102 protein-coding genes and 4 pseudogenes (2 of these 106 only partly in view) are annotated in these 111,344 nt (G+C 66.8%); 51 read left to right on the plus strand and 55 right to left on the minus strand.

What is annotated here, in order from left to right:
• Positions 1-6, minus strand: the beginning of a protein-coding gene (locus HMPREF1224_RS36475) for an MFS transporter (RefSeq protein ID WP_010793918.1). The gene continues 1,329 nt to the left of window position 1, outside the view; only the first 6 of its 1,335 coding nucleotides appear in the window; the start codon lies at positions 4-6; its stop codon lies off the left edge, out of view.
• A gap of 493 nt (positions 7-499) precedes the next feature.
• Here HMPREF1224_RS36475 and HMPREF1224_RS36480 point away from each other — a divergent pair, with 493 nt between their 5' ends.
• Positions 500-1,402 carry a LysR family transcriptional regulator gene (locus HMPREF1224_RS36480; RefSeq protein ID WP_003101835.1) on the plus strand — a complete coding sequence of 301 codons (903 nt, stop codon included), beginning with the start codon at positions 500-502 and terminating at the stop codon, positions 1,400-1,402.
• 4 nt (positions 1,403-1,406) lie between these two features.
• Here the strand turns inward: HMPREF1224_RS36480 and HMPREF1224_RS36485 are convergent, their stop codons facing one another.
• From HMPREF1224_RS36485 to HMPREF1224_RS36500, 4 genes are all read right to left on the minus strand, one after another.
• Positions 1,407-2,588 carry an iron-containing alcohol dehydrogenase gene (locus tag HMPREF1224_RS36485; protein ID WP_003145457.1) on the minus strand — a complete coding sequence of 394 codons (1,182 nt, stop codon included), beginning with the start codon at positions 2,586-2,588 and terminating at the stop codon, positions 1,407-1,409.
• Positions 2,589-2,689: 101 nt separating this feature from the next.
• Complete coding sequence (locus HMPREF1224_RS36490; RefSeq protein ID WP_003082330.1) at positions 2,690-4,180, minus strand: APC family permease; 1,491 nt, start codon at positions 4,178-4,180, stop codon at positions 2,690-2,692.
• Between the two features lie 259 nt (positions 4,181-4,439).
• Positions 4,440-6,356, minus strand: coding sequence for an exotoxin A (gene toxA / locus HMPREF1224_RS36495; RefSeq protein WP_010793919.1), 1,917 nt, complete (start codon positions 6,354-6,356; stop codon positions 4,440-4,442).
• 249 nt (positions 6,357-6,605) lie between these two features.
• A complete protein-coding gene (locus HMPREF1224_RS36500) occupies positions 6,606-6,974 on the minus strand; it encodes a DUF2195 family protein (RefSeq protein ID WP_003112477.1) in 369 nt (122 codons plus the stop codon).
• A 475-nt stretch (positions 6,975-7,449) separates the two neighbouring features.
• Between HMPREF1224_RS36500 and HMPREF1224_RS45690 the strand changes: the two are divergent.
• From HMPREF1224_RS45690 to HMPREF1224_RS36515, 8 genes and pseudogenes are all read left to right on the plus strand, one after another.
• A pseudogene (locus tag HMPREF1224_RS45690) lies at positions 7,450-8,315 on the plus strand (hypothetical protein).
• 337 nt (positions 8,316-8,652) lie between these two features.
• Positions 8,653-9,519 (plus strand): S-type pyocin domain-containing protein, encoded by an 867-nt coding sequence (locus tag HMPREF1224_RS45695; protein WP_185829675.1) that lies wholly within the window; start codon positions 8,653-8,655, stop codon positions 9,517-9,519.
• A gap of 1 nt (position 9,520) precedes the next feature.
• Positions 9,521-9,784 (plus strand): pyocin-S1/S2 immunity protein, encoded by a 264-nt coding sequence (gene imm / locus HMPREF1224_RS36510; protein ID WP_003112475.1) that lies wholly within the window; start codon positions 9,521-9,523, stop codon positions 9,782-9,784.
• Positions 9,785-9,882: 98 nt separating this feature from the next.
• Positions 9,883-10,142: pseudogene (locus tag HMPREF1224_RS44715) on the plus strand (hypothetical protein).
• Positions 10,139-10,494, plus strand: a pseudogene (locus tag HMPREF1224_RS46250) (hypothetical protein); the annotation flags it as partial. The pseudogenes HMPREF1224_RS44715 and HMPREF1224_RS46250, both read left to right, overlap by 4 nt.
• 166 nt (positions 10,495-10,660) lie before the next feature.
• On the plus strand, positions 10,661-10,933 hold the full coding sequence (locus HMPREF1224_RS44720; protein ID WP_015648363.1) for a colicin immunity domain-containing protein: 273 nt from the start codon (positions 10,661-10,663) through the stop codon (positions 10,931-10,933).
• Positions 10,934-11,099: 166 nt separating this feature from the next.
• Positions 11,100-11,352, plus strand: a pseudogene (locus tag HMPREF1224_RS44725) (colicin E3/pyocin S6 family cytotoxin).
• Positions 11,349-11,582, plus strand: a complete 234-nt coding sequence (locus HMPREF1224_RS36515) for a pyocin S6 family toxin immunity protein (protein ID WP_003115816.1) — start codon at positions 11,349-11,351, stop codon at positions 11,580-11,582. Before HMPREF1224_RS44725 ends, HMPREF1224_RS36515 begins: the two are co-directional and overlap by 4 nt.
• Positions 11,583-11,787: 205 nt before the next feature.
• Here the strand turns inward: HMPREF1224_RS36515 and HMPREF1224_RS36520 are convergent, their stop codons facing one another.
• Positions 11,788-12,342 (minus strand): BRO-N domain-containing protein, encoded by a 555-nt coding sequence (locus tag HMPREF1224_RS36520; RefSeq protein ID WP_010793921.1) that lies wholly within the window; start codon positions 12,340-12,342, stop codon positions 11,788-11,790.
• Positions 12,343-12,874: 532 nt separating this feature from the next.
• Positions 12,875-13,408 (minus strand): REP-associated tyrosine transposase, encoded by a 534-nt coding sequence (locus HMPREF1224_RS36525; RefSeq protein WP_003101814.1) that lies wholly within the window; start codon positions 13,406-13,408, stop codon positions 12,875-12,877.
• A gap of 231 nt (positions 13,409-13,639) precedes the next feature.
• Between HMPREF1224_RS36525 and HMPREF1224_RS36530 the strand changes: the two genes are divergently transcribed.
• Positions 13,640-14,944: an IS1380-like element ISPa33 family transposase gene (locus HMPREF1224_RS36530; protein WP_010793081.1), complete on the plus strand. Its 1,305-nt coding sequence runs from the start codon at positions 13,640-13,642 to the stop codon at positions 14,942-14,944.
• Positions 14,945-15,327: 383 nt separating this feature from the next.
• Here HMPREF1224_RS36530 and HMPREF1224_RS36535 read toward each other — a convergent pair whose 3' ends face one another.
• Together HMPREF1224_RS36535 and HMPREF1224_RS36540 are read right to left on the minus strand one after the other, a co-directional pair.
• Positions 15,328-16,575: a ribonucleotide-diphosphate reductase subunit beta gene (locus tag HMPREF1224_RS36535; protein ID WP_003086547.1), complete on the minus strand. Its 1,248-nt coding sequence runs from the start codon at positions 16,573-16,575 to the stop codon at positions 15,328-15,330.
• 263 nt (positions 16,576-16,838) lie between these two features.
• Positions 16,839-19,730, minus strand: a complete 2,892-nt coding sequence (locus HMPREF1224_RS36540; RefSeq protein ID WP_003082358.1) for a ribonucleoside-diphosphate reductase subunit alpha — start codon at positions 19,728-19,730, stop codon at positions 16,839-16,841.
• A gap of 732 nt (positions 19,731-20,462) precedes the next feature.
• Between HMPREF1224_RS36540 and HMPREF1224_RS36545 the strand changes: the two genes are divergently transcribed.
• The 3 genes from HMPREF1224_RS36545 to HMPREF1224_RS36555 all read left to right on the plus strand — a co-directional run bounded on the left by HMPREF1224_RS36545 (position 20,463) and on the right by HMPREF1224_RS36555 (position 23,402).
• Complete coding sequence (locus tag HMPREF1224_RS36545; RefSeq protein WP_003082360.1) at positions 20,463-21,173, plus strand: winged helix-turn-helix domain-containing protein; 711 nt, start codon at positions 20,463-20,465, stop codon at positions 21,171-21,173.
• Between the two features lie 83 nt (positions 21,174-21,256).
• Entirely contained in the window at positions 21,257-22,873 is a 1,617-nt protein-coding gene (locus HMPREF1224_RS36550; protein WP_003449089.1) for an ATP-binding protein, read from the plus strand.
• A gap of 319 nt (positions 22,874-23,192) precedes the next feature.
• Entirely contained in the window at positions 23,193-23,402 is a 210-nt protein-coding gene (locus HMPREF1224_RS36555) for a cold-shock protein (RefSeq protein WP_003082372.1), read from the plus strand.
• 105 nt (positions 23,403-23,507) lie between these two features.
• On the opposite strand, the gene HMPREF1224_RS36560 is transcribed toward HMPREF1224_RS36555, so the two are convergent.
• The 4 genes from HMPREF1224_RS36560 to ndvB all read right to left on the minus strand — a co-directional run bounded on the left by HMPREF1224_RS36560 (position 23,508) and on the right by ndvB (position 28,587).
• Positions 23,508-23,891: a hypothetical protein gene (locus HMPREF1224_RS36560; protein WP_003101810.1), complete on the minus strand. Its 384-nt coding sequence runs from the start codon at positions 23,889-23,891 to the stop codon at positions 23,508-23,510.
• A 17-nt stretch (positions 23,892-23,908) separates the two neighbouring features.
• A complete protein-coding gene (locus HMPREF1224_RS36565) occupies positions 23,909-24,712 on the minus strand; it encodes a putative RNA methyltransferase (RefSeq protein WP_003101808.1) in 804 nt (267 codons plus the stop codon).
• Entirely contained in the window at positions 24,712-25,863 is a 1,152-nt protein-coding gene (dapE, locus tag HMPREF1224_RS36570) for a succinyl-diaminopimelate desuccinylase (protein ID WP_003082377.1), read from the minus strand. The genes HMPREF1224_RS36565 and dapE overlap by 1 nt, the downstream gene beginning before the upstream one ends.
• A 114-nt stretch (positions 25,864-25,977) precedes the next feature.
• A complete protein-coding gene (gene ndvB / locus HMPREF1224_RS36575; RefSeq protein ID WP_010793922.1) occupies positions 25,978-28,587 on the minus strand; it encodes a glycosyltransferase NdvB in 2,610 nt (869 codons plus the stop codon).
• Positions 28,588-28,798: 211 nt separating this feature from the next.
• Here ndvB and tcdA point away from each other — a divergent pair, with 211 nt between their 5' ends.
• On the plus strand, positions 28,799-29,611 hold the full coding sequence (gene tcdA / locus HMPREF1224_RS36580; protein ID WP_003082382.1) for a tRNA cyclic N6-threonylcarbamoyladenosine(37) synthase TcdA: 813 nt from the start codon (positions 28,799-28,801) through the stop codon (positions 29,609-29,611).
• Here the strand turns inward: tcdA and HMPREF1224_RS36585 are convergent, their stop codons facing one another.
• Together HMPREF1224_RS36585 and HMPREF1224_RS36590 are read right to left on the minus strand one after the other, a co-directional pair.
• Complete coding sequence (locus HMPREF1224_RS36585; protein WP_003082383.1) at positions 29,612-30,340, minus strand: 4'-phosphopantetheinyl transferase family protein; 729 nt, start codon at positions 30,338-30,340, stop codon at positions 29,612-29,614. It lies immediately after the preceding gene.
• 227 nt (positions 30,341-30,567) lie between these two features.
• Positions 30,568-31,356 (minus strand): dienelactone hydrolase family protein, encoded by a 789-nt coding sequence (locus HMPREF1224_RS36590; RefSeq protein ID WP_003082385.1) that lies wholly within the window; start codon positions 31,354-31,356, stop codon positions 30,568-30,570.
• 175 nt (positions 31,357-31,531) lie between these two features.
• On the opposite strand from HMPREF1224_RS36590, the gene HMPREF1224_RS36595 reads away from it, so the two are divergent.
• From HMPREF1224_RS36595 to HMPREF1224_RS36605, 3 genes are all read left to right on the plus strand, one after another.
• A complete protein-coding gene (locus HMPREF1224_RS36595) occupies positions 31,532-32,203 on the plus strand; it encodes a polysaccharide lyase family 7 protein (RefSeq protein ID WP_003082396.1) in 672 nt (223 codons plus the stop codon).
• A 499-nt stretch (positions 32,204-32,702) separates the two neighbouring features.
• A complete protein-coding gene (locus tag HMPREF1224_RS36600) occupies positions 32,703-33,023 on the plus strand; it encodes a hypothetical protein (RefSeq protein ID WP_003082401.1) in 321 nt (106 codons plus the stop codon).
• Between the two features lie 77 nt (positions 33,024-33,100).
• Complete coding sequence (locus HMPREF1224_RS36605; RefSeq protein WP_010793923.1) at positions 33,101-35,158, plus strand: lipoxygenase LoxA; 2,058 nt, start codon at positions 33,101-33,103, stop codon at positions 35,156-35,158.
• Positions 35,159-35,201: 43 nt separating this feature from the next.
• Here the strand turns inward: HMPREF1224_RS36605 and HMPREF1224_RS36610 are convergent, their stop codons facing one another.
• Positions 35,202-35,936 (minus strand): TerC family protein, encoded by a 735-nt coding sequence (locus HMPREF1224_RS36610; protein WP_003106697.1) that lies wholly within the window; start codon positions 35,934-35,936, stop codon positions 35,202-35,204.
• 456 nt (positions 35,937-36,392) lie between these two features.
• On the opposite strand from HMPREF1224_RS36610, the gene HMPREF1224_RS36615 reads away from it, so the two are divergent.
• Positions 36,393-37,589: a lytic murein transglycosylase gene (locus tag HMPREF1224_RS36615; protein WP_003133821.1), complete on the plus strand. Its 1,197-nt coding sequence runs from the start codon at positions 36,393-36,395 to the stop codon at positions 37,587-37,589.
• A 31-nt stretch (positions 37,590-37,620) separates the two neighbouring features.
• On the opposite strand, the gene HMPREF1224_RS36620 is transcribed toward HMPREF1224_RS36615, so the two are convergent.
• The 6 genes from HMPREF1224_RS36620 to napE are packed head-to-tail and all read right to left on the minus strand — an operon-like array spanning position 37,621 to position 42,204.
• Entirely contained in the window at positions 37,621-38,217 is a 597-nt protein-coding gene (locus HMPREF1224_RS36620) for a cytochrome c3 family protein (RefSeq protein ID WP_003082412.1), read from the minus strand.
• Between the two features lie 10 nt (positions 38,218-38,227).
• Complete coding sequence (locus HMPREF1224_RS36625) at positions 38,228-38,719, minus strand: nitrate reductase cytochrome c-type subunit (RefSeq protein ID WP_003082414.1); 492 nt, start codon at positions 38,717-38,719, stop codon at positions 38,228-38,230.
• A gap of 10 nt (positions 38,720-38,729) precedes the next feature.
• Entirely contained in the window at positions 38,730-41,234 is a 2,505-nt protein-coding gene (gene napA, locus HMPREF1224_RS36630; protein WP_009876083.1) for a nitrate reductase catalytic subunit NapA, read from the minus strand.
• The gene (locus HMPREF1224_RS36635) at positions 41,215-41,544 is read right to left on the minus strand and encodes a chaperone NapD (protein ID WP_010793924.1); all 330 of its coding nucleotides are present in this window, start codon (positions 41,542-41,544) and stop codon (positions 41,215-41,217) included. The genes napA and HMPREF1224_RS36635 overlap by 20 nt, the downstream gene beginning before the upstream one ends.
• Positions 41,537-42,028 (minus strand): ferredoxin-type protein NapF, encoded by a 492-nt coding sequence (gene napF / locus HMPREF1224_RS36640; RefSeq protein ID WP_003116340.1) that lies wholly within the window; start codon positions 42,026-42,028, stop codon positions 41,537-41,539. Before napF ends, HMPREF1224_RS36635 begins: the two co-directional genes overlap by 8 nt.
• A gap of 8 nt (positions 42,029-42,036) precedes the next feature.
• The gene (gene napE, locus HMPREF1224_RS36645; RefSeq protein WP_003082429.1) at positions 42,037-42,204 is read right to left on the minus strand and encodes a periplasmic nitrate reductase, NapE protein; all 168 of its coding nucleotides are present in this window, start codon (positions 42,202-42,204) and stop codon (positions 42,037-42,039) included.
• Positions 42,205-42,425: 221 nt separating this feature from the next.
• Between napE and HMPREF1224_RS36650 the strand changes: the two genes are divergently transcribed.
• The 4 genes from HMPREF1224_RS36650 to HMPREF1224_RS36665 all read left to right on the plus strand — a co-directional run bounded on the left by HMPREF1224_RS36650 (position 42,426) and on the right by HMPREF1224_RS36665 (position 48,592).
• On the plus strand, positions 42,426-43,028 hold the full coding sequence (locus tag HMPREF1224_RS36650) for an outer membrane protein (protein WP_003082431.1): 603 nt from the start codon (positions 42,426-42,428) through the stop codon (positions 43,026-43,028).
• A gap of 79 nt (positions 43,029-43,107) precedes the next feature.
• Positions 43,108-43,785: a two-component system response regulator PhoP gene (phoP, locus tag HMPREF1224_RS36655; protein ID WP_003082436.1), complete on the plus strand. Its 678-nt coding sequence runs from the start codon at positions 43,108-43,110 to the stop codon at positions 43,783-43,785.
• Entirely contained in the window at positions 43,782-45,128 is a 1,347-nt protein-coding gene (gene phoQ, locus HMPREF1224_RS36660; RefSeq protein WP_003082438.1) for a two-component system sensor histidine kinase PhoQ, read from the plus strand. Before phoP ends, phoQ begins: the two co-directional genes overlap by 4 nt.
• Positions 45,129-45,229: 101 nt before the next feature.
• Positions 45,230-48,592 (plus strand): diguanylate cyclase, encoded by a 3,363-nt coding sequence (locus HMPREF1224_RS36665; protein ID WP_003082440.1) that lies wholly within the window; start codon positions 45,230-45,232, stop codon positions 48,590-48,592.
• 3 nt (positions 48,593-48,595) lie between these two features.
• Here HMPREF1224_RS36665 and HMPREF1224_RS36670 read toward each other — a convergent pair whose 3' ends face one another.
• Positions 48,596-49,597, minus strand: a complete 1,002-nt coding sequence (locus HMPREF1224_RS36670) for an AraC family transcriptional regulator (RefSeq protein WP_003106595.1) — start codon at positions 49,595-49,597, stop codon at positions 48,596-48,598.
• A 335-nt stretch (positions 49,598-49,932) separates the two neighbouring features.
• On the opposite strand from HMPREF1224_RS36670, the gene dctA reads away from it, so the two are divergent.
• Positions 49,933-51,243 carry a C4-dicarboxylate transporter DctC gene (gene dctA / locus HMPREF1224_RS36675; protein WP_003082442.1) on the plus strand — a complete coding sequence of 437 codons (1,311 nt, stop codon included), beginning with the start codon at positions 49,933-49,935 and terminating at the stop codon, positions 51,241-51,243.
• Positions 51,244-51,317: 74 nt separating this feature from the next.
• Here dctA and HMPREF1224_RS36680 read toward each other — a convergent pair whose 3' ends face one another.
• The gene (locus HMPREF1224_RS36680) at positions 51,318-52,208 is read right to left on the minus strand and encodes a LysR substrate-binding domain-containing protein (protein ID WP_010793925.1); all 891 of its coding nucleotides are present in this window, start codon (positions 52,206-52,208) and stop codon (positions 51,318-51,320) included.
• Positions 52,209-52,409: 201 nt separating this feature from the next.
• Between HMPREF1224_RS36680 and HMPREF1224_RS36685 the strand changes: the two genes are divergently transcribed.
• From HMPREF1224_RS36685 to HMPREF1224_RS36700, 4 genes are all read left to right on the plus strand, one after another.
• Entirely contained in the window at positions 52,410-53,039 is a 630-nt protein-coding gene (locus HMPREF1224_RS36685; RefSeq protein ID WP_003112463.1) for a glutathione S-transferase family protein, read from the plus strand.
• A complete protein-coding gene (locus HMPREF1224_RS36690) occupies positions 53,036-54,055 on the plus strand; it encodes an LLM class oxidoreductase (protein WP_003112461.1) in 1,020 nt (339 codons plus the stop codon). The genes HMPREF1224_RS36685 and HMPREF1224_RS36690 overlap by 4 nt, the downstream gene beginning before the upstream one ends.
• Before the next feature lie 101 nt (positions 54,056-54,156).
• Positions 54,157-55,296: an acyl-CoA dehydrogenase family protein gene (locus HMPREF1224_RS36695; RefSeq protein WP_003082447.1), complete on the plus strand. Its 1,140-nt coding sequence runs from the start codon at positions 54,157-54,159 to the stop codon at positions 55,294-55,296.
• 88 nt (positions 55,297-55,384) lie between these two features.
• Positions 55,385-56,566, plus strand: a complete 1,182-nt coding sequence (locus HMPREF1224_RS36700; protein ID WP_003145417.1) for a CaiB/BaiF CoA transferase family protein — start codon at positions 55,385-55,387, stop codon at positions 56,564-56,566.
• A 1-nt stretch (position 56,567) separates the two neighbouring features.
• Here the strand turns inward: HMPREF1224_RS36700 and HMPREF1224_RS36705 are convergent, their stop codons facing one another.
• From HMPREF1224_RS36705 to HMPREF1224_RS36715, 3 genes are all read right to left on the minus strand, one after another.
• A complete protein-coding gene (locus tag HMPREF1224_RS36705; protein ID WP_003082453.1) occupies positions 56,568-57,065 on the minus strand; it encodes a SprT family zinc-dependent metalloprotease in 498 nt (165 codons plus the stop codon).
• A 167-nt stretch (positions 57,066-57,232) separates the two neighbouring features.
• Complete coding sequence (locus HMPREF1224_RS36710; protein WP_003082455.1) at positions 57,233-57,832, minus strand: Yip1 family protein; 600 nt, start codon at positions 57,830-57,832, stop codon at positions 57,233-57,235.
• Positions 57,833-57,990: 158 nt separating this feature from the next.
• Positions 57,991-58,584 carry a DNA-J related domain-containing protein gene (locus tag HMPREF1224_RS36715; RefSeq protein ID WP_003082458.1) on the minus strand — a complete coding sequence of 198 codons (594 nt, stop codon included), beginning with the start codon at positions 58,582-58,584 and terminating at the stop codon, positions 57,991-57,993.
• 102 nt (positions 58,585-58,686) lie between these two features.
• Between HMPREF1224_RS36715 and ttcA the strand changes: the two genes are divergently transcribed.
• Positions 58,687-59,511, plus strand: coding sequence for a tRNA 2-thiocytidine(32) synthetase TtcA (gene ttcA, locus HMPREF1224_RS36720; RefSeq protein ID WP_003082462.1), 825 nt, complete (start codon positions 58,687-58,689; stop codon positions 59,509-59,511).
• Positions 59,512-59,557: 46 nt separating this feature from the next.
• The gene (locus tag HMPREF1224_RS36725; RefSeq protein ID WP_003086605.1) at positions 59,558-60,229 is read left to right on the plus strand and encodes a DNA-3-methyladenine glycosylase I; all 672 of its coding nucleotides are present in this window, start codon (positions 59,558-59,560) and stop codon (positions 60,227-60,229) included.
• Position 60,230: 1 nt separating this feature from the next.
• Here the strand turns inward: HMPREF1224_RS36725 and HMPREF1224_RS36730 are convergent, their stop codons facing one another.
• Together HMPREF1224_RS36730 and ddaH are read right to left on the minus strand one after the other, a co-directional pair.
• Positions 60,231-61,649 (minus strand): basic amino acid/polyamine antiporter, encoded by a 1,419-nt coding sequence (locus HMPREF1224_RS36730; RefSeq protein ID WP_003112459.1) that lies wholly within the window; start codon positions 61,647-61,649, stop codon positions 60,231-60,233.
• A 104-nt stretch (positions 61,650-61,753) separates the two neighbouring features.
• Positions 61,754-62,518, minus strand: a complete 765-nt coding sequence (gene ddaH / locus HMPREF1224_RS36735; RefSeq protein WP_003086612.1) for a dimethylargininase — start codon at positions 62,516-62,518, stop codon at positions 61,754-61,756.
• A gap of 210 nt (positions 62,519-62,728) precedes the next feature.
• On the opposite strand from ddaH, the gene ddaR reads away from it, so the two are divergent.
• The 5 genes from ddaR to HMPREF1224_RS36760 all read left to right on the plus strand — a co-directional run bounded on the left by ddaR (position 62,729) and on the right by HMPREF1224_RS36760 (position 66,896).
• Positions 62,729-64,129: a transcriptional regulator DdaR gene (gene ddaR, locus HMPREF1224_RS36740; protein WP_003112458.1), complete on the plus strand. Its 1,401-nt coding sequence runs from the start codon at positions 62,729-62,731 to the stop codon at positions 64,127-64,129.
• A 12-nt stretch (positions 64,130-64,141) separates the two neighbouring features.
• Positions 64,142-64,912: an NAD-dependent deacylase gene (locus HMPREF1224_RS36745; RefSeq protein WP_003123127.1), complete on the plus strand. Its 771-nt coding sequence runs from the start codon at positions 64,142-64,144 to the stop codon at positions 64,910-64,912.
• 65 nt (positions 64,913-64,977) lie between these two features.
• Complete coding sequence (locus tag HMPREF1224_RS36750) at positions 64,978-65,595, plus strand: C40 family peptidase (RefSeq protein ID WP_003082470.1); 618 nt, start codon at positions 64,978-64,980, stop codon at positions 65,593-65,595.
• 82 nt (positions 65,596-65,677) lie between these two features.
• The gene (locus HMPREF1224_RS36755) at positions 65,678-66,211 is read left to right on the plus strand and encodes a C40 family peptidase (protein WP_010793926.1); all 534 of its coding nucleotides are present in this window, start codon (positions 65,678-65,680) and stop codon (positions 66,209-66,211) included.
• A gap of 22 nt (positions 66,212-66,233) precedes the next feature.
• A complete protein-coding gene (locus HMPREF1224_RS36760) occupies positions 66,234-66,896 on the plus strand; it encodes an O-methyltransferase (RefSeq protein WP_003086626.1) in 663 nt (220 codons plus the stop codon).
• Between the two features lie 7 nt (positions 66,897-66,903).
• Here HMPREF1224_RS36760 and HMPREF1224_RS36765 read toward each other — a convergent pair whose 3' ends face one another.
• Positions 66,904-67,818: a LysR family transcriptional regulator gene (locus tag HMPREF1224_RS36765; protein WP_003082475.1), complete on the minus strand. Its 915-nt coding sequence runs from the start codon at positions 67,816-67,818 to the stop codon at positions 66,904-66,906.
• Positions 67,819-68,118: 300 nt separating this feature from the next.
• On the opposite strand from HMPREF1224_RS36765, the gene ycaC reads away from it, so the two are divergent.
• The 7 genes from ycaC (at position 68,119) to HMPREF1224_RS36800 (ending at position 74,989) form a co-directional block, all read left to right on the plus strand.
• Positions 68,119-68,736 (plus strand): isochorismate family cysteine hydrolase YcaC, encoded by a 618-nt coding sequence (gene ycaC, locus HMPREF1224_RS36770; protein WP_003082476.1) that lies wholly within the window; start codon positions 68,119-68,121, stop codon positions 68,734-68,736.
• Positions 68,737-68,878: 142 nt separating this feature from the next.
• Entirely contained in the window at positions 68,879-69,286 is a 408-nt protein-coding gene (locus HMPREF1224_RS36775) for an OsmC family protein (RefSeq protein WP_003112456.1), read from the plus strand.
• Positions 69,287-69,314: 28 nt separating this feature from the next.
• Positions 69,315-69,872, plus strand: a complete 558-nt coding sequence (locus HMPREF1224_RS36780; protein ID WP_003082483.1) for an NAD(P)H-dependent FMN reductase — start codon at positions 69,315-69,317, stop codon at positions 69,870-69,872.
• Between the two features lie 26 nt (positions 69,873-69,898).
• Positions 69,899-70,846 carry a pirin family protein gene (locus tag HMPREF1224_RS36785; protein WP_010793927.1) on the plus strand — a complete coding sequence of 316 codons (948 nt, stop codon included), beginning with the start codon at positions 69,899-69,901 and terminating at the stop codon, positions 70,844-70,846.
• Positions 70,847-71,005: 159 nt separating this feature from the next.
• Positions 71,006-71,479 carry an SRPBCC family protein gene (locus HMPREF1224_RS36790; protein WP_003082488.1) on the plus strand — a complete coding sequence of 158 codons (474 nt, stop codon included), beginning with the start codon at positions 71,006-71,008 and terminating at the stop codon, positions 71,477-71,479.
• A 2-nt stretch (positions 71,480-71,481) separates the two neighbouring features.
• Positions 71,482-73,323, plus strand: coding sequence for a glutathione-regulated potassium-efflux system protein KefB (kefB, locus tag HMPREF1224_RS36795; RefSeq protein ID WP_003086638.1), 1,842 nt, complete (start codon positions 71,482-71,484; stop codon positions 73,321-73,323).
• Between the two features lie 166 nt (positions 73,324-73,489).
• On the plus strand, positions 73,490-74,989 hold the full coding sequence (locus tag HMPREF1224_RS36800; RefSeq protein WP_003082495.1) for a flavin-containing monooxygenase: 1,500 nt from the start codon (positions 73,490-73,492) through the stop codon (positions 74,987-74,989).
• 16 nt (positions 74,990-75,005) lie between these two features.
• On the opposite strand, the gene HMPREF1224_RS36805 is transcribed toward HMPREF1224_RS36800, so the two are convergent.
• The 15 genes from HMPREF1224_RS36805 to HMPREF1224_RS36875 form a co-directional block, all read right to left on the minus strand.
• Entirely contained in the window at positions 75,006-75,941 is a 936-nt protein-coding gene (locus HMPREF1224_RS36805; RefSeq protein WP_010793928.1) for a DedA family protein/thiosulfate sulfurtransferase GlpE, read from the minus strand.
• Positions 75,942-76,110: 169 nt separating this feature from the next.
• Entirely contained in the window at positions 76,111-76,809 is a 699-nt protein-coding gene (locus tag HMPREF1224_RS36810; protein ID WP_003086661.1) for a pirin family protein, read from the minus strand.
• A gap of 118 nt (positions 76,810-76,927) precedes the next feature.
• A complete protein-coding gene (locus HMPREF1224_RS36815) occupies positions 76,928-77,563 on the minus strand; it encodes an alpha/beta fold hydrolase (protein WP_003082501.1) in 636 nt (211 codons plus the stop codon).
• On the minus strand, positions 77,560-78,789 hold the full coding sequence (locus tag HMPREF1224_RS36820) for an MDR family MFS transporter (RefSeq protein WP_003082502.1): 1,230 nt from the start codon (positions 78,787-78,789) through the stop codon (positions 77,560-77,562). The genes HMPREF1224_RS36815 and HMPREF1224_RS36820 overlap by 4 nt, the downstream gene beginning before the upstream one ends.
• Positions 78,786-79,745 (minus strand): clavaminate synthase family protein, encoded by a 960-nt coding sequence (locus HMPREF1224_RS36825; protein ID WP_003082503.1) that lies wholly within the window; start codon positions 79,743-79,745, stop codon positions 78,786-78,788. Before HMPREF1224_RS36825 ends, HMPREF1224_RS36820 begins: the two co-directional genes overlap by 4 nt.
• Positions 79,742-81,340, minus strand: a complete 1,599-nt coding sequence (locus HMPREF1224_RS36830; RefSeq protein ID WP_010793929.1) for an asparagine synthetase B family protein — start codon at positions 81,338-81,340, stop codon at positions 79,742-79,744. Before HMPREF1224_RS36830 ends, HMPREF1224_RS36825 begins: the two co-directional genes overlap by 4 nt.
• Positions 81,340-82,818, minus strand: coding sequence for an ANL family adenylate-forming protein (locus HMPREF1224_RS36835; RefSeq protein ID WP_003159809.1), 1,479 nt, complete (start codon positions 82,816-82,818; stop codon positions 81,340-81,342). The genes HMPREF1224_RS36830 and HMPREF1224_RS36835 overlap by 1 nt, the downstream gene beginning before the upstream one ends.
• A 9-nt stretch (positions 82,819-82,827) precedes the next feature.
• Positions 82,828-83,574, minus strand: coding sequence for a class I SAM-dependent methyltransferase (locus HMPREF1224_RS36840; protein WP_003112447.1), 747 nt, complete (start codon positions 83,572-83,574; stop codon positions 82,828-82,830).
• A complete protein-coding gene (locus HMPREF1224_RS36845; RefSeq protein WP_010793930.1) occupies positions 83,571-84,938 on the minus strand; it encodes a hypothetical protein in 1,368 nt (455 codons plus the stop codon). Before HMPREF1224_RS36845 ends, HMPREF1224_RS36840 begins: the two co-directional genes overlap by 4 nt.
• Positions 84,935-85,813: a phytanoyl-CoA dioxygenase family protein gene (locus tag HMPREF1224_RS36850; RefSeq protein ID WP_003120545.1), complete on the minus strand. Its 879-nt coding sequence runs from the start codon at positions 85,811-85,813 to the stop codon at positions 84,935-84,937. Before HMPREF1224_RS36850 ends, HMPREF1224_RS36845 begins: the two co-directional genes overlap by 4 nt.
• Positions 85,810-86,424 (minus strand): alpha/beta fold hydrolase, encoded by a 615-nt coding sequence (locus HMPREF1224_RS36855; protein WP_003133668.1) that lies wholly within the window; start codon positions 86,422-86,424, stop codon positions 85,810-85,812. Before HMPREF1224_RS36855 ends, HMPREF1224_RS36850 begins: the two co-directional genes overlap by 4 nt.
• The gene (locus HMPREF1224_RS36860; RefSeq protein ID WP_010793931.1) at positions 86,418-87,680 is read right to left on the minus strand and encodes a hypothetical protein; all 1,263 of its coding nucleotides are present in this window, start codon (positions 87,678-87,680) and stop codon (positions 86,418-86,420) included. Before HMPREF1224_RS36860 ends, HMPREF1224_RS36855 begins: the two co-directional genes overlap by 7 nt.
• Positions 87,677-89,497, minus strand: coding sequence for a non-ribosomal peptide synthetase (locus HMPREF1224_RS36865; protein ID WP_010793932.1), 1,821 nt, complete (start codon positions 89,495-89,497; stop codon positions 87,677-87,679). Before HMPREF1224_RS36865 ends, HMPREF1224_RS36860 begins: the two co-directional genes overlap by 4 nt.
• A 719-nt stretch (positions 89,498-90,216) precedes the next feature.
• Positions 90,217-91,374 (minus strand): murein transglycosylase A, encoded by a 1,158-nt coding sequence (locus HMPREF1224_RS36870; RefSeq protein WP_003082509.1) that lies wholly within the window; start codon positions 91,372-91,374, stop codon positions 90,217-90,219.
• Between the two features lie 95 nt (positions 91,375-91,469).
• Complete coding sequence (locus HMPREF1224_RS36875) at positions 91,470-92,363, minus strand: LysR family transcriptional regulator (RefSeq protein ID WP_003082510.1); 894 nt, start codon at positions 92,361-92,363, stop codon at positions 91,470-91,472.
• A gap of 84 nt (positions 92,364-92,447) precedes the next feature.
• Between HMPREF1224_RS36875 and HMPREF1224_RS36880 the strand changes: the two genes are divergently transcribed.
• Positions 92,448-93,227 (plus strand): NAD(P)H-dependent oxidoreductase, encoded by a 780-nt coding sequence (locus HMPREF1224_RS36880; protein WP_003112444.1) that lies wholly within the window; start codon positions 92,448-92,450, stop codon positions 93,225-93,227.
• A 9-nt stretch (positions 93,228-93,236) separates the two neighbouring features.
• Here HMPREF1224_RS36880 and HMPREF1224_RS36885 read toward each other — a convergent pair whose 3' ends face one another.
• Positions 93,237-93,863 carry an NAD(P)H-dependent oxidoreductase gene (locus HMPREF1224_RS36885; RefSeq protein ID WP_003082512.1) on the minus strand — a complete coding sequence of 209 codons (627 nt, stop codon included), beginning with the start codon at positions 93,861-93,863 and terminating at the stop codon, positions 93,237-93,239.
• A gap of 105 nt (positions 93,864-93,968) precedes the next feature.
• Between HMPREF1224_RS36885 and HMPREF1224_RS36890 the strand changes: the two genes are divergently transcribed.
• Complete coding sequence (locus tag HMPREF1224_RS36890; protein ID WP_003133652.1) at positions 93,969-94,577, plus strand: TetR/AcrR family transcriptional regulator; 609 nt, start codon at positions 93,969-93,971, stop codon at positions 94,575-94,577.
• A gap of 38 nt (positions 94,578-94,615) precedes the next feature.
• Positions 94,616-95,464 (plus strand): aminoglycoside phosphotransferase family protein, encoded by an 849-nt coding sequence (locus HMPREF1224_RS36895; RefSeq protein WP_073654787.1) that lies wholly within the window; start codon positions 94,616-94,618, stop codon positions 95,462-95,464.
• A gap of 76 nt (positions 95,465-95,540) precedes the next feature.
• Here HMPREF1224_RS36895 and HMPREF1224_RS36900 read toward each other — a convergent pair whose 3' ends face one another.
• Both HMPREF1224_RS36900 and HMPREF1224_RS36905 read right to left on the minus strand, forming a co-directional pair.
• On the minus strand, positions 95,541-95,891 hold the full coding sequence (locus HMPREF1224_RS36900; protein WP_003082515.1) for a hypothetical protein: 351 nt from the start codon (positions 95,889-95,891) through the stop codon (positions 95,541-95,543).
• A gap of 109 nt (positions 95,892-96,000) precedes the next feature.
• Positions 96,001-96,807 carry an AraC family transcriptional regulator gene (locus tag HMPREF1224_RS36905; RefSeq protein ID WP_003082516.1) on the minus strand — a complete coding sequence of 269 codons (807 nt, stop codon included), beginning with the start codon at positions 96,805-96,807 and terminating at the stop codon, positions 96,001-96,003.
• Positions 96,808-96,940: 133 nt separating this feature from the next.
• Between HMPREF1224_RS36905 and HMPREF1224_RS36910 the strand changes: the two genes are divergently transcribed.
• From HMPREF1224_RS36910 to HMPREF1224_RS36925, 4 genes are read left to right on the plus strand one after another with little or no spacing between them, the layout of a single operon-like run.
• Positions 96,941-97,138, plus strand: a complete 198-nt coding sequence (locus tag HMPREF1224_RS36910; protein ID WP_003082517.1) for a DUF1656 domain-containing protein — start codon at positions 96,941-96,943, stop codon at positions 97,136-97,138.
• A 12-nt stretch (positions 97,139-97,150) separates the two neighbouring features.
• On the plus strand, positions 97,151-98,059 hold the full coding sequence (locus tag HMPREF1224_RS36915; protein ID WP_003112442.1) for an efflux RND transporter periplasmic adaptor subunit: 909 nt from the start codon (positions 97,151-97,153) through the stop codon (positions 98,057-98,059).
• Complete coding sequence (locus HMPREF1224_RS36920; protein WP_003112441.1) at positions 98,059-100,098, plus strand: FUSC family protein; 2,040 nt, start codon at positions 98,059-98,061, stop codon at positions 100,096-100,098. Before HMPREF1224_RS36915 ends, HMPREF1224_RS36920 begins: the two co-directional genes overlap by 1 nt.
• A complete protein-coding gene (locus HMPREF1224_RS36925; protein WP_003107483.1) occupies positions 100,095-100,352 on the plus strand; it encodes a DUF2790 domain-containing protein in 258 nt (85 codons plus the stop codon). The genes HMPREF1224_RS36920 and HMPREF1224_RS36925 overlap by 4 nt, the downstream gene beginning before the upstream one ends.
• 21 nt (positions 100,353-100,373) lie before the next feature.
• Here HMPREF1224_RS36925 and HMPREF1224_RS36930 read toward each other — a convergent pair whose 3' ends face one another.
• Positions 100,374-100,877, minus strand: a complete 504-nt coding sequence (locus HMPREF1224_RS36930) for a thioredoxin family protein (protein WP_003107482.1) — start codon at positions 100,875-100,877, stop codon at positions 100,374-100,376.
• Between the two features lie 191 nt (positions 100,878-101,068).
• Here HMPREF1224_RS36930 and HMPREF1224_RS36935 point away from each other — a divergent pair, with 191 nt between their 5' ends.
• A complete protein-coding gene (locus HMPREF1224_RS36935; RefSeq protein ID WP_003082522.1) occupies positions 101,069-101,851 on the plus strand; it encodes an AraC family transcriptional regulator in 783 nt (260 codons plus the stop codon).
• Positions 101,852-101,853: 2 nt separating this feature from the next.
• Here the strand turns inward: HMPREF1224_RS36935 and HMPREF1224_RS36940 are convergent, their stop codons facing one another.
• From HMPREF1224_RS36940 to HMPREF1224_RS36960, 5 genes are all read right to left on the minus strand, one after another.
• Positions 101,854-103,365 (minus strand): MDR family MFS transporter, encoded by a 1,512-nt coding sequence (locus HMPREF1224_RS36940; RefSeq protein WP_003082523.1) that lies wholly within the window; start codon positions 103,363-103,365, stop codon positions 101,854-101,856.
• Positions 103,355-104,506 carry an HlyD family secretion protein gene (locus HMPREF1224_RS36945; protein ID WP_003112440.1) on the minus strand — a complete coding sequence of 384 codons (1,152 nt, stop codon included), beginning with the start codon at positions 104,504-104,506 and terminating at the stop codon, positions 103,355-103,357. The genes HMPREF1224_RS36940 and HMPREF1224_RS36945 overlap by 11 nt, the downstream gene beginning before the upstream one ends.
• Entirely contained in the window at positions 104,503-105,951 is a 1,449-nt protein-coding gene (locus HMPREF1224_RS36950) for an efflux transporter outer membrane subunit (protein WP_010793933.1), read from the minus strand. Before HMPREF1224_RS36950 ends, HMPREF1224_RS36945 begins: the two co-directional genes overlap by 4 nt.
• 382 nt (positions 105,952-106,333) lie before the next feature.
• Positions 106,334-107,218: an alpha/beta hydrolase family protein gene (locus tag HMPREF1224_RS36955; protein WP_010793934.1), complete on the minus strand. Its 885-nt coding sequence runs from the start codon at positions 107,216-107,218 to the stop codon at positions 106,334-106,336.
• A gap of 56 nt (positions 107,219-107,274) precedes the next feature.
• Positions 107,275-108,072, minus strand: coding sequence for a crotonase/enoyl-CoA hydratase family protein (locus HMPREF1224_RS36960; RefSeq protein ID WP_003086719.1), 798 nt, complete (start codon positions 108,070-108,072; stop codon positions 107,275-107,277).
• 164 nt (positions 108,073-108,236) lie between these two features.
• On the opposite strand from HMPREF1224_RS36960, the gene HMPREF1224_RS36965 reads away from it, so the two are divergent.
• Together HMPREF1224_RS36965 and HMPREF1224_RS36970 are read left to right on the plus strand one after the other, a co-directional pair.
• On the plus strand, positions 108,237-108,797 hold the full coding sequence (locus HMPREF1224_RS36965) for a TetR/AcrR family transcriptional regulator (RefSeq protein WP_003086720.1): 561 nt from the start codon (positions 108,237-108,239) through the stop codon (positions 108,795-108,797).
• 79 nt (positions 108,798-108,876) lie between these two features.
• Complete coding sequence (locus tag HMPREF1224_RS36970) at positions 108,877-110,649, plus strand: S8/S53 family peptidase (RefSeq protein WP_010793935.1); 1,773 nt, start codon at positions 108,877-108,879, stop codon at positions 110,647-110,649.
• 22 nt (positions 110,650-110,671) lie between these two features.
• Here HMPREF1224_RS36970 and HMPREF1224_RS36975 read toward each other — a convergent pair whose 3' ends face one another.
• A protein-coding gene (locus HMPREF1224_RS36975; protein WP_010793936.1) for a PAS domain-containing protein crosses the window boundary here: on the minus strand, positions 110,672-111,344 show its 3' portion. The gene runs 1,904 nt beyond the window's last position; only the last 673 of its 2,577 coding nucleotides appear in the window; the start codon falls outside the window, past its right edge; it ends in the stop codon at positions 110,672-110,674.

Consider the following 111,344-nt stretch of genomic DNA (forward strand, 5'->3'; position numbering starts at 1 on the left):
GTTCATGTGGGTCCCTATGGGTCTAGACAGTGCGGGGAGGTTGTTCTTGTTGTGCTGCTGCAAAGCTGTCCGGATGCATGGTCTAGGCCAGATGCCTTTCCCATGACTTTTTTCGTGCGCAAGGTTGGCTGTCGACGCGCTCCTGCTCGGTCCTGCCGAGGCTGAGATGGATTGTGAAGGTGTGGCGGCGGTGCGTGGCGCCGATCCGGTCAGGCTGGGCCGGCTGGCGAAGGTCAATCTAGCACCGGGTATTTTTATGGTCTAGACCAAAAACAGGGCGAAACGATTCGATTTTTTCGAGGGATCGCCTGGGATTGGTGCATTTTCTTGTCCTGGCGGCACCTTTGGGCGGGACTTTTCTACGTATTTTCAAGAAATTGGAATAGACCAGATTTTCGATGATACGCCAGCGCCTCTGGTGCGCCGTGCGCCGCCGCTGGATGGCCGCGTGTCGCGGCGCTCGGCTAGACTGCGGGACCTCGCGCCGGATCGGACCGCCATGCTGAGAAACGTCACCGACCTAGACCTGCGTCTGTTGCGCATCTTCGCCTGCGTGGTGAAGTGCGGCGGTTTCACCGCGGCCCAGGCCGAGCTGAACATGAGCCAGTCGAACATCAGCATGCACATCGCCAGCCTGGAGAAGCGCCTCGGCTACCGGCTCTGCGAGCGCGGCAAGGGCGGCTTCCGACTGACCGCCAAGGGTCGCCGGGTGCTGGAGGCTTCGCGAACGATGTTCGACGCCATCGGCCTGTTTCGCGACCAGGCGCAGGCGTTGTCCGGACGTTTGGTCGGGGAGCTGTACCTGGGCCTGGCGGACAATCTCGCGACCTTGCCCCAGGCCCGTTTCGGCGATGCGCTGGCGCGCTTCCAGCGGCGCGACCAGGATGTCCAACTGAACCTTTTCGTCAATTCGCCCACCGAGCTGGAACTGGCGGTGATCGAAGGCGAGCTGGACCTGGCGATTTCCTATTTCAGCCGTTTGCGGCCGAGCCTCGAATACCGCCCGCTGTATCGCGAAGAGATCGGCGTGTTCTGTGGCGATCGCCATCCGCTGTTCGCCGAGGCGCAGCCGACCCTGGAGCGGATCGCCGCCTGTGACTGGGTGATGCATGGCTTCCTGCCGGAAAACCTGGTCCTGCCGCTACGCCCGTCGCGCAGCCGCGCCACCGCCTACCACATGGAAGCGGTCGCCCATGCCGTGCTGGCCGGCACCCACCTGGGCTACCTGCCGACCCATTACGCCGAAGCCTGGATCGAGCGTGGGCGGATGCGCGCGCTGTTGCCGGAGCGGCTGAGCTACCCGGTGGAGCACAGCATGATCGTCTATGCCGGGCGCCCCCTCAGCGAAGCCGCCCGCGCCTTCATCGACGACCTGCTGCAGGTCCACGGCCTGGGGTCCTGAGCGCTCAGGCGAGAGTCCCGGCCACCGCCTGGCGGTAGATGCGCGCATAATCCCGGGCATCGAGCGGCAGGGCGTTGGTCGCCGAGGACGACAGGTCGGCCAGCGCCTGCTCGCCCACCCATTGCGCGTCCTCGCCATCCAGGCCGAGGGCGGCGAGGTTCGCCGGGATGCCGATGCGCGCGCGCAGTTCGAGGATCCACGCCAGCAGGCCGTCGAAGCTCGCTTCGTCGAGTTCCAGGTAGCGCGCCAGGCGCGCGGCGTCGGCTTCTATCGCCGGGCGGTTGGCCAGCAGAACGTAGGGCAGCAGCACGGCGTTCAGCAGGCCGTGGTGCAGGTGATGGCGAGCGCCCAGCGGGTGGGCCAGGGCGTGGACCCCGCCAAGCCCCTTCTGGAATGCCACTGCGGCGCTGGCCGAGGCTACCAGCATGCCTTCCCGGGCGGCGAGGTCGTTGCCGTCGCGCACGGCGTTTTCCAGGTGCTGCCTGACCAGGCGCACGCCTTCCAGGGCGATGCCCGCCGACATCGGATGGTAGAGCGGCGAGAACAGCGCCTCCAGGTGATGGGTGAGGGCGTCCATGCCGGTGGCGGCGCTCAGCGCCGGCGGCAACCCGCGGGTCAGGCGCGGGTCGAGGAATACGCAGGCGGCCAGCAGCTCGCGATGGCCGACGACCCGCTTGATGCCCAGTTGCGTGTCGGTCAGCACCGCCTCGCGTCCCAGTTCCGAGCCGGTGCCGGCGGTCGTGGGCAGCGCCAGCAGCGGCGGCAGGCCGAGCGGCGGGTAGTCGGCGAGGGTCGGATAGCTGCGCAGCGTCTGTGTCCATTCGAAGCGTTCGAGGCCGTGCGGATCGCGGCTGAGCAGGGCGATACCCTTGGCCGCGTCGAGGGCGCTGCCGCCGCCGAGGGCGATCAGCGCGTCATGCCCGCCAGCCTCGAAGCGCCTGGCGCCGCCGTGGACTTCAGCGAGGCTGGGGTTGCTCGACAGTTCGTGGAACAGGTCATGGTCGATGCCGGCGCGTTCCAGGCATTCGCGCACCAGGCGCAGGGGCTCCAGGGCGAGCATGCCGGGATCGGTGACCAGCAGGGGCCGGCGTGCGCCCGCCAGCGCGCAACGCCTCGGCAGTTGTTCCAGGGCGCCGACGCCGCAGAGGATATCGGTGGGGTAGTTCCAGTAATGCAGGTCGCTCATGGCGATGCTCCGTGAAAGCAGGATGAGCCGGGCCCCGCCGGGCGCGAAGCCAGCGTGCGGGAACAACCGGAGGAGGCGCCGGAACGGCCGGCGCGTGCGGGTCAGTCCGCCGGCGGAGCGGCGAAGCTGAGGCTGGTGGCGATGCGCCGATGCGGCTTGGCGATGACCATGTAGAGCAGGCCGAACGCGGCCAGCGCGGAGAACACCACGACCACCGCCCAGACCTGGAACCAGGGCGCGTCGGGCGGGGCGAGGCTGGCCCGCGGCCAGGCGACGTTGAGCGCCTCGAACGACAGCCAGGCGACTGCCAGGACGTTCACCGCCAGCCCCGCGCGTCCCAGGCGCAAGGCGCCCTTGTCCGGGTCCCAACGGCCGACGAGGCGGGCCCAGAGAGCGCAGGCGGCGACGATCAGGAAGACCACGAAGAAACCGCCGCTGCCGAACGCGATCAGCGTGCCGACCGCCGTGGCGTTCAGCCCCAGGGCCAGGCCGAGGCTGGCCAGCAGCGTGCTGCAGACCATCGCCGCCATCGGCACCTTGCGCCGGTCGACCCGGCGCAGCAGGGCGGAGCCGGGCAGGATGGCGTCGCGCGCCATGCCGAAGATCGCCCGGCCGATGTAGGTCTGCACCGACACCACGCAGGCGACGAAGGCGATCAGCACCACTGCGACGAAGGGCCGCTCGGCCCAGGCGCCGAAGGCGTCCACCACCGCCGGGGTGACCGGGTCGACCACCTGGCCGCTGACCACCGCGCCGATGTCCTGGTAGGACAGGGTCACGGCGAAGGCGGTGAGCATCACGGTGAATCCCACCACCAGCATCGAGCGCAGGATCGCCCGGGGAGTGGAGACGCGGGCATCGGTGGTTTCCTCGGAAATCTGCGAGCAGGCGTCGAAGCCGAGGAAAGCCCAGCCGCCCACCGCCAGCGCGGTCAGTACGCCGTCCAGGTAGGAACCGTCCGCATCGCCTGTGCCGCCCGGGCCGCTGAACAGCAGATCGAGCGGATGGTTGCGGAAGAACAGCAGCAACAGCACGCCGATACCGATGGAGGCGATGGCCTCGGCGACGATCCCGGCATTGACGAAGTACTTCAGCGGGTTGATCCCCAGCAGATTCACCGCCAGTCCCAGCGCCAGCAGCAGCGCGCCGCAGAGCACCTGGCCGTTGGCCGACGGCGGCGCGCCGGTCGCCAGCAGGCCGAGCCAGAAGCCACCGAGGTAGGCCACGGTAGTCAGCGAGGCCAGCGCCGAAGCCAGGTAGAGGAAGCCGGTGAACCAGGCCAGGCGGTCGCCCACCAGGCGCCGCACCCACTGGTAGCAGCCGCCGGCCAGCGGAAACTGCGAGGACAGCTCGGCGTAGACCAGCGCCACGCCGAACTGCAGCAGCAGGCACAGCGGCACCACCCAGACCCAGGAGGGGCCCATGCTCATGGCGCCGAGGGACATCACCGAGTAGATGCCCACCACCGGCGAGATGGTGGCGAAGCCGACGGAAAAGGACGACCACAGGCTCAGCCCGCGCTCCAGTTCCTGGCGATAGCCGTGGGCCGCCAGCAGGCGTTCGTCGCGGGAGGTATCGCGGAGATCAGTCATGGCGGTCTCCGGGCGAGCGCTGCGGGGAAGGGGAAAGGCGGATGCCACCGATGCGATGGGTGAGCATGGAGAGTCCTCGTCGGCTATTGGAATTGTTATGGCCGCTTCCGGGACGAGCGAAAGCGTGGCAGACGCAGGTTAGGCGGATTACCTATCAGGATGAATTCATATTCGATTGGGCTGGCATCAGGAAAACCTGATGTATGGCCAGGCCCCGAGAAGGCCGGCTCCTGCGAAGGGAGCCGGCCGGTCGCGGCAGTTACTTCAGGTCCTCGCGCGGCGGTTTGCCGGGCTGGCTGGCGTAGTCCGGCAGGGCGCTGATCGCCTGTTCCTTGTCGGGGATGCTGGACGGGTCGAGGTCGCCGCCGACGTTGCGCGGGTCGGTGGGGATCGCCGAGGGAATCACCACGGTGCGCTCGGCCAGCGGCCAGCCGAGGATGGTCTCCAGGCGCCCGCCTTCCTCCTCGGGGCCGGTGATGGCGTCCAGGCGCAGCGGCAGCGGATGGCCGATCAGCCGTTCGACCTCGCCCGCCGCCTCCGGCGCGGCCAGGGTCAGGCCGGTGCGGTAGAAGCCCGGCAGACTCGAGCGCGGCACATAGACCCGCAGCAGGGCACCGTTGCGGATCCGGCCGCGCGCGTCGGGTTCCTGGTCCTGGGCGTAGCCGTAGGCCAGCGCCGGATCGCCGGCGATATAGAAACCGCGCCAGATCGCGTCGAGGTCCTGGCTGCGCGCGCGCACCCCGCCGAAGACGATGCTTTGCGCCGCTTCGAGGAAGGTGCCGTGGTAGCCGACGAACACATAGCCGCGCTCCTCCAGTTGGCGGTGCGCCTGGAGCAGCCGCTCCACCGTCCAGTTCTGCGTGCCGCGGGTGCTGAAGCTGACGTCGCCGCCGTCGCCGAGGAACTCCGCGCCAGTGGGATAGTTGCGCTCCAGCAGGGCGTCGCCGCTGTCCGCCGGGCCCGCGCATTCACCGGCGGCGACCGGGCAGGTCAGGCTCACCACGTCGGCGCTGGCCGCGCCGGCCTCGTCGTTGCCGGTGCCCTGCCGGACGAAGCGCTCGCTCTCGGCGGCGGCCAGGGTCAGGGCCAGACGGGCCTGCTCCGGCTGCTCGCGGATCGCTTCGCCCAGGTCGCCGCCGCTGCCGGGGCTGGCCAGGGCGTTGCGGATCACCTGGTCGACCTGGTTCCACGACAGTCGCGCCGCCAGGTAGAGGGCGACCAGCCGCTGCACCGGATAGCCGCACTGCTCCAGTTGTTCCCAGCCGCGCGGCTGGCGATGACGGGTGAAAGTCTCCAGCGGCAGGTGGCAGGCCTGGTGCGCGGTCAGCGCGGCCAGGCTGCCGCCTTCGGGGAAGTGCAGGCGATGACTGATGACCGTGGGCTTGATGTCCAGGTCATGCTTCGCCGGGTTGCCGGCGAGCACCCGGTAGATCTTGCCTTCCCAGGTATCGTCGAGGTTGCAGCGCTGCTGGGCGAGGTAGTTGTAGACCCCGTCCAGCGGGTCGAGCAGGCACAACACCTTGCCGCTGGCCCATTCGCTCCAGCGCTTTTCCCGGCGCGGCTGGGCCTGGGCCATGACCACGCTGACCCCGGCATGGCTGATGGCGAGCGTCGGCTGCATCTCGTTGCTCTCGTGCGCCCTGACGAAGAAGGTGGCATCGCGCGCCAGCTTCGCCAGCAACTCGTCGCCCATCTCGATGGTGTAGATCGGCGACATGTGGCTGAGCTGGTTACCGGCGTTCAGTTCGTGGATGAACACCTTGATGTTCGAGGGCTTCTCGTGGCCGATCGGTACCAGCCAGTTCAGCGACCAACTGCCGCGCGCCTGGCGCGTGTAGCTGTAGCGCACCGGCTTGTTCGGCTCGACGCCGCCTTCGAGGCGGATGGTCAGGCCGTCGCTGGTGATGCTGAGGGCGTTGTCGATGGCCAGCTTGAGCGCGTCGTTGCCGCCCTCCAGGACCATGGAGTAGTGCAGCACGCCCTGGCCGTTGGTGTCGGCTATGGCCGGGTCGACGCTCATGCGGCTGGAACGCACGCCGTCCTTGAGGTCGAGCACGCAGGCCTTGGCGCATTCGTTCCAGAGGTCGAAGGCTTCCTCGGCGGCGGACGCGGACGAGCCGCCGGCGAGCAGGCCGAGGCTGGCGACCAGGGGGATCCAATGGGGTATCAGGTGCATCGCGATGGCTCCTGTGATGGGTGAAGGATGAGGCTGATCGAGCGGTTGGTTTTTCTTGTCGGGCGGGCCGGCGGAGAGCGGCGGGGCGTCTAGGGTGCGGGATGCGGGGAGGCTGGCGGGGAGCGGAAGAGGGCTTTTATGGGATTTATGAACTGGATTGCAGAGTGGTGAATGTGCGAACGGGAGGCTTGCCGATCGGCGTGTGCATGCAGGGCGTCCATCTCGGCCTGGTGGTGGCAGCCCGGCCTGTCAGTCAGGCGCCTGGCAACCCAGGGTGACGACCAGTTCGCGGCCGCTCGCCAAGCCGGCGTCCGCCGCCAGGGTCAGCGTGCGCGGCGTGTCTTGGCGACTATCGAGCAGCCCCTCTTGAAGCACGAGGCTGTCGGCGCTGGCGCCCCTGGCCAGCAGCCGATATCGCACCAGCGCTGAGGTACAGCCGCATTCGCCGGTGGAGCGCCGGGCCTCAAGGGTGAGTGGCAGGTGCAACTGGCCCTCCGCCGTGTGCGGTGCACCGAGCCGGGCGGCGAGGCAGGCGGAGAGGGCATTGTCGAGCGTCGCCGCGTCGGCGAATGGGGCGGCCAGGCAGAGGCTGCCGAGGAGCAGGGCTTTGGCGTCCATGTCGGGGTTCCGCTGGGGATGGAAAGGGCATCATGGCTGAGGTGGCTTTATTCGTCGAACGATGGCTGGCCCTGCCGGTAGATCGGCCAGGACTTCATGCGCTGCGGAAACGGCCTGACCAAGTGCAGCGGCTTGCAATCAAAAACGCTGGGCTCGCAATCAGCGTGGTTTTGTCCGGAAGCTCGCGAAGGGGCGGCATGGATGAATTTTGAAAGTGGGAGTTCGTTAATGAACCGAAGGTATGCGGCTTCCGTGACTGGCCGGGGTAGATGAGGTGTGCGTTAAGGAAATGACCGTTTGACGCAGGCGCGATTATAAGAGGCGAGAGAGCACACCTTCTGGATCATCTAAACACGGGATATTGAAGTTGATTGCAGTGTATTGCCGATGCATTGGGGCTTATTGACTGGGAGAGGGTTCTCGAGGTGGGAGTCGCTCAATACATTACACTTTCAAATTAATGTAGGGGCGATCTATGGCTGTCAATGATTACGAACCTGGTTCGATGGTTATTACACATGTGCAGGGTGGTGGGCGTGACATAATCCAGTATATTCCTGCTCGATCAAGCTACGGTACTCCACCATTTGTCCCACCAGGACCAAGTCCGTATGTCGGTACTGGAATGCAGGAGTACAGGAAGCTAAGAAGTACGCTTGATAAGTCCCATTCAGAGCTCAAGAAAAACCTGAAAAATGAAACCCTGAAGGAGGTTGATGAACTCAAGAATGAAGCGGGGTTGCCAGGTAAAGCGGTCAGTGCCAATGACATCCGCGATGAAAAGAGTATCGTTGATGCACTCATGGATGCCAAAGCAAAATCGCTAAAGGTCATTGAGGATCGCCCGGCCAATTTTTATACGGCTTCAGACTTTCCTCAGAAGTCAGAGTCGATGTACCAGAGTCAGTTGCTGGCCAGCCGAAAATTCTATGGAGAGTTCCTGGATCGCCATATGAGTGAGCTGGCCAAAGCGTACAGCGCCGATATCTATAAGGCGCAAATCGCTATCTTGAAACAAACGTCTCAAGAGCTGGAGAATAAAGCCCGGTCATTGGAAGCAGAAGCCCAGCGAGCCGCTGCTGAGGTGGAGGCGGACTACAAGGCCAGGAAGGCAAATGTCGAGAAAAAAGTGCAGTCCGAGCTTGACCAGGCTGGGAATGCTTTGCCTCAACTGACCAATCCAACGCCAGAGCAGTGGCTTGAACGCGCTACTCAACTGGTTACGCAGGCGATCGCCAATAAGAAGAAATTGCAGACTGCAAACAATGCCTTGATTGCCAAGGCACCCAATGCACTGGAGAAACAAAAGGCAACCTACAACGCCGATCTCCTAGTGGATGAAATCGCCAGCCTGCAAGCACGGCTGGACAAGCTGAACGCCGAAACGGCAAGGCGCAAGGAAATCGCTCGTCAAGCGGCGATCAGGGCTGCCAATACTTATGCCATGCCAGCCAATGGCAGCGTTGTCGCCACCGCCGCAGGCCGGGGTCTGATCCAGGTCGCACAAGGCGCCGCATCCCTTGCTCAAGCGATCTCCGATGCGATTGCCGTCCTGGGCCGGGTCCTGGCTTCAGCACCCTCGGTGATGGCCGTGGGCTTTGCCAGTCTGACCTACTCCTCCCGGACTGCCGAGCAATGGCAGGACCAAACGCCCGATAGCGTTCGTTACGCCCTGGGCATGGATGCCGCTAAATTGGGGCTTCCCCCAAGCGTAAACCTGAACGCGGTTGCAAAAGCCAGCGGTACCGTCGATCTGCCGATGCGCCTGACCAACGAGGCACGAGGCAACACGACGACCCTTTCGGTGGTCAGCACCGATGGTGTGAGCGTTCCGAAAGCCGTTCCGGTCCGGATGGCGGCCTACAATGCCACGACAGGCCTGTACGAGGTTACGGTTCCCTCTACGACCGCAGAAGCGCCGCCACTGATCCTGACCTGGACGCCGGCGAGTCCTCCAGGAAACCAGAACCCTTCGAGTACCACTCCGGTCGTACCGAAGCCGGTGCCGGTATATGAGGGAGCGACCCTTACACCGGTGAAGGCTACCCCGGAAACCTATCCTGGGGTGATTACACTACCGGAAGACCTGATCATCGGCTTCCCGGCCGACTCGGGGATCAAGCCGATCTATGTGATGTTCAGGGATCCGCGGGATGTACCTGGTGCTGCGACTGGCAAGGGACAGCCCGTCAGCGGTAATTGGCTCGGCGCCGCCTCTCAAGGTGAGGGGGCTCCAATTCCAAGCCAGATTGCGGATAAACTACGTGGTAAGACATTCAAAAACTGGCGGGACTTTCGGGAACAATTCTGGATAGCTGTGGCTAATGATCCTGAGTTAAGTAAACAGTTTAATCCTGGTAGTTTAGCTGTAATGAGAGATGGAGGGGCTCCTTATGTCAGAGAGTCAGAACAGGCTGGCGGGAGAATAAAGATCGAAATCCACCACAAGGTTCGAATAGCAGATGGAGGCGGCGTTTACAATATGGGGAACCTTGTTGCAGTAACGCCAAAACGTCATATAGAAATCCACAAGGGAGGGAAGTGATATGAAGTCCAAGATTTCCGAATATACGGAAAAAGAGTTTCTTGAGTTTGTTAAAGACATATACACAAACAATAAGAAAAAGTTCCCTACCGAGGAGTCTCATATTCAAGCCGTGCTTGAATTTAAAAAACTAACGGAACACCCAAGCGGCTCAGACCTTCTTTACTACCCCAACGAAAATAGAGAAGATAGCCCAGCTGGAGTTGTAAAGGAAGTTAAAGAATGGCGTGCTTCCAAGGGGCTTCCTGGCTTTAAGGCCGGTTAGTTGGCCATCAACAAGCCCCGTTTCGACGGGGCTTGTTCCATGTTGACGCTGCTCTATCTTGACAGTCTGTCCTGAATATTCTTGAAGACAATCACATTATGAGCCGCAACCACCGCAAAACACCCATCGTCGGGCGCACGAGCTGCCGTAGCGAGCTCTCCACGTTGGCCAGCAGCCCACCTCTCCCTACTGGAAAGTCAGGTCAATAACACTGGTGCCACGTAAGGATGGGCGTTCCTACTGGCCCCTCATACGCCAGGCTGCTACGGCAGATCGTGTCGCTAACCTCAAGGGACACAACCCGCAAGAACGCGCGTCCCTGAAAAAGCGCCTGCTGCGCAAGTGGATGAGCAAATGAGTACATCCAACATCCAGGCATTGGCCAGCACTGGGCACAGCTCGCCAAAGAAGCGGGATTCCGAGCCGACTATGACAGCACATCAACGCCAGAAACACATCTGGTCTGCGGAGTAACCCAAGAGTGGATTCGAGAACACATCGTTGCCACCAACGATATGCGCCCGTTCGGCCTGCTGCATTTGCTGGGTCAGGCATCGTTGCGCATGGAGCAAGCGTTGTGGCCGGAAGATTACGAGCGGATGACTCGTAAGGTCAAGGGAGTCCAGCGGGAAGCTGAAGGCGACAACGCCAAATCATACATTTATGAAGAAGTCATGCAGATAAGGCAGGAGCGCTTCGATAAAGCACGACATAATTTGCAAGGGGTTTGTCATAGGTATCAAGGATCCAATTATTTTACAGTCCTGATACTAGTATTGTGGTTGTTCTCAAAGAGGATGGAATGTTTTTGTCAGGGTGGTATCTTGAGCCAGGAAGCAGACAGGAAAAAACTATTTTGAGAATGAGGTGATTTAAATGAGCATGGCACTTATTGATCTTGCAAGAAATTTTTTGGATGGATCGTTAAGCGGAAAGAGTTTCACAAAAAAATTCTTTGAAATGTGGCGTAGCGAAGGTGCGTCAGGCTTGCTGAAAAAGGATGATGATAATCTTGGCGCTTGCCTCAGGCTTATGTTTGGAATGGCAGATTGCTTCACGGATGGACCGAAGGATAATGATGGTGAGATAAATGAAGAGGAGCTAAAGCAGGAAGTTAGAGGGCTTTTGAAGAAATATAAATATATCTAGCTGATGATCCTTTATATCCGAAGATATAGATCAGGCGAAGTCAGTTTATGGGCTTCGCCTGTTTCTTAGCCAATCCATGCTTCGAGAGCAGATGTAAATCGCCGAATTGTCAGTTAGTGCGTCAGTCGCAAAATGCGTGAGTCTGCGATTTTGAATTGAAAGCCTTGTGTATTACTATCCTGCTCCGGCAACACTACCTGCCTTCCCCGACGCCTTGAGAGCTAAGCCAAAAACTTCTATTCAAGGTGGTGGTGGGTTGCGGAAGCACTGGAAGGATAAAAGGGAATATCTATAAATGGGATTCTCAGCATGGCAGTTTTGAGATGTATGACAAGAGAGGGTGGCACTTGGGAGGGTTTGATTCTAATGCTGGTGCTCGCACGAAGTCTGCTGATCCAAAAAGGAGTGTAGAAGCATGACTGTATTGATTTCTGGGTACCTACCATCGGGAAATGATGAGTCCTTGAAATATGAAAAAACTGTTCCTTTCGAATATATTTCGAAAGTTATGGAGGTGATGCGTTGGAAGAAGGGTGAGAATATTGAGGGTGAATATCCTATTAAGAATGATGATGTTGTAAGGATTGAGGAGGTTATAGGCGAAAAGCTTCCGGTTGGATTGGAGTATTTTATTGGGGTTTACGCCTAACTATAGATTGTAGAGGAAGGTCCTGCTGCATGGGGGTTCTTTTTAAATTTAAAAATATTCTATTTGGCAATAGAGTGCTCTTCCTTGGCCTGATAGTTGTAAAGAAAGAGAGCGTTACTGGAAAAACCTAGATTTTTAATGGTCATGAGGGAAAAGATCACTCTGTTGCTTCAAGCCCTGACTCCTTTCAGGGCGTATGACGGGGTCAGGCCCGGATCAGCGGGCGTGGACTGTCGAGGAGTTGGGGGCAGTCGGAGAGGGGGATCCAGGTCTTGCCTTGCCAGTGCAGGGTGTCGATCTCGGCGGTTTTCCAGTGCAGCACGGCGCGCTGGGGCGTGGCGTTGGGGCGGGACTGGCTGCGCAGGCGTGGCAGCACCGAGCCGCTGACCCAACGGCGCAAGCCTCGCGCCGCGCCAGGCACTGCGAGCCAGAGCAGAGCGTAGAGCCCGGACTCGCTGACCAGGCAATCCTGGCGTGGCCCGTGGCGTTCGTCATGGAGCCAGGCGAGCCGCCACTGGTCGGCATCCAGGTGCCGTTCCAGCACATGGCAGAGGGTGAACAAGCGCTCGCGCTGTGCCGCCGTCGCCAGCGGCCACGGCGCCTCGTCACACAACGCCGCCGGCGCCCGACCGCCCAGGTAACGGCCCAGCAGCCGTACCAGGTCGGAGAGCACGAACCAGCCTTCCTCATCCAGCAGCACGGCGTGCAGGACCCGATGGTGGTGGGTGAAACGGCTGGGGTGGAGGAGGGTGTCAGACATGGCGCACCTCCGGGGAGGTGGTGTTGGTGTCGTGCCGCGAGGGGATGAATGGGGTGGGTTGAAAAACGAATGGCATACGCATTTCCTCAATGGAATACACCGCTACTTTCGGGAGCGGTTTGCCGCTGGGTGGTATGCGTTCTTAGCGCCGAAGAATGATTATGGAGCGCACCGATAGCGGTCAACGGTAGGGCGAATAACTGCAAAGCAGTTATCCGCCGATTCTCTGAAGCCATTGCTTGTACATCGACTTGACGAAGTTCTTTCAATCCCCCGATGCTCGGGCGTTACAGGAAAATCCTGTGTAGTTGCGGATAACGCTTCGCGTTATTCGCCCTACCTCTTCCAGAGAAACATCCGACGCTCCGGTCCGCCCCATCAGGAGGCCGAGCGGAATCGTCGTGTAGGAGGTCGAATGCAGGGGCAAGCGCTTTGGTTACTTTCTCGGGGCCGGCCATCCTGCGAGGCCGAGAAAAAGACTTGGTAGCCGGGGTAGAGCGAGTAACGGCACAGCCGTTATCCGCCAGCAGACTCAAACCCGCTCCGCCGCTCGGACCTCCAAGGAAGGATCACCGGCCCAATCCTCGGGATAAAGCCCTTCAGCCACGGCCCGGTGGAAGGTGGAGAAGGGCCAATCCTTGACCGCCGTAACCAGCCCGTGTTTCACAGGGTTGAGATGGATGTAGTCGAAATGGCGCCGGTAGTCCGTGTCATTGCGAATCAGGTGTTCCCAGTAGCGCTGTTGCCAGATGGCGCGTTGTCCTCGCCGCCGTTGCGCGAAGGTACGTGATTCGTGGCAGGGGATGCGCCGTGCGAAGCCGGACTTGATGACCTTCCAGCGGGTGGCGAAATCGGCGTCGTCGGGCGGCAGGGTCCAGAGGCAATGCATGTGCTCCGGCAGCACGACCCAGGCATCGATGCGGAAGGGATGCCGGCGCCTGGTCTGGGCGACCACGCGGCGCAGCAGGTCGATTTCGCGGGTCAGCAGGTTGGAGCGGCGGTCATGCAGGGTGACGGTGAAGAAATAGGTGCCGCCGGGGACCCAGGTTCGTCGGTAGCTTGGCATTGGGGATCGTCCGTGTATCCAGAAGGATTTCGGAGCGTACCTTGGCCAGCTGGCGGATAACGCTGCGCGTTATTCGCCCTACGGAGATTTCAGATTGAGCGAATGGTTGGGCATGTTTTTATTTCTTGTTTTCTAGCCCGGATTTCTCATGACCGCATAAACAAAAACGGCTGAAAGCCTTATGATTCTTGTCGCCAAACAAAGCCCCATAAGTCTTCAGCCGCGCACAAAATGCTACCAGAAAAACTCCACTTTTCACCCCTCTCTCGCCGCCTCGTCGAGGCCTCTTTCACCGGTGGTCACATCACCTCGGATGCGGGCTTGTTGCTGCTGCGCGAGGTCGACCGGCAACATGGCTTGACCCGCCGCCTGGCCAAAATCGTTCCCGATCGGCGTGATCCTGGGCGTGTCCAGCATGGACTGCAGACACTGCTCGCCCAGCGTATCTATGCACTGGCCGCCGGCTACGAGGATCTCAACGATCATGACGGCCTGCGCCATGACTACGCGCTGCAGACTGCGGTCAACCGCCTGCAACCGCTGGCCGGCAAATCCACTCTGGGGCGCCTGGAACAGCAAGCCGATCGCGAAACGGTGGTGCAAGCCCATCGCCTGCTGTGGGAGCACTTCATCGCCCAGCATGACCAGGCGCCGGCTGAGATCGTGCTCGACTTCGATGCGACCGATGTGCCGGTGCATGGTGATCAGGAAGGGCGCTTCTTCCATGGCTATTACGACCATTACTGCTTCCTGCCGCTCTATGTGTTCTGTGGTCGCCATCTGCTGGTGAGCTATTTGCGCCCGAGCAACATCGATGGCGCCCGACACAGTTGGGCCATCCTGGCACTGCTGGTCAAGTTCATTCGCCGCTTCTGGCCAGAGACCCGCATCGTGTTCCGCGGTGACGGCGGTTTTTGCCGACATCGCATGCTCGACTGGTGTGACCGCAAGCAGGTGGATTATGTGGTGGGTCTGGCCCGCAACACCCGCCTGCAGCGGATGGCGGCGCCGGCCATGCAAGCTGTCGCCGAGGCCTACCAAGAAACCGGGCAGAAGATGTCCGGCGTGTATCGCTTCCTCTATCAGGCCGGTAGTTGGCGTAGGCGCCGCCTGGTCGTGTCGCGCCTGGAACATGGCGAGCAGGGTGCCAATCCACGCTTCATCGTCGTGTCCCGCTTTGCCGAGGATGCTGCCCAGCAGTACTACGAAGACTACTGCGGCCGTGGCGACATGGAGAATCGGATCAAGGACCAACAGTTGGATCTGTTCGCCGACCGCACCTCCAGCCCACGCTGGTGGACCAACCAGTGGCGGCTGATGCTGTCGGCCTTTGCCTATGTGCTGTTCGAACGGCTACGCGATCATCTCCAGGGCACCGCATTGGCGCGCATGAGCATCCATAACCTGCGCTTGAAACTGCTCAAGATCGGTGCGGTGATCATTCGCAACAGCCGGCGCATCCGCGTGCTGATCAGCGAGGCCTATCCGCATCAGGAACTCTTTGCGGGGCTGGTTGCCCGCCTCAAGCCGACCTGAACAGGCGGGCGCCCCCGGCCCGGCTCAATGGGGGAAAGGGGGCAGTGCGCCCCATACGCGGGAATTGAATAAAAAACGATCAATTTTTAGCGGTGGAAGGCAGGTTGTTGATACACCGAGGCTTCACCGGCCACGCCTGCCGGCCTCATGAGAAATCCGGGCTAGGGCTGTTTGACTCAAATAGTCTGTCGATGGTGTCTTGGGGATAGTGAGCTTGGCACATATCTTCTATTTGATTTGGTGAATTAACTTGCTGAACACCTTGGGTTTTTATTTCTCTTTAATGAAGAACCCCGCACAAGGCGGGGCTCTTTATCTCTACCACTGTCCCGAAATCCCTTTCCGGCGACAGTGTCTAACGGTCTTGACCTAAATCGAGAATCTCAATCCCAGCTCAGTGCTCCGCCCGTCTGGTACTCGATAACCCGCGTCTCGAAGAAGTTCTTCTCCTTCTTCAGGTCCATGATCTCCGACATCCACGGGAACGGGTTGGTGGTCCCCGGATACTCTTCCTTCAGGCCGATCTGGGTCAGGCGCCGGTTGGCGATGAACTTCAGGTAGTCCTCCATCATCGCCGCGTTCATGCCCAGCACCCCGCGCGGCATGGTGTCGCGCGCGTATTCGATCTCCAGCTGGGTGCCCTGGAGGATCATCTGGGTCGCCTCGTCCTTCATCTGGGCGTCCCACAGGTGCGGGTTCTCGATCTTGATCTGGTTGATCACGTCGATACCGAAGTTCAGGTGCATCGACTCGTCGCGGAGGATGTACTGGAACTGCTCGGCGGTGCCGGTCATCTTGTTGCGGCGGCCCATGGAGAGGATCTGGGTGAAGCCGCAGTAGAAGAAGATGCCTTCCAGCACGCAGTAGTAGGCGATCAGGTTGCGCAGGAACTGGCGGTCGGTTTCCGGGGTGCCGGTCTGGAACATCGGGTCGGAGATCGAGCGGGTGTACTTCAGGCCCCAGGAGGCCTTCTTCGCCACGCTGGGGATCTCGTGGTACATGTTGAAGATCTCGCCCTCGTCCATGCCCAGCGACTCGATGCAGTACTGGTAGGCGTGGGTGTGGATCGCCTCTTCGAAGGCCTGGCGCAGGATGTACTGGCGGCACTCGGGGTTGGTGATCAGGCGGTACACGGCCAGCACCAGGTTGTTGGCGACCAGCGAGTCGGCGGTGGAGAAGAAGCCGAGGTTGCGCATGACGATGCGCCGCTCGTCTTCGCTGAGGCCGTCCTTGCTCTTCCACAGGGCGATGTCGGCGTTCATGTTGACTTCCTGCGGCATCCAGTGGTTGGCGCAACCATCCAGATACTTCTGCCAGGCCCAGTCGTACTTGAAGGGAACGAGCTGGTTGAGGTCGGCACGGGCGTTGATCATCTGCTTGTCGCCGACCTGCACGCGCGCGGCGGAGCCTTCGAGGTCGTCCAAGCCTTCCTGGATGTCGAGGTCGTTCAGGGCCTTCTTGGCGCGGGCGACAGCGTCGGAGTCGTCGGCGGAAACGGCGCGCGCTTCTTCCACCGAGCCGGCGGCTTCGTCGTCCAGCTTGTCATGGCCCTGGGCAACGGCCTGGGCGGCGGCGGGCGCGGCCTTGGCTTCGGTCGGGTCTTCTTTGTCGAATTCGTCCCAGCTCAGCATCTTGCTCTCTCCTGGTCTGGCGGCCGTCTCGGCGGCCTGGATATGGGGCGTGAGGTGCACGCGAAAGCGGTGGTCCGGCACGGTCTGGCCGGGCCGTTCTTCTCCCCCGGAGGGAAGAAGGGGATTGTTCCTGGCCCTGGCGAGGGGCCTTGCGCTGCCAGCGTGGCGCTGGACGAGCGACCGTCAGGCGCCGGGCAGGCCGAACCCACGCGAGGAGTCCGGCTTGCCCGGCCGCGACACGGACGCCGTTCAGCGACGCGCGATCACTGGCAGGCTTCGCAGTCGGGGTTATCGATGCTGCACGCCTGCGGCACCGGCGCCGGCTTCGGCTCGGCGGCCGGGGCGGCTTGCAGGCCGTCGTTGCCACCGGCCGACACGGCGTTGAGCTTGCCGGTGTTGATGGTGGACTTCTCGGTGCTGGTGGCGGCCAGGGCACGGAGGTAGTAGGTGGTCTTCAGGCCGCGGAACCAGGCCATGCGGTAGGTCACGTCGAGCTTCTTGCCCGAGGCGCCGGCGATGTACAGGTTCAGCGACTGGGCCTGGTCGATCCACTTCTGGCGACGGCTGGCGGCTTCGACGATCCAGCGGGTCTCGACTTCGAACGCGGTGGCGTAGAGGTCCTTGAGGTCCTGCGGGATGCGCTCGATCTGCTGCACGGAACCGTCGTAGTACTTCAGGTCGTTGACCATGACCGGGTCCCACAGGCCGCGGGCCTTGAGGTCGCGCACCAGGTAGGGGTTGATCACGGTGAACTCGCCGGAGAGGTTCGACTTCACGTACAGGTTCTGGTAGGTCGGCTCGATCGACTGCGAGACGCCGGTGATGTTGGCGATGGTCGCGGTCGGCGCGATGGCCATGATGTTCGAGTTGCGGATGCCTTTCTGTACGCGCTCGCGCAGCGGCGCCCAGTCGAGGGTTTCCGACAGGTCGACTTCGATGTACTTGGCGCCGCGCTCTTCGATCAGCTTCTTCTCCGAGTCGATCGGCAGGATGCCTTGCGACCACAGCGAGCCCTGGAAGGTCTGGTAGGCGCCGCGCTCGTCGGCCAGGTCGCAGGAAGCCTGGATCGCGTAGTAGCTGATGGCTTCCATGGACTGGTCGGCGAAGGCGATGGCCGCGTCCGAACCGTAGGGGATGTGCTGCAGGTACAGGGCGTCCTGGAAGCCCATGATGCCCAGGCCGACCGGACGGTGCTTGAAGTTGGAGTTCTGCGCCTGCGGGACCGAGTAGTAGTTGATGTCGATGACGTTATCGAGCATGCGTACCGCGGTCTTGACGGTCTTCTCCAGCTTGGCGGTGTCCAGCTTGCCGTCGACGATGTGGTTGACCAGGTTGATCGAGCCCAGGTTGCAGACGGCGATCTCGTCCTTGTTGGTGTTCAGGGTGATCTCGGTGCAGAGGTTCGAGCTGTGCACCACGCCCACGTGCTGCTGCGGGCTGCGCAGGTTGCACGGGTCCTTGAAGGTCAGCCACGGGTGGCCGGTCTCGAACAGCATGGAGAGCATCTTGCGCCACAGGTCCTTGGCCTGGACGACCTTGTGCAGCTTCAGCTTGCCGTAGCTGGCCAGGGCCTCGTAGTACTCGTAGCGCTCCTCGAAGGCCTTGCCGTAGAGGTCGTGCAGGTCGGGGACGTCGGACGGCGAGAAGAGGGTCCAGGAGCCGTCGTCGAAGACGCGCTTCATGAACAGGTCGGGGATCCAGTTGGCGGTGTTCATGTCGTGGGTACGACGACGGTCGTCACCGGTGTTCTTGCGCAGCTCGAGGAATTCCTCGATGTCCAGGTGCCAGGTTTCCAGGTAGGCGCAGACCGCGCCCTTGCGCTTGCCGCCCTGGTTGACCGCGACCGCGGTGTCATTGACCACTTTCAGGAAGGGCACGACGCCCTGGGACTTGCCGTTGGTGCCCTTGATGTAGGAGCCCAGCGCGCGCACCGGGGTCCAGTCGTTGCCCAGGCCGCCGGCGAATTTCGACAGCATGGCGTTGTCGTGGATGGCGCCGTAGATGCCCGACAGGTCGTCCGGCACGGTGGTCAGGTAGCAGCTGGAGAGCTGCGGACGCAGGGTGCCGGCGTTGAACAGGGTGGGGGTGGAACTCATGTAGTCGAAGGACGACAGCAGGTTGTAGAACTCGATGGCACGTGCCTCGCGGTCCTTCTCCTCGATGGCCAGGCCCATGGCCACGCGCATGAAGAAGATCTGCGGCAGTTCGAAGCGGATGCCGTCCTTGTGGATGAAGTAGCGGTCGTACAGGGTCTGCAGGCCGAGGTAGGTGAACTGCTGGTCGCGCTCGTGATCGATGGCCTTGCCCAGTTTCTCCAGGTCGAATTCCTTCAGCTTGGCATCGACCAGCTCGAACTCGGCGCCTTTCTCGATGTAGGCCGGCAGGGCCTTGGCGTACAGCTCGGCCATCTCGTGATGGGTGGCGCTCTCGGCCACGCCGAGGAAGCCCAGGGCTTCGGCGCGCAGGGTGTCCATCAGCAGGCGGGCGGTGACGTAGGAGTAGTTCGGCTCGCGCTCGACCAGGGTGCGCGCGGTCATCACCAGGGCGGTGTTGACGTCCTTCTCGGCGACGCCATCGTAGAGGTTCTTCAGGGTCTCGCGCTCGATCAGCGCGCCGTCCACCTCGGCCAGGCCTTCGCAGGCTTCGCTGATGATGGTGTTCAGGCGGCCCATGTCCAGCGGCGACAGGCTGCCGTCGGCGCGGGTGATGCGGATGCTCGGGTGCGGCTGGGCGACGTCGCTGGCGGCGCCGGCGTTCTTGCGCTCGGCGGCGCGGGCTTCGCGGTAGATCACGTAGTCGCGGGCGACCTTCTGCTCGCCGGCGCGCATCAGGGCCAGTTCGACCTGGTCCTGGATCTCTTCGATGTGGATGGTGCCGCCGGACGGCATGCGGCGCTTGAAGGTGGCGGTGACCTGCTCGGTCAGGCGGCGCACGGTGTCATGGATACGCGACGAGGCGGCGGCGGTGCCGCCTTCCACGGCGAGGAACGCCTTGGTGATGGCCACGGTGATCTTGTCATCGGTGTAGGGGACTACGGTGCCGTTGCGCTTGATCACGCGTAGCTGGCCCGGCGCGGTGGCGGCCAGATCCTGCGACGAATCGGCGGCCTGCGGCGCGCTGGCCTGCGGGTTCTCGCGTGTGGTGTCGGTATGCATGGGTGGGTATCTCCACGTTCTCGTAATGGTTTTGCTAGCGGGCGCCGGGGCGCCCATTCCCTTGAATCGATAAAGAGCCGGGCAGCCGGCCTCGCGGCGGCTGCTTCATTCGAATGCTGAGGGTGGGGACTGTGAGTGCCTCCCTGGCCCTGGCGGGTTCGTGGCGTTTTGCCGTCGAACACAATACCTAGTGGTGTTGACTGTCTGTTTACAGCGTCCGTTGCAACACCCGTACCGCTTTTCCAACGTCATGAAGGGCTCCTTGCGGTGAGCGCCGTCGATGCTTTCAGTACGTCTGGAAAATGCTTTTTTGCGGAGCCGCCGGAGCCATCAGAGTGGTCCGTGCGCGGTTGGTTCCGTTGTAGCCGTTCGTGCGCTCGAAACCCAAGATATAGGGGGTGGCGACGATGGGGATACAAGATAATGCGCTAATGGGGTGTTTGCAAGGTGACAGTCTGGGGGAAACCTGTGGATAAAGTGTGGGTCTTCTGTGCGTGAGTCCTAGGAAGCGTCCGTAGGCCGCGGCAGCGCTGGAGAATGCCATTCGTCGCCCTCGGAAAGCACCGGCGCAGACCTACTCCCCAACCTTTCGGGGCGCGCACCCTACCCACAATATGTAGTGTTTGCAAGATGTTCCTCGCGTGCTGCCGCGCGGCCCCCGTATTGGCTACAATGCGGGCCGCTCTGAGGGGGCCGCACGGCGGCTCCGGGACCGCGATACGAGGAGGCTGTGTGGAGCAAGAAGCCTGGCGCATCCTGATCGTCGAGGACGATCGACGCCTGGCCGAGCTGACCCGGGAATACCTGGAAGGCAACGGCCTGAAGGTCGACATCGAAGCCAACGGCGCACTGGCGGCGGCGCGTATCCTCGCCGAACGCCCGGACCTGGTGGTGCTCGACCTGATGCTGCCGGGCGAGGACGGCCTGTCCATCTGCCGCCAGGTGCGCCCGCAGTTCGACGGTCCGATCCTGATGCTCACCGCGCGCACCGACGATATGGACGAGGTACTCGGCCTGGAGATGGGCGCCGACGACTACGTGTGCAAGCCGGTGCGCCCGCGTGTGCTGCTGGCGCGCATCCGTGCCCTGTTGCGGCGCAGCGAGGCGCCGGAAGCGGGCGCCCCGGCGGCGGACAGCAAACGCCTGGCGTTCGGTCGCCTGGTGATCGACAACGCGATGCGCGAGGCCTGGCTGGACGGGACCACCATCGAGCTGACCAGCGCCGAATTCGACCTGCTCTGGCTGCTGGCGGCGAACGCCGGGCGCATTCTCTCCCGCGAGGAGATCTTCAACGCCCTGCGCGGCATCGAGTACGACGGCCAGGACCGCTCCATCGACGTGCGCATCTCGCGGATCCGCCCGAAGATCGGCGACGACCCGATGCACCCGCGGCTGATCAAGACCGTACGCAGCAAGGGCTACCTGTTCGTCGGCGAGGGCTGAGGCGCTTTTTTCCTGCGGGCCGGGGCGCGGGCGTCCCGGTCGGCCAGAATCAACAGCAGCGGACAGCGGCCGGGGGCTCGCCGATGAAATCCATCTTCCTGCGCATCTATGGCGGCATGCTCCTGGCCCTGCTGCTGGTCAGCGGCCTGGGCCTGCTCGGCCTGCACTGGATCAACGAGGTGCGCGGCGAGCACTACCGCGAGGAGCTGGCGCGCGGCACCTTCCGCCTGATGGCCGACAACCTGCAACCGATGACCGCCACCGAGCGCAAGCGCGCCCTGGCGCAGTGGAGCCGCTTGCTGGGGATTCCCCTGCAACTGCACGGGCTGGATGAGCTGCGGATGGACGGACGCAGCCGCGCGCGTCTGATGAACGGCCAGGTGCTGGTGAAGCAGACCGCCGAGCACGCCGTCACCGTCTATACCCAGGCCAGCGCCGCCGAGAACCTGGTGCTCAGCGGCGAGGTGCAGCAGGTCAGCGAGCAACTGGCGCGGGCCACGGTTTACCTGCTGATGGACGAACTGGTGCGCTACCCGGCCAGCGAACAGCCTTACCACCTGGCGCGGATCGTCCGCGACAAGCGCTTCGGCTTCCCGGTGCACCTGCTCCAGGTCAAGGAACTGGACCTCGACGACGACCAGCGCCGGCGAGTGGTGGAGGGCGACACGGTGATGGCGCTGGGCAAGGACGGCGACTCGATCCGCATCTTCGCCGGCATCCTCGACACGCCCTGGGTGCTGGAGCTGGGCCCGCTGTTCCAGATGAACCCCTATCCGCCGCAGCTGCTGTTGCTGCTCGGCGCGCTGTGCCTGAGCTTCATCGGCCTGATCACCTACCTGCTGGTGCGTCGCCTGGAGCAGCGCCTGCGCAGCCTGGAGGCGGCCGCCACGCGGATCGCCCGCGGCAGCCTGGATACTCGCGTCGAGGTGCGCGGAGGCGACTCGGTGGGACGCCTGGGCGCGGCCTTCAACCATATGGCCGAGCACATCCACCGGCTGCTGACGGTGCAGCGCGAGATGGTTCGCGCGGTGTCCCACGAGCTGCGCACGCCGGTGGCGCGGTTGCGCTTCGGCCTGGAGATGATCGAGACCGCCGAGACCGACGGCGCCCGCCTGAAGTACCTGGAGGGCATGGACAACGATATCCAGGACCTCGACAAGCTGGTCGACGAGATGCTCACCTACGCGCGCCTGGAACAGGGCTCGCCGCCGCTGACCTACCAGCGCCTGGAGCTGGGCGTGCTGGTGCGCCAGGTGGTGGAGGAGATCGCCCCGCTGCGCCGCGAGGTGCTGGTCAGTTGCGAGGAGGGCGCGCTGGTGCCTGAGGAGCTGGGCAGTTGGATCGAGGCCGAGCCGCGCTACCTGCATCGGGCCTTGCAGAACCTGCTGACCAATGCGCTGCGGCATGCCGATCGTCGGGTCAGGATCAGCTACCGGGTCAGCCTGGAGCGTTGCCGGGTGGATGTCGAGGACGACGGGCCGGGGGTGCCGGAGGCGCAATGGGAGCGGCTCTTTACGCCATTCCTACGCCTGGACGACAGCCGGACCCGTGCTTCCGGCGGGCATGGCCTGGGACTGTCCATCGTCCGACGGATCGTCTACTGGCATGGCGGCCGGGCCTCCATCGGCCGCAGCGAGACTCTCGGCGGTGCCTGCTTCACCCTGGCCTGGCCGCGCAAGGCGGGTCTGCGCGACCGCTGAAAAGCCGACGGAAATATGGCGGCTAGCTATCTGCAAGTGCATGCGCAGACGTATTCCAGGCGTAGCGAAAACATATCGAAAGGCCAGTCCCGCCGGGCGTGGCGAGTATTCCGCCAGGGGCTAAAAAAGTCCTTTTCAGTTGGACTCGTTTGTTTATACTCCGGGACGCGGTGGCTAGTGGAACGCCATTCGAAATGCCCGCTCCAACGGCATTTTGCCGGGGTCGGATAACAAGAACAGCGTTGCGCAGCCGAACCGTCGAAGTCTTCCCGGATTGGGAAGGCCACTTATAAAAAATTGCAAGTTGGAGAGTGTGGTAATGGCTGATCGTGAGGTCGGAACCGTCAAGTGGTTCAATGACGCCAAAGGTTATGGATTCATTCAACGCGATAGCGGTCCGGACGTGTTCGTTCACTACCGCGCCATCCGCGGCGAGGGTCACCGCTCCCTGGTGGAAGGCCAGAAAGTGGAATTCTCGGTGATCCAGGGCCAGAAAGGCCTGCAAGCGGAAGACGTCTCCAAGGTCTGATTCCCGCAAGCAAAAGCCCGTCGCGAGACGGGCTTTTGTCATCCAGCGCATCCACCCCGCCAGGCCCCCGTTGGGTGGCCCCTCGCAGCGCGGGGTTTTCGTCGTTCAGGCGGTGCGCCAGGTAATTTCCTCGACGCCACCGGCGTCGACCCGCAGCCAGCGGTCGGCGTCCTCTTCGCCCTGGTTTTCCTCCCAGCCGCCCGGCGCGCAGCGGATCTCCACGCCGAGCGCGGCATGCGCGGCCCTGGCGCAGGCGAGGTCGTCGTCCCAGGGCGTGCTGTCGCTCTCCAAGAACAGGCTGTGCCACTTGCCCACCGCCTTCGGCAGCCAGGTGACGCGCACCGCGCCGTGCTTGCCGCGGGCGGTGCACTTGAGGGTCTGGCCGTGCTCCTGCCATGGGCCGCAGGGCCCCAGCGCCTGTTCCAGCCAGGCGGCGACGGCGGCGTGCTCGGCGTCTTTCAGGTAGATCTCGATATCCGGTTGGCGCATGGGGTCCTCGGGGACGGTCAGTCGCGTTGCAGCCAATCGTAGCGCACCGCCACGCTGACTTCGAAGGGTTCGGCCAGGATTCGCGCGCGGCGCTCGGGGTTGACCCGCCAGCCGTGCGGGGTCATGGCCAGGAGGTTTTCCCGCGCGTCGTAGCTGTCCAGCGCCAGGCGGAACTCGAGGGTCTCGGTGTGGCGCAGGCGCAGTTGCGCGGGCAGGCCGGCGAGGTGCTTGTCGTCGGCGTAGTCGCGCACGTCGTCATAGAGCCGCTGGCGCAGCTCCAGCAGGTGCGCGCTGGCCGGGCCCAGGCGCAGTACGCCGCCGCCGGGGGCGAGGACGCGCACGGCTTCGTTCCAGTCGATCGGGCTGAACACGCTGGCGATCAGCTCGCAACTGGCGTCGGCCAGCGGCAGCCGGGCCATGCTCGCCACCAGCCAGGACAACTGCGGCGCGCGGCGGCAGGCGCGTTTCACCGCCTCGCGGGAGATATCCAGGGCATAGCCTTCGGCGCCGGCCAGGGCTTCGCCGAGCCGGGCGCTGTAGTAGCCCTCGCCGCAACCGATATCCAGCCAGCGTCGCGGCGCGCGTTCGGCGGCCAGTTCGGCCAGGCGCCGGGCCAGCGGCGCGTAGTGGCCGGCGCCGAGGAACTGGCGACGGGCCTCGACCATGGCGGCGTTGTCGCCCGGATCGAGGCTTTTCTTGTGCTGCACCGGCAGCAGGTTCAGGTAGCCCTGGCGGGCGCGGTCGAAGCGGTGCCCGGCGGGGCAGGCGACGCCGTTGTCGACCTCGCCCAGGGCGGCGGAGCAGAGCGGGCAGATCAGCATCAGGCGAGCAGCCTCACCAGGGTCTGGTAGTAGATTTCGGTGAGCAGTTCCAGGTCGCTGGCCAGGACCCGCTCGTTGACCTGGTGGATGGTGGCGTTGACCGGGCCGAGTTCGACCACCTGGGTGCCCATGGTGGCGATGAAGCGTCCGTCGGAGGTGCCGCCGCTGGTCGAGGGCTGGGTCTCGCGGCCGGTGACCGCCCTGATGCTGGCGGCCACCGCATCGAGCAGTTCGCCCGGCTCGGTGAGGAACGGCAGGCCGGACAGCGCCCATTCGACGTGCCAGTCCAGGCCGTGCTTGTCGAGGATCGCCTCGACGCGTTTCTGCAGGCCTTCGACGGTGGATTCGGTGGAGAAGCGGAAGTTGAACAGCGCGGTCAGTTCGCCGGGGATGACGTTGGTGGCGCCGGTGCCGGAGTTCAGGTTGGAAACCTGGAAGCTGGTCGGCGGGAAGAAGGCATTGCCGTCGTCCCAGTGTTCCGCCGCCAGTTCGGCCAGCGCCGGGGCGGCCAGGTGGATCGGGTTCTTCGCCAGGTGCGGGTAGGCCACATGGCCCTGTACGCCGCGGATGGTCAGCTTGGCGCCGAGGGAGCCGCGGCGGCCGTTCTTCACCACGTCGCCGACCAGGCTGGTGCTCGACGGTTCGCCGACGATGCACCAGTCCAGGCGCTCGCCGCGTGCGGCGAGGCGTTCGACCACCGCCTTGGTGCCGTGGTGGGCCGGGCCTTCCTCGTCGCTGGTGATGAGGAAGGCGATGGCACCCTTGTGCTCCGGGTGGTCGGCGACGAAGCGCTCGACGGCGACGATCATCGACGCCAGGCTGCCTTTCATGTCCGCCGCGCCGCGCCCGCAGAGCATGCCCTGGTCGTCGATCAGGGCGTCGAAGGGTTGGTGCTGCCAGGCCTGCAGCGGGCCGGTGGGGACCACGTCGGTGTGCCCGGCGAAGCACAGCACCGGGCCGTCGCCGCCGCGCCGTGCCCAGAAGTTGTCCACCTCCTCGATGCGCATCGGCTCCAGGGCGAAGCCGGCGGCTTCCAGGCGGCGCATCATCAGGGCCTGGCAGTCGGCGTCGAGGGGCGTGACGGAGGGGCGGCGGATCAACTCGCAGGCGAGTTCGAGGGTCGGCGAGAGACTCGGCGAAGAGGCGGTCATGGGGAGGGCATCCTGAGCGGGTCGAGCGGAAAGGGGGAATCTTAAAGCATAAACGCGGGCGAAGGGACGCCGTTTAGGCGAGCGGAGCCGGCTGTCCCGACGCCTCGCTCGACCTCAACCGCCGATCCGCTCGGCGCCGCCGGCCAGTTCCTCGCGCGGTTTCGGCAGCGACGAGAGCAGGGCCATGACCAGCGCCGCCAGGTAGGGCAGCGATTGCACCAGGAGCATGGCGACCCAGATCAGCAGGTCGCGGCTCGGCACGCCCTGAACCGCCACGATGCCGGCCGCCGCGCCCCACAGCAGGAGCATCACGAAGACTTCCTCGCGGGCCTCCGCCAGGGCCACCAGCAGGCCGTGGCTGGAGCGCATCTTCGGCGTGCGGAAGAACGGGATGCCGCGGGTGACGAAGCCGTACAGCACCGCCTTGGCAATGGTGTGCGAGAGCGACAGGCCGGCGAGGGCGGCGAAGAACGAGTCGCGCAGGTCGACGCCGACGGTGCGCCGGTAGAGGAAGAGGATCTTGCCGACCTTGAAGACGAACAGGGCCAGCGGCAGGATCGCGAAGATCAGCAGCGGCGGGTCGACGCGCTTGGGCACGATGATCATCGCCGCCGACCAGAGCAGCGCGCCGAGGGTGAAGAAGATGTTCAGGCCGTCGGCGATCCACGGCAGCCAGCCGGCCACGAAGTGGTAGCGCTGGCCGCGGGTCAGGCGGCTGCCGTCGGGACCGCGGCCGCGCAGCAGGGCGTCGGTATGCCGCTTCATGATCTGGATCGCGCCGTAGGCCCAGCGGAAGCGCTGCTTCTTGAAGTCGATGAAGGTATCGGGCATCACCCCCTTGCCGTAGCTGCGCTCGAAGTAGGCGGCCGACAGGCCCTTCTCGAACACCCGCAGGCCCAGCTCGGCGTCCTCGGTAATGCACCATTCCGGCCATCTCAGCTCGTCCAGCACGCTGCGCCGGATCATGGTCATGGTGCCGTGCTCGATGATCGCGTCGCGGTCGTTGCGGGTGACCATGCCGATGTGGAAGAAGCCCTTGTACTCGGCGTAGCAGAGCCGCTTGAAGGCGCTCTCGTGCTGGTCGCGGTAGTCCTGCGGCGACTGCACCACGGCGATCCGCGGGTCGCCGAAGTGCGGCACCATGTGCCTGAGCCAGTCGGGGTCGACGCAGTAGTCGGCGTCGATCACCGCGACCACCTCGACGTCCGCCGCCACGTGGCCCAGGGCGAAGTTCAGCGCGCCGGCCTTGAAGCCTTCCAGCGGGGCGACGTGGAAGAAGCGGAAGCGCTCGCCCAGGCGCGCGCAGTGCGCCTCGACCGGCTGCCAGACGGCCGGGTCGCGGGTGTTGTTGTCGATCACCAGGACTTCGTAGTCCGGGTAGTCGAGGCGGGCAAGGGCGTCGAGGGTCTGCTTCAGCAGTTCCGGCGGCTCGTTGTAGCAGGGCACGTGGATCGACACCTTGGGCCGATAGGCCTGCGCGGCAGTGATCGGCAGGAACGGCCGGCGCCGCTTGTGCGTCCAGACCGCCTCGGCCAGTTCGTGGGCCTCGGTGAACAGCACGATGACCACCCCCAGCGCGCCGATGCCCAGCAGCGCGCCGACGGTCAGGCTGAACCAGGTGCTGTACTGCTGGCTGTAGTCGTAGGCGATCCACACCAGCACCGAGGCGCAGGCGAACGAGACCACGGCGAGGAAGGTCCGCCCGCGCTGGCGCAGCGAGGAACTGTCGATCAGCAGCAGGGTGAAGGCGAGTACCGCGAGTACCGCCGAGGCGATGGCCAGGGCGCGCCACTTGGGAATCGGCACCACCGGCCCGGTGAAGTTGAACTTGGCCTTGCGGTCGGCGTTGTAGACGCCCCAGTAGGCGCCCACCGAGCCTTCGGCGCTGACCTTCCAGGGCTGGTCGAAGGCTTCGATGACGAAGTAGCTGTAGCCTTCGCCGTTGAGCGCGTTGGTCAGGCGCCGCAGGTAGATGGCCTGGTCCGCGGGTGTCGCCTCGGCGCTGCCGCGCATGCGCCCGTTGCTCGGCCAGCCGACCTCGGCGAGCAGCAGCGGCTTCCTCGGGAAGGCGGCCTTGAGTTCGCGCGCGCGTTCGAGCACGAAGTCCACCGCGTCGGCCACCGGCGTGGCCTCCCAGTAGGGCAGGACGTGGGCGGCGATCAGGTCGACGTGTTGCGCCAGTTCCGGGTGTTCGCGGTAGACGTGCCACTGTTCGGCGGTGGTCACCGGAACCTTGACCGCCGCGCGGACCCGGTCGAGGTAGGCGATCAACTGTTCCGCCGTCACCTCGCGGCGGAACAGCGCCTCGTTGCCGACTATCACTCGCACCACGCTCGGCGACTCGTTGGCGATGCGGATGGCGCGGGCGATCTCGGCCTCGTTGCTGGCCAGGTCCGGGCCGAGCCAGATGCCCAGGCTGACGCGCAGGCCGAACGCCTCGGCCAGCGCCGGGATGTCGCCGAGCGCGCCCTGGACCGAATAGGTGCGGATGCTGTGGGTGTGCCGGGCGACCAGTTCCAGGTCGGTGCGCATCTGTTCGGCGCTGGGGTAGCGGCCGCTCTGCGGGTTCTGGTTGAGGCGGAACGGCGAGAAGGAGAGGCCGGAGATGCGTTCCGGCCAGTCCGGTACGCTGACCGGACGGTTGTACAGGGCCCAGATGCCGGTGAAGAGGGCGGCCAGGGCGACGATGACCACCAGGTTGAGCCCGATCTTGCGTGAAGACATAGAGATGAAACCAGGTTCCGGATGTTTCGCTGAACACGGGGCGGCGCATGCTACCCCGCACCCCCCGGGGTGTACAGGCGCCGGGCCGGCGGGTCTGTTGCAAGTCTAGTCCGGCCTGCGCGACGAGCCGCAAGAACGCAGGCGACGCGGCGGCCGCGGCTTTTTATAATGCGCGCGGCAATCCGCGATTCGGTTTCAGAGGTGGTTGGTGATGCAGGTGGATGAACAGCGCTTCGGCGGTATCGGCCGGTTGTACGGTCGCGAGGGGCTGCAACGCCTGGCCGATAGCCACGTCGCGGTGGTCGGCATCGGCGGGGTCGGTTCCTGGGCGGCGGAAGCGCTGGCCCGCAGCGGCGTCGGCGAGATTTCCCTGTTCGACCTCGACGATGTCTGCGTGACCAACACCAACCGCCAGGTGCATGCCATCGAAGGCTCGGTGGGCAAGGCCAAGGTCGAGGTGATGGCGGCGCGCATCCGGGCCATCAACCCGGCCTGCCGGGTCCACGCGGTGGCCGATTTCGTCACCCGCGAGACCATGGCCGAGTACATCGTCGACTTCGACTACCTGATCGACTGCATCGATAGCGTGGCCGCCAAGGCCGCGCTGATCGCCTGGTGCAAGCGGCGCAAGATCCCGGTGATCACCACCGGCGGCGCCGGTGGCCAGGTCGACCCGACGCAGATCCAGGTCGCCGACCTGAACAAGACCTTCAACGACCCGCTGGCGGCCAAGGTGCGTTCCACCCTGCGCCGCGACTACAACTTCTCGCGCACGCCGGGGCGCACCTACAGCGTGCCCTGCGTGTTCTCCAGCGAACAACTGCGCTACCCGAAGCCGGACGGCACGGTGTGCCAGTCGAAGAGTTTCGTCGGCGAAGGGGTGAAGCTGGACTGCGCCGGCGGCTTCGGCGCGGTGATGATGGTCACCGCCACCTTCGGCATGGTCGCCGCCGCCCGCGCCGTCGAGCGCCTGGCGGACGGCCGCGCGCTGCGGCCGTCGCGGCGCACGCCGGGGAACGCCTGATCAGGCGCCGACCGCCACCAGGCTGAGCAGGCGTTCGTCGAGCACGGCGAACTGGGCGTCCAGCTCGCTGCCGTGGCGCCACTCCGGCGACAGGTCGGTGAGCAGGCGCAGCCGGGCCTGGCCGTCGGCGCGCCATTCCAGCAGTTCCGCATGTTCGAAATAGAAGCGCTTGCCCACCAGCGGATAGAGCGCCTTGAACAGGCTTTCCTTCAGCGAGAATGCCAGGGTCACCAGCAGGCCGGTGCGTCGCTCCAGGTCGTCGGCGAAGCGCAGGCGCTCGCCTTCGGTGAGTATCTCGCCATGCAGGTAGCGCGCCCGTTCGGCTTCGAGCAGGGTTTCCACGTCCAGGCCGAGCCCGCGCCAGTCACCGCGCGCCGCCACCAGGGCGGCGGCCCAGCGGTCGCCATGGGTGATCGAGCCGCTGATCGCGGCCGGCCAGACCGGTGCGCGGTCCTCGCCGACGGCCGGGGTCTGGGCGCGGCCATCGAGGGCGAACAGGGCGGCGCGTGCGCAGAGGCGCCCGGCGAGAAACTCGGCCTGGCGCTTGGCCACCGCGCGGAGGATGTTCGCCGGCGGCTGGATGCCGGCCAGGGCGAAGTCGCCGGGTTGCAGCAGCGCCGGGTCGAAGCGGGTGCTGCGCAGTTGCACGCCGGGCAGCGCGACGGGCAGCGGCCAGCGGTCGTCCAGTGGGGTGCAGAAGGAGGGGAGACGGTCGTTCATGGCGCGCATTGTGCCGGTTCCCGACGTGGCCCACCAGTCACGCGGCGCTTACACAAGATTGCAAAAGCGCAACAAAGGAAAACGGACCGCGAGGCCCGGTTTTGACAGACTGCGCCGCGCATTCCTGTGGAATGCAGGTGAGGTTGTTTGTTGATGACGGGATACTGTCCTGTCTCGACCTTTCAAGACGGGAGTCCCTCCGGGGACTCCCGTTTTTTTATGCGTCGGCGCAGGGTTCAACCCTGCCCGAAGATGTCCTTGAGGAACGCCTGCAGGTCTGCCCAGGAGCGCTGGTCGGCCTGGCGGTCGTAGCCGATGTCCAGGCCGTGGCCTTTGTGCGCGTCGGCGTCGGGGTTGGTGAAGCCGTGTTTGGCGTCGTCCTGGATCACCACCCGGTAGTCGGCGCCGGCGGCGTTCAGTTCCTGTTTCAGGGCGTCGAGGTCCTTGGCCGGGACCAGGCTGTCGGCGCTGCCGTGCTCCACCAGGATCTTCGCCTTGACGCTGCCCTTGCTGGCCGGGGTGGCGGTGCCGAGGGCGCCGTGGAAGCTCGCCACGCCGGCCAGCGGCAGGCCCTGGCGGGCCATGTCGAGGACGATCTTGCCGCCGAAGCAGTAGCCGATCGCGGCGATCTGGCTGGGATCGGTCTGCGGTTGCCGCTTCAGCAGTTCCAGGCCGGCGAGGAAGCGCGCCTTGGCGGCGTCGGCATCCCGGGTCGCGGCCTGCATGAAGGCCATCGCGTCCTGCGGGTGCTCGGTGTGCTTGCCTTCGCCGTACATGTCGATGGCCAGGGCGCTGTAGCCGAGTTCGGCGAGGTCGCGGGCGCGGCGTTTGGCATAGTCGTTGAGCCCCCACCATTCGTGGACCACGATGACCCCAGGGCGGATCCCCGGCTTGCTGTCGTCGTAGGCGAAATAGCCGACCATGCGCGTGCCGTCTGCGCTCCGGTAAGGCATCTCGCGGGTCTGGATAGCGGCCTGGGCGCTGGCGGCGCAGGCGATGAGCAGCAGGGCGCAGAACAGGCGCATGGCATCTCTCCGTGAAAGGGTCCCCGATCAAGATAGACGCTTGTGCGCGGGACGCGGGGAAAACCCTCTGTGCCGGCCTTGCGCCGCTCAAACGCGGGCCATTCGGCCAGGCAAAGCGTGCGCCGCTCATCTACCCTATGGGCGAGTCCCTTCCCCTCGCTAGGACACCGTCTGGATGCCTGACCTGAGTACCTGGAACCTGACCATTCCCCAGGGCCGCCCGGCCATCACCATCTCCACCAGCCAATTGCAGCGCGACTACCGCAGCGACTATTTCCAGCGCACCGCCGACGGCATTCGCTTCTGGGTGCCGGTGAACGGCAGCCACACGCGCAACAGCGAGTTCCCGCGCAGCGAGTTGCGCGAGACCCTGTCCAGCGGCAGGCCCTACAACTGGCGTTACGCCAGGGCCGACAACTGGCTGGAGGCGACCCTGCGCATCGAGGCGGTGCCCTCGACCCGGCGCATGATCATCGGCCAGATCCACAGCGATGGCAGCAATAGCGGCCAAGCCGCGCCGCTGGTGAAGCTGCTCTACCAGTTGCGGCTCGACCAGGGGCGGGTCCAGGCGCTGGTCCGCGAGCGGCCGGACGACGGCGGGACCAGAGCCTACACACTGATGGACGGGATTCCTCTCGGCCAGTCGTTCAGCTACCGCATCGGCGTGTCTCGCAGCGGATTGCTCAGCGTGTCGGTGAATGGTAGCGCCCTGGAGCAGCAACTGGACCCGCAGTGGGCCTACCAGGGCCTTTATTTCAAGGCCGGACTCTACCTGCAGGACAACCGCGGACCGTCCAGCGAGGGCGGGCGGGCGACATTCAGCGAGCTGCGCGTTAGCCATCAATGAGCGGTCGAGGCATCTGCGCCGCGGACTTCGCGTTGTCGTGGCGCTTCGCAACTGCCAGATCTGGCAGGCGCGGAAGAAGGAAAACCTGGCCCGGAAAAAAATATCCGTATTTTTCCAAGGGGAAATAGGCCGCGCGATCTGGCGATTCTGGTACTTCAGTACAGGGAGCCGCCTTGGCGTATCGCCCCGAATAAATGTGACGTTTTGCGCAGCGCCCTTCCGGGTTTGCACGGTTGGTATAGCCCTGGCTGGATGAAATTCACTCTTGCCGCTGGCCAGCGTAGTTCTTTGCAAGTCAAAAGTTCGCCGTCAATAATTATTGTGGATAACTATTGTTCCAGGCTTTTCCTGTCAACTGTGCGAAGCGTCAGCTTATTGCCGGTTTTTCCTCTCGCTATTGCTTTCTCCACGTTCCGAAGAAGTTCGGGCGTACAGGTTTCTTTGCTGTTTTCAGCGAGAACCATTCGTTTCAACAATTCGAATATGTGGAGATTCAGAAATGAAAAATCAGGTGAATGCCCTGGCGGTTCTAAGTGTGGGTGAAATCGAACAAGTTTCTGGCGCCGGGACTTTCCTGGGCGATGCCATCATCAACGGCGTCTACGCGGCCAACTCCTTCCTGAACTCGCCGCTGTTCTCCAGCATCGGCAACGCGGCCAGCGCCATCGGCCTCAACCGTACCCACGAGCTGGTCGACCTGCTGGCCTTCCAGGTGCCTTCGGTGGCGGCGATCACCGTCGGCAAGATTCTCGGCGGGACCGACAACCACAATGTTCCGTTGCATTACAACAAGGAAAGCGGCGAAGGGCTTTACAGCTGATCGCAACCTGTTGAAAGAGCGATTCGATGCTCAGGCATCGAGTCGTTCCTGGTTAATGCATTGATGGAGTCGATGATATGAAACGCAGGAGTGTGCTCTTGTCGGGTGTCGCCCTGAGTGGAACCGCACTGGCCAATGACTCGATATTCTTTTCACCCTTGAAATACCTCGGGGCGGAACAACAGCGATCTATCGATGCCTCGCGAAGTTTGCTGGACAACCTGATTCCGCCGAGTTTGCCGCAATATGACAACCTGGCCGGAAAGTTGGCGCGGCGTGCGGTATTGACCAGCAAGAAACTGGTATATGTCTGGACCGAGAACTTCGCCAATGTCAAAGGCGTGCCGATGGCCCGCTCGGTGCCGCTGGGCGAGTTGCCGAATGTCGACTGGCTGTTGAAGACCGCCGGGGTGATCGTCGAGCTGATCGTCAATTTCGTCGCCTCGTTGCCGGCGTCGGCCGCCGCGCAGTTCGAGCGGATCGCCGCCGGGCTCAGCGGTGACCTGGAGGCGGCGCGCCAGGTCCACGAGGCGTTGCTGGAGGAGGCGAAGAACGATCCGGCCGCGGCCGGCAGCCTGCTGCTGCGCTTCACGGAGTTGCAGACGCGGGTGATCGCCTTACTGACGCGGGTCGGCCTGCTGGTCGACGATATTCTCAAGAGCGCCAGCAACCTGGTTACCCAGGGGGGGCAGGGCGACGGCCTGAATCGCTTCCGCGCGGTGTCCGGCACCCTGCGCCTGCCGGAGGTCGCCGACAGCTTCCGTGACGACGAAGCGTTCGCCTACTGGCGGGTGGCCGGGCCTAATCCGCTGCTGATCCGTCGCGTCGATGCGCTGCCGGCCAACTTTCCGCTGGGCGAGGAGCAGTTCCGCCGGGTGATGGGCGCCGACGACAGCTTGCTGGAGGCCGCCGCCAGCCGCCGCCTGTATCTGCTGGACTACGCCGAGCTGGGCAAGCTGGCGCCGTCGGGAGCGGTGGACAAACTGCTCACCGGGACGGGCTTCGCCTATGCGCCGATCGCCCTGTTCGCCCTTGGCAAGGATCGGGCGAGGCTATTGCCGGTGGCCATCCAGTGTGGTCAGGACCCCGCTACCCATCCGATGTTCGTGCGTCCCGCCGAGTCGGAGAGTGATCTGTACTGGGGTTGGCAGATGGCCAAGACGGTGGTCCAGGTCGCCGAGGAGAACTACCACGAGATGTTCGTCCACCTGGCCCAGACCCACCTGGTGAGCGAGGCGTTCTGCCTGGCCACCCAGCGCACCCTGGCGCCCAGCCATCCGCTGCACGTCCTGCTCGCCCCGCACTTCGAGGGCACCCTGTTCATCAACGAGGGGGCGGCGCGGATCCTGTTGCCCAGCGCGGGCTTCATCGACGTGATGTTCGCCGCGCCGATCCAGGACACCCAGGCCACCGCCGGCGGCAATCGGCTGGGTTTCGACTTCTACCGCGGCATGTTGCCGGAGAGCCTGAAGGCGCGGAACGTCGACGACCCGCTGGCGCTACCGGACTACCCCTATCGCGACGACGGCCTGCTGGTATGGAATGCCATCCGCCAGTGGGCGGCCGACTACGTGGCGGTGTACTACGCCAGCGACGGCGACGTCACCGCTGACGTCGAACTGGCGGCCTGGGTCGGCGAAGTGATCGGCAGCGGCAAGGTGGCCGGGTTCCGCCCGATCACCGGTCGCAGCCAACTGGTCGAGGTGCTGACCATGGTGATCTTCACTGCCTCCGCGCAGCATGCGGCGGTCAATTTTCCCCAGCCTTCGATGATGACCTACGCACCAGCCATCTGTGCCATGAGCGCGGCGCCGGCACCGGACTCGCCAAGCGGCAAGAGCGAGGCCGATTGGTTGAAGATGATGCCGCCGACCCTGGTGGCGCTGGAGAAGGTGAACATCTATCACCTGCTCGGTTCGGTCTACCACGGTCGCCTGGGCGACTACCGGCAGACCGGGTTCCCCTACGCGCCGGTGTTTTCGGACAGGCGGGTGACCGCCAGCGGCGGCCCGCTGGAGCGCTTCCAGGCACGCCTGAAGGAGGTCGAGGCGACCATTCGCACGCGCAACCAGGCGCGCCGCAGGCCCTACGAGTACCTGTTGCCGAGCCGGATCCCGGCGAGCACCAATATCTGAGCCGGAGAAAGAGGACGGGGCGCCCCTGGGCGCCCCGTTGCTCTTAGCGGCCTTCGCTTTCGGCGGCGTCCGCCGGCGCGGCATGCCGCTGCTTCAACTGGCGGCGCGCCAGGAGGCTGCCGAGGAGGATCACGAACAGCGCGCCGAAGGCCGCCGCACCGTAGTGCAGGTAGGAATCCCATTGCGCGTAGGGCGCCAGCCAGGGCTTCAGGGCGCTGTCGGTGAGCAGCATGCCGCCGGCGATCCAGCCGAGCAGGCCGCCGCCGAAGAGGATGATCAGCGGGAAGCGGTCGATCAGGCGCAGGATCAGCTGGCTGCCCCAGACGATGATCGGGATGCTGATCAGCACGCCCAGGGAGACCAGGAAGAAATCCCCGGCCGAGGCGGCGGACAGGGCGATGACGTTGTCCAGGCTCATCACCGCGTCGGCGATGATGATGGTCTTGATCGCGCCGAGCAGGTGGGTGCTGCCCTTGATGTCGTCGCCGTTCTCCTCCTCCGGCAGCAGCAGCTTGATGCCGATCCACAGCAGCAGGAGCGCGCCGATTACCTTGAGGTAGGGCAGGTCGAGCAGGTGCAGGGCGAAGAACAGCAGCAGGATGCGGATCAGGATGGCACCGGCGACGCCGCCGAAGATCGCCTGCTTGCGCCGGTGCGCCGGCAGGTGCCGGCAGGCGAGGGCGATGACTACGGCGTTGTCGCCGCCCAGGAGGATATCGATGGCGACGATCTGCAGCAGGGCTGTCCAGAACGTCGGGTCGCTCAACCAGTGGATCAAGGTTGTACTCCGAAACGTGTAGTGAGGGTGGAAAGCCCGGGGCGGTGGCGGGTGGCGGCCGCCCGGCTTTCCTGCGGTGGTCTGGGACCGTCGGGGCCGGCTCCGGCTTGTGGACGGAGGCGGGGAACACTGCTTGGACCGGCGAACGCCCGGCCAGTGCCCGGAAAACGGACGCGCGGGTGGCGCAGCGCGTTCGGGCACGGATGTGACGCGGCGGATCGGCCGCGAGACACCCGGCATGCGTATTCCGCCGCCAGTCTGCCCGAGCAAGGTTTCACCCGCCTTTCAGGGCGGAGATGGCGCCGCACCCGGCGGGACGGTAGGCTAGTGGCCCGTGTGGCTGACTCGACCAGTCGAACGCCGATCACCGAGTCAACCGTACAGGCCACCAGGCCTTCGGCGCCGGGGGAAGCCCGCCGGTGCCATGGATGACCGTTCACCGTACAAGGAAACCCCATGCGCAGTCTTCTTCTCTCCTCGCTGGCCCTGCTACCCGCCCTGGCCCTGGCGCAACCCGACGCCTCGAGCTTCCCTTCCTGCCTCGCCGGCCTGCAGAAGAAGGCCCAGGCGCAGGGCATTTCCGCCGACAGTTATGAGCGCTTCACCAGCGGCCTGCAGGCCGACCTCAGCGTGCTCGACCTGCTCGACGCGCAGCCGGAGTTCACCACCCCGCTGTGGGACTACCTGGCCGGTTTGGTGGACGAGCAGCGGGTCAGCGATGGCAAGGCGATGCTCGCCCAGCACGACAAGCTGCTCGACCAGGTGGCCGCGCGCTACGGCGTGGACAAGTACACGGTGGTGGCGGTGTGGGGCGTGGAAAGCGACTACGGGCGGATCTTCGGCAAGCGTCCGCTGCTGACCTCGCTGTCGACCCTGTCCTGCTACGGGCGCCGCCAGTCGTTCTTCCAGGGCGAGTTCCTCGCCACCCTGAAGCTGTTGCAGGCCGGCGACATCCGCGACGCCGGCATCACCGGCTCCTGGGCCGGGGCCTTCGGCCATACCCAGTTCATGCCATCGACCTACGCGCGGATCGCCGTGGACTTCGACGGCGACGGTCGCCGCGACCTGGTAGGCAGCGTGCCGGATGCCCTCGGTTCCACCGCCAACTACCTGAAGAAGGCTGGCTGGCGCACGGGACAGCCGTGGGGCTATGAAGTGAAGGTGCCGGCCGACTTCCCCGCCAGCCTGGCCGGGCGCGGCAAGCGCCAGCCGCTGTCGGCCTGGGTCGCCCGTGGGGTGAAGCGGGCCGACGGCCAGCCGCTGCCGGGCGGCGACGAGAAGGCCGCGATCCTCCTGCCGACCGGGGCCCAGGGCCCGGCCTTCCTGGTCTATCGCAACTATGATGCGATCTATTCCTACAACGCCGCGGAAAGCTACGCGCTGGCCATCGCCCTGCTTTCCGACCGCCTGCGCGGCGGCAGCGGCCTGGTGGCGTCCTGGCCGACCGACGACCCGGGCATCAGCCGGCTCGAGCGCAAGCAATTGCAGAAGGCGTTGCTGGCGCGCGGCTACGACATCGGCGAGGCCGACGGGCTGATCGGCACCAGCACGCGCAAGGCGATCCAGGCCGAGCAGAAGCGCCTCGGCCTGACCCCGGCCGACGGTCGCGCCGGGCGCAAGATCCTCGAGGCGCTGAAGGGCGCCCAGCCCTGATTGCGCCGCGCCGCCCGGTCCGCGGGCGGCGCTACCAGCCCTTCACCCCGGTCATGTCCGGCAGGTGGTGGGCGATCCCCTTATGGCAGTCGATGCAGGTGGCTTCGCCGCTGGCCAGGGCGGTGGAGTGCATCTGCCGCGCGCGCACGCTCTGCCGGGTGAAGTCCATGAACTCGAAGTTGTGGCAGTTGCGGCATTCCAGCGAATCGTTGGCCTTGAGCCGCGCCCATTCGTGCTCGGCCAGCTCGCGGCGGTGGTCGAGGAATTTCTCGCGGGTGTTGATGGTGCCGAAGATCTTGCCCCAGACCTCCTTGGAGGCCTGCATCTTGCGCGCGATCTTGTCGGTCCACTTGTGTGGCACGTGGCAGTCGGGACAGGTGGCGCGGACTCCGGAACGGTTGCTGTAGTGGATGGTGTCCTTGAGTTCGACGAACACGTTGTCGCGCATCTCGTGGCAGGAAATGCAGAAGGTCTCGGTGTTGGTCGCCTCCAGGGCGGTGTTGAAGCCGCCCCAGAAGACGATCCCGGCGATGAAGCCGCCGAGGGTGAGGAAGCCCAGGCTGAAATGCACGCTGGGACGACGCAGGACCCGCCAGTAACCGGCCAGCCAGGCGATGAGTGCTTTCATGCGGCCTCCCTCAGGGTTTGCGCGCCGCATTGGCGGCTTCTTTCTCGAGGATCTGGTCGATGTTCTCGAAGCGGTTGTCGACCAGCGGCTTTACGTCCTGTTGCGGCACATGGCACTGCACGCAGAAGTAGCGGCGCGGCGAGACGGCGGCCAGCGGCTGGCCGTCGCGGTCCATGTAGTGGGTGATGCTGATCATCACCGCCTGGGTTCGCGCGCTGTTGGCGCGGCTGTGGCAGGACAGGCACTTGTTGCTGTCCTTGTCGATGCGATAGCCGACGATGCTGTGGGGAATGGTCGGCGGCTGCTCGGGGTAGTTGCGCTCGCGTTTCAGGTCCTTGTTTTCCTCGGCCGCCAGCGGCGGCGCGGGGCGGCTTTCGGCCAGCGTGCCGCCGGGGCGGCGGCCGTCGGGGGCGGGCGCGTCCAGCGGGTAGCCGAGGTCGGCGGCGAAGGCCGCGGGGGCGCCGAGCAGGACGAGGAGCAGGGCAGTCAGCAGAGGTTTCATGGCGCGCTCCTCAGGCCAGGTTGAGCAGTTCGATGCGAACGGAGCACTTCTTGTAGTCGGTCTGCTTGGAAATCGGGTCGGTGGCGTCCAGGGTGACCTTGTTGATCAGCTTGTTGGCGTCGAAGAACGGCACGAACACCAGCCCCTGGGGCGGCTTGTTGCGCCCGCGGGTCTCGACCCGCGCGCGGATCTCGCCGCGCCGGCTCACCACCTTGACCTCGCTGCCGCGGCGCAGCTTGAGCTGGCGCGCATCCTCCGGGTGCATGTAGACCAGCGCGTCGGGCACCGCCTTGTACAGCTCCGGGACCCGCGCGGTCATGCTCCCGGTGTGCCAGTGTTCGAGCACCCGGCCGGTGGCGAGCCAGAACGGGTAGTCCTGGTCCGGCGCCTCGGCCGGCGGCTCGTAGGGCAGGGCGAAGACGATCGCCTTCTTGTCCGGATAGCCATAGAACTGCACGCCGCTGCCCTTGCTCACGTAGGGGTCGTAGCCCTCGCGGTAGCGCCAGCGGGTCTCCTTGCCGTCCACCACCGGCCAGCGCAGGCCGCGCGCCTCGTGGTAGGCGTCGAAGGGGGCGAGGTCGTGGCCGTGGCCGCGACCGAAGGCGGCGTATTCCTCGAACAGACCCTTCTGGATATAGAAGCCGAATGCGTCGACCTCGTCGTTGGCATAGCCCTTGGCCAGGTCGCTGGCCGGGAAGCGGTCGACCTGACCGTTGCGGAACAGCACGTCGTAGAGGGTCTTGCCCTTCAGCTCGGGGGCCTTCGCCAGCAGTTCCGCGGGCCAGACCTCGTCGGTGGTGAAGCGCTTGGAGAATTCCACCAGCTGCCAGAGGTCGGACTTCGCCTCGCCCGGTGCCTTCACCAACTGGTGCCAGAACTGCGTGCGGCGCTCGGCATTGCCGAAGGCGCCTTCCTTCTCCACCCACATGGCGCTGGGCAGGATCAGGTCGGCGGCCTGGGCCGAGACGGTGGGGTAGACGTCGGAGACGATCACGAAGTTGTCCGGGTTGCGCCAGCCGGGCAGCACTTCCTGCATCACGTTGGGACCGGCCTGCATGTTGTTGCTGACCTGGGTCCAGTAGACGTTGAGCACGCCGTCCTTGAGCATCCGGCTCTGCTGCACGGCGTGGAAGCCGACCTTCTCCTGGATGGTGCCGGCCGGCACCTTCCAGATCTTCTCCGCGGTTTCCCGGTGCTTCGGGTTGGTCACCACCAGGTCGGCGGGGAGCCGGTGGGAGAAGGTGCCGACCTCGCGCGCGGTGCCGCAGGCCGAGGGCTGGCCGGTGAGCGAGAAGGGGCTGTTGCCCGGTTCGCTGATCTTCCCGGTGAGCAGGTGGATGTTGTAGATCAGGTTGTTCGCCCAGACCCCGCGGGTGTGCTGGTTGAAGCCCATGGTCCAGAACGACACCACCTTGCGCTTGGGGTCGGCGTAGAGTTCGGCGAGGGCCTTCAGCCGCTCGGCCGGCACGCCGCTTTCGCGCGCGGTGCGCTCCAGGGTATAGGGCTTGACGAACTCGGCGAAGGCCTTGAAGTCGATATCGCTCCAGGTGTTGGCCTTGTCGGCGTTCTTCGCCTTCTTCTCCAGCGGGTCGTCCGGGCGCAGGCCGTAGCCGATGTCCTCGGCGCCATGGGCGAAGCGCACGTGGCGCTCGACGAAGTCGCGGTTCACCGCGCCGCTCTCGATGATGTGGTTGGCGATATAGTTGAGGATGATCAGGTCGGTCTGCGGCTTGAACACCATGGGCAAGTCGGCCAGCTCGAAGCTGCGGTGCTCGAAGGTGGACAGCACCGCGACCTTGACCTGCGGCGCGCTGAGCCGGCGGTCGGTGACCCGCGACCAGAGCACCGGGTGCATCTCGGCCATGTTCGAGCCCCAGAGGACGAAGCTGTCGGTGGCCTCGATGTCGTCGTAGCAGCCCATCGGCTCGTCCATGCCGAAGCTGCGCATGAAGCCCATCACCGCCGAGGCCATGCAGTGGCGGGCGTTGGGGTCGATGTTGTTGCTGCGCAGGCCGGCCTTGAACAGCTTGTTCGCCGCATAGCCTTCCCAGACCGTCCACTGGCCGGAGCCGAACATGCCGACCGACTCCGGTCCCTTGGCCTTGAGCGCGGCCTTGAACTTCTCGGCCATGATGTCGAAGGCCTGTTCCCAACTGATCGGCTGGAACTCGCCCTGCTTGTCGAACTTGCCGTCCTTCATGCGCAGCAGCGGGCGGGTCAGGCGGTCGCTGCCGTACATGATCTTCGACAGGAAGTAGCCCTTCACGCAGTTGATCCCGCGGTTGACCTCGGCCTTGATGTCGCCATGGGTGGCCACCACCTGGCCGTCGCGGGTGGCGACCATCACGCTGCAACCGGTGCCGCAGAAGCGGCAGGGGGCCTTGTTCCAGACCAGGCTGGTGACGTCCGCCTCGGTCACCAGGTTGCTGGCGCGGACCAGGATCGGCAGGCCGGCCGCCGCCGCGGCGATGGCGGCGGCGTTGGCCTTGGCGAATTCACGACGGGTGAGGTTCATCGATTGTCTCCTCGGGCGAGCACGGTATCGCGCGGTCGGTCATGGCCGCCGCGTCGTTGCTATCGTCGTCGTGCAGGATCTCGTGGTAGACCAGCACGGCGTTGAGCACTCCTGGCAGGTTCTGCAACTGGCCCAGGGTGTCGAGAATCTGTTCTTCGCGTTCGGCTTCCAGCACCAGGATCAGCTTGCCCTGCGGGCTTTCCTGGTAGATATCCAGGCCGTCGAGCAGCGCCAGGTTGGCCTTCACCGCCGGCATTCGCTGGGGCCGGCAATGCAGGATGAGACTGGCGATCTGCAGGGCTTCAGGCATGTCGTGGAGACTCCTTGGTGGATAGCGCGCGCAGTTGGATGGCCTGGCTCGGACAGGGCGCCAGGCAGGCGCCGCAGCCGTTGCAGCGCTGGCTGTCCAGCTCGGCCAGGGCGACGCCGCCGGGGGCCGGGCGGAAGCGGATCGCGGCGGGTTCGCAGGCGTCCTGGCAACTGCGGCAGTGAATCCCGGCCAGGGCCAGGCAGGCTTCGCCGATCGTGGCGATCCAGGGGAAGGCCGGGCGCGCGCCATCGAACAGGCCGGCCTCGCAGCGGCTGGCGCATTCCCCGCACAGCGTGCAGCCGGCGCTGGAGAGGTCGAGTTCGACGAGCCGACCGGCGCCGAGCTTCAGCACGCCTTCCGGGCAGGCCTCGACGCAGGCGGCGCAGCCTGTGCAGCCTGCGGCGAAGTCGGCGGCGGTCCACGGCGGGCGACGCGTCGGCGGGTGCCCGCCGAGGCGGCGGAACAGCTCTCGGCGACTGCTCATACCCGACCTCAGGCCGGCGGCCCGGGCGGGCCGGCCAGTAGCTGGTACATCCAGACGCAGAAACCGAAGCCGCCGACCAGTGCGACGGACAGCAGCGGGAACAGGCAGATCACGAGAAACAGGAAGAGCCTGGCTTCCATGCCCTTGACGCGTCCCTGGTCGGGTTGTTCGTTCATTGGCCCAGCCTCTATGCAGGCGACTGTAGAAAGCCTAGACCCTACTTGCAGTACGGGCAAAAACCTCGCCGAGCCGGCGCGCGGCAGCCTGGAAACAGAGCGTTCGCCGGCAAACGCGAGTCGTTCAGCCCGGGTTCAGCAAGCGTTCAGGGGCGGTTCAGTACCCTGTCCGTACTCTGCAAGCCGTGAACGACACGACTCTCGCAGAACGGAGAAACACCATGAAAGCACTCAAGACTCTCTTCATCGCCACCGCCCTGCTGGGTTCCGCCGCCGGCGTCCAGGCCGCCGACAACTTCGTCGGCCTGACCTGGGGCGAGACCAGCAACAACATCCAGAAATCCAAGTCGCTGAACCGCAACCTGAACAGCCCGAACCTCGACAAGGTGATCGACAACACCGGCACCTGGGGCATCCGCGCCGGCCAGCAGTTCGAGCAGGGCCGCTACTACGCGACCTACGAGAACATCTCCGACACCAGCAGCGGCAACAAGCTGCGCCAGCAGAACCTGCTCGGCAGCTACGACGCCTTCCTGCCGATCGGCGACAACAACACCAAGCTGTTCGGCGGTGCCACCCTCGGCCTGGTCAAGCTGGAACAGGACGGCAAGGGCTTCAAGCGCGACAGCGATGTCGGCTACGCTGCCGGGCTGCAGGCCGGTATCCTGCAGGAGCTGAGCAAGAATGCCTCGATCGAAGGCGGCTATCGTTACCTGCGCACCAACGCCAGCACCGAGATGACCCCGCATGGCGGCAACAAGCTGGGCTCCCTGGACCTGCACAGCAGCTCGCAATTCTACCTGGGCGCCAACTACAAGTTCTAAATGACCGCGCAGCGCCCGCGAGGGCATGCTTCGATGGCCGGGCCGGAAGGTCCGGCCGCATCTCATCCGGAGGAACCTCATGAAACTGCTGGTAGTGGAAGACGAGGCGCTGTTGCGCCACCACCTCTATACCCGCCTGGGTGAACAGGGGCACGTGGTGGACGCGGTACCGGATGCCGAGGAAGCCCTCTACCGGGTCAGCGAATACCACCACGACCTGGCGGTGATCGACCTCGGCCTGCCGGGCATGAGCGGCCTGGACCTGATCCGCGAGCTGCGTTCGCAGGGCAAGTCCTTCCCGATCCTGATCCTCACCGCCCGCGGCAACTGGCAGGACAAGGTCGAAGGCCTGGCCGCCGGGGCCGACGACTACGTGGTCAAGCCGTTCCAGTTCGAGGAACTGGAAGCGCGCCTGAACGCGTTGCTGCGACGCTCCTCGGGGTTCGTCCAGTCGACCATCGAGGCCGGCCCCCTGGTCCTCGACCTGAACCGCAAGCAGGCGCTGGTCGAGGAGCAACCGGTGGCGCTGACCGCCTACGAATACCGCATCCTCGAATACCTCATGCGGCATCACCAGCAGGTGGTGGCCAAGGAGCGCCTGATGGAACAGCTCTATCCCGACGACGAGGAGCGCGACGCCAACGTCATCGAGGTGCTGGTCGGCCGCCTGCGGCGCAAGCTGGAGGCCTGCGGCGGCTTCAAGCCGATCGATACGGTGCGCGGCCAGGGCTACCTGTTCACCGAGCGCTGCCGGTGATCCGTTCCCTGCGCATCCGTCTGATGCTCGGCGCCGCCGCCCTGGCGGTGCTGTTCATGCTGGCGCTGCTGCCGGCCCTGCAGCGGGCCTTCGGCATCGCCCTGGAGAACACCATCGAGCAGCGCCTGGCCGCCGACGTGGCGACCCTGGTCTCGGCGGCGCGGGTGGAGAAGGGCCGCCTGGTGATGCCCGAGCACTTGCCGGTGGAGGAGTTCAACCTGCCGGAGGCCAAGGTCCTCGGCTATATCTACGACCAGAATGGCGATCTGCTCTGGCGCTCCACCTCGGCGGCCGACGAGTCGATCAACTACACGCCGCGCTACGACGGCCGCGGCAACGAATTCCACACCACCCGCGATGCGAAGGGCGAGGAGTTCTTCGTGTTCGACGTCGAGATCGACCTGCTGCGCGGCAAGCAGGCGGCCTACAGCATCGTCACCATGCAATCGGTCAGCGAGTTCGAGAGCTTGCTCAAGGGGTTCCGCGAGCAGCTCTACCTGTGGCTCGGCGGCGCCCTGCTGGTCTTGCTCGGGCTGCTCTGGCTGGGTCTGACCTGGGGCTTCCGGGCGATGCGCGGGTTGAGTTCCGAGCTGGACCAGATCGAATCCGGCGAGCGCGAGAGCCTGAGCGAGGAGCATCCGCGCGAGCTGCTGCGCCTGACCCACTCGCTGAACCGCCTGTTGCGCAGCGAGCACAAGCAGCGCGAGCGCTACCGCCACTCCCTCGGCGACCTGGCGCACAGTCTGAAGACGCCGCTGGCGGTCTTGCAGGGGGTCGGCGACCAGCTCGCCGAGGAGCCCGGCAACCGCGAGCAGGTGCGGGTGCTACAGGGCCAGATCGAGCGCATGAGCCAGCAGATAGGCTATCAGTTGCAGCGCGCCAGCCTGCGCAAGAGCGGCCTGGTACGCCATCGCGAGCAACTGGCGCCGCTGGTGGAGACCCTGTGCGACGCGCTGGACAAGGTCTATCGCGACAAGCGGGTAAGCCTGCAGCGGGACTTCTCGCCGTCCTTCAGCGTGCCGGTGGAGCGCGGCGCGCTGCTGGAACTGCTCGGCAACCTGCTGGAGAACGCCTATCGCCTGTGCCTGGGCCGGGTCCGCGTGGGCGCCCGGCTGGGGCCGGGTTACTCGGAGCTGTGGGTCGAGGACGACGGTCCCGGAGTGCCTGCCGAACAGCGCGCACGAATCATCCGCCGCGGCGAGCGCGCCGATACCCAGCACCCGGGGCAGGGCATCGGCCTGGCCGTGGCGCTGGACATCATCGAGAGCTACGACGGCGAACTGAGCCTGGACGATTCCGAGCTGGGCGGCGCCTGCTTCCGCATACGTTTCGCTACAGTCTGAGACTTGGCGGCCGTTACCTACGTCTGAGGTGTTTCCGCGCTACGCTGAAGTCTGTTCGGCTGGCGCAGTTCCTTTGACGCAGGTACCGGGGATTCGAGCGGATGTTCAGTGGCAAAACCGACGACAGGGGCTTGTGGGCGGGCATCCAGGCCGGTGTGCTGTTCTTTCTCGCCGCCCTGGCCTGCATCTACCTGTCGCGCCAGCCTGCCACCATCGCGGCGATCTGGCTGCCCAACGCGATCCTCACCGCCGCCCTGCTGCGCGCGCCGCTGCGCCAGTGGCCGGCGATCCTGCTCTGCTCCGCCGTGGCCAACCTGGCGGCCAACCGCCTGTATGGCGACAGCCTGTGGATGAGCGCGGCGTTCCTGCCGGCCAACCTGAGCGAAGCGATCTTCGCCGCGATGCTGTTACGCATCAACCGGGTGCGCGAGGACTTCGAATTCAACCTGCATTCGGCGGTTCGCGTGCTCTGGGCCGGCGCGCTGATCCCGCCCTTGCTCGGCGCCTCGGTGGGCGCGGTGCTGGTCAGCGTCTTCGGCATGGGGCGTTTCCCGGAAATGTGGGCGCGCTGGTACGTGGGCGATGCGATGGGCATGCTCGCGCTGCTGCCGTTATGCATGGCCAGCAACCTGGCGGCCTGGCGTCACGCTCTGTCGGGGCGGGCGGGAGTGGACAACGCGATGCTCCTGCTGGTGACCCTGGTGATCAGCTTCGTGGCCCTGACGCGCCTGCCCTACGCCTTCATCTACGTGCTCCTGCCGCTGCTGGTGGCCGCCGCCAGCACCAGCGTGTTCGGTACCGCGCTGATCGGTTGCCTGAACACCTGTTTCATCGCCGTGCTGATCGCCCTCGGCGTGTTCCTCCCCGAGTCGTCCCAGCAGCGTTTCGGCGAGCCGCTGCTGTACCTGCCGATGGCCTTGACCCTCATTCCCGCCTTCCTGGTCTCGGTGATCATGGAGCGCAGCCGCCGCGAGCAGCATCAGGTGGCCATCGGCGAGGCGCAGTTCCGCGGCGCCATGGAATTCTCGGCGATCGGCATGGCCCTGGTGTCGCTGGAGGGGCGGCTGTTCAAGGTCAACGAGGCGCTGTGCCGGATGCTCGGCTATTCCGCCGAACGCCTGGGCGAGCTGTCGTTCCAGGAGATCACCTATGTGGACGACCTGGAACTGGACCTCGACCTGGTGCGCGACCTGCTCGCCGGGCGTATCAACTCCTACCAGATGGAGAAGCGCTACCTGCGCCAGGACGGCGAAACCTTCTGGGCGCGCATCAGCGTGTCGCTGGTGCGCGACGAGGAGGGAGTCGCCCAGTACTTCGTCACCCAGGTGGAGGATATCGACAGTCGCAAGCGTGCCGAGCTGGAGCGCGAGCGTCTCGCCGAACGGATCAAGCTGGCCACCGACGCCGGGCAGATCGGCATCTGGGAGTGGGACCTGGCGCGCAACCGCCTGCACTGGGATTTCCGCATGTTCGACCTGTACGGCATCCGCAGCGGTCCCGGGGAGACCACGGTGGAGCAGTGGAAGGCGAGCCTGCATGCCGAGGATCACGACCGCGTGCTGCGCGAGCTGGAGCGCGCCGTTAGCGGGTTGCAGAAATTCGACTGCGAGTTCCGTATCGTCCGCCCCAACCGCGAGGTTCGCCACCTGCGGGCGATCGCCACGCTGACTCGCGACGAGGACAATCGGCCGGTGCGGATGATCGGCATCAACAGCGACATCACCGAGATCCGCACCCTGGCGGAAACCCTGCACGAGGAAAAGGAACGCCTGCAGGTGACCCTGTATTCCATCGGCGATGCCGTGTTGACCACCGACGCCGGCGGCCGCGTGACCTTCATGAACCCGGTGGCCGAGGCGATGACCGGCTGGACCTTGCAGGACGCCATCGGCGCGCCCCACGAACTGGTCTTCAACGTGCTCGACAGCGACACCGGCGAGGCCCTGGAAAGCCCGGTGCGACGCTGCCTGCAGAACACCCGGGTGTTCTACCTGGAGGACGGCGCCACGCTGATCAGCCGCAAGGGCGAGCAGCACGATATCCAGAATTGCGCGGCGCCGGTGCGCACCCGCGATGGCGAGATCATCGGCACCGTGCTGGTGTTCCAGAACGTCACCAAGGCCCGGGCGATGCAGCGCGAGCTGAGCTATCACGCCTCCCACGATGCCCTCACCGGGCTGTTCAACCGCACCAAGTTCGAGGAGGAGCTGCAACGCGCCCTGGCCAACGCCCAGGAGCGGGCGACCCAGCATGCGCTGTGCTTCATCGACCTCGACCGCTTCAAGGTGGTCAACGATTCCGCCGGGCACGCGGCGGGCGACATGCTGCTGCGCGAGCTGAGCCGGATTCTCGCCGACCGCACCCGCGCCTCCGACACCCTGGCGCGGCTGGGCGGCGATGAGTTCGGCCTGCTGCTGTTCGATTGCGACCTGGCGGAGGCGGAGCAGGTGGCGAGCAAGCTCATCGAGCAGATCTGCTCGGTGCGCTTCCCCTGGGAAGGGCGGCTCTACGACGTGGGCGCGAGCATCGGTATCACCGCCCTTACCGCCACCTCGCGCAGCACCAGCGAACTGATGAGCCAGGCCGACGTGGCCTGCTACGCGGCCAAGCATGCCGGGCGCAACCGGGTTTCGGTGTACCAGTTCGGCCATGAGGAAGTGGAGCGCCAGCACCGCGACATACTCCTCGCTAGCGGGCTGCGCGAGGCCCTGGAGAACGACCGCTTCCAGTTGCAGGCGCAGGAGATCGTCCCGGTCGGCCCCCGCCGCGACGGCGACCGGCACTACGAGCTGCTGCTGCGACTGTACGATCCGGATGGCCAGATGACTCCGCCGGGCGCCTTCATCCCGGCCGCCGAGCGCTTCAACCTGATGGCCAGCATCGACCGCTGGGTGATCAACGAGGCGCTGATCAACTTCGGCGCGCGGATCGCCGCGGTGGAGGGCCTGAGCATCGGCATCAACCTGTCCGGCAACTCGCTCAACGACCCGCTGTTCCTGCCTTACCTGCTGGATCGCATCGAACACTCGCCGCTGAGGCCGGAGCGCCTGTACTTCGAGCTGACCGAGACGGCGTTGATGAACCAGTTGTCGGTGGCTTCGCGGATCGTCGCCAAGCTGCGCGACCTCGGCTGCAAGGTGGCGCTGGACGACTTCGGCTCCGGCCTGAGTTCCTTCAATTACCTGAAGAATTTCGTCGTCGACGTGATCAAGATCGACGGTAGCTTCGTCCGCAACCTGGACAAGAGCCCGGTGGACCAGGCCATCGTCGACTCCATCAACCAGATCGCCCACCGCCTGGGCGCGGTGACCGTGGCCGAGTTCGTCGAGAGCCGGGAAATCCTCGATCACCTGGCGCGCCTCGGGGTGGATTTCGCCCAGGGCTACGCGGTCGGTCGGCCGCAGCCGTTCGCCACGGTGCTCGACCAACTGCGCAGCGGGCTTCGTCGCCAGGAGCTGGGCTGAGCTTCAGGCTTCCGCCTGGTGCCGGTACGCGCCGGGGGTGAGGCCGGTCCACTTCTTGAACGCGCGATGGAAGGCCGAGGGCTCGGAAAAGCCGAGCTGCTCGGCGATGTCCTGGATCGATAGCTCGTCCCGACCCAGGTGGTAGATCGCCAAGTCGCGGCGCAGGTGGTCCTTGAGTTGCTGGAAGCTGCCGCCTTCCTCGCGCAGGTGGCGTCGCAGGGTCTGCGAACTCATGTGCAGTTGGCGGGCGACCTGGTCGAGGTCTGGCCAGCGCCGGCAGTCGCGGCCGAGCAGGCGGCGGATCTGGCTGGTCAGGCTGTCGCCGCCGTCCGGGCGCGCCAGCAGGTCGGCGGGAGAGTGCTGGAGGAACTGCTTGAGGGTGCGTTCGTCCTGCAGCAGCGGCATGCCCAGGTAGCGGGCGGCGAACAGCAGGCTGGTGCAGCCGGCGGAAAACCGCCGGGGGCAGGGAAACAGCAGGTCGTACTCGGCCTGGTGGTCCGGCGCCGGGTAGCTGAAGGTGGCTTCCTCCAGGCGGATGCGCTGGCCGATCAGCCAACTGGCGAGGCGGTGCCAGATCACCAGCAGGCTTTCGGCGAGGAAGTGATCCGGGTCCGACAGGTGGCGTTCCTCGAGGCTCAGGCGCACCAGGTCGCCGTCGCGCCGCAGGTGGATCAGCGGCGCCTGGGGGAACAGGCCGTAGAACAGTTCGCCGCGCTGCAGGGCCTTTTCCAGGGTCCGGCAATGAATCAGGGTGTGGCACATCATGGCGAAGGTGCCGCGCTTGCTGCGGACTTCGCCGAAGCCCATGTATTCGTCGTCCAGCACTTCCCAGAGCAACTGCATCAGGCGGGTGAACTGCTCCGGCGCGATGCGTGCCCGCGGTTCGTCCAGCAGGGCCGGCTGGATGCCGGCGCGACGCAGCAGGGCGGGGCCGTCCAGGCCTTGGCGCGTGGCCCCGCGCAACGCGGCGCGGACGAAATGGCTGGCGATGGTGCGCTCACGCATGGCGGCGTCCTTGTTGTTGGAACGGCGATGGTAGGGCGCCACCCGGAAGACGACAAGGGTGGTGGCGGACTCCCGCCATGCTCGCGCGGCACAGCCGGCCCGCCGGGCGGTAATCCGCCACGCTTAGCCCGCTATGCAATTTTCATTTATTATTTAACTTGTTGATATATAAGGATTTTATTTAGATAAAGAGCATCCTGGCACAGCCTCTGCAATGCCTGGGCAAGGTTCCGCCGCGGCGGTTCACGACAAAAAATCTCCCCAGCAAGGGGGGTAACGCTACCGGTGAGCGCGTTCCAGGGAACTGGCGAAGCGCCCCCGTGAGGACTCTGCCCATGACCAAACAACCCTTCTACAAGAGCCTGTACGTGCAGGTTCTGGTCGCCATCGCCATCGGTATCGCGCTCGGCCACTGGTACCCGGAAACGGCGGTGGCGATGAAGCCGTTCGGCGACGGCTTCGTCAAACTGATCAAGATGGCCATCGCGCCGATCATCTTCTGCACCGTGGTCACCGGCATCGCCGGCATGCAGAGCATGAAGTCGGTCGGCAAGACCGGCGGCATGGCGCTGCTGTACTTCGAGGTCGTCTCCACCGTGGCCCTGATCATCGGCCTGGTAGTGGTCAACGTGGTCCAGCCGGGCGCCGGCATGCACGTCGACCCGAACACCCTCGACACCAGCAAGATCGCTGCCTACGCCGCTGCCGGCGAGAAGCAGAGCACCGTCGACTTCCTGATGAACGTGATCCCCGGCACCGTGGTCGGCGCGTTCGCCAACGGCGACATCCTCCAGGTCCTGTTCTTCTCCGTGCTCTTCGGCTACGCCCTGCATCGCCTGGGCAGCTACGGCAAGCCGGTGTTCGAGTTCATCGAGCGCGTCTCCCACGTGATGTTCAACATCATCAACGTGATCATGAAGGTCGCCCCGATCGGCGCGTTCGGCGCCATGGCCTTCACCATCGGCGCCTACGGCGTGGGTTCGCTGGTGCAGCTCGGCCAGCTGATGCTGTGCTTCTACATCACCTGCATCCTGTTCGTGCTCATCGTCCTCGGCGGCATCGCCCGCGCCCACGGCTTCAGCATCCTGCGCTTCATCAGGTACATCCGCGAGGAACTGCTGATCGTGCTGGGCACCTCGTCTTCCGAGTCGGCCCTGCCGCGGATGATCGACAAGATGGAGAAGCTCGGCTGCAACAAGTCGGTGGTCGGCCTGGTGATTCCCACCGGTTACTCCTTCAACCTCGACGGCACCTCGATCTACCTGACCATGGCCGCGGTGTTCATCGCCCAGGCCACCGATACGCCGATGGACATCACCCACCAGATCACCCTGCTGCTGGTGCTGCTGATCGCTTCCAAGGGCGCCGCCGGCGTCACCGGCAGCGGCTTCATCGTGCTCGCCGCGACCCTTTCCGCCGTCGGCCACCTGCCGGTCGCCGGCCTGGCGCTGATCCTCGGCATCGACCGCTTCATGTCCGAAGCCCGCGCGCTGACCAACCTGGTCGGCAACGGCGTGGCCACGGTAGTGGTTTCCAAGTGGTGCAAGCAGCTCGACGAGGGCACCTTGCAGCGCGAACTGGCCGGCGAGGGCAACGCTTCGTCGCCTGCCAGCGATATTCCGGTGGGCGGCCGCGAAGCGGTCTAAGCTCAAACCTGTTCGGCAGGGGGAAGTGAAGAGCTCCCTGCCGCCCTTCGAACCCGCCCTCGTGGCGGGTTTTTTTATGCCTCGGCGGCGACCTGCTCGCGCAGCCAGGCGAGGAACAGCGAGAGGGGCGCTCGTTGCGCCGCTCCTGGCAGGCTCACCGCGTAATAGGCGAAGCGGCTCGGCCAGGGCCGCTCGAGGGCGACCGCCAGGCGGCCGCTGGCGATCTCGGCGCGGGCATGGATCTCCCGTACCAGCGCGATACCCTGGCCGGCCTCGGCGGCGCGAACCAGCAGCAGGTCGTCGGCGAAAGCCGGACCTCTCTCGCTGCGCGGGTCGTCCTCCACCCCCATCGCCCGCAGCCACAGGCGCCAGTCATTGCGCTCCGACTCCTGCAACAGTGGGTAGGCCAGGCAATCGATCGCTTCGCGGATCTCAGGACCTTCCGCCAGCAGGCGCGGGCTGGCCACGGGGATCAGCGGCGGGGCCATCAGTGCCTGCACGTCGAGTCCGGGGTAGTCGCCGAGCCCGTGGCGGATGGCGACGTCGATTCGTTCCCGGCGCAGGTCGGCGAGCAGTGCCGTAGCCTCCACGCGGACTTCCACCTGCGGGTGCGACGCGCTGAATTGACCGAGGCGCGGCACCAGCCAGGTGGCGGCGAAGGAGGGCTCGGTGCTGACCGTGAGGGTCTGGCGGGCATTGATCGCCTCCAGCTGGGCAAGGCTCGCGGTGATCTGCTCGAAGGCCTGGCGGAGGCCGGGATAGACCTGCTCGCCCTCCGGCGTCAGGCGCATGCCATGGCTGAAGCGCTGGAACAGGACGACGCCGGTGCGCGCCTGCAGAGCCCTGAGCTGCTGGCTTACCGCGCCGGGAGTGACGCCCATGGCCGCGGCCGCGCGGGTGAGATTGCCATGGCGGGCGGTTTCGACGAAAGCGCGTAGCGCGAGAAGCGGGAGGACGGCACCCATGAATTCAGTTTTTCTATAAACAGGTTGTAGAAAGGATCGTTTTTCATCCGCCGGCCTGGGCTTCAGCATGTGTGGCGAAACGAGAGACTTTAGCCTAGCTGCTTTCTTCGGTGTGCGGGAAGCGGCCGAGGCGGTTTCCCCGGTCGGCGCCGCCCCCATCGCCCAGGCGCCGGATAGTCCAGCGCTGCAAGGATACTTGCCATGCCTTCCCTCCAGCTCTACAGCGACAGTTCACCCAACGGATTCAAGATCACCATCGCCCTCGAGGAACTGGGGCTGCCCTACGCACTGCACCACGTTCGCATCGACCATGGCGAGCAACGCCGCCCGGAATTCCTGCGCCTGAATCCACATGGCCGGATACCGGTGCTGGTAGACCGGGCCGCCGGCATCACCCTGTTCGAGTCGGCGGCGATCCTGCAGTACCTGGCGGAGACCAGCGGGCGGTTGCTTCCCGACGCCCCCCGGGAACGCTGGGAGGCCCTGACCTGGCTGACTTTCCATGCTTCCAGCATGGGGCCCATCCTCGGCCAGCGCGTGCATTTCGAGATCTTCGCCGAAGAGCGGTACCCGCCGGCCATCGAACGCTATCGGCGGCTCTCCGAGGAGGTTTTCGCCACCCTCGACCAGCGCCTGGCCGGACGGCCCTGGCTGGCCGGTGAGCAATACTCCATCGCCGATATCGCCACCTTCGGCTGGACCCATACGGCGCGGATCGTCGACTTCGACTTCAGCCATTATCGCCACCTGGACGACTGGCACCGGCGCATGGCCCTGCGGCCTGCGGTGCAGCGCGGGATCCTCCTGCCGGAACCGGCGGTGGGTCCATGAGCGCCCTGCTGCAAGGCGCCTCGGCGCCGGCCTTCGTCGGGCACCCTGGCTATCGGCGCATGTTCGCCGCAGACGCGCTGACCCTGGGCCTGTTCCTGCCGTTGCGTTTCTACCAGGGCGACATGCGGGTGCTGCTGGGCCAGGCGCGGCTGGTCGAAGAAATCGATCGACTGGGATTCGCCGCCGTCTGGGTACGCGACGTACCGCTGTTCGACCCACGCTTCGGCGATGCCGGACAAGTGTTCGACCCGTTCACCTACCTTGGCTATCTGGCCGCGCGGACCCGCCGTATCGCCCTGGCCACCGGCAGCGCGGTGCTTGCCCTGCGCCAACCGGTCGACCTGGCCAAGGCCGCGGCGAGCGTCGACCGGTTGTCCGGCGGACGCCTGGTGCTGGGCCTCGCCTCCGGCGACCGGCCGGTGGAGTTCCCCGCCTACGGGTTGGAGCATGCGCAGCGCGGCGAGCGGTTCGCCCAGGGCCTGGACTACCTGCGCCAACTGCTGCACGGCTGCCGGCACGTCGCCTCGCCGCTCGGTACGCTGGACGACGCCGAACTGTTGCCGCGTCCGCCGGCCGGCGCCATCCCGCTGGTCGTCACCGGCTCCGCGCGGCAGCCGGCGGACTGGCTGGCACGCCAGGCGGATGGCTGGCTGACCTATCCGGAGTCGACTGTCGATGCGTCCGGACCACGTCGCCTGGCCCGGAAGATCCGCGCCTGGAGGATGTCCATCGCGGACGGCGGGTTCCGCCCGCACATGACCAACGAATGGCTGGACCTGGTGGACGACCCGGCGTATCCGCGTACGCCGTTGCACGGCGGCTACGTCCTGCGCACCGGGCGCAACGGCCTGATCGAGCTGCTCGGCGAATGGCGCGCGGCGGGCGTCAACCATGCCGCCCTGGGCATCCAGTTCGCCGCCAGGCCGGCAGCGGAAGTCATCCAGGAACTGGCCGAGGAGGTGCTGCCGTTGTTCCCGTCCCACCCGGGCGTGCAGCCGGCGAGCATGGACTGGTAGCTGACCGATTCGGTCAACCGAGCCTGAGCGCTCGCGTCATTGAGGGCGCCGGCCGGCGCCGCCTACCCTGCGGAACCACTGACCGCAGGGAGTCCCCGTACATGCAACGGCAGATCTTCGAGACCGAACACAACCTGTTCCGCGATGCCTTCCGCGCCTTTCTCGACAAAGAGGTGGTGCCGCACCAGGACGCCTGGGAAGAGGCCGGGGTGGTCGACCGCGCTGTCTGGAGGAAGGCGGGGGAGATGGGCTTCCTGCTGCCCTGGGCGGACGAGGAGTACGGTGGCGCCGGGCTCAAGGACTTCCGCTACGAGCAGATCATGTGCGAGGAGCTGGCGCGGATCAACGAACCGGGCTTCATGATCCCGCTGCACTCGGCGTTGTGCGGGCCGTACATCGCCGAATACGGTAGCGCCGAGCAGAAGGCCCGCCTGTTGCCGGGGATCGTCCGTGGCGAGACCATCCTCGCCGTGGCCATGACCGAGCCGTCCGCCGGCTCCGACCTGGCCGGCATGCGCAGCACCGCGGTGGACAAGGGTGACCACTGGCTGCTCAACGGCTCCAAGGTGTTCATCTCCAACGGCCTGCTGGCCGACCTGGTGATCGTCGCGGCGAAGACCGATCCGGCGAACAAGCACGCCATGGGCCTGTTCCTGGTGGAGCGCGGCATGCAAGGCTTCGAGCGCGGGCGCAACCTGAAGAAGCTCGGCATGAAGAGCCAGGACACCGCCGAGCTGTTCTTCAACAATGTGCGGGTGCCGAAGGAAAACCTGCTGGGCGACGCCAAGGGCGGCTTCTTCTACCTGATGAACATGCTCGCCCAGGAGCGCCTGACCAACGCCTGCGGCGCGGTGGCCGGGGCCGAGGCGGCGTTGCAGGCGACCATCGACTACGTGAAGGAGCGCCAGGCCTTCGGCCGGCCGGTGGCGCACTTCCAGAACACCCGCTTCAAGCTCGCCGAAATGCGTACCCAGATCGACGTGGCGCAGGTCTTCACCGACCGCTGCGTGATGGACCACAACCAGAAGAAGCTGTCCCCCGAGGTCGCCGCCGAAGCCAAGCTGTTCACCACCGAGCTGCTGGGCAAGGTGGTCGACGAAGGCGTGCAACTGCATGGCGGCTGGGGCTACATGTGGGAGTATCCGATCTGCAGGATGTACGCCAACGCCCGCATCCAGCGGATCTTCGCCGGTACCTCGGAGATCATGAAAGAGATCATCAGCCGCGGCATGAAGCTCTGACGCCACGGCCATGTCGCGCCGCGCGGCGGGTGGATAGGCTGCTCGGCAGGCGATCCCGACCAATGCCCGGCGACCCAGAGGAGGGAGCATGAAAGGCCCGTTGTCATCGTTGAAAGTGCTGGATTTCTCGACCCTGTTGCCGGGGCCGTTCGCCTCGCTGCTGCTGGCCGACATGGGGGCGGACGTGCTGCGCGTGGAGTCGCCCGGGCGCATGGACCTGGTGCGGGTGCTGCCGCCGCACGTCGACGGCACCTCGGCCAGCCATGCCTACCTGAACCGCAACAAGCGTTCCATCGGCCTCGACCTGAAGCGGCAGGGCGCGCGCGAGGTGGTGCTGGAGCTGGTACGCGAATACGACATCGTCCTCGAACAGTTCCGTCCGGGGGTGATGGACAAGCTCGGCGTCGGCTACGAGGCGCTGAAGGCGGCGAACCCGCGGCTGATCTACGTGGCCATCACCGGCTACGGCCAGACCGGGCCGTACCGCGAGCGCGCCGGGCATGACATCAACTACCTGGCGCTGGCCGGCGTCGCCAGCTACACCGGGCGCCGCGAGCGTGGCCCGTTGCCGCTGGGGGTGCAACTGGCGGACCTCGCCGGCGGTTCGTTGCATGGCGTGATGGGCCTGCTGGCGGCGGTCATCCACCGGCAGCAGACCGGCGAGGGGCAGTTCGTCGACATCAGCATGACCGACTGCGCCTTCAGCCTGAACGGCATGGCCGGCGCCGGCTATCTCGCGGCCGGGGTCGAGCCGGAGATGGAGGCGCTGGCGCTGAACGGCGGCAGCTTCTACGACTACTACCGCACCCGCGATGGCCGCTGGTTCTCGGTGGGCAGCCTGGAACCGCAGTTCATGCAGCAATTCTGCGCCGCCATCGGCCGCCCGGAACTGGCCTCCCGCGGCCTGTCGCCGAAGCCGGAAGAGCAGCGGGCGCTGAAGCGCGAGATCGAGATGGAGTTCGAGAAACGCGACTTCGCCGAATGGCAGGCGGTGTTCGCCGCCCTGGATGCCTGCGTGGAGCCGCTGCTGCCGCTCTCCGAGGCGCTGGAACACCCGCAGTTGCAGGCGCGCGGGCTGGTCGCCCGGGTGCCGCTGGCGGACGGCGGCAGCCAGGCGCAGATGGCTTGTCCGATCAAGTTTTCCGCCGGCCTGCCGGCGCCTCGCCACATCGGCGCGGCGCTCGGCGCCGACACCGTGGCGGTGCTCGAAGGCCTGGGCTACTCCGCCGAACGGATCGCCGAGCTGAAGGCGGCCGGGGCCATCGCCTGAATCACTCGCGGAGCACTTCGCCGGTGAACACCAGGGTCGCCTTGCAGCGCCGGCAGTAGTAGCGGCGCCCCTTGGCCACCAGGGTGTGGCGTTGTGGGGAGAACGGGAAGTCGTTGTGCTCCGGGCAATGGCAGCGGTACAGGTAGCGGGTGGTGGCGCGGCGCTTGACCGCGTAGGTGTGGCAGCGGTCCGGCGGCAGGCCGTAGATGCCGCGCATGATCAACTGCCACTCCTCGCCGTGGGGGCGGATGCGCGGGCCGAACAACTGGTGCGCGATCAGGTGCGCGACTTCGTGGGCCACGGTCTGTTCCAGGAAGTGCTCGCGGTTCTCGCGGTACAGCTGGGGATTGAAGCGCAGCAGGTTCTCGTCGAGATGGGCGACCCCGGCTTTCTGGCCGCGCAGGCGGAAGCTGACGGTCGGGCGGGGGAAGCTGCGTTGGAAGAAGTGTTCGGCCTGCCGATAGCAGGCCTCGACGCGGGCGTTGAGGTGTTCGGGCATTCGGGAAGACTCCAGCAGCGGGCGATTATGCCGGAGACAGGAGGGCGGGCGCAGGCGTCGGGACGACCGCTCGTCCGGGGTGCAGGATCAGGCAAGCGCGGCGGCGGGCAAGAAAAAACCGGGCGGCGGTTGCCCGCGGCCCGGTCGTACGATGCGTTCGCTGGACGTCAGCTGGTGTATTCCGGGCCGACCCCGCTGCCCCAGAGGATCACCGACAGGGCGATCATCGCCACCAGCACCACCAGGCCCACCGCCAGCACCGAGCTGGAGAACAGGAAGCCTTCGTCCTTGTGGATGTTCATGAAGGTGGGAATCCCCACGTAGAGCAGGTAGACCGTGTAGCTGATCGCCGCCACCCCGACGATCATTCCCAGCCAGAGGTGCGGATACAGCGCCGCCAGCCCGGCGATGAACAGCGGCGTGGCGTTGTAGGCGGCGAACACGATGCACTGGGTCAGGCTCGGGTTGGCGTCGTAGGTCCGCGCCATCCAGTGGATGAACGCGCCCATCACCGCCACCCCGGCGAGCATCGCCAGGTAGGTGAGGACCGTCATCTGCAACGCGCTGGCCTGGGTCAACTTGACCGGATCGCCGCCGCCGACCACCCAGCCGACCTGGGTCGTGCCGATATAGGCGGAAATCGCCGGAATGGCAGCCAGGATCAGGATGTGGGTCAGGTACATGTGGCTGATGCTTTCTTCTTCGCCACGGATTTCCTGCCATTCCTGATCGGGATGGGTGAAGAGCCCCCATACATGATGGATCATGCCGTTTCCTCCTCGTTCTTATGTGGTCGCCCCCCAGCGAAGCGCCGGGCGCGCATGGACAGCGCCACCCGGTGCTCGGCCGACCTATGCGACCTTATGTCGCAGTATAGGAACGGCCCGAGCCCGCGTCGCTCGCGGGTTTAGAGCAAATCGAAGCTTCACGGCCGGCTGTAATAGCGTTGCAGTATTTCCATCGCCTTGTTGATCGATTGCAGGCGCGCAGTGCTGCCGCCGCGGTCGGGATGGTGCTGGCTGACCAGTTGCCGGTAGCGCAGCTTGATGGCGGGATAGTCGACCGCGCCTTCCAGCTCGAACAGGGCGAGGGCGGCGGCCTTCTCCTCGCTGCCCTGCATGCGCGTCCAGAAACTCTGCAGCAGCCGCTCGACGTCGGCCTCGCTGGTCTCCCCCAGGTGACGCAGGTCGAGGTAGTAGTCGCGCAGCGGATCGCCCTGTTCCAGCGCCTGCGTGCCATCCACGTAAGGATGCAGGCGCAGGCTCAGCGGGCTGATCTCCAGGTGCGCCTCGCGCTCGGCCCAGAGGTGGTCGCGCAGGTGGTAGAGCGCGTTGAACAGGAGGAAATGGGTGCGGAACAGCACCAGCTTGTCGGCCAGTTCGCGATGGGGGATATGCGTCGAATGGCGGGCCTTCAGCAGCTGGATCAACTGGTATTCGGAAAGCCCCTCGGGATGCTCGCGCAGCAGGCAGAGGATCTGCCCGGCGAGGTCGAGGCGGTGGTCGAGGTCGGGAGTCATGGGACAAGACTAGCATCGGGCGTCGGGAGGGGCTGGGGTCGGCGTCGCTTTGTGCGTAAAATAGCCAGCTTTTCTCCTCGAACACCCGGATTCCAGAGCACCATGGGCACCCTTTCGGTCAATCAGAACAAACTGCAGAAGCGCCTGCGCCGCCTGGCCGGCGAGGCCATCACCGACTTCAACATGATCGAGGATGGCGACAAGGTCATGGTCTGCCTGTCCGGCGGCAAGGACAGCTACACCATGCTCGACATCCTGCTCTACCTGCAGAAGGTCGCGCCGATCCGCTTCGAGATCGTCGCGGTGAACATGGACCAGAAGCAGCCCGGTTTTCCCGAGCACGTCCTGCCGGAGTACCTGAAGTCGATCGGCGTCGAGTACCACATCGTCGAGAAGGACACCTACTCGGTGGTCAAGGAGAAGATCCCGGAAGGCAAGACCACCTGCTCGCTGTGCTCGCGCCTGCGCCGTGGCACGCTGTACACCTTCGCCGACGAGATCGGCGCGACCAAGATGGCCCTCGGTCACCATCGCGACGACATCCTCGAGACCTTCTTCCTCAACATGTTCTACGGCGGCACCCTGAAGGCCATGCCGCCGAAGCTGCTGGCCGACGACGGGCGCAACGTGGTGATCCGGCCGCTGGCCTATTGCAGCGAGAAGGACATCGAGGCCTATTCCCAGCTCAAGGAGTTCCCGATCATCCCCTGCAACCTCTGCGGTTCGCAGGAGAACCTGCAGCGCCAGGTGGTCAAGGAAATGCTGCTGGAATGGGAACGCAAATCGCCGGGGCGTACCGAGATCATGTTCCGCGCCCTGCAGAACGTGGTGCCGTCGCAACTGGCCGACCGCAACCTGTTCGACTTCGCCAACCTGCGCATCGACGAGAACGCCACGCCGCGCTTCCTCGACGTGATGAACCTCTGAGCTGCGCCGCGGGTCAGTTCTTCTCTCCGGTCTGCAAGGATTCCCGATGCGCGACTACGCCTGGATGTACGAATACTGCCTGAACCGCTTCGGCTCCAGGGAGGCGCTGGAAGCGCGCCTGCCGCAGCCGAAGAGCGCCGCCGAGCTGCGCGCGGTGGGTGACGACCGCTACCTGTCGCTGATCAGCCTGCGGATCTTCCGCGCCGGCCTCAAGCACAGCCTGGTGGACGCCAAGTGGCCGGCCTTCGAGGAAGTGTTCTTCGGCTTCGATCCGCAGAAGGTCGTGCTCATGAGCGCCGAGCATCTCGAGCGGCTGATGCAGGACGCCCGCCTGATCCGCCACCTGGGCAAGCTCAAGAGCGTGCCGCGCAATGCGCAGATGGTGCTCGACCTGGCCCGCGAGCATGGCAGCTTCGGCAACTTCCTCGCGGATTGGCCGGAAACCGACATCGTCGGCCTGTGGAAGCTGCTGAGCAAGCGCGGCAACCAGCTCGGCGGCTTGTCGGCGCCGCGTTTCCTGCGGATGGCCGGCAAGGACACCTTCATTCCCAGCGACGACATGGTCGCCGCGCTGAAGGCCCAGGAGATCATCGACAAACCGCCCACCAGCCTCAAGGACCTGGCGGCCGTCCAGGGAGCCTTCAACCAGTGGCGCGAGGAGAGCGGCCGGCCGCTGTGCCAGCTGTCGGTGATGCTGGCACATACGGTCAATCATTGAGTTAGAGGGTCAGCCGACCGCTGCCGATCATCCACAGCGCCGCCAGCGCGAGGACCAGCACCAGCGCCGCGACGCTGCCTTCGGCGCGATTGCCGAACGCCGGCAGGCCGCGCTGGCGACGGGCATGCAGGAAGAAGCCCAGGCCTGGCGCGTAGAGGATCATCGACAGCAGCAGGTATTTCAGCCCGGCGGCGTAGATCAGCCAGACCCCGTAGAGCGTCCCCAACAGCGCCAGCGCCAGCATCGCGCCCGAGTGCGGGCGGCGCGCCACCAGCTTCAGGCAGAAGCCGGCGCAGAGCAGGTAGGGGATCAGCGCCATCGAGGTGGCCAACTGGATCAGCGCGTTGTAGCCCGAGGCGTTGAGGAAGGCCACCAGCAGCAGCGCAGAGATCAGCGTGCTGGTCAGCCACAGTGCCGGCGCCGGGGTTTCCACCGCATTGGTGCGGCCGAACAGTGCCGGCGCGGTGTGCGTTGGGCCACGGCTGGCCAGGTAGAGCATTTCCACCGCGAGCATGGTCCAGGCCAGCAGCGCGCCGCCGACCGAGACGATCAGCCCGACGTTGATCAGCGTGGCGCCCCAAGGGCCCACCGCCGCGGCCATCACCTGGGCCATCGAGGGGTTCTTCATCTGCGCCAGTTCGTGCTGCGGCACCACGCCCAGCGACAGCACCGAGACGCAGACCAGCAACAGCAGGGTGACCACGAAGCCGAGCAGGGTTGCGCGGCTGACATCGGCCGCGTGCCGCGCGTGGCTGGCATAGACCGTGGCGCTCTCGATGCCGAGGAATACCCAGACGGTGTAGAGCATGGTGGTTTCCACCTGGCGGGTGACGCTGCCCAGGGCCGGGCTGCCCCAGAAGTCCAGGTGAAAGGTCTCGATGCGGAAGGCCAGGGCTACGCAGAGGATGAACAGGGCGATCGGCACCACCTTGGCGAGGGTCACGATGGCGTTGGTGATCGCCGCGTTGTGCACGCCGTGGAGGACGAAGGCATGCATCAGCCAGAGCACCGTCAATTCGCCGAGCAGCGCCGGCCAGGTGGTTCCGTCGCCGAAGAAGGCCAGCGCGCCGAACGAGCCGAGGGCGCTGAACAGCACCACCAGGTAGCCGGCGTTGCCGACCCAGGCGGAAATCCAGTAGCCCCAGGCGGCATTGAACCCCAGGTATTCGCCGAAGCCTTCGCGGGCGTAGCCGTAGACGCCGTCGTCCAGTTCGGGGCGGGTGGTCGACAGCCACTGGAATATCCGCGTCAGGGTCAGCATGCCGACGAAGGTGATCGCCCAGGCGATCAGGATCGCGCCGGCGCCTGCGCCTTCGGCCATGTTCTGCGGCAGGCTGAAGATGCCGCTGCCGATGATGCCGCCCACCACCAGCGCGGTCAGCGCCGGCAGCCCCAGTTTTCCCTTGTCCGAATCGGCCATGTGGCACCTCCGAAACTGCATCCGGTATGTCGCGCCAGGCGCAGGCGGAGCCTGCGCCGGGGTGCGACGGCGGGAGGCGGCGGGTCGGTCCGCCGCGGCATGGTTCAGAAGCGCAGCGACATGCAACTGACGCCGCCGTCGATCTTGCGATATTCGGAGGTGTCCACCTCGATCACCCGGTAGCCGAGGCGGGCGATCTTCTCGCGGGTCCGGGGATAGCCGGCGGGCATGATCACCCTTTCGTTGACCCAGATGCAGTTGGCGGCGTAGGACTCCTCTTCGGGGATCTCGATGATGTTGAAGTCCTGGAACTCCGGCTTGCTGACGAACTCGCCGGCGGCCAGCAGGTTGTTGTGTTCCAGGTAGGCGAGCCCGGTCTTCAGGTGCAGGACCTTTTCCAGGCGCACCACCGAGCCGCTGAGGCCATGTTTCTCCAGGATCGCGATCATCTGCCGGGCGCCCTCGGCGTTGGTGCGGGCCGATTCGCCGATGTAGAAGTGGTCGCCGACCATCATGATGTCGCCGGCTTCCACCGTGCCGGGTGCCTCGATGCGCTCGACCTTGCCCGGATAGAAGCGCTGCACGGTTTCCTCGATGATCTCGGTCTCGCCGCGCCGCGATTCGGCGCCGGGGCGGGTGATGATGGCGCAGCGCGAGGTGCAGAGCACCGGGTCCTCGACGAACACCGAGTCGGGGAAGCGTTCGTCCGGCGGCAGCAGGGTGATGTCCACGTCGCAGGTCTGCAAGGCGCGGATGTAGGCGTTGTGCTGCTCCAGGGCCTTGGCGTAGTCCGGCTTGCCGAGGTGGCTGGAGGTCAGGCCGTCGACCAGGCTGCGGGCGGGCGTGCGAGCGATGATGTGCTTGAACATGACGATTTTCCTCGTGTGGGGACGACGAGGTCGTTGCAAGCCACGCGCCAGCCAACGCCCGGGAATTGCCTTGGAAATCCTTGATAAATCGGAGGATTTTCCTGGTTTTCCGAGGGCTTGGTTGATCCACGCCAAGGATGCTCGGTCGCGCTGCGTCGAAGATGGGACAACTGACGAGATTTCGACATCCGGGAAACCGAGGGGGAGAGCATGGCGCTTGTCGAGGAGCCGACGATTTCCACGCGAAGCGGTGAACTGGCCTGGTTGGTGGACTGCCTGGCGCCGATTTTCGACGGCCTGCGGCAACCGGTCACGGTGGTCGACCCCTCCGGTCGCTTCGTCTACTACAACCGTGCCAGCGGCCTGCTCGATGGTCTCGACCCGCAGCGGGCGTTGGGTATGCACCTGTTGCAGAGCGCTCCCTGGCTGGCGGCCGAGCAAAGCACGCTGTTGCGTTGCCTGGCCGAAGGGCGGCCGTCGATCGATACGCTGCAGGCCTACGTGGGGGCCGGCGGCGAGCTGTTGCAGTATCGCCACCGGGCGATCCCGCTGCGCGGGCGCGACGGTTGCCTGCTCGGCGCGATGGAACTCGGCGAAGTCGTCGCCGAGACCGAAGAGGCCGCAGGCCTGGCGGATTGCCCGAACATCCTGAGCGTGGCGCCGAGCCTGCTGCGGCAGTTGCAGCGCCTGGACGTTTTCGCCGCCACCGACCTGCCGCTGCTGATCCATGGCGAGACCGGCACCGGCAAGGAACTGTTCGCCCGTCGCGCCCATGCCCTGAGCCCGCGACGCAGCGGTCCGATGATCAGCCTGAACTGCGCAGCGATTCCCGAGACGCTGCTGGAAAGTACCCTGTTCGGCACCACCCGCGGCGCTTTCACCGGCGCCGAGAACCGCAAGGGCATGTTCGCCCTGGCGCAGGGCGGCAGCTTGTTCCTCGACGAGATCAATTCCATGCCGATGGCCATGCAGAGCAAGCTGCTGCGGGTCCTGCAGGACGGCAGCTACCTGCCTCTGGGCAGCCTGAGCCCGCAGCGGGCCGATGTGCGCCTGATCGCGGCGAGCAACCAGCCGCCGCGCCAGGCGATCGCCGAGGGACGCCTGCGCGAGGACCTGTACTACCGTCTGGACGTGGGCAGCCTGTGCATCCCGCCGCTGCGCGAGCGCCCCGGCGATGTGGAACTGCTGGCACGGGCGTTCGTCCGTCGCGATGCGCGCAGCCTCAACCCGCGTGTCACCGCTCTTGGCGAGCGGGCGCTGGCGCAGTTGCTGGCCTGCGACTGGCCGGGCAACGTCCGGCAACTGGAAAACGTGATCCGGCGCAGCCTGTTGCTGCACGGGGAGGGCGGCGCACTGCTGGATGAGGTGGCGTTCGCCGACGACGGCGCCGAGGCCGTGGGCGGCGAGGCCGCGCTCTCGATGAACAGCGCGGCGGTCGGAGGCCTGCGCGAGGCGCTGGCGCAACAGGAGCGCAACCTGATAGAAGACGCCTTGCGCCAGGCGCGCGGCAATCTCTCCCGGGCCGCCGCCCGGTTGCGGATTCCGCGCACGACCCTGCTCGGGCGCATGCGCCGGCTCGGCTTGCCGGCTTCCCTCGATCCGCCAGCCTGACAGGAGCCAACCATGGACAGCCACAGCCCGATCGCCACCGTCGCCCAGGCCCTGCGGCGCGCCGAACGCATCCTGGTCATCACCGGCGCCGGCCTCTCCGCGGACTCCGGTATGCCCACCTATCGCGGCCTCGGCGGTCTCTACAACGGTCGCACGGAAGAGGGCCTGCCGATCGAGGCGGCACTTTCCGGACCGATGCTGCGGCGCGATCCGGCGCTGTGCTGGAAGTACCTCGCGGAACTTGGCAAGGCTTGCCTGGCGGCCCGACCCAACGCCGGCCACGAAGCCATCGCCGAGTTGCAGAGGCACAAGCCGGAATGCTGGGTGCTGACCCAGAACATCGACGGCTTCCATCGCCAGGCCGGCTCGCCGGCCGAGCGGCTGATCGAGATCCATGGCGAACTGGCGCCGCTCTACTGCCAGTCCTGCGGTGCCGAGAGCGGCGGCCTGGAGGAGCATCTGCACGGCCAGTTGCCGCCGCGCTGCGCCGCTTGCGGTGGGGTGCTGCGGCCGCCGGTGGTGCTGTTCGAGGAAATGTTGCCGGAAGAGGCGATCGATACCCTGTACCGCGAATTGCGCAAAGGCTTCGATGCGGTGCTGGTGGTGGGAACCACCGCGAGCTTCCCCTATATCGTCGAACCGGTGCTGCGCACGCGGCAGGCGGGAGGCTTCACCGCGGAGGTGAATCCTGGCGTGACCGACCTCAGCGAGCGGGTCGATGTGAAAATGACAGGACGAGCCTTAGACATCATGCCGCAGGTGGTAAGTCACATTTATCGATAAAAAACTTGCATAGGATTGATCGAGAAGGCAAATTAGCCCGCTAGTAAAACTAATGAGACACGGTCGTGCCCATGCTTAAACGCTTAGCACCCCTCGTGCCCATGAGTTTCGTTCTGCTGCTGGCCGCTTGCGCCAGCCATTCGCCGGAGCCGCAGGTCGCCAAAGAGCCGACCGCAGCCAAGAGCAGCATCGACGTCGAACGCGACGCGATCGCTTGGCAGGATGTTGAGGACGAAGGGGCGGACAATTCATCGGCTGGTACGCCTGCGCTGGCGTCCAGCATCCTCGAGCGCGCTTTCGAACTGATCGGTACGCCGTACCGTTTCGGCGGTACGACGGCGAAAGGCTTCGATTGCAGCGGCTTCGTCGGCTACCTGTTCCGCGAGGAGGCCGGCATCAAGCTGCCGCGCTCCACCCGCGAACTCATCGATATGGACGTACCGCTGGTCTCCAAGGACGAGCTGCAGCCCGGCGACCTGCTGTTCTTCAACAACCGTGGCCGTGGTCGCGTCAGCCACGCCGGCATCTACATCGGCGATGGCCAGTTCATCCATTCCGCCAGCCGTCGCGGCGGCGGGGTGCGGGTGGACAGCCTGGACTCCAGCTACTGGAGCCTGAGCTACATGGAAGCCAAGCGGGTGCTCGAACCCGGCTACAAGGATGCCCTGACGAGCAAGCGCTAAACTTAAAGTTTTACTTTAAGTATTGCGTTTAACTCCTTGTCGTAGCAAAGTGGAAGCATTCCTCACCAGGAAGGCTTCCACCATGCATGCACTGGCCCGATTCTCGATCCTCGCCTTTGCTGCGCTGCTTACCGCCTGCGCCAGCAAAGCGCCGCCCCCCGCGCCCGCCAAACAGGTCGTATTCCGTCCGGCGAGGAATTTCTCGCCCGCCGCCGACGATGTGCTGTTCCGTGCCCTCGGCCTGGTCGGCACGCCCTACCGCTGGGGCGGCAACACGCCCGATTCGGGCTTCGATTGCAGCGGCCTGATCAACTTCGTCTACCGCGACATGACCGGCATCAAGCTGCCGCGCTCGACCCGCGAGATGATTTCCATGCGCGCGCCCAGCGTGCCGGTGCAGGCCCTGCAGACCGGCGACCTGGTGTTCTTCGCCACCTCCGGTGGTCGCACCGTGAGCCATGCCGGCATCTACGTCGGCGAGGGTCGCTTCGTGCATGCGCCGCGCACCGGCGGCACGGTGCGCCTGGACAGCCTGCAGAACAGCTACTGGCAACGCGCGTACCTGGACGCCAAGCGCGTGCTGGTCGCGCCGTCGCCGTTGGCGCGGGTGCCCTGAGGCGGGGAGGTCCGGGGCCATCATGACCACCCGCACCCTCAATCTCGACGACAACCTCTATCGCTACCTGCTGGACGTTTCGCTGCGGGAAACCCCGCTGATGACCCGCCTGCGCGAGGAAACCGCGAAGCTGCCCAACGCACGCTGGCAGATCGCCCCCGAGCAGGGCCAGTTCATCGCCTTGCTGCTGACCCTGATCGGCGCGCGGCGGGCGCTGGAGGTCGGCACCTTCACCGGCTACAGCGCCCTGTGCATGGCTACCGCCCTTGGCGAGCAGGGGCGTCTTACCTGCTGCGACCTGCCCGGCGACTACCACCTGACTGCGCGCCGCTACTGGCGCGAAGCCGCTGTCGAGGAGCGCATCGAGCTACGCCTCGGGCCCGCCCTGGAAACCCTGCGTGCGTTGCTCGACGAAGGCCTGGCCGGGCAGTTCGACCTGGCCTTCATCGACGCCGACAAGGCCAACTACCCCGAATACCTGGAGGCCGCGCTGGCGCTGGTGCGCCAGGGTGGGCTGGTGCTTTTCGACAACGTGCTGTGGAGCGGCCGGGTGCTCGAAGCGCAGCCGAAGAGTGCGGATACCCGCGGCATCCAGCAGCTCAACCTGGCGCTGAAGAACGACGCGCGGGTGGACTACTCGCTGCTGCCGATCGGCGACGGGCTGAGCGTCTGTCGCAAGCGCTGAGCGAGGCTCAGCGCACGCCCCACGGCGGGCTGCCCAGGGCCTGCTGGAGAAACTGGACGAACAGCTTCACCTTCGGCGAGAGGGTTGCCGCTCGCGAATACATGGCGTAGATCAGGTCGTCCAGCGGCCGCTCCTGCGGCAGGGCCTCGACCAGCCGGCCGGCGGCCAGGTCCTCGGCGGCGATGAACAGCGGCAGCATCGCCAGGCCCAGGCCACGCACCGCGGCGTCGCGCATGGTCTGGCCGTTGTTGGTGTTGAAGCGTCCGCGCGGGGTGATCATCCGCGCCGGCTCGCCGGCCACCCGCGGCTCGAAGCTCCATAGCTGCGACGGGGTGTTGTGGCTGTAGCCGATGCAGGGATGGCAGAGGATGTCTTCGATGCGTTGCAGCGGGCCGTGCCGTTCCAGGTATTCCGGGCTGCAACACACTACCCGGCGGCTGGTGCCCAGTTGGCGGGCGATCAGCGAGCTGTCCTGCAGGCGGGTGATGCGGATCGCCAGGTCGTAGCCTTCCTTCTCGAAGTCGACGATCCGGTCGTCCAGTTGCAGGACCACTTCCAGGCGCGGGTTGCGCGCCATGAATTCCATCACCAGCGGCCCCAGCCAGAGCGTGCCGAAGCTCATCGGCGCCATCACCCGCAATTCCCCGCACAGGTCGTTCTCGCGCAGGGCCACGCTTTCCGCGGCGTTGTTCAGGTCCTGCAGCGAGGCCTTGGCCGACTTGTAGAAGAAGCCGCCGGCCTCGGTCGGCTCGACGTTGCGCGTCGAGCGGTAGAGCAGGCGCACGCCGAGATGGCGCTCCAGGTCGCTGACGCGTTTGCTGATCACGGACTTGGACAGGCTCATGCGTTCGGCGGCGGCGCTGATGCTGCCCAGCTCGACCACGTTGAGGAAGGCCTGTATGTCTTCAAGGCGCAGGCTCATGGCGAATCTCGAAACAATCGGGAGGCAGACTGTCGCATGCGGGAGAACTCCTGGTAAGGGGATGCGCGCGTCGAACGTGCGGGAAAGACAATGGCAGGGCAAGCGTAGCGCGCCCGGGGAATGGCATTGTTCTCGTATCGAGAACACCGTTTTCGCATTTTACCGGGCGGTAAATCGCTGTCGCTGTCACTACTCTTGATGGGCGGCGTGCGCTCCCGAGACCGCCCATGCTTGCCTCCCAGGAGGCGCTTCGTTTCACACCGCGCGGCGACGGACGCCGCCCGAGACCGGAGAAACACCATGTCCTTCACCTACAAGCGACTCGACAAGAACGATGCGGCGGTGCTGTTCGTCGACCACCAGGCAGGCCTGCTCTCCCTGGTCCGCGATTTCAGCCCGGACGAGTTCAAGAACAATGTCCTGGCATTGGCCGACATCGCCAGGTTCTTCAACCTGCCGACCATCCTCACCACCAGCTTCGAGGATGGCCCCAACGGCCCGCTGGTGCCGGAACTCAAGGAAATGTTTCCGCAGGCCCCTTACATCGCCCGCCCCGGCAACATCAACGCCTGGGACAACGAGGACTTCGTCAAGGCAGTCAAGGCCACCGGCAAGAAGCAACTGATCATCGCCGGCGTGGTGACCGATGTCTGCGTAGCCTTCCCGACCCTCTCGGCACTGGAGGAGGGGTTTGACGTATTCGTCGTCACCGACGCCTCCGGCACCTTCAACCCGGTGGTGCGCGACGCCGCCTGGGCGCGCATGACCGCCGCCGGCGCGCAACTGATGAACTGGTTCAGCGTCGGCTGCGAACTGCACCGCGACTGGCGCAACGACATCGAAGGCTTCGGTGCCATCCTCGGCGGCCACCTGCCGGCGTACGCCAACCTGATCCAGAGCTTCGGCACGAAGAAGTAAGCCGGCTTCGCCGCTGTCCCGGACACAAGGCACTCCGACCATCGGGTGCCTTGTGTCGTTTTCCGTCCAGGTGTTTTCATCGGAACGCCGCTTCGCCGGAACCCGAGGTTCCGGCACGCCCCCCATGCACAGGAGAAACCCCATGGCTACCCAGGTCGTCAACGCTTCCCTCGGCACCACCCCTTATCGCGTGACCCTCGGCGACGACAGCCACCAGTGGCTGAGCGACGTGCCGGCCGCCCTCGGCGGCGGCGACAGCGGTCCCTCGCCGCACGAGATCCTGCTCTCGGCGCTGGGCGCCTGCACGGCGATCACCGTGGCGATGTACGCGCAGCGCAAGGAGTGGCCGCTGGAGGGGATCGACGTGCAACTGAACATCGTCGAGGAACGCACCAAGCCGGAGCCCTTCACCCATATCCGCCGCGACATCCGCCTGGCCGGCGATCTCGATGCCGAGCAGCGCCAGCGCCTGCTGGAGATCGCCAATGCCTGCCCGATCCATCGTGTACTCTCCGGAGAGGTCAGCGTCAGCAGCCAACTGCGCGACTGAACCCCGCACACACATCGAGGAGCACGGCATGAGCGACGACATCAAGGTATTGGGCATTTCCGGCAGCCTGCGCAGCGGCTCCTACAACAGCGCGGCGCTGCAGGAGGCGATCGGCCTGGTCCCGCCGGGCATGAGCATCGAGCTGGCGGACATCTCCGGCATCCCGCTGTACAACGAGGACGTCTACGCCCTCGGCTTCCCGCCCGCGGTGGAACGCTTCCGCGAGCAGATTCGCGCGGCGGACGCGCTGCTGTTCGCCACCCCGGAATACAACTATTCGATGGCCGGGGTGCTGAAGAATGCCATCGACTGGGCCTCGCGGCCGCCGGAGCAGCCGTTCTCCGGCAAGCCGGCGGCGATCCTCGGCGCCAGCGCCGGGCGTTTCGGCACCGCGCGGGCGCAGTATCACTTGCGCCAGACGCTGGTGTTCCTCGACGTTCATCCGCTGAACAAGCCGGAAGTGATGATCTCCAGCGCGCAGAACGCCTTCGACGCCCAGGGCCGGCTGCTCGACGACAAGGCGCGCGAGCTGATCCAGCAGCAGTTGCAGGCCCTGCAGCTATGGGTGCGCCGCCTGCGCGGTTGAATGCCTCGTCACCGGAGAGCCTGAACATGAGCAATACCGAAGAGCGTTGCGACCTGTCCTCCTCGCGGGACTGTCCGGAGCGCCGCGAACACCTGCTGCAACGGGTCACCGCGCGTGCCGCGGAAATCGGCGGCGGGATCACCGTCAGTCGGCTGATGCCGTCGCGCCAGCGGCGGATGATCGGTGCCTGGTGCTTCCTCGACCATGCCGGTCCCGCCGAATTCGAACCCGGCGGCGGCCTGGCCGTGGGCCCGCACCCGCACATCGGCCTGCAGACCTTTACCTGGATGATCCAGGGCGAGGCGTTGCACCGCGACAGCCTGGGCAACGTCCAGGTGATCCGCCCCGGCCAGGTCAACCTGATGACCGCCGGCCATGGCATCGCCCACACCGAGGAGTCACTGCCCGACGAGCGCCACGCCCACGCCGCGCAGTTGTGGATCGCGCTGCCCTACGAGCAGCGCGACATCGCCCCGGCCTTCGACCATCATCCCGACCTGCCGCGCTGGCAGGAGCAGGGGGTCACCTTCACCCTGCTGGCCGGCGCTCTGGACGGGCGGCAGGCGCCGTGCCGGCTCTACTCGCCGCTGCTCGGTGCCGACCTGGCCTGCCACGACGCCTCGACCCTGCAACTGACGCTCGACCCGCACTTCGAGTACGGCCTGCTGCCGCTGGAAGGCGGGTTGGAAGTGGGCGGCGAGCATTTCGCGGTGAACGAACTGGCCTACCTGGGCGACGGCCGCGACGGCCTGCAACTGCAACTCGACCCTGGCGCGCGGGTGCTATTGCTGGGTGGCGCACCGTTCGGCGCGGAGATCTTCATGTGGTGGAACTTCGTCGGCCACAGCAAGGGTGAGATCGCCCGGGCGCAGAAGGCCTGGGAGGAGGGGGATGCCCGCTTCGGCCGGCTCGACGCCCTGGAAGGGCCGCGCTTGAGCGCTCCGCCGATTCCCTGGAAGATCGACGCCGAGTGAGGTCGATGTGCCGCCGGGTGCCCCGGCGGCGTCCTCGAATGCCTGTCGGCGATCGTTGCGGACCTGCGGTCTGGCGATTCGCCGGCAGCGGGAAAACTTTCTGCACCCATCGCCGGTCAGAACTCGCCTATCGCATGCACCGAACAGGAAGTGAGCCACATGCAATTCGAACACCTGGTCCAGGTCAACGACCGGACGCTTGTCGACCTGCCGGTCCTCGACCGGCTGCAACTCTGGGAAGGCCTGGTCTGCCGTGCGCGCGAGCCACAGTATTTCGTCGTCGGCCTGGAGCGTTTCGAGATCCTCGTCGATGACGGCGACCGCCTGCACCGGCGCCTGTACCTGCCGGGTCTGGTGGTCGAGGACGAAGTCGTGCTGAAGGCGCCGGACAGTGCCCACTACAGCATCAAGCCGAGCGCCGAGGTGGCCGGCGGCAGCCTCGACATGACCATCGAGGAGCCGGAACCCGGCTCGCTGTTCGTGCGTTTCGCCTACTGCACCCGCTACCTGCAGCCGCTGGGCGACGAACTGCCCTACGACGCCTTCGTCAAGCAGGCCTATATCGCCATGGATGTGGAGACCATCGCCACCATCCGCGACCGGTTCGGCGCCAGCGCCGCCAGCGGGAGTTGAGCGTGGAACACGGAAGCAGTTTTCTCCAGTCCGGCGTGGTCTTCCTGATCGCGGCGGTGTTCATGGTGCCGCTGGCCAAGCGCCTGCAACTGGGCGCGGTGCTCGGCTACCTGCTGGCCGGCGTGCTGATCGGTCCCAGCGTGCTGGGCCTGGTGGACAACCCGGAAAGCGTCGCGCAGATCTCCGAGATGGGCGTGGTATTGCTGCTGTTCATCATCGGCCTGGAGCTGTCGCCGCGGCGCCTGTGGGTGATGCGCAAGTCGGTGTTCGGCGTCGGCCTGCTGCAGGTGCTGCTGACCGGCGTGGTGATCGGCACCGTGGCCCTGGTCGGCTTCGACCAACCGGTGAACAGCGCGGTGGTGCTCGGCCTGGGCCTGGCGCTGTCGTCCACCGCCTTCGGCCTGCAGATCCTCGCCGAGCGCAAGGAACTGACCCAGCCCCATGGCCGCCTGGCCTTCGCCATCCTGCTGTTCCAGGATATCGCGGCGATCCCGCTGATCGCCATGATCCCGCTGCTCAGCGGTGCGCACAGCGACGCCGGCGGCAGCGAACTGACCCAGACCCTCAAGGTAGTCGGCAGCATCGCCGCGGTGGTGGTCGGTGGCCGCTACCTGCTGCGCCCGGTGTTCCGCATCGTCGCCCAGACCAAGCTGCAGGACATGTCCACCGCCACCGCGCTGCTGGTGGTGATGGGCACCGCGCTGCTGATGGAGCTGGCCGGCGTGTCCATGGCCCTCGGTGCCTTCCTCGCCGGCCTGCTGCTGGCCGACTCGGAGTACCGCCACGAACTGGAGGCGCAGATCGAGCCGTTCAAGGGCCTGTTGCTCGGCCTGTTCTTCATCAGCGTGGGGATGAGCGCGGACATCAGCCTGCTGCTCAAGTCGCCGTGGATGGTGCTCGGCCTGACCGTGCTGCTGATCGCCCTGAAGGCGCCGGTGCTGTACTTCGTCGGACGCATTTCCGGCGGCCTCGACAAGGCCTCGGCGCTGCGCCTGGGCGTGGTCCTGGCGGCCGGCGGCGAGTTCGCCTTCGTCGTGTTCAAGATGGCCCGCGACCAGGGCCTGTTCCAGAACGACCTGCACAACCTGCTGGTGCTTTCCATCACCCTGTCGATGGCCCTGACCCCGTTGCTGGTACTCGGTCTCGCGCGCCTGCTGGCGAAGGAGCCGGAGGCGACGAAGCCGCCGCCGGAAATGGAACGCATCGACAACGACGACACCCCGCGCGTGGTGATCGCCGGGGTCGGCCGCATGGGCCAGATCGTCGCTCGCGTGCTGCGCGCCCAGCGCGTGCCGTTCATCGCCCTGGACACCTCGGTGGAGACCATCGAGCTGACCCGTACCCTCGGCGCGATCCCGATCTTCTACGGCGACCCGATGCGCCCGGAGATCCTTCGCGCGGCCCAGGTAGAGAAGGCCGAGTTCTTCGTCATCGCCACCGATGACCCGGAGACCAACATCGAGACGGCCAAGCGCGTGCGCAAGCTGTATCCGCACCTGAAGATCATCGCTCGCGCGCGTAACCGCCAGCACGTCCACCTGTTGCTCGACGCCGGGGTCGAGCCGGTGCGCGAGACCTTCTTCTCCAGCCTGGAGATGAGCCGCATGGTGCTCTGCGGCCTGGGTCTGAGCGAGGAACAGGCGGACGCGCGGATCCGTCGTTTCCGCCGGCACGACGAAGAGGTCCTGGCCTCCCAGCACCTGTTCTACAACGACCGCGACGCGCTGATCAAAAGCGCTCGCGAGGCGCGGGTCGAGCTGGAGACGCTGTTCCAGACCGACCAGCTGGAAGACCGTGGCGCGGTAGCGGCGGAGACCCCGGAGAAACCTTCCCGCGCGTCCTAGCGCCCGACCCATGCCGGTACGCCGGCATGGGTAATTCCCACGCCTGGGTCCATACTTTGCGGATATCGCAGTACGAAGGTTGGGATACCCGCGCGGCATCCCCTCTGTAGGGTGGAGGGCATCAGCCCAGCAGACGGCTGGACGCTTCCGCCGATCGAGGAACCTTATGCCTGTCGAACACCTGGACGTACTCATCGTCGGCGCCGGATTGTCCGGCGTCGGCGCCGCCTACCACCTGATGAAGCATTGCCCCGGCAAGAGCTTCGCCCTGCTCGAAGGGCGCGCGGCGATGGGCGGTACCTGGGACCTGTTCCGCTACCCCGGCATCCGTTCCGACTCGGACATGTTCACCCTCGGCTACAACTTCAAGCCATGGAGCGATCCCAAGGCCATCGCCGACGGTCCGTCGATCCGCCGCTACATCGAGGAGACCGCACGGGAGAACGGCATCGACCGGAAGATCCGCTACCGCCACCGGGTGCTCAGGGCCGACTGGGATTCCGCCAATGCGCGCTGGAACCTCGACGTGCAGCGCGGCGACGAGCCCGAGCCGCTGCGCATGACCGCGCAGTTCCTGCTGATGTGCACCGGCTACTACCGCTACGAGGCCGGCTATACCCCGGAATTCGTCGGTCGCGAGGACTTCGCCGGGCAGGTCGTCCATCCGCAGCTGTGGCCCGAGGACCTCGACTACAGCGGCAAGAAGGTGGTGGTGATCGGTAGCGGCGCGACCGCCGTGACCCTGGTGCCGTCGCTGACCGACAAGGCCGCCCACGTCACCATGTTGCAGCGCTCGCCATCCTACGTGATCACCCTGCCGCAGAAGGACGCGATCTCCAATTTCCTCCGCCGCTTCCTTCCGGAAACCTGGATCTACCGCCAGGCGCGGGCGCGCAACGTGGCCATGCAGATGGTCTTCTTCATGCTCGCCAGGACCTTCCCCGGCCTGGTCCGCAAGGCCCTGCTCAAGCTGGCCAGCCTGCAACTGGGCAAACGCTTCGACATGCGTCACTTCAGCCCGCGCTACAAGCCGTGGGACGAGCGGGTCTGCGCGGTGCCGGACGGCGACCTGTTCAAGGTGCTGCGCAAGGGCAAGGCGTCGGTGGTCACCGAGCACATCGACCGCTTCGTCGAGCGGGGCATTCGCCTGAAGACCGGCGAGGTGCTGGAGGCGGACATCATCGTCACCGCCACCGGCCTCGACCTGGTGATGTTCGGCGGCGCCGAGCTGGCGGTCGACGGCAAGCCGTTCCAGGTCAACCAGAGCATGGGCTATCGCGGCATCATGCTGCGCGACCTGCCGAACCTGGCGGCGGTGGTCGGCTATACCAACGCCAGTTGGACGCTCAAGGCGGACCTCTCCAGCGAATACTTCTGCCGCCTGATCAATCACATGGATGCCACCGGCATGCGCCAGGTGACCGCCCGCGACAGCACCGGCGACGTGCGCGAGGAGCCCTTCCTCAACCTCGACTCCGGCTACATCCAGCGCGCCGCCGAGCGCATGCCCAAGCAGGGCGACCGGATGCCCTGGAAGCTTTACCAGAACTACGTCCTCGACCTGGCGCTGCTGCGCTACGGCAAGGTCGAGGACGGCTACCTGGTGTTCTCCTCGCCGGCGCCGCAGCGGCAAGCCGGCGGCGCGGCGGTGCAGGCCCTGGGCTGAACCCGGTGGGCGTCGCTCAGGTGTTCGCCACGACCTGCCCGTAGGCCTTGCGCCAGGCGTCCAGGCCGCCGGCCAGCGCCCAGGTGCGGGTGAAGCCGGAGGCGTTGAGGCGCTGGGCGAGCATCGCGGCGGAAAGTTCGTGGGGACAGGCGCAATAGATGACGATGCTGGCGTCCCTGAGGTCGCCGGGGAGGTCCTTCAGCGACACGTTCAGCTCCACCGGGATGGCTCCCGGAATGCCGCTTGGCTCGTCTTCGTGATGGGCGCGGACATCGAGGATCACCGGCAATTGCCCCTGTTCGCGAAGGTTTTCCAGTTCCTCCACGCTGATTCGCGGAATCCGCCGGCTGCGCGACAGCAGGCGCTGGCGCTGCCAGAGCTTCCAGGCGATGAAGGCGGCGAAGGCGCCGGCGATCAGCAGCGCGCCGATGGCCGCGTAGTCGCTGAGCAGGGCCAGCAGGTGGTCTACCGCATCGCTGAAGATCACCCCCAGCAGCAGCGCGGAACCGGCCCAGAGTGCCGAGCCGGCGGCGTCGTAGGCGAGGAAGCGGCGCAGGTGGGTGCGGGTCATGCCGGCCAGGGTGGTGGACAACGCACTGGCGCCGGGCAGGAACTTCGACATCAGCAGCGCCCTCGGACCGACCCGCAGGTACATGTTCTGGCTCTGGCGGATGCAACTGTCCTGGGACAGCGAGACCTTGCAGATGCTGCGCAGGAGGAAGCCGCCGTAGCGGCGTCCGGCCAGGTACCAGGCGACGTCCGCCAGCAGGCAGGCGAGCACCACCACCAGCAGGACCACGCCCAGCGGCGCGCCGACGCCCTGCATGGCCAGCGCGCCGGCGACGATCAGCGCCGGGTAGGCAGGGATCGGCAGCCCGGCCTGCTCGCAGAGCACGTTGAGGAACAGCAGGAGCAGCCCGTGGTTCTCCAGCAGGGGTTGCAGTTCACGCATGGCGGAGCCTCTCGAATTCTTCTGCGGGTAGTGTGAGCGCGAAGCGTGAAGCTGGGAAGAACCCAGTCGGCAGGGCCGGAGGCGTTGCGGCGGATAACGCCGCTGCGTCGAGAGAGGCTGGGGCGCAACGAAAGCAGCCCCTCGCCCGTGGGGGCGAGGGGCTGTCGGGTCAGGCCACTTCCACCAGCAGCACTTCGCTGTCTTCCAGGGCGGTGACCTTCAGGGTCGGTTCGTCGCGTACCGCCAGGCCATCGCGGGCCTCGGCGCGCACGCCGTTGACCTCGATGCTGCCGGTGGCCGGCACCAGGTAGGCGCGGCGACCGTTTTCCAGGGCGTACTCGGCGCTCTGGCCGGCCTTCAGGGTCACCGCGGCGACCTCGGCGTCGGCGCGGATGTGCAGCGCTTCGCTGTCCTGCTCGTCGCCGCTGGCGAGAGTGACGAAACGACCGTCGCGCTCGGCCTTCGGGAACGGTTTGGAGCCCCAGCGCGGTTGGTCGCCGCGGCGGTCCGGGATGATCCAGATCTGGAAGATCCGGGTGGTCTCGGCTTCCAGGTTGTACTCCGAATGGACGATGCCGGTACCGGCGCTCATCACCTGCACGTCACCGGCCTCGGTGCGGCCCTTGTTGCCCAGGCTGTCCTGGTGGGTGATCGCGCCTTCGCGGACATAGGTAATGATCTCCATGTCGCGGTGCGGGTGCGGCGGGAAGCCGCTGCCGGCGGCGATCTCGTCATCGTTCCAGACCCGCAGGCGGCCCCAGTCCTCGCGCTCCGGATCATAGTAGTCGGCGAAGGAAAAATGATGACGCGCGTTCAGCCAGCCGTGGTTGGCATGGCCCAGACGGTCGAAGGGACGACGTTCGATCATGATCGGATCTCCATTGGGCCCGTCGCCGCTCGTTTGCGCGAGGGGGGCGGGCGGTTGATGGGGTCATCATCCGTCAGATCATTGCGATAAAAAAGCGCGTATTTGTGGCTTTATCTATCTAATTATTAGATTCGATAAGGGCGCGAAGGAAGCGCGGGTCCGCCAGTGCGGCGAGGTGCCCGCCCGGGTATTCCCGCACTCGCGCGTCCAGGCGGTGGGCGAAGGTACGTTGCAGCGGCGGCGGGCTGAGCCGGTCGGCGGCCGCCACAACGTAGGTGACCGGGCAGGCTGGACGAACCTGCCGCGGCGAGTCGATCAGCAATTGCGCGGGTTCGCTGGCGCTGGTCGGCACCTCGGCGCCGAGCAGTTCGAGGAAGCCGGCGCGGTCTTCCAGGCGGACCCGCCCTCCGAGCGGGTCGAGGCGGCATAGCCCGAGGAGATTGTCCTGGCCGCTGTCCTGGTAGCTTTCCAGCGCGCCGCCGCCCTCGCTGACCAGCGCGCTGAACAGGTACAGGTGCGCGGCGCGCTCGCCCAGGCGGGCCGCCAGGCATTGCGCCAGGTAGCCGCCGAAGCTGTGGCCGCAGAGTATCACCCGCTCCTCGCCGGCCAGCGTGGCGGCGGCCTGGTCCAGCCAATGCGCCAGGTCGCATCCGGGCGCGTCGCGCAGATGGTCGCAGCTTCGCCAGCCGGCGCCTTCCACGGACCAGGCGGAGCGGCGCAGGAAAAATCCCGAGACCAGCAGCGCGCCGCTCATCCGCCGGCCCGCTCGGCCTGGCGCAGGCCGACCGCGCCGACCTGCAGCAGCATGATCACCCCGCACAGCGCGGCCAGGCCGAGGTACAGCGCCTGGCTGCCGGCATGGTCGAGCATGATCCCGCCGTACAGCGGTGCCAGCGCGGTGCCGAGGCTGTAGAGATTGGCCGCGCCGAAATAGCTGCCGCGCAAGTCGTCGGGGGTCAGTTGGTCGACCTCCACGCTGAAGGTCGGGAACACGATCAGTTCGCCGAGGCTGAGCACCACCGTGGCCAGCGCCAGGCCGGCGAACAGGGTCACCGGGGTCCAGGCGAAGCCTAGCTGGGCCAGGAGCATGAGCAGCATGCCGAGCATCAGGCGGCCGCCGGTGCCGGTGTTTTCCAGCAGGCGGAGGAGGGGAAACTGGGCGACCACTATGGTCAGCGCGTTGATGGTCACCAGCAGGGCGATGCTGTTGACCACGTCGGGCAGACCGCTGCGGGTGAGGTACTGCACGAGGGTCGAATCGAAGGTGGCGTAGATCAGCGCGGCCAGCATGTTGCACAGCAACAGCAGGGTGAAGGCGCGATGCCGGGCCATGCTCAGGCAGGCTTCGAGGAACCCCGTCGAGGATCGCGGGGCAAGGCTGCGCCGCTTAAGTTCGAGGTGGTGCAGCAGGCGCCAGAGCAGCAGGCCGTAGCAGAAGTAGACCAGCGCTGTGACCAGGAAGGTGCCGGCCTGGGCGGCGACGCCGAGAGTCAGGCCGATCAGCGGGCCGAGGGCGGCGCCGAGGTTGATCAGGAAGTACCGGCAGTAGAGCGCCAGTTCCCGCGAGCGGCGATCCTCGACGCGGTCGCCGATCAGCGCCTTGCAACTGGATTCGAGCAGGGCGCAGCCGATGCTCACCCCGGAGATCGCCAGTCCGTAGGACAGCGGCTGGCCGCTGAAGCCCAGCAACACGAAGGAAAGCCCGCTGAGGCTGGTGCCGAAGAAGATCAGGCGCTTGCGCCCGAAACGGTCCGACAGCCAGCCGGTGTAGATGCCGCTGAGCGCGCCGCAGACGGTCGCCAGCGCCAGCAGCAGGCCGATGGCGCTGGCGGACAGCCGGAACTCGCGCCACAGCAGCAATGCCAGGAACGGCCAGACCATGAAGTAGGCGCCGCGGGTCAGCAGCGTACCGACGAGCATCACGTGGATTTCCGTCGGCAGGGCGCGGAAGCGTTGCACGCTGAAGGTGTTGTCGCTCACGGGCGGGGCTCCTGGGCGAGGGGACGGATGCCGCCGCGCAGGCTGCCGGCGGCTACCTGGTGGAACAGCGGCAGGAAGCTTTCCGGCAGTTCGCGGGTGAACTCGCTGCTCAGCCAGCAGCGCAGCAGGCAGCGGCGCTGCCGCTCGTCGTCGCTGAACTCGGTGCGCGCGTGCAGGGTGGTGTGGTTGTTCACCAGCACCAGCATGCCCTTGCTGAAGTCCAGTTCGGCATAGCCGTCGGCGCGTTCGATCGCCTCGTCCAGGCCGTCGAGCATGCTTCGCACCTGCGGGGCGAGGCTTAGCCCGTGGCGCGTCACCGATTCGTTGAACTTGCGGATATAGCGCAAGACGAAGGTCCGCGGGGTTTCCGTGAGCAGCGGCACCAGCGCGTAGTCGGCGTCGCCTTCGTCGCGCAGGTCGTGGGGGATCGGCTGGCCGAGCAGGGGCAGCCAGGCCGGATTGGCGGCTTCCAGGGTGGCGAGGACGTCGGCCGAGGAACGGATGCGGAAGGCGCCGCCCCGGCGTGCCGGCGACCAGCAGGCGAGCACCGTGAGGTCGGCGCGATCGGAGTGGAAGGCCAGTTCCTGGCTGGTCAGGTGGCCGCGCTGCGGCGCGTCGCGGGCGTCGCGCAGGCCGAGGTCGCGCACTTCCTTGAGGTACTCGCCGTTGCGGTTGATCGCCACGGTGCGTCCCAGCCATTGGCAGAATGCGCGGAACACCCGCTGGAATTCGTCCTCGGCGAGTCCGCGCAGCAGCGCGGAATCGTGCAGCAGCACGCCGCTTCCATGCTCCAGTTCGTGATGCAGGCGCTGGCGCAGGAGAGCCTCCGCGCTATCCGCGGGACGCCGCTCCAGCAGGCGCGCGAACAGCGTTTCCAGGCCGGCGGCGAAAGCGGCCGAAGCGCAGAACACCGCGTTGCCCCGCCAGGGCGCGGGGCGACGATGGATGGTTGTCATAGCGAGGCTCCGTATTCCTGCTGCCAGAGCGACAGGGTGGTGAGGGTGAACAACTGGTCGCCGGGCAGCGCCGCGACGCTCGGTGCATCCAGGCCTTCCAGGCCGAGGTCGTGGAGCGCCGGCAGGCGTTCGGCGAGGTGCCGGCGCATTTCCCCGAGGGCCTGCGGCCAACGTTCGAACGGCAGGCGGAAATGCCGTTTCGGCTGCGCCTGCCAGCGTTTCTCGCGCTGCTCCAGGAGCGCCACCAGCGGTGCCTTGGCGGTGTCGCCGACGATCCGCTGGAGGCGCCCGGCGCGCTGCGCCAGGGCGCCATGCAGGTAGGGGGTGCGCGCTTCGATGGTGCGCGACATCAGCAGATGGTCGGCGCGGCGCAGCAGCGGCTCCAGCGAGTAGTGCAGGTCGAACTGGCCGATCGCCGCCTCGAGGCCCCGGCCGAGGGCCTCGTGGGCGAGTTCCTCGATCCGCTCGGCGACCCGTCGGCCCGCCGGTTCCGCCAGCAGCGCGGCCTTGCGCCGGTACTCGCCGAACCAGGCGGCGGCGAAGCGCCGCGGTTCCGGTGCGTCGCGCCGGCGCCAGAGTTCGAGATGGCGCGGGTAGCCCCAGAACAGTTCGTCGGCGCCTTCGCCGAGAAGCACGCAGTGATAGCCCTGCTCGCCGATACCGTCGGCCAGGCGCTGGTACATCAGCAGGCTGGACATCCGTGTCGCCCCGCCGAAGTTGCCGACCGCGCGACGCAGCAGCGGCATGAAGGCTTCCTGGCGCAGCTCGAAGCGTTGCAGCCGAGGGTGTGGCAGCAGGCTTTCCTCGTCGCCTTCCAGGCACAGGTGAAAGCGTTGCAACTGCGGGTCCAGGTAGCTGCCGAGCAGGTTGGAATCGACCCCGCCGCTGACCAGCAGGGCGCAGGGGCGGAAGGTCTGGCGGCAGCGTTCGAGGGTTTCGCCGAGCTGCTCGTCGAGGCTGTCCACCTCGCTGGCCGGGGCGGTGGCCAGCCGCTGGCGCTGGCAGAGGCGCGGACGCTCCTGGGAGAGATCGAAGCGCAACACCTCGCCGGGCAGCAGCAGACGGACCTGCTGGAACAGGGTCTGGCCTTCCAGCGGCACGCCGGCGGCGACCACCTGGGCGATCGCCTCGGCGTCGGCGCGGGCGCCGCCGAGCAGGTGCAGCAGCGCCCGCGGCTCGGAGGCGAAGGCCAGCAGGCCGCGCTCGGGCTGGTAGCTGTAGTACAGCGGCTTGATGCCGAACTCGTCGCGCAGCAGGGTCAATTGCCGGGTCTGCGGGTCCCAGCTGGCGAGGGCGTACATGCCGTCCGGCAGTACCCCGCGCTGCAAGCCGTCGAGCAGCAGGCGGATCTCGCCATGGATTTCGCAGCCGGCCTGGTAGACCTCGCCGTTGTAGGCGACCCGCCGCTGGCCCTCCTGCGGCGGCAGCGGTACCGCCGCGGCGCCGGACATCGGCAGGCGGGTCATGCCGATGGCGCCGTTCGGCAGGGCCGCGATGCCCTCGCCGAACGGGCCGCGATGGGCCAGCAGGCGTAGCGCTCCGGCGAAGCGCGAGACACTGAAACCGGTGCCGACGTAACCGAGGATGCCGCACATCACGAGGCTTCCCGTTGCAGCAGGGCGGCGAGCGCACGGCGGTCGTGCTTGCCGGCGCCGTTCAGCGGCAGGGCCTGGTGCGACAGCACCACGCGCTGTGGCGCGCGGAGGGTGCCGAGCTGCTGCTGGAGCCAGGGCAGGAAGGCGAACTCGACCTGCGGCGCGGTGTGGATCACGGCGACATAGTCTTCGCCATAGAGCGGGCAGTCGACCTTCAGGCAGCAGACGTCGATCACCTCGTCCAGGCCGTTGAGCGCCCTTTCGCATTCATTCAGGTGGAACAGGTTGCCGCCCTTGTTGATGGTGCCGTCGCAACGGCCGAGGACGTGCACGCAGCGGTCCTCGTCGAAGTAGGCGAGGTCCTGGGTGTTCAGCCAGCCGTCCTCGAGCACCTGGGCGGTCAGGTCGGGGCGGTTGACGTAGCCGGAGAACAGGCTCGGCGTGCGCACCCACAGGCGCCCGCGTTCGCCGCTGCCCTCCAGCGGGCGGCCGTCGGGGTCGGTCAGCTTGAGTTCCAGGCCGACGGCAGGTCCCACCGAGTTGTCGAACGCATCGCCGCGACGCTTGCCGAAGAGGAAGGCGAAGCCGCACTCGCTGAGGCCGTAGATGTTCGCCAGCGCCGCGTAGTCGCGCTGGAAGGCCGCCTGCAGGTCGGCGTCCAGGCGCGCCGAGCCGGCGACGCAGAGCAGGCGCTGCAACGGCAAGCGGCGCGGCGGCGGGGAGCCTTCCTTGACCATGTGGTTGACCACCGGCGGCACCAGGTAGAGGAAACTGATGCCGAAGCGTTCCACGCATTCCCAGAAGCCTTCGCTGTCGGCCCAGCAGTGCAGCGGCAGGAGCACCGCGCTGCCGCCGTACAGCAGCGGGAAGAGGAAATTGATGCCGAGGATGCCCAGGCCGCTGATCCGGTAGAAGCAACCGGAGCGCGTGTGCTCGCCGATGCCCAGGCAGTCGCGGCCGATGCGGTAGGCATGGAGCATGGCCTGCTGGCTGAGTTCGATGCCTTTCGGCTGGCCGGTGGTGCCCGAGGTGAACAGGATCATGTGGCTGTGCGCGGCGCGGTCGAGCCGGCGCGTCGCGCTGCGCTCGAAGTCCAGCGCCAGGCGCAGCCCGGCCAGCGCGCCCTCGAGCGGATGTTCGCTGGCCAGCGCGTCCAGGCGCATCTCGTCGACGATGGCCTGCTTCGCGGCCTCCCCCCACTCGGGATCGATCAGCACCAGATGCTTGCCCGCGCGCATGACCGCATAGATCAGGCAGAGGTTGCGGTAGCTGTTGTCGAGCAGCACGCCGACACTGCGGCAGGCATGCGCGGCGATCTGCTCGGCGAGGGCATCGACCTGGCGGTCGGCGTCGCCCCAGGTGTATTCCAGCGGTCGCTCCGGCTCGCGGGCGTCGATCAGGAACGGCCGCCGCGGGTCGGCGCTGCCGAGATGGCGGAGGGTGCTGTCGAGCGATACGGGTACGGGGAGGCTGCTCATGCCGGCTCCTCAGCGATTCAGCGCGGTGAAGGCGTGGATGTCGAAGTTCACCGCCACCTGCGGCGCGCTCTCGATCTCGCGCACCGCGGCGATGAAGCGGTCGGCGTAGTCTTCGCCGCCTTCCTGCTCGATGTAGCGGGTCACGTAGCTGGTGGAGAGGAAGAACAGCGCGACCTCCTCCGGGCTGAGGAAGATGATGTTGGCGAACACTTCGCGGCGGCAGTCGCGCAGGTGCGGGCAACTGCCCATGATCTCCAGGGTGTCGTCATAGCGGGTCAGGCGCGGATCACGGTGTTTGGCCCACTTGTTCACCAGTTCGTGCTCGATGAAGTCGCGCAGCGGCCCGTAGGCGATCGGGAAGTCGTACTTGTAGGCGCAGAACAGCCCGCCGGGGGTCAGCCAGTCGGCCATGCGCGTCAGCACCTGCTTGCGGTCCATCCAGTAGAAGGAGGTGGCGCTGGTGACCAGGTCGAAGCGGCGTTGCGGCGCGAAGGTTTCCGCCGGCGACACGCTGAAGCGGATCTCCGGGTAGTTCTCGCGGGCCTTGGCGATCAGCGCCTCGCCCAGGTCGCTGCCTTCCACGTAGCGGAACCAGGGTTGCAGGCGGACGGTCGAGACGCCGTTGCCGCAGCCGATGTCCAGCGCCGCTTCGCGTGCCGGGGCGCGTTCGGCGAGGTTGCGGTAGAGCGAATCCGGATAGGCGATCTTGCCGCGGACCACGTTGTAGGCGTCTGCGTGCTTGTCGAACTGCTTCATTGGGTAATCTCCAGTAGGCTCTCGTGGTAATCGCCCTTGTGGACGAAATTGATGTAGGTGCCGCTGCCGCCGAGGTAGCGGTAGCTGTGCTCGACGCCGGCGGGGATGAACACGCTGGCCGGGCTCTGCAAACGGCGCAGTTGGCCGCCGAGCAGGACTTCCACCTCCAGGCCGCGGTAGTCCTCGTCGCTGCCGAGGAACAGGAACACCGAGTCGCAGTTGTGCGCGTGGCTGTCGACGTGGCCCGGCCCGCCGTCGCCGACGTCGTGGAACTGGCGGGCGATGAAGTAGAACGGCGAGCCGTCGAGCAGGCGCCGGTCGAGCATGACGAAGCGCTTGCCGGGGCCGTGGCGGTGGTACTTCAGTTCGCTGGCGGATTTCTCGAAAGGCGTGAGGAACAGGGATTGGCGGTGCATCGGCGTGTAGCGTTGCAGCGAGACGCGGCCGTTGATCAGTTCCGGATCGAAGGCGCTGTAGGCGTCCTGGTTTTCCTGCATGGCCAACTGGTGCAGGCGGGCGACATGGACGAAGGCGTTCTCGCCGACCACCGGGTGCATCGGCGAACGCTTGATCCGGCTGTGCGCCTCGACCAGCTCGGAGACCGCGAGGACGTTCTTCAGGTTGAAGCGGTCGGCGGCGAACTTGGTGTGCAGCAGGGTCAGCAACTGGAAGGTGTCGGTGATCCCGGCGCGTTCGCCGATCCCGTTGCAGCTCGCCGAGTGCCACTGGACCCCGGCCTGGATCGCCGCCAGGGTATTGCCCAGGGCCAGGCCGCGGTCGTTGTGCACGTGGTACTCGAAGACCACGTCGGGGAACTCGTGGCGCAGCAGCGAGAGCACGTCGAAGGTCTCGTCCGGCAGCAGGATGCCGACGCTGTCGGCGAAGCAGATGCGATCGGCGCCGGCGTCGCGCGCGGTGGCGATCATGCTGACCAGGTCGCTGACCGAGGTGCGCGCGGCGTCTTCCACCGTGGCCCGGACCCGCAGGCCGCGTTCGCGGGCGTAGCGGATCGCGTCGTGGAACAGTTCGAGCACCTCCTCGCGGCTCATGCCCTTGAACTTGGTTTCCAGCGAGATCGCGTTGATCGAGGCGAACAGCCCGACCCACTGCGCACCGGTTTCCAGCACCGCGTCGATATCCTCCCGGCGCGCCCGGGCGTGGGCCAGCACCGGCGTGGAAACCGCCGCCACCACGGCGCGTACCCGCTCGCGTTCGTCCGCGGAAATCCGCGGGTGGCCGCACTCGATCATATCCACCCCCAGCGCCGCGATTTCCCTCGCCAGCTGGACCGACTGCGCGCTGTCGAAGCTGCACTGGCGGGCCTGGCACCCCTCGCGCAGGGTGCAGTCGATGACCCGGATCATCGTCTCGCTCCCGCGTCCGAGGCCGACAGCGTCGCCAGCCGCGGCTCCCTGATGAAGTCGTGGATCTTCGGCGCATGGCCGAACTGGCGGGAGAAACGGGCGAGGAAGGTGACCATCTTCAGCGAGTAGTCGCACAGCTGCGGAAGATAGTGGTCGAGGTTGTCCTCGGTGATTGCTTCGTCCGGGAACACGCTTTTCAGGTTGGAAGCGATCCAGGTTTTCATGCTGTCCTCTCGATTCAGTTGGTGGAATTCGTCGTCCTCGACGAAGACGATCGGCATGCCGATGCGCAGCTCGCCGCTGCGGTTGTTGTGGCTGCCATGTGCGGTGCGGGCGGGCCAGACCAGGACGTCGCCGGCGTCCAGCTCGGCATCCACCAGTTGCTCGCGGGAAATGCCGTTGGCCTGGAGGTCGATGCACTTGAACATCGGGTAGGCGAGGTCGAACTCGTGGGGGAAGATCGTGCGGTCGTCGGGGTAATAGAACATCCCACCGTTGTCGTTCCGCGACGGGGTCAGGGCGACCCAGAAGGTCTGCGCGCTTTCGTAGCGCTTCTCCCATAGCGCGATGTCCTGGTGCAGCGGGATGTAGGACTCGTCGGCGTGGCGCTTGATGAACGCCGCGTGGCGCAGCAGGCGCGGCTTGCGCAGATGGTCGCGGACCAGCGCGTCGAGCCCGGAGCGGGCGAACCAGTCGTCCCAGAAGAGCGGGTCGTGGCGGTGCAGGTTGCGCACCTTCTTCGCCTCGCGGCGCTCGTCGTCGGCGATGTCGAATTCCGGTTCCAGCGCCGGGTCCGGCCGCTGCGCCGCGGCGAGGATCCAGTCCAGCGCCTGTTGGCGCAATTGCGGGGATACCACCTGCCGATAGTGTTTCATTGGACGGACTCCTTGCTGACGGTGTGGACGATGAAATCGATCACCGCCGGGTCCTGCAGGGCCAGGTGGTGCGGACGCTCGCAGGGGAAGGTGTCGAGCTGCTCGATCAGGTCGCACCAGCGTTCGGCGGCCGGGTCGCGGCCGGCGTCGTCCCGGCAGCGCACCCAGCTGGCGCGGGCGAGGCGATGGCGGGGCTGCCAGCGGCCGAACAGCTCGACATTGCGCAGCAGGACCTCTTCGCGCAGTTCGCCAAGCTCGCTCATCAGGGCGATCCATTCGCGCATCTCGGCGCTCAGCCAGCGCTGGTATTGCTCGCTCGGCGGCATTCGCCGCAGGGCCGGCCAGGGCAGGTGGCTGTCGATCATCAGCAGGCGGCTGGCCGGCAACTGGCGGGCCATCTCGTAGCCGACCAGGCCGCCGAAGGAATAGCCGATCAGCCAGTCCGGTTCTTCCGCCAGGCCGTCGAGTACCTGGCTGGCGAGGGCTTCGATGCTGGCGTAGGCATCCAGCCGGTGGTAGTCGACCGGCCGGCAGTCCGTTGCGCCGAGGCGTGCCAGCAGCCCGCGGAAGCAGCTCGGGTGGCCGATGAAGTCAGGCAGCAGGATCAGCATGGGCGCAGCGCCTCGGCCATGGCCGCCGCCAGCGCCAGGGTCCGTTCGCGGCCGAAGCGGCTGGCCAGGCTGGCGTCCCAGCCGCCGTCGTCGCGCCGGACCAGGGTCAGGGTCAGCGGCAGGCGGCTCTTCAGTGTCGGCCGGTGGATGAACCCGGCGCTGCGGAACGGCTGGTCGATGACATTGATCATCACCTGGGCGTCGGCATAGCGCAGTCCGGCCCGTTCGGCGATGGCCTCTGCCGGCAGCAGGCTGTGCTCGAAGGCCTCGAGCCTGTGTCGTTCGAAGGTGTCCTCGGCGGTCGCGGCGTCCAGCAACAGCGGCACCAGGTTCAGCCAGCAACCGGAAACCGCCGTGCCTCGGCGACTGCGCAGGCTGACCGGGGTCAGCGCCAGGACCTTGCCGGTGGCGCCCTGGCTGGCCAGGGCGAGAGCCAGGGCGCAGGCGAGCCGGGTCAGCAGGGCGGCTTCGCCGCCTCCTGGCGTGGCAGCCAAGCGGAAATCCTCGCAATGGCTGGCGAGCTCCGCCCAGGGCAGGCTCGCCAGTTCACGGAACGCCTCGCCGCGCTCGCTCCAGTAGTCTTCCAGCCTGGTCCTGCGCTCGCGCAGCTGGCGCTCCAGGCGCCATTGCTGCTGGAGGAATCCGAACTCGGGGGCCGCCGCTTCGGTCGTGGGGTCGGCGTTGAGCACGGCCAGGCGGGCCAGCAGCACGCTGGCGAAGTCGGCGTCGGCGACCAGGTGATGCAGCCAGACGCCCCAGCGCGCACGTCCTCCGCAGCGCCCGTGGAACAGTCGCAGCAGGCCGCGCTCGAACAGGGAATGCGGGCGTTGCAGCAGCGCTGCGATGAGCGTGTTTTCGTCGGCGAAGGGGCCGACTTCCAGCGCCGGGCTCTCCTCGGGCTGCCCGTGGACGACCAGTTCGAAACCTTCCGCGCCGCTGTCCACCTGGCTGTCGAGCAACGGGAACTCTTCGCGCAGGCGCCGCCCCAGGCGCGTCAGGTCGGATGCCGGCACCTCGGCCGGAGCCAGGTAGCAGAGGCCGAAGCGGGTCAGGTCGGCGCCGAGCAGCTCGCTGAAGACCATCCCGCAGGACCAGGGCGACAGGTCGACGCGCAAGGACTGCGCGGCCTCATCCGGCATCGGTTGGTGCCGCAGGCGGTCGCGCTCGGAGGGGGACAGGCGGTGCCAATCGCCGACCACCACCAGGTGCTCGCGGAACCAGTGGTAGCGCACCTCCGCGGAGAGACCGACGTTCATGCCGCGCTCCTCGACAGCACCAGCGGCTGCTCCGGCGTCGCCGCCCGTTCCAGCAGACGCTCCGGCGCCAGGCCGTGGCTGCGCAGGAGACGGCTGAACTGGTCGAGGCGCGAGTTTGCCTGCAAGTCGGCGAGTCCCAGGTTTGCTCCCGCACCCGCCGATTGACAGAGGGCGACCAGTTGCAGGGCGAGCAACGAGTTGCCGCCGCAGAGGAAGAAATCCTGGTCGGCGGCGCCGACCTCGCAACCCAGCAATTCGCTCCACAGCTGCGCGCAGCCGCGTTGGTCGGGATCGAGCGCGCTGGCGCAGCGCTCCAGCGGTTCTTCCAGGCGGCGCAGCAGGGCGGCGCGGTCCAGCTTGCCGTGCGCCGTCAAGGGCAAGGCCTCGACCCGGACGCAGGCATGCGGGCGCTGCCAGGTGGGCAGTTGGCGGAGCAGGGCCTGCGGGCTGGCGTCGGCTTTTCCCGTCCAGGCGCAGAGCAGTTGCTTGACGCCGTTGCGCTCGCGGACCAGCAGGGCGCAGTCGAGGATGCCCGGCTGGCGGCGGAAGCGCTGTTCCAGGGCGGGGAGGTCGAGGCGATAGCCGTTCAGCTTGACCTGGCCATCGCCGCGGCCGATGAAGCGCAGCCGGCCCTGCTCGTCGTAGCGAGCGCGGTCGCCGGTACGGTAGGCACGCAGGAGGCGGCCGCGATAGGGCAACTCGACGAAGCTGGCGCGGGTGCGCGCCGCATCGTTCCGATAACCCTGCGCCAGGCCGGCGCCGAAGGCGACGATCTCCCCGGCCCGGTCGGGCTCGGCGATCTCCTGTCCGTGCTCGTCGAGCAGGAGCACCGCGGTGCCGGCGATGGCCTTGCCGATGGGGATGTCGTCTTCCTCGAGGTCGTCGTCGGTGACGACATGGCAGCAGGTGAAGGTGGTGTTCTCCGTCGGTCCGTAGCCATTCACCAGGTGCAGTCGCGGATGCCGCAGCAGCGCCCGGCGCACGTGCGGCACCGAGAGGATGTCGCCGCCGGTGAGCAACTGGCGAAGGCCGCCGAGACAGTCCGGGTCGAGGTCCACCAGGGTGTTGAACAGCGAGGCGGTGAGCCAGGCGCTGTCGGCTCCGCGCTCGCCGATCAACTGGCGCAGCACGCCCGGGTCGAGGGGGCCGAGGTCGTTCAGCACGCAGCAGCCGCCGTTGAGCAGCGCACCCCAGATCTCCAGGGTCGCCGCATCGAAGGACAGCGGCGAGTTCACCAGGAAGCGCATCTGCGGAGCGAACGCGAGGAACGACTGGCCCAGGCACAGGCGGGTAATGCCGGCGTGGGTGCAGGCGATGGCTTTCGGGCGGCCGGTGGTGCCCGAGGAGAAGTTGATGTAGGCGATCTGGTCCGCCGCGAAGCATGGCCGGGCGACCGAGGCTGGAGCGGCAGGCAGGTGCCTGACCGGGACGCAGGGAAGACCGTTGGCCGGCGTCGGCGTGGTCGAGCAGTCGAGGATCAGGCGGCAATCGACCTGCCGGCACAACTCTGCATTCCAGGCCGCCGGTTGTTTCAGGTCTATATATAAGTAGTGATGGCCGGATAACAGTATGGCGAGCAGGCAGGTAATGCTTTCCCGAGAATATTCGCCGTACACTCCAAGACAAACTCCCGGCTGCGGATAATGCTCGAGAAGATAGTCTGAAAGTTGTTCGGCGCTATCCAGGAGTTGCCGATAGTCGACACTTCCGAAACGGTCCCTGATGGCTTCGCGATGGGGATGAAGCGCTGCCATTTCGCTGAAGCGGGCCACCACCGTCGGGTGCGCGTACAGGTCGAGCAGGGAGTTCTGGGACATTCTGGCAATCGCCTTTTTTCGAAAAAATGAGTCCATCTGCCGGCTTCTTCGGCTAAATGAAGGATTTTTGGTTTTTCGCGAAGACGGCGACCGAGTCTTCCCGGGCTCTGCCAGTCGTCCGCCGCCCACCGGCTCGCTCACGCGAGCGGCAAGCGTCGAGGCGCCTTGCCCGGAAAAACCGTTATGGAAATACGGAGTGCCGTCGACTCAAGGGCAGTCAACTGCTGCCATGCAGTCTTATCGTCAGGAAAGAGAGAAAGGCGATGAGAATGGATTCACGGTCACGCATTGCACTTCCACCTTGCGTTGGTTTTCCGAAGTGTTTCGCTGTGTGTGTTTTTATATGTTTCGTGGGTATTTAAAATAAGATACAAATTTCCCCTCACAACTATGAGAATTGGTAGTTGGCGAAAGGGCGCCATGAGGGGCGTCGAAGCGCGCCGGCTGATGGCTTTTTGCCGAGGCAGGCGGCCGCGGCTACGCCTGCCGGGGGTAGCACGGACAAGTGGTTTCGGGGGGCCTGGCCGCTGCGGCGAGGCGCGGAGGTCCGGCTGGCGCGGCGATCATCACAGAAGATTCTGCGGCGTCATTCATCGTTTGAATGGTTGCTGCCGCAAGCGCGCCCGGCGCCGTCGATGCTGGTCGGCGGTGTCGGGCGCTCGCTGGCGTTGCGTTGGCCAGCCGTCCCGGCCGGGTGCGTCGGCACCGGCCGGAGGTTTTCAGGAGGCGGGCAGCGGCGCACCCTTGGGCCATAGCAGCCAGAGCCGGCCCGGCTGCTTCATGTGTCCGGCGAGTTCGCCGGCGGCGTCGCCGGTGCCCCAGAACAGATCGGCGCGGACCTCGCCGACGATGGCCCCGCCGGTATCCTGGGCCGCCACCGGACGGACCACCGCGCTGCCGTCGTCAGGGCGGGTGGTGGACAGCCACATCAGGCTGCCCAGCGGAATCACCTTGCGGTCGATGGCCACGCTGTAGCCGTCGGTCAGCGGTACGTTCAGCGAGCCGCGCGGACCTTCGTCGCTGTCCGGGCGCAGGCTGAAGAACACGAAGCTGGGATTGCTCGCCAGCAGTTCGGAGACCCGCTGCGGATTGGCCTCGGCCCAGTCGCGGATGCGCTTCATGCTGATCTCTTCCTTCGGCACCAGGCCCTGCTCGACCAGCCAGCGGCCGACCGGCTTGTACGGGTGGCCATTCTGGTCGCCGTAGCCGATCCGCAGTTGCCGGCCGTCTTCCAGCTGGATGCGCCCGGAACCCTGGATCTGCAGGAACTGCAGGTCCATCGGGTCGCCCAGCCAGGCGAGCACCGGCGCGCTGGAGCCGTTGTCGCGGATCGTCGCGGCGTCGTCGTAGGGTTTCAGCACCCGGCCTTCCAGGCGTCCGCGCAGGCGCTTGCCCTTGAGTTCCGGGTAGACGCTTTCCAGCGCGACCACCACCAGGTCGTCCGGTACGCCGTAGACCGGCACCGGGGTTTTTTCGCCCTGGCTCAGGCTGCCGTGGTAGACCGGTTCGTAGTAGCCGGTGATCAGGCCCTGGTCGCCGTTGCTGGAGGAACGCAGGCTATAGACCTGCATCCGCTCCTGGAGGAACGCGCGCACCGCCGTCGGATCGGCGGCGACCGTCGTGGCGCTCGCACAGGGCTCGCCCCATACCGGGTCCTTGGCCAGCCGCGCGCAGGCCGAGCGCCAGGCATTGAAGCCGGCGAGCAGGTCGGCGTCGCTGGTGGCCGGCAGGGCGTCCCAGGGCACGCTGTTGTAGGTGGTGACTTCGGCGGGTTTGGGCGGGGGCTCTTTCTTGCCGTCGTCGCATGCCGTCAGCAGGGCGGCGAAAGGGAGCGCGCAGAGCAGCAGGCGGCGCCAGGGATGGAACGGAAACTTCACGCCAAGGACTTCCTGGTGGTGGATCGAAGCCCGCTAGCTTGGGCAAAGCGCGACGGTGCGTCAAACCGCGGCGACGACCGAAGCGTATCGCCGCGTTACACCGAGGCGGCGATGAGTTCGCGCAGCCAGCGATGGGCCGGATCGCGGTGCGAGCGCTCGTGCCAGAGCATGGCCAGGTCGTAGCCGGACACCTCCAGGGGCGCCTCGACCACTCGCAACCTGTCGCGCTCGCGTACCAGTCGCGACGGCAGCAGCGCCACCAGGTCGGTGCTTTCCAGCACCGCGCGGAGGAACAGGAAGTGCGGCACCGACAACGCCACCCGGCGTTCCGCGCCGAGTTCGGCGAGCGCCTGGTCGGTGGGACCTAGGAAGCCGCCGCCGTCGGGCGAGACGATCGCCTGCTCGAGGCGGCAGAACTGCTTCAGCGTCGGTCGCCGACGCAGCCCCGGATGCCCGGCGCGCCCGGCCAGCACATAGCGCTCGCTGAACAGCCGGCGACAGCGCAGTCCCGGCGGCGCTTCTTCGAGGGTGTGGAAGGCCAGGTCGATCTCGCCGCGTTCCGCCTGCCTGACGATTCGCGTCGGCGCCAGCTCCAGCACCGCCAGGCGGCTGCCCGGCGCCTGGCGGCGAAGACTGGCGAGGATCGGCAGGAGGATCGCCGACTCGGCGTAGTCGGTGGCGGCGACGCGCCAGGTATGCCGTGACTGCGTCGGATCGAACGGCGCGGCCGGCGCCACCGCCTGCTCCAGGGCTTCCAGGGCCAGGCGTAACGGCTCGCGCAGCTCCTCCGCCCGCGCCGTCGGGCGCATCCCGCGCGGGCCGGGAAGCAGCAAGGGATCGTCGAAGATCGCCCGCAGCTTGGCCAGGTGCACGCTCACCGAGGGTTGGGAAAAATTCAGGCGTTCCGCCGCGCGCGTCACATTGTGTTCGGTGAGCAGCACGTCGAGGGTCACCAGCAGGTTCAGGTCCAGTCGCCGGAGATTAATCATCCATATACCTGGAATTTCGGATATTCATTTCAACTATATCCGGCGATGGCCGATCCTGCGCCCACCTTTTGCCGGAGACCCGCCATGAACGTACTCATCGTCTATGCCCATCCCGAGCCGCGCTCCCTCAACGGTGCGCTCAAGGACTTCGCGGTCGCCCGCCTCGAGGCGGCCGGCCATGCGGTGCAGGTTTCGGACCTCTACGCGATGGGCTGGAAGGCCGTGCTCGATGCCGGCGACAGCCTCGAGCGCGAGGCCAGCGAACGCTTCGATCCTTCCGCAACTTCCCTGCGCGCCTTCGAGAACGGTTGGCAGAGCGTCGACATCGCCGGTGAGCAGGACAAGCTGCGCTGGGCCGATACGCTGATCCTGCAATTCCCGCTCTGGTGGTTCAGCATGCCGGCGATCCTCAAGGGTTGGATCGATCGCGTCTATGCCTGCGGCTTCGCCTACGGGGTCGGCGAACATTCCGACAGCCACTGGGGCGACCGCTACGGCGAGGGCCGGATGCAGGGCAAGCGGGCGATGCTGGTAGTCACCGCCGGCGGCTGGGAGTCGCACTACGCCGCGCGCGGTATCAACGGACCGATGGACGACCTGCTGTTCCCCATCCACCACGGCATCCTGCATTACCCCGGCTTCGAGGTATTGCCGCCGTTCGTCGTCTATCGCAGCGGCCGGATCGACGCGGAGCGTTTCGCCGCGCTGAGCGAGCAGTTGGGCCGGCGCCTCGATGACCTGCAGCGCGCTGCGCCGATCCCGTTCCGCCGGCAGAACGGCGGCGACTACCTGATCCCGGCGCTGACCCTGCGCGACGAACTTGCCCCGCAGCGGGCCGGTTTCGCCATGCACCTGGCCGAATGACCCCGGGGGTCAGGCCTCCAGCGGCTGCGCCTGGGCGGCCCCCTGCGCGCCGCGTGCGGCGAAGAGCTGGCTGCCGATGTGCAGGGCCTGGTCCAGATGCCGGATCGGATCGGCGCTCTCCGACTCCAGCAACAGTTCGGAACGGACCACCCGTGCGCCGCAGTAATCGAAGATGCCATGGTCGATCTGGGTGCGCATCGCCCCGGCGTAGCCGTGCCGCTCGAAGGTGCCGGCATCGGCGCCGCCGACACCGACCAGCACCACGCGCAGGCGCTGCAGCTTTTTCCGCAGGTCGCCGCCGATGCTGTAGTCGAAGGCCCAGCCATTGGAGAACACGCGATCGATCCAGCCCTTGAGCAGGGCCGGCATCGACCACCAGTAGATCGGGTAGACCAGCACCAGGGTATCGGCGCGATCGATGCGCGCCTGCTCGGCGAGGACGTCGGCGGGAGGCGACGCCTGGCCGCGATGCACGGCGTGGTCGGCCAGGCCGAAGCGCGGCTCGAAGCCTTCCGCCGCCAGGTCGGCGGTTTCCGCGGAATGACCGGCGCGGACCACGCCTTCGGCGATGCGCGCGGCGAGGGCGTGGGTGAGAGAGCGGGGATGATGATGAGCGACGACGATCAGGGCATGCATGGGCGAATTCCTCCGGGAATTGCGGGAAGGGGGGCAAGTCGATAGTCTGGGTAAAACCTACTTTCCGTAGGTTACCTTTAGTAAGTTACTTTTAGTAGGTTATCTATGTCAATGCACTCCCCAGACGACCCGTCGCCACGCCGCCGCCTGTCCCGCGACGAGCGCCAGCGCCAGTTGCTCGAGGTGGCCTGGCGGCTGGTCCGCGAAGAAGGTACCGAGGCGCTGACCCTCGGACGCCTGGCCGAGCAGGCCGGGGTGACCAAGCCGGTGGTCTATGACCACTTCGGCACCCGCGCCGGCCTGCTGGCGGCGCTCTACCAGGATTACGACCTGCGCCAGACGGCGCTGATGGAGGCTGCCCTGGAAGCGAGCGAGGCGACCCTGGAGGGGCGCGCCGACGTCATCGCCCGCGCCTATGTCGACTGCGTGATGCAACAAGGCCGGGAGATTCCCGGGGTGGTCGCGGCCCTCGCCAGCTCGCCGGAGCTGGAGCGGATCAAGCGCGACTACGAGGTTCTCTTCATGGACAAGTGCCGCGCCGTGCTGGAGCCCTTCGCCGGCGGCGGACGGCTGACCGTCGCCGCTCTGCGCGCAATGATCGGCGCCGCCGAAGCGCTGTCGCACGCGGCCGCCACCGAAGAGATCGCCCCGGAAGAGGCGCGGCGGGAACTGTACGAGGCGATCGTGGCGATGGTCGCGCGGAGTCGTCGGTGAAGGAACCGCGTGCCCTGGAGGAATATCGCCGGGCGATAGTGGCGGCCTGTCCGGAGCTGGCGGACGCCACTTTCGCCATCCTGGCCTCGGGCTGGCATTCCACGGCGGTGGAGGTCGGAGGGCGCTGGGTGTTCAAGTTTCCGCGCGGCGCGGAGGCCGAGGCGGCGCTGCTGCGCGAGGCCGCCGTGCTACGCCTGGTGCGTCCGGCGGTGAGCCTGCCGGTGCCGGCGCCGCAGGTGTTTGCGGGACCGCCGCTGTTTTCCCGCCACGAGAAACTGCCTGGCGGTTACCTCCTGGGCGAGGACTACCGGCGCCTGGACGAACCCGCACGGCAGGCGGTCGGCGATGCGTTGGGGCGCTTCTACGCCGAGCTGCATCGACTGCCACCGGCGCGCATGCGGGCGGTTGGAGCCTTGCCGGTGCGTCCCTGGGAGTCGCCTGCGGCGATGCGCAGGCGCGCCTTGCCGCTGCTGCCTGCGGCCTGGCGCGAACGCGCGGAACGCTTGGTGCGGGAATATGCCAAGCTGCCTGCCGATCCGCTGGGTTCGATCTTCGGCTTCTTCGACGGCCATGGCTGGAACATGGCATTCGATAGCGAGGCCGGGCGGCTGAACGGTGTGTACGACTTCGCCGACGCGGGCATCGGTCCGCTGCACCAGGAATTCATCTATTCCGCGTTCATCGATGCCGACCTCACCGAGCGCATCGTCGCCGCCTACGAGCGCTTCAGCGGTCGGCGCCTGGAGCGTCGGCGGATCGCCTTGCTGACGGCGGCGCATCGGTTGTCGGAGCTGGCCGAGCTGGCCGACGAGCCGCGCCATCTGCCGGACATGCTCGCCGGCGCCCTCGACGGCCTGGCCCTGGCGGAGGCGCAGGGCCTGGCCTGATGAGGGGACGTGCGGTCGTGCTGGGCAGGACGGATATGCCCGCGTGCGGACATCCGCCGCGAAGTACCGCTACCGCTCAGAGATAGGCTTGCGCGCGGCGCCGCGAGCGCGGCATGCGGTTCTTCCCGGACAATTCGTTGAGACGCGCCTGCCAGGCCTTGCGGGCGGCATCGCGGTCCTGGCGCTGCGCGGCGGCGAGCCTGGCCTCGGCTTTCGGCCGCGGCGCGGCCTTGTCGATCACTGGCGCAGCGGCGGTGGGGGTGACAGGGGCACTGGCCGGAGCGGCGTTTTCCTGGGCCTGGGCGAAGGCGTTGGTGCGCCGGCAGGTCTTGCAACTGACCTGGCCGACGTCGCTCGAGCCGTTCACGTTGCTGTCGCCGCGCCCGCAGGCTGCCTGGCCGGATTCGCTCAAGAAGTGCGTAACCATCTGATCCTCCTGGAGAAAAAAGGGCGGCATTATTCCCAGAAGTGCCTTCGAGTGCCAGCCTCGGGGGAGAACAGCTGACGAACTGCAAGACCTTTCCGTCGACCTTCGTTCAGTCGGCTGGCCGCCGCATGCTGTCGCGCACGTAGCGGGCCGGGGGGCTGCCGAGCGCCTTGCGGAACATGCCGATGAACGAGCTGACCGACTCGTAGCCGAGGATCTCGGCGGTGCGTTGCACCGAAACGCCGGCGGACAGTTGCTGCAGGGCGATGATGATCTGCAATTGCTGGCGCCACTGGCCGAAGGTCATGCCGGTCTCCCGGCGCACCATCCGCGCCAGGGACCGCTCGCTCATCGCCACTCGCCTGGCCCATTCGGCCATGCTGGCGCGGTCGCCGGGGGCGCGGGTCAGTTCGTCGGCGATGCGGCGCAGGCCGCGGTTGTCCGGCAGCGGCAGGTAGAGCTGTTCGGTCGGCGCCTGTTCCAGGAGTTCCAGCAGCACCCCGGCGAGACGTGCGAGCGGGCCGTCGTGCGGATAGTCCTGCGGTTGCGCGCTCAGGTGCAGGATCAGTTCGAGGACCAGCGGCGACAGGGCCAGGGTGCAGCAGTCGCTCGGCAGGCGTGCCGCCCCCGGCTCGACGAAGAGGAAGCAGACCTTGCCGTTGGCGGTGACCCGGTTGCTATGGGCGATGCCGCCGGGAATCCACACACCGAACCCGGCCGGCACCATCCACAGGCCATCGGGCACCGTGCAGGTGATGCCGCCGCGGCAGGCCACCACCAGCTGGCCCTTGCGATGCCGGTGCACCGGCACTTCGGTGTCGTTGTGCCGGGCCTCCAGCTGCAGGGCCAGGGCCGGCTGGCCGAGCGCGTCGGGATCGAAGCGTTGGGCGAGGTAGGTCTGCGGTTCACGGCTCACGGCAGGTCCTGTGGTTGTCCGAATTCGATTATTTTCTGGCTGAGTAGTCGATATTTGCAAATCGCCACGACCCGTAGCCTGTGCTCCTCAACCCGACAGGAGCGGCCGACCGCTCCGCGCCCTCGATACCCTGGTGCCCTGCATGCTGAGCGAAGTCTCCGTTTCCGGCCTCTACGTGCCGCCATTGTTCCTCTACCTGTGCCTGGCGATGCCGCTCTACCTGCTGCTGGAGCGCCTCGCCTGGCGCTGGCTGGAATGCGCCTGGCATCCCGGCCTGCTGCGTTTCTTCCTGTCGTTCATCGTGCTGTCCGTGCTGGTGCTGAAGTTCTGAGCCGAGGTCCCCATGTCCATCGTTCGTCTTTCCAAGGTGGCTGCGACCTTCGCCTGCGGCCTGCTCGCCCTGTGCCTGGCGTTGCAGTTGTGGCAAGCCTACGTGCTGGCGCCCTGGACCCGCGACGGGCGGGTCAGCGCGCAGGTGATCCGCATCGCGCCGGAAGTCTCCGGCAGCGTCGAGGCGGTGTTCGTCGCAGATAACCAGCGGGTGGCCCGCGGCGATCCGCTGTACCGCATCGATCCGCGCAGCTATCGCCTGGCCGTGCGCCAGCGCGAGGCGGAGCTGGAGCAGGCGCGGGAAACACTGCGCCAACGTGACGAGCAATGGCGCCGACGCATGCAGTTGGCCGGCGCGGTTTCGCGCGAGGAGGTCGCCAACGCCGGTCGCGCCCTGCGTATCGCCCGCGCCCGCGCCGAGGCCGCCGGGGCGGCGCTCGACCAGGCGCGGCTGGACCTGCGGCGCAGCGAGTTGCGCTCACCGGTGGACGGCTATGTGACGCAGTTGCGCGTGCAGCCCGGCGATTACGCGGCGGCGGGCCGGACCAACATCTTCATCGTCGATCGGCGAAGCTTCTGGGTCACCGGCTATTTCGAGGAAACCAAGCTGCGCAATGTACAGGTCGGCGCGCCGGCGACGATCAAGCTGATGGGGTTCGATCCGCTGCTCGACGGCCATGTCGCGAGCATCGGTCGCGGTGTCGCCGACCTCAACGAAAGCCGTGCCGACAGCGGCCTGCCGCAGGTCAGCCCGAACTTCAGCTGGATACGCCTGGCGCAGCGCGTGCCGGTGCGCATCGAACTCGACCGGGTACCGGCGGGCGTGGTGCTTGCCGCCGGCATGACCGGCAGTGTCGAGGTGCTGCAGGCGGGGACCGCGCGGCACTGGCGGCTGACCCGCTGGTTGCAGGAGTACCTTTGATGGCGGCGTCTGCGTCCGGCGGGCGCGATTGGTACGCGGCGTTGCCGTTGCCCTGGCGGACCGACAGCCTGGGCTACGTGCTGCGCAGCATCGGCGCTGCCGCTCTGGCGCTCGGCCTGGGACTCTACCTGCAACTGGATTCGCCGTTTTCCGCGGCGTCCACTGTGCTGTTGCTGATCAATCCGGTGCAGGGGGCGGTGGTCGGCAAGGGCTGGTGGCGCGCCGTGGGTACCCTGGTCGGCACGCTCGCTGCCTTCGTCCTGACCGCGCTGTTCGCCCAGAAGATGCTGCTGTTCGTCGTCGCCCTGGGTTTCTGGCTGGGTCTCTGCGTCGGCGTCATGAGCCTGGTCCGGCACTTCTACGCCACCGCCGCGGTGGTCGCCGGCTACACCGTGTGCCTGGCGCTGGGACCGGCCATGGTCGAGCCCGAGGCGGCCTTCGAGCACATCGTCACCCGCGCCTCGGCGGTAATCGTCGGGGTCTGCTGCCTGAGCCTGGTGACCGTGCTCTTCAGCCGCAGGACCGTGTCCGGGCGGGTGCGCCAGCGTCTCGTCTCGCTCTGCGCGGCGACGCTGGCGCTGGTCGCTGCGCGGCACGCCGGTGCGGCTGACGGGGAACTGGAGCGCCGTCGCCGGACGCTGGCCGGCGAGGTCTACGCGGTAGACGACCTGCTGGGCGTCGGTCGCGCCGAGTCGCGGGTGCTGAGCGCTGCGCTCCCGGCGATCCGCGGTGGCCTGGCGGCGCTGTTTTCCACGCTGATGGAGTTCCGCTTCGCCGGCGAGACGCATTGGGCCCGGTGCTTGGCGGAGCGCGGACTGGCGCTGCCGATGGCCGACGACCTGCGCCTGCTGGGCGGCCAACTGGAGCGCGGCGAGCTCGACTTCGCCGGCGCCGCGCGACGGCTCGCGAGCTTGCGCGGTCGCCTGGCGGCGATTCGGCGCGGACTTCCGACAGACCAAGCGGATGCCTGTCGCGAAGGGCTGTTCATGGAGCGTCTCGACGAGCAACTGGATGACCTGCAGGCCGCCCTGCGGGGGTTCGCCCGGCTCGACGGCCGGGCCCCCGCCGACGTCCGCCCAGCGGCCTTCCATCGACATTACCGCGAGGCCTTGCGCAACGGCGCGCGAGCCTGGCTGGCGATGCTGGTCGGCGGCGCCCTGTGGTTCCTCAGCGGGTGGGACCAGGGGCCGACCCTGCTGGCGGTGCTCGGCCCCTACTGCACGCTGCTGGCAGCCTCGCCCTTTCCCGCCGAGGGCACGCGCAATTTCATTCGCGGCACGCTCTACGCGATACCTGCCGCATTGCTCTGCAAATTCCTTCTGCTACCGCTGATCAACGGTTTTCCATTGCTGCTGCTGTGCCTCGCCTTCTTCTGGTCGTTCGGTATCCAGGCCACCACAGTGCCCAGGCGGGCGTTGCAGGGAATCGCCTACCTGATCGCCTTCAACACCCTGGTCGCCACCGGCAATCTCGCCCGCTTCGATTTCGGCGACTTCGCCAACCAGTCCTGCGCCTGGGTGCTGGCGCTCTGCATCAGCCTGCTGGTCTACCGCCTGCTGCCGAAGGACCTGGAACGGCATTCGGCGTCACTGCTCGACCATCTGCGCCGCGAGACCCTCGCCTTGCTGCGTCGTCGCGCCGGTTTCGACGCGCATGCCTGGCAGGCCCGCCAGCAGCATCGCATCGCCCAGCTGGGCGCGCTGCATGGCATGGAACATCCGCGCAGCGCGCTGGCCCTGCGCCTGGGCTTCGTATCCCTGCAACTCGGCCGCGAGTCGCGGCGCCTGTGGCGCGCCCTGGCCGGGCTCGACCCGGCCGCCGCGGAGGCGCGGTGGATCGAGCGCGCACTGCGAGCCATCGCCGTCCGCCATCGCGATCCGCCGCTCGCCGCGCGGCACGCACGCCGTGCCGGCGCCCGCCTGGCGGCCGCCGGCGAGTGGCGCCTGGCCGCGATCCTCACCGACCTCGCCTGGTTGCTCCGGGCCTATTCGCAAAGCGTCTCGTCCGACGGGGCGCAGCATGGAGAAAAGACCTCATGAAAACCTCGTTCTTGCTGGCCTTGCTGCTGTCCTGCTGGTCCCAGGTCCAGGCGGCGGACGACGACGGGAAAGAGTTGCCGCCGATCGAGCGCTACGACTACGGCATGCCGCTGGACATCGAGCGGGTGCTTTCCGTCACGCCGGTGCCGGCCACCTGTGGCGTGGTGCCGCTGGTGATGCTCTACCGCGACAGCGCCGGACGCCTACATCGCTTGCAGTACCGAGGCCTTGGCGCGGGCTGTTCGCGGCACTGAGAAGCGGGCGCAGGCGCTGTCTCAGCGCGCCGCGCCTTCGATGATCGCCAGGACGTCGCCGATGGCGTGCTCCAGGTAGTCGCCCGCCTTGTACGCCGCAAGCGCCTGCGGACCGCCGTCGAGCACCGCCTGCGGCCGTTCGACGAAGCGTCCGAGCAGGTTGAACTCCTCGTCCAGCACCAGTACCAGCGGAATCGCGATTCGCTCCAGCGCCAGGCGCTGGCGCAGGTCGTCCTCGGCGCGGCCCTTGGAAATGATCGCCAGCTCGATGTTCGGTTGCAGGCGCTGCGCGAAGTCCAGCGCGGCCAGGTTGATCTGGCAGTCCGGGCACCACATTTCCCCGGCGACCAGCAGGCGATAGCGCCGTTCGATGCGTTGCAGGCGTTCCGTCAGGGCGCTCGGCAGCCCGTTGCTTTCCAGCTTCTGCCGGAACCGCGCGACCGCGCCCTGTTCCGTGGCCAGGCCATGGCCGACGAAGGCGGCGAAGTCTTCTCCGATATCGAACAGTTCCGCGTAAGAGGCCATGCTGGTTTCGCTCCTGTGCTTGGGGAGGGATGGCGCGGCGGATACGCCAGGCAGTCGCGCCACGCCGGGGCGGCCAGGGTAGCGCGCTCGCCGCGTCGCGGCGAGCGCCGGCGTGCTTCGCCGGGACTGGTCGTTAGCATGGCGCGGCTGGTAAAAAGACAGCGCCCCCACTGCCCGCCAAGGCCCGCCCGATGCTGATCGACCTGCCTTCCACCCGTCCGGTCTTCGCCTATGCCCAGGATTATCTCCACGGCGAGCGCGTCGAGCTGCACCGGCATTCGCGCGCGCAATTGATCCATGCGCTCAGCGGGGTGGTCACGGTCGGCACCGCCGAGGGCACCTGGGTGGTGCCGCCGGGACGCGGTGTCTGGTTGCCGGCCGGTATCGAGCATGCCCTGCGTTTCGCCGGCCAGGTGCGCATGCGCACCTTGTTCATCGCCCCGCAGGCGCGCCACGACCTACCGCGGGACTGCCGGGTGGTGGACGTGCCGCCGTTGCTGCGGCAATTGATCGTCGCGGCGATGCGGATCGCCCCGGACTACCCGCCGGGTGGCCGCGACGAGCGGGTGATGGAGCTGATCCTCGATGAACTGCGGGTGCTGCCGATCCTCGCCCTGCACGTGCCACAGCCGGTCGATCCGCGACTGGCGGCGCTGTGCCGCAGCCTGCGCGCCGAGCCGGCCGCCGACTGGAGCCTGGGCGATGCCGCGCGTCGCCTGGGCGTCAGCCCGCGGACCCTGACCCGCGCCTTCCAGCGCGAAACCGGTCTCAGCTTCGTCCAGTGGCTGCGGCGCATGCGCCTGCTCGCCAGCCTCGATGCGCTGGCGGCAGGGCACTCGATCCTCGAGGTCGCACTGGACCTCGGCTACGACAGCCAGAGCGCCTTCAGCGCCATGTTTCGCCGGACCCTGGGCGTTTCGCCGAGCCTCTATTTCGGCCGCGGCGCCGCCTACGGAGTGGCCGAGGGCGACTGAGTTCAGTCCTTCTGGCGCAGCATCAGCGAGGCCAGGGCGCAGGCCAGGAGCGCCACGCAGGAAAGGTAGAAGGCGTCGGAGTAGGCCATCAGGTAGGCCTGCTGGCGCACCCCGTGGTCGAGCAGGGCCAGCGCCTGCTGCTGCTCCGGCAGTTGTATCCGCACCTGGCCACCGCCCAGGCGCTGCTGCAGGGCGCCGTCGAAGATCGTCAGGGTCTCGCCGATCCGCTCGGAGTGGAAGCGCTCGCGCAGCGAGACCAGTTGCGTCAGCAGCGCGGTGCCGATCGCGCCGCCGAGGTTGCGCAGCATCGAGATCAGCGCCGAGGCCGAGCCGGCCTGGGCCTTGTCCAGGCCCTTCACCGCCAGTACCGAGAGCGCGACCATGATCAGCGGCTGGCCGATGCCGCGCACGACGATGGAGGGGATGATCACGTTGCGTCCCGCGTCGGCGTTCAGGTGCGCGCCCATCCAGCAGCCCAGGGCCATGATCGCGAAGCCGCCGGCCACCAGCAGCTTGGGGTTCAGCCAGCGCATCAGGCGCGGCAGCAGCGGCGCCAGGAGCAGTTGCACGAGGCCGTAGAGGATCAGGCTGTCGCCGATCTGCCGGGCGTTGAAACCCTGCAACTGGGACAGGTAGTTGGGCACCAGAAACACCAGGCCGAAGGTCGCCGCGCCGAACACCGCCATCGCCAGGCTGGACACGCCGAAGTTGTAGCTGCCCAGCAGGCGCAGGTTGATGAACGGCCGCGCGCCCCACAGTTGGCGCTGTACGAAGAGCAGCAGGGCGAGCACGGCGAGGACGGCGAAGGTGCGGATGAAGCCGGACTCGAACCAGTCGCGGCGGCCACCTTCCTCCAGCACGATCTGCAGCGCGCCGAGGCCGGCGACCATCGCGCCGATGCCGAGCCAGTCGGCCTGGCGCAGGCGTTCGCGGTCGCCGTCGCGGGGGCGGATCGACCAGGCCACCGCGGCCAGCAGGGCGATCCCCGGCAACAGTTGCAGGAGAAAGATCCAGCGCCAGGAATAGGCATCCGCCAGCCAGCCGCCGATCGACGGGCCGGCGGCCTGGGCCACACTGTTGGAAAGGCTGAACAGCGCCATGCCGAGGGGTATCCGGCTGGACGGCAGCTCGGTGAGGATCAGTTGCATCGACAGCGGGATCAGCACCGCCCCCGAAGCCCCCTGGATCACCCGGATCAGGATCAGCGTCGACAGGTTCGGCGCCAGCGCGCAGCTCAGCGAACTGAGCAGGAACACCAGCGAGCCGAGGAGCATCACCCGGCGCAAGGAGAACACTTCCACCAGCCAGGCGGTAAGCGGGATCATGCTGATTTCCGCGACCAGATAGGCGGTGGAGATCCACGAGCCCTCCTCGAAGGTGGCTCCCAGCGCGCCTTCTATCTCCGGCAGCGCCGCGCTGGTGACGTGCACGTTCATGCCGGCCATGAAGCAGCCGAACAGGCCGCCGGTGACGGCGACCCAGGCACGCAGCGATACCTTGTCGTCAGCGCTCATCGGCGGAGGCTCCGTCCGGTTCGCGAGTGTCCACGGTGGCGATCACCGACATCCCCGGAAGCAGCCGGCCCCGCTCGGCGGCGTCGGCGTCCAGGCGGATACGCACCGGGAAGCGCTGGACGATCTTGGTGAAGTTGCCGGTGGCGTTGTCCGGCGGCAGCAGCGCGAATACCGCGCCGGAGGCCGGCGCCACGCTGTCGACGCGGCCGCGCCAGCGGCGGCCGAACGTGTCCACCTCCAGCTCTACCGGTTGCCCGGGACGGATGCGTTCGAGCTGGGTCTCCTTGTAGTTGGCCACCACGTAGGCCTGCTCCAGCGGCACCACCGCCAGCAGCGGCAGCCCCGGCGTGACGTACTGGCGCAGGCGCACCTTGCGCTGGCCGACGCGGCCGGCGAATGGGGCGCGGATTTCGGTATCGTCCAGGGCGTGGCGCGCCAGTTCGCGCGCCGCCGCGGCTTCCTGCAGCTCCGCCTGGCGCTGGGCGAGCGCCGCCTCCGCCTCGCGTCGCCGGCTCTTCAGTACGTCCTTGGCGGCGCGCTGGCGGCCTTCCTCGGCGCTTGCCCGCCGCGCCGCCGCCCGCGCTCGCTGGTGCGCCGCGTCGGCGTTCTCCAGGCGCTGGCGACTGGTGGCATGCTCGTCGGCCAATTGCCGGTAGCGTCGCCAGTCGGTCTCGGCGCGGCGCCATTCGGCTCGCGCCGCTTCGCCATCGGCGCGGGCGCGGCTGATCGTCTGCGCCTGCTCCAGCAGTTGCCGATCGAGGGTCTCCAGCTTCGCGCGCTGGGCTTCCAGCGCCGCCTGCGCCGCCGCTTCGCGGGCCTCGGCGGCGCGCAGGCGCTGGCGGAAGTCGCGCGGGTCCAGGCGCAGCAGCAGGTCGCCGGCCTGGACGTCGGCGTCGTCGGCCACCAGCACCTCGGCGACGTAGCCGGAGACCTGCGCGCTGACCGCCACCCAGTCGGCGCGTACATAGGCATCGTCGGTGCCCTCCAGGAAGCGTCCGCTGCTCCACCACCAGGCCAGCAGGGCGGCGAGCGCGATGGCGCCGGCGAGGCCGCCCAGCAGCCAGGTTCGGCGCCGGCGCGTGGCTGCTGGCATGGTTTCGCCAGTGGTGTGTTCGATGGGTTCCCTGATTGCCTGGTTCATTGTCCGTTTTCCTGGTGGGAGGGGCTGGGAGCGGCTTGCCAGCCGCCGCCGAGAGCCCGGAACAGTTCGACCTGGCGCTCGGCGACGCGCATCTCGGCGTCGACCAGGCGCGCCCGGTCGGCGACCAGGCTGCGTTGGCTGTCGAGCAGCTCGAGGGCATCGAGGGCGCCGGCGCGATAGTTGCTGCGCGCCAACCGGTAGGCGTGGCGCTGCTCGTCGAGGGCACGCTGGAGGTCGGCACGCCGCTGGCGCTCGCCGGCATACAGCGCCAGGGCACGCTCGACCTCGCGCAGGGCGCCGAGCACCGCTCCGTCGAAGCGCGCCAGGGCGGCGTCGCGCTCTGCCGCTGCGCTGTCCAGGCGGCCTCGCGCGCTTTCCCGGTTGGGGAAGCGCCAGCTCAGCAGCGGGCCGGCCGCGTAGGCCAGCGCGCCGCTGGCGCCGAGGCCGGCGAGGGTCGCTGCGGAGGTTTCGGCGCCGACGGCGAAGCTGATGCGCGGGTACAGCTCGGCTTCGGCCAGCGCGCGCCGGGCGTCGGCGGCGGCGAGCCGGCGCTCGGCCGCGCGGACGTCCGGGCGGCGCGCCAGCAGGCTCCAGCCGTCGCCGGTGGGCAGGGCACGGCGCAGTTGCGGTATGCCGGCGCAGGTCGCGGCAGGAGCGTCCAACTGGCGCGGCGAGCGCCCGCTGAGCAGCGCCAGTTCGTAGAGTGCCGCGCGCCGCCGCGCCTCGAGCATCGGCAGCGCGGCGCGGGTCCGCTCGCGCAAGGCCAGCAGCCGGCGTCGCTGCAGCTCGCTGGAAAGGCCGGCGGCGAGCTGGCGTTCGCTCAGCGCCAGGCTCGCGTCGAGCAGACCGACCGATCGGCGTTGTACCTCTGCCCGTCGCGCCAGGGCGCAGGCGCGGACGTAGGCGAGGGTGGTCTGGCTGGCCACGCTGACCCTGAGCAGGTCGCGTGCCGCTTGCGCCGCTTCGGCATCCGCCTTCGCCGCGGCGATGCGGGCGCGGACTTCGCCCCACAGGTCCAACTGGTAGGACAGGTCGAGGCGGACGGTGTGTTTCCACTGGCTGTGCAGGTCCTCGTCGGTGGCTTCGGCGAGGGTCTGGTCGTCGCCGTCGCGCCCATACTGGTAGCCATAGCCGACCTCGGTCCGTGGCCAGCGTTCGCCCTGTGCGCCGCGCAGATGGCCGAGGAGCGCGCGGGCATGGGCATCGGCTGCGGCCAGGTCGCGGTTGTGGCGCAGCGCGGCGGCCACCAGGTGGTTCAGCCCAGGGTCCTGGTAGAGCGTCCACCACTGGGCGGGCAGCGCGTCGCCGCGGGTTCCCGCCACCCTCGACAGGCCAGGGTCGAGGCTTTCCGCGCGTGGCGCGGGTTGGTTGCGGTTCGCGCAGCCCAGCGCGGTGGAGATCCCCAGCGCCAGCGCCACGCAACGCAGATGACTGGCAAGCGGCATTGCCCTGCTCCCGTGTCTGAAAGAGCGGGGAACGGTAAGGCAGGCGCGGGCGGCCTGCGCCGGCAAAAGCGCCAGTCATCGTCGCAAAATGGACAGTCGGCGGATTTTTCAGCGTTGTCGCATCAGGTACGGGCCGCAGCCCAGGGCCAGCAGCCCGGCCGGGATGGCCAGCAGGGAGATGCGGGCGATCTGCCGGGAGTAGCGGTTCACCCCGGCAAAGCTGTCGGCCTTGGTGGCGGTCTCCCGGCGAAACCCCGGTCGCGGCTTTCGGCGCGGCTGCGTTCGAGAAGGAACTCCACGGCGACCACGCCCAGCCAGAATGCGACGGCGAACAGGCGAAGGGACAACGGCAACGGGTGCATGGCGCGCTCTCGCTGGTCTTTCAGGCGTTCTCCGGATGCCGTCTCAGCCAGCGCAGGGCGTCGTCCCACAGCGCCTCTGCACCGGCGCGGAAGTAGCCCATGTGTCCGAGCGGTCCACCGTCGGGTCGCAGGTCGAGGGTTTCCAGCGGTGCGTTGCGGTAGGCCTCGACGAAGGCGTCCCGCGAGCGCGGCGGTGCCCAGGGATCGTCCAGGGCGGTGGCGAACAGACAGGGCGTGCGCACTGCGGCGTAGCGCTGGTGGAGGTGGCGCATCGCCGGGTCGTCGAAATAGTAGCGGGGATGGCGGCACCAGCGCTTCCAGTCGCGGTAGACCCCCAGCGGCAGGTCGTCGCCCATGCCCAGCAGGCTCCAGGCCATGTAGCCTTTCCAGGCCACCAGCGGCGGCAGCACCAGGGTCCACAGCAGGCGCACCTTGAGCGCTTCGCGGCGCGACATCCAGCCGCTCCAGCCGGCGCCGCTGCCGAAGCTGTAGCAGGCGGCGAGCCGCCCATGGTCGGGCAGCAGGCCGATGGCGTGGCCGCCGAAGGAGTGGCCGATCCAGTACAGCGGCCGCTCCTCCCGGCCGAGCAGCTCGACGGCGGCGGCGAGGTCCCGGTAGGCCCAGTCCAGGTAGGACATGGCGAAGCCCTTCAGGCTTGCCGGCGCGGATTCGCCGATGCCGCGATAGTCCAGGGTGAGTACGTCGAAGCCCTGGCGCGCGGCGTGTTCGGCGAAACGCCGGTAGAAGCGCTGGGCGACGCCCGTCGCGCTGGCCACCAGCAGGTTGCCATGGGCGTGGCCCGGCGCGTGGTAGCGGTAGGCGGACAGCGGATAGCCGTCGGTCGCGGGCAGGGCCAGGCGTTCCATCCGCACCGGCGCTGCGGAATGTTGAGTCAACGAAGTCATGTCGGTTTCCGCAGGAGAGATGGAGCGGAGCGACCGGGGGTCGACCCGCAGGGGAGCTAGCGGCCTTTGAACGCCGGCGCGCGCTTTTGCACCATCGCCAGCACGCCCTCGCGGACGTCCTCGCTGCCGATCAACGCGGCCAGCGACTCGTTGACCCGCGACAGCGCCGCATCGTCCCCCTCGTCGCGCCCCTGGAACGCCGATTGCAGCGCGGCGCGCACCGCCAGCGGCGCGGCCCGGGCGATCCGCTCGGCGTATTCGAGGGCCCGTGCCAGTTCCTCGCCGGGTTCCACCACCTCGGTGAGCAGGCGCATGCGCAGGGCTTCGTCGGCATCGAACTCATCGCCGGTGAGGATGTAGCGCATGGCGTCGGTCCAGCCCGCCGCGCGCGGGAAGCGCACGGTGGATCCGCCCAGCGGCGGGATGCCGCGTAGCACCTCCAGATGGGCGAAGCGCGTGCCGCGCGCGGCCACCGCGATGTCGGCATTGAGCATTAGCTCTATCCCGGCGGTCCAGCAGGTGCCTTGCACCGCGACCACCAGCGGCTTGCTCCGACGCGGCTGGACCACGCCCCAGGGATCGACGCCGCCGTCCGGATAGCGGAAACCGCTGGCGGCGAGCTTCGGTGCCAGTTCCATCAGGTCGAGCCCGGCGGTGAAGTGCTCGCCATGGGCGAAGAGCACGGCACAGCGGGATTCCTCGCTGCGCTCGTATTCACCCATGGCCAGCGCCAGGTCCGCCAGCATTGCGCTGTCGAAGGCGTTGCGCTTGCCCGCGCGGTCCAGGCCGATGAGAAACAGATGACCGCGCTGCTCTCGGGTGACGCGGCCCGGGCCGCTGTTGGCTTCGCTCATGATGCCTCTCTCCTGTGCTTGGGTTGGTGGAGCGGAAACTTCTTCTAGTTACCTACCGAACATTCGGTTTGTAAAAACTAAACAAACATTCGGTAACCGTCAAATTGAGGCGCCAAGGCTTATGGCATAGAATCAACGCCTTTGATCGAGAGCAGGAACCTTCCGTGCGTCCGTTGAAAATCTCCCGCGACGAGCTTCTCCAGCGCTGCGCCGGCACCTTCCGTCGCTACGGCTACCACGGCACCACCATGGAAATGCTGTCCAGCGCCTGCGGCTTGACCAAGGCCTCGTTCTACCACCACTACCCGAACAAGGAAGCCTTGCTCCGCGACGTTCTCGAATGGACCCACCAGCGGCTCGCCGAGACGCTCTTCAGCATCGCCTACGACCCGCTGCTGACGCCCCGCGAGCGCCTGGAAAAACTCGGCCGCAAGGCCGCCCGGTTGTTCCAGGACGACAGCATCGGCTGCCTGATGGGCGTGGTCGCGGTCGACGCCAGCTATGGTCGCAGCGAGCTGATGGCGCCGATCCGCAGTTTCCTCGACGACTGGGCGCAAGCCTTCGCCCAGCTCTACCGCCCGGCCTTCGACGAGGCGCAGGCGCTGGAGCGCGGCCGGCAACTGGTGGCCGATTTCGAAGGCGCCATCCTGCTGGCGCGCATCTATGGCGAGCCGGGCTATATCGATGGCGTCACCCGGCGAGCGCTGGAGCAACTGGCGGGCTAGCCTGCGCCCGCCTTCAACCTGAACGAAGCGTTTCGCCAGGCGGTCGGAACAACAGGTCCCCGTTCCGGAAGCCGAGTCCATGCCGCTGCGCCGTGCCGTTTTCGCCATCCTTTTCGCGTCCCTGGGCAGTCCTTTGGTCGCCGCCGAAACACCCCTGCGCCTGGAGCGCCTGGAGCGCTGCGGCGATCTCCTGGCCAGCGAGCGGCAGGAGTGGTGCCTGCGCGTGCGCGGCCTGGGTGCCGGCCTGCCGCGCCTGTTGCTGGACGGCCGCGAACTGCCGGCCACCGCCCTGCGGCGCGAGGGCGACGGCCTGCGGCTCCGCCTGGACCGCCGTGGCCACGCCAGCGGTCCGCTTTGGCTGGAGCAGGGCGGGCGCAGCAGCAATCCGGTATGGCTGACCCTGAACGGCAGCCATGTGCTCGCCGCCGGTCCCGACGAGGTGGCGAAGAACATGGATGGCCTGACCACCTACGTCGACCTGGTCAGCCTGTTGATCGAGGAGAACCACGACGGTCGCCGGGAGGCCGAACGCCTGGCCGATAAATATGGCGCGCGGGTGGTCGGCGCGATCCCGCCGTTGAACCTCTACCAGTTGCGCCTGCCGGCGCGCGACCTCGTCCAGCGCGACGCGCTGGTCCTCCGCATCGGCAGCGAGACCAGCGTGGACGCCGTGGTGGTGGAGGAGTCCGCGCCGGAGAAGGGCGAGGAAACCGAGGCGGCGCGCCGGCCCGTGGACAAGCCGGACAGCGACTCCGACGAGTGGGCGGCCAATCGTTTCATGGACGCGGTGAACTATTACCAGCGTCGGGTCCGCGCCCGCCAGGCCCCGCTGGAGACCCGCCCGGTGCGCATCGGGGTGATCGAGCGCGACGTCGACTTCGACGCCCCCGACTTCGCCGACTACCTCGGCCCCTGCAAGGCGCCCGCGCCGCGTACCTGCCTCTACGCGCGCGATGCCGAACGTCCCGACAACCACGGTTCGACGGTCGCCGGCATCCTCGCCGCGCGCTGGGACCAGGGCGGCAACAGTGGCTTCCTGCGTGGGTTGGACCGCGCCAGCCAGGGTTTCGAAGTGATCGTCGAGCGCAATTCGGACGCTGGCATCACGGCCAACGTCGCCGCCTCGGTGAACCTGGTGGAGGATGGCGTGCGGGTGCTCAACTGGAGCTGGGGCATCCACCGCGTCGGCGCTCGCGACGTCGACGGCGACGAGGTGGATTCGCTGGTGCGCTCGGGGATCGCCATGAGCGGCTACGAGGAGTTGCTCGAGGAATTCTTCCTCTGGCTGCGCAAGGAGCATCCGGACGTGCTGGTGGTCAACTCCGCCGGCAACGGCTCGTCCTACTCCGGTACCGACGAATACCGCCTGCCGTCCTCCTTCGTCACCGAGCAGTTGCTGGTGGTGGGCGGCCACCAGCGCAGCGAGCGCCAAGGCCTGGCGGTGGACGATCCGGCCTACGCGGTCAAGCGCAGCACCTCGAACGTCGACATGCGGGTGGATGTCACCGCCGCCGCCTGTACCCATGCCTCGACCCTGGAGCGGGACGCGCGGGGCGAGGTGCACTGCGGCACCTCCTATGCCACGCCGATGGTCGCCGGCACGGTCGCCGCCATGCTTTCCCTCAACCCGCGGCTGCGACCCGAGGAGATCCGCATGCTGCTCCGGCGCAGCGCCATGACCATCGGCGGCGACTACGATTTCGAGCCGGCCGATGCCGAGGACCTCACCGCACCGCTCCTGCCCTCGGAGCGCGGCTACCGCCTGGACCACCGCGACGTCGGCCGCTCGGCGCGGCTGGACATGCAGAAAGCCCTGGACCTGGCGGTGAAGAGCCGCGAGCGGGTGCGCTGAGGCGTTCCGCCGGCCCGGGGCCTCACGGCGAGGCTTCCAGCAGCCGGGCGAGGCGTTCGGCGAGTTCGTTGTGGCGGAACGGCTTGGTCAACACCTCGAAGCCGTTGAGTTGCTCGGGCCTGAGGTTGGCGTAGCCGGTGATGACCAGCACCGGCAATTGTGGGAAGCGCTGGCGCAGTTCCTCGGCAAGCTGCACGCCGGTCTTGTCGGCCATGAGATGGTCGGTGACCAGCAGGTCGGGCGCCAGGCCGCGCTCGACCTCGCCCAGGGCTTCCTCCGCCGACGCCGCCTCGCTGACCTGGTAGCCGAGATCGCCGAGCAGCAGCGCGGTGGTGTAGCGCACCATCCTGTCGTCGTCGACCAGCAGCACGTGGGTCGGCCGCAACGCTTCCGGTGCGTCCGGGCAGCTTTCTGCGGTGGATTGCGTCTGCTCCGCGGTGATCGGCAGCCAGATGCTCACCCGGGTCCCCTTGCCGATCTCCGAGTGGATGCCCAGGCCGCCGCCGGACTGGGCGACCAGGCCCTGGACCATCGACAGGCCGAGGCCGGTGCCCTTGCCCACGCCCTTGGTGGAAAAGAACGGCTCCATGCAGCGGGCCAGCACCTCGGCGGGCATGCCTCCGCCGTTGTCGGCGACTTCCAGGCACACGTAGCGGCCGGCGCCGAGACCGTCCACCGCGCCGTCGATCACCAGG

The sequence above is a fragment of the Pseudomonas sp. P179 genome (genome assembly GCF_000478485.2).
GTDB lineage: Bacteria > Pseudomonadota > Gammaproteobacteria > Pseudomonadales > Pseudomonadaceae > Pseudomonas > Pseudomonas aeruginosa.

Coding starts and splice junctions, on each gene's coding strand:
- HMPREF1224_RS36970 (WP_010793935.1), top strand. CDS start 108,877: ATGCCGCTGCGCCGTGCCGTTTTCGCCATCCTTTTCGCGTCCCTGGGC.
- HMPREF1224_RS36685 (WP_003112463.1), top strand. CDS start 52,410: ATGCCTTCCCTCCAGCTCTACAGCGACAGTTCACCCAACGGATTCAAG.
- HMPREF1224_RS36535 (WP_003086547.1), bottom strand. CDS start 16,575: ATGCTGAGCTGGGACGAATTCGACAAAGAAGACCCGACCGAAGCCAAG.
- HMPREF1224_RS36840 (WP_003112447.1), bottom strand. CDS start 83,574: ATGAAGCAGTTCGACAAGCACGCAGACGCCTACAACGTGGTCCGCGGC.
- HMPREF1224_RS36935 (WP_003082522.1), top strand. CDS start 101,069: ATGCTGATCGACCTGCCTTCCACCCGTCCGGTCTTCGCCTATGCCCAG.
- HMPREF1224_RS36515 (WP_003115816.1), top strand. CDS start 11,349: ATGACTGTATTGATTTCTGGGTACCTACCATCGGGAAATGATGAGTCC.
- HMPREF1224_RS36925 (WP_003107483.1), top strand. CDS start 100,095: ATGAAAACCTCGTTCTTGCTGGCCTTGCTGCTGTCCTGCTGGTCCCAG.
- HMPREF1224_RS36550 (WP_003449089.1), top strand. CDS start 21,257: ATGAAATCCATCTTCCTGCGCATCTATGGCGGCATGCTCCTGGCCCTG.
- HMPREF1224_RS36855 (WP_003133668.1), bottom strand. CDS start 86,424: ATGCTGATCCTGCTGCCTGACTTCATCGGCCACCCGAGCTGCTTCCGC.
- HMPREF1224_RS36785 (WP_010793927.1), top strand. CDS start 69,899: ATGAGCAATACCGAAGAGCGTTGCGACCTGTCCTCCTCGCGGGACTGT.
- ycaC (WP_003082476.1), top strand. CDS start 68,119: ATGTCCTTCACCTACAAGCGACTCGACAAGAACGATGCGGCGGTGCTG.
- HMPREF1224_RS36805 (WP_010793928.1), bottom strand. CDS start 75,941: ATGCGTGAACTGCAACCCCTGCTGGAGAACCACGGGCTGCTCCTGCTG.
- HMPREF1224_RS36725 (WP_003086605.1), top strand. CDS start 59,558: ATGCGCGACTACGCCTGGATGTACGAATACTGCCTGAACCGCTTCGGC.
- HMPREF1224_RS36790 (WP_003082488.1), top strand. CDS start 71,006: ATGCAATTCGAACACCTGGTCCAGGTCAACGACCGGACGCTTGTCGAC.
- HMPREF1224_RS36680 (WP_010793925.1), bottom strand. CDS start 52,208: ATGGGTGCCGTCCTCCCGCTTCTCGCGCTACGCGCTTTCGTCGAAACC.
- dctA (WP_003082442.1), top strand. CDS start 49,933: ATGACCAAACAACCCTTCTACAAGAGCCTGTACGTGCAGGTTCTGGTC.
- ddaH (WP_003086612.1), bottom strand. CDS start 62,518: ATGTTCAAGCACATCATCGCTCGCACGCCCGCCCGCAGCCTGGTCGAC.
- HMPREF1224_RS36605 (WP_010793923.1), top strand. CDS start 33,101: ATGAAACGCAGGAGTGTGCTCTTGTCGGGTGTCGCCCTGAGTGGAACC.
- HMPREF1224_RS36690 (WP_003112461.1), top strand. CDS start 53,036: ATGAGCGCCCTGCTGCAAGGCGCCTCGGCGCCGGCCTTCGTCGGGCAC.
- HMPREF1224_RS36480 (WP_003101835.1), top strand. CDS start 500: ATGCTGAGAAACGTCACCGACCTAGACCTGCGTCTGTTGCGCATCTTC.
- HMPREF1224_RS36845 (WP_010793930.1), bottom strand. CDS start 84,938: ATGATCCGGGTCATCGACTGCACCCTGCGCGAGGGGTGCCAGGCCCGC.
- HMPREF1224_RS45695 (WP_185829675.1), top strand. CDS start 8,653: ATGGATGCCGCTAAATTGGGGCTTCCCCCAAGCGTAAACCTGAACGCG.
- HMPREF1224_RS36695 (WP_003082447.1), top strand. CDS start 54,157: ATGCAACGGCAGATCTTCGAGACCGAACACAACCTGTTCCGCGATGCC.
- HMPREF1224_RS36920 (WP_003112441.1), top strand. CDS start 98,059: ATGGCGGCGTCTGCGTCCGGCGGGCGCGATTGGTACGCGGCGTTGCCG.
- HMPREF1224_RS36755 (WP_010793926.1), top strand. CDS start 65,678: ATGCATGCACTGGCCCGATTCTCGATCCTCGCCTTTGCTGCGCTGCTT.
- HMPREF1224_RS36530 (WP_010793081.1), top strand. CDS start 13,640: ATGCTACCAGAAAAACTCCACTTTTCACCCCTCTCTCGCCGCCTCGTC.
- HMPREF1224_RS36945 (WP_003112440.1), bottom strand. CDS start 104,506: ATGAACCAGGCAATCAGGGAACCCATCGAACACACCACTGGCGAAACC.
- ddaR (WP_003112458.1), top strand. CDS start 62,729: ATGGCGCTTGTCGAGGAGCCGACGATTTCCACGCGAAGCGGTGAACTG.
- HMPREF1224_RS36780 (WP_003082483.1), top strand. CDS start 69,315: ATGAGCGACGACATCAAGGTATTGGGCATTTCCGGCAGCCTGCGCAGC.
- HMPREF1224_RS36595 (WP_003082396.1), top strand. CDS start 31,532: ATGCCTGACCTGAGTACCTGGAACCTGACCATTCCCCAGGGCCGCCCG.
- ttcA (WP_003082462.1), top strand. CDS start 58,687: ATGGGCACCCTTTCGGTCAATCAGAACAAACTGCAGAAGCGCCTGCGC.
- HMPREF1224_RS36875 (WP_003082510.1), bottom strand. CDS start 92,363: ATGATTAATCTCCGGCGACTGGACCTGAACCTGCTGGTGACCCTCGAC.
- HMPREF1224_RS36500 (WP_003112477.1), bottom strand. CDS start 6,974: ATGGACGCCAAAGCCCTGCTCCTCGGCAGCCTCTGCCTGGCCGCCCCA.
- HMPREF1224_RS36930 (WP_003107482.1), bottom strand. CDS start 100,877: ATGGCCTCTTACGCGGAACTGTTCGATATCGGAGAAGACTTCGCCGCC.
- HMPREF1224_RS36665 (WP_003082440.1), top strand. CDS start 45,230: ATGTTCAGTGGCAAAACCGACGACAGGGGCTTGTGGGCGGGCATCCAG.
- phoP (WP_003082436.1), top strand. CDS start 43,108: ATGAAACTGCTGGTAGTGGAAGACGAGGCGCTGTTGCGCCACCACCTC.
- HMPREF1224_RS36765 (WP_003082475.1), bottom strand. CDS start 67,818: ATGAGCCTGCGCCTTGAAGACATACAGGCCTTCCTCAACGTGGTCGAG.
- HMPREF1224_RS36815 (WP_003082501.1), bottom strand. CDS start 77,563: ATGAGCGGCGCGCTGCTGGTCTCGGGATTTTTCCTGCGCCGCTCCGCC.
- napA (WP_009876083.1), bottom strand. CDS start 41,234: ATGAACCTCACCCGTCGTGAATTCGCCAAGGCCAACGCCGCCGCCATC.
- HMPREF1224_RS36775 (WP_003112456.1), top strand. CDS start 68,879: ATGGCTACCCAGGTCGTCAACGCTTCCCTCGGCACCACCCCTTATCGC.
- HMPREF1224_RS36565 (WP_003101808.1), bottom strand. CDS start 24,712: ATGCTGATCTGCCCGCTCTGCTCCGCCGCCCTGGGCGAGGTCGACAAC.
- HMPREF1224_RS36835 (WP_003159809.1), bottom strand. CDS start 82,818: ATGAGCAGCCTCCCCGTACCCGTATCGCTCGACAGCACCCTCCGCCAT.
- HMPREF1224_RS36730 (WP_003112459.1), bottom strand. CDS start 61,649: ATGGCCGATTCGGACAAGGGAAAACTGGGGCTGCCGGCGCTGACCGCG.
- HMPREF1224_RS36625 (WP_003082414.1), bottom strand. CDS start 38,719: ATGAAACCTCTGCTGACTGCCCTGCTCCTCGTCCTGCTCGGCGCCCCC.
- HMPREF1224_RS36585 (WP_003082383.1), bottom strand. CDS start 30,340: ATGCGCGCCATGAACGACCGTCTCCCCTCCTTCTGCACCCCACTGGAC.
- HMPREF1224_RS36600 (WP_003082401.1), top strand. CDS start 32,703: ATGAAAAATCAGGTGAATGCCCTGGCGGTTCTAAGTGTGGGTGAAATC.
- HMPREF1224_RS36555 (WP_003082372.1), top strand. CDS start 23,193: ATGGCTGATCGTGAGGTCGGAACCGTCAAGTGGTTCAATGACGCCAAA.
- HMPREF1224_RS36540 (WP_003082358.1), bottom strand. CDS start 19,730: ATGCATACCGACACCACACGCGAGAACCCGCAGGCCAGCGCGCCGCAG.
- HMPREF1224_RS36810 (WP_003086661.1), bottom strand. CDS start 76,809: ATGATCGAACGTCGTCCCTTCGACCGTCTGGGCCATGCCAACCACGGC.
- HMPREF1224_RS36800 (WP_003082495.1), top strand. CDS start 73,490: ATGCCTGTCGAACACCTGGACGTACTCATCGTCGGCGCCGGATTGTCC.
- HMPREF1224_RS36900 (WP_003082515.1), bottom strand. CDS start 95,891: ATGGTTACGCACTTCTTGAGCGAATCCGGCCAGGCAGCCTGCGGGCGC.
- HMPREF1224_RS36960 (WP_003086719.1), bottom strand. CDS start 108,072: ATGAGCGAAGCCAACAGCGGCCCGGGCCGCGTCACCCGAGAGCAGCGC.
- HMPREF1224_RS36860 (WP_010793931.1), bottom strand. CDS start 87,680: ATGAACGTCGGTCTCTCCGCGGAGGTGCGCTACCACTGGTTCCGCGAG.
- HMPREF1224_RS36590 (WP_003082385.1), bottom strand. CDS start 31,356: ATGCGCCTGTTCTGCGCCCTGCTGCTCATCGCCTGCGCCGCCAGCGCC.
- HMPREF1224_RS36520 (WP_010793921.1), bottom strand. CDS start 12,342: ATGTCTGACACCCTCCTCCACCCCAGCCGTTTCACCCACCACCATCGG.
- HMPREF1224_RS36670 (WP_003106595.1), bottom strand. CDS start 49,597: ATGCGTGAGCGCACCATCGCCAGCCATTTCGTCCGCGCCGCGTTGCGC.
- HMPREF1224_RS36745 (WP_003123127.1), top strand. CDS start 64,142: ATGGACAGCCACAGCCCGATCGCCACCGTCGCCCAGGCCCTGCGGCGC.
- napF (WP_003116340.1), bottom strand. CDS start 42,028: ATGAGCAGTCGCCGAGAGCTGTTCCGCCGCCTCGGCGGGCACCCGCCG.
- dapE (WP_003082377.1), bottom strand. CDS start 25,863: ATGACCGCCTCTTCGCCGAGTCTCTCGCCGACCCTCGAACTCGCCTGC.
- HMPREF1224_RS36560 (WP_003101810.1), bottom strand. CDS start 23,891: ATGCGCCAACCGGATATCGAGATCTACCTGAAAGACGCCGAGCACGCC.
- HMPREF1224_RS36915 (WP_003112442.1), top strand. CDS start 97,151: ATGTCCATCGTTCGTCTTTCCAAGGTGGCTGCGACCTTCGCCTGCGGC.
- napE (WP_003082429.1), bottom strand. CDS start 42,204: ATGAACGAACAACCCGACCAGGGACGCGTCAAGGGCATGGAAGCCAGG.
- tcdA (WP_003082382.1), top strand. CDS start 28,799: ATGCAGGTGGATGAACAGCGCTTCGGCGGTATCGGCCGGTTGTACGGT.
- HMPREF1224_RS36830 (WP_010793929.1), bottom strand. CDS start 81,340: ATGTGCGGCATCCTCGGTTACGTCGGCACCGGTTTCAGTGTCTCGCGC.
- ndvB (WP_010793922.1), bottom strand. CDS start 28,587: ATGTCTTCACGCAAGATCGGGCTCAACCTGGTGGTCATCGTCGCCCTG.
- HMPREF1224_RS36760 (WP_003086626.1), top strand. CDS start 66,234: ATGACCACCCGCACCCTCAATCTCGACGACAACCTCTATCGCTACCTG.
- HMPREF1224_RS36865 (WP_010793932.1), bottom strand. CDS start 89,497: ATGTCCCAGAACTCCCTGCTCGACCTGTACGCGCACCCGACGGTGGTG.
- HMPREF1224_RS36710 (WP_003082455.1), bottom strand. CDS start 57,832: ATGATCCATCATGTATGGGGGCTCTTCACCCATCCCGATCAGGAATGG.
- HMPREF1224_RS36825 (WP_003082503.1), bottom strand. CDS start 79,745: ATGACAACCATCCATCGTCGCCCCGCGCCCTGGCGGGGCAACGCGGTG.
- HMPREF1224_RS36615 (WP_003133821.1), top strand. CDS start 36,393: ATGCGCAGTCTTCTTCTCTCCTCGCTGGCCCTGCTACCCGCCCTGGCC.
- HMPREF1224_RS36940 (WP_003082523.1), bottom strand. CDS start 103,365: ATGAGCGCTGACGACAAGGTATCGCTGCGTGCCTGGGTCGCCGTCACC.
- HMPREF1224_RS36850 (WP_003120545.1), bottom strand. CDS start 85,813: ATGAAACACTATCGGCAGGTGGTATCCCCGCAATTGCGCCAACAGGCG.
- HMPREF1224_RS36620 (WP_003082412.1), bottom strand. CDS start 38,217: ATGAAAGCACTCATCGCCTGGCTGGCCGGTTACTGGCGGGTCCTGCGT.
- HMPREF1224_RS36485 (WP_003145457.1), bottom strand. CDS start 2,588: ATGAGCGACCTGCATTACTGGAACTACCCCACCGATATCCTCTGCGGC.
- imm (WP_003112475.1), top strand. CDS start 9,521: ATGAAGTCCAAGATTTCCGAATATACGGAAAAAGAGTTTCTTGAGTTT.
- HMPREF1224_RS36490 (WP_003082330.1), bottom strand. CDS start 4,180: ATGACTGATCTCCGCGATACCTCCCGCGACGAACGCCTGCTGGCGGCC.
- toxA (WP_010793919.1), bottom strand. CDS start 6,356: ATGCACCTGATACCCCATTGGATCCCCCTGGTCGCCAGCCTCGGCCTG.
- HMPREF1224_RS36890 (WP_003133652.1), top strand. CDS start 93,969: ATGTCAATGCACTCCCCAGACGACCCGTCGCCACGCCGCCGCCTGTCC.
- HMPREF1224_RS36880 (WP_003112444.1), top strand. CDS start 92,448: ATGAACGTACTCATCGTCTATGCCCATCCCGAGCCGCGCTCCCTCAAC.
- HMPREF1224_RS36705 (WP_003082453.1), bottom strand. CDS start 57,065: ATGCCCGAACACCTCAACGCCCGCGTCGAGGCCTGCTATCGGCAGGCC.
- HMPREF1224_RS36525 (WP_003101814.1), bottom strand. CDS start 13,408: ATGCCAAGCTACCGACGAACCTGGGTCCCCGGCGGCACCTATTTCTTC.
- HMPREF1224_RS36950 (WP_010793933.1), bottom strand. CDS start 105,951: ATGCCGCTTGCCAGTCATCTGCGTTGCGTGGCGCTGGCGCTGGGGATC.
- HMPREF1224_RS36650 (WP_003082431.1), top strand. CDS start 42,426: ATGAAAGCACTCAAGACTCTCTTCATCGCCACCGCCCTGCTGGGTTCC.
- HMPREF1224_RS36700 (WP_003145417.1), top strand. CDS start 55,385: ATGAAAGGCCCGTTGTCATCGTTGAAAGTGCTGGATTTCTCGACCCTG.
- HMPREF1224_RS44720 (WP_015648363.1), top strand. CDS start 10,661: ATGAGCATGGCACTTATTGATCTTGCAAGAAATTTTTTGGATGGATCG.
- HMPREF1224_RS36955 (WP_010793934.1), bottom strand. CDS start 107,218: ATGACTTCGTTGACTCAACATTCCGCAGCGCCGGTGCGGATGGAACGC.
- HMPREF1224_RS36715 (WP_003082458.1), bottom strand. CDS start 58,584: ATGACTCCCGACCTCGACCACCGCCTCGACCTCGCCGGGCAGATCCTC.
- HMPREF1224_RS36885 (WP_003082512.1), bottom strand. CDS start 93,863: ATGCATGCCCTGATCGTCGTCGCTCATCATCATCCCCGCTCTCTCACC.
- HMPREF1224_RS36635 (WP_010793924.1), bottom strand. CDS start 41,544: ATGCCTGAAGCCCTGCAGATCGCCAGTCTCATCCTGCATTGCCGGCCC.